Genomic DNA, 113,331 nt, shown 5'->3' on the forward strand with positions numbered 1-113,331 from the left:
GCACCTCGCTCAAAACGGGTGCCATGATTTTATTTTTGAACAGGCATGCCGTGAAGCGTTTTCACACAGCCTCGGCCCAAAGCCGTCGCTGCTGAGCGGCCGCTGTGGAGCAGGCTGCACTCCATCGCCCACGCCTCGCAGCGGCCGCCTGCGGCGGGCCACGGGTCAAGCGCCCGAACCGTGCATCGGTTGTCGTCGCGTCCGTCGGATCCGGCAGGGCTGCGGTCGTTCGGATCCTCGCCGTCGGAGAAGCGCTGCGGGATGGCCAGATCGCGGGCGCCGTTCGGAAGACACGTTGAGTTCGCTGACGCACAGACACCATCAGGAAGTACGCGTTTCGCTATTTGGACCAAGTGCAGTACCTGTTCAATCACCGATTGAATCTGCGCAACGTCCTCAAGCTCTTGGCGAGGGCGTCCTCTCAGACTCTGCCTTGCCCTCTTCGAACAGTTCGAGTGGCTGAACCATCTTGCTGAACAGGATGGACGTTGGGCTAAGACCGCCTTCGTTTTCCCGTCGATAGACGGCCCTTAGAAGCAGCACTACCTCAGATCCGGAGAGTCTTTTCGCCGGTATCACGAAAGACGTTTAGTCGACCTACTTCAATTCGATTTCGCCGATCAAGGCTTTCATTTGCCGATCTCCCGGCGCTGCGCCACGATGATCCCGTTGGTTAGATTGCCAACGCGCGGATCCTCGGTCTGCGCTCTCTCGTCGGCGGGACGGCGGTCGAATGACCCGGAATCATCGTCCGAATCAACGAGACTTCGCCCACCGTGTCCCGGCTTCGGACCAGCCAGATCGGCCCGTCATGAATGACGGCACAGCACTGGCCAGTGCGCCCCTGCTCCGCCCTCAACGCAGGCCGAAGTACCCGGCAATAAACAAGACGATGACGACGAGTCCGACGATATAAATGATTCGATTCATGGTTCAACTCCAAGGGTGGGCCAATGAGCGGATTGCCCGCCGGAAAGGCGGCTGACGCAGACAGCTCTGGAATGACTGCCTCGTCGTTTCCATGATCTCTCTGCACACACTTGCGGTCTGTTCGGTGACGCACATGGCGGACTTGCATTCGCAACTCAATGCACGGCCCGGGTCGTGCGTTACAGGCCCGGCTGCCTTCTAACGGGAGATCGACGATCAGGCGGACGTGTCGGTGCCGACCACGATGCGCGAGTCTCTTGTAAAGCGGCAGGGCGGAATTTCGAGATTCGTCGGTGCTGGCTTATTCTTGAACACCCGACCGGCACCATCGAAGGTGGACCCGTGGCACGCGCAGAAGAAGCCACCCGGCCAGTCGGCCGGCAGGCTGGGGTTGGCCGCGCCTGCCGGAGCCTTGTTGGGCGAACAGACCAGGTGCGTGCAGATGCCTACCGCCACGAAGAGTTCGGGCTTGATGGCGCGTGCCGTGTTGCGTGCGTAGTCGGGTTGCTGGTCTCGTTCTGACTGTGGGTCGTCGAGATCGGCATCGTGACCCAGCAACGCCACCTGCATTTCTGGCGTGCGCCGTATCACCCACACCGGCTTGCCGCGCCACCCCACGGTCTTGCTGCCACCAGGGGGAGTGTCAGACAGGCCAACCTGCACCGGGCCCGCCAGCCGCCTTGGCGCGTTCGCTCGGTGCGAAGGAGTACGCCTGGCAGCACCCCCAGGCGCAGGCCTGGGTGAAGCCGCGCCTATTCAACCATCCAACCAGGCAAGCTCATGACAATCGATACCGACACATTGAGCACTCCCGAGACCGCCGAGGTCGAGGCCGCTACCGCACCATCGTCGACCTGAAGCAGCACCTGCACGCCAACGGCAAGCGCGTCATCAAGGTGTTCCTGCACCTGCTGAAAGAGGAGCAGCGCCAGCGCCTGCTGGCGCGCATCGACGAGACCGACAAGAACTGGAGTTCAGCGCGGCCGACATCGCCGAGCGCAAGTTGTGGGACGCGTACATGCATGGCCACAAACGCACCCTGGGCGCGACCATCACCGCCGACTCGCCCTGGTTCATCATGCCGGCCGACGCCAAGGATCACGCGCGGCTGATCTCGCTCGATGCACTGGAGGGTATGGAGATGAGCTACCCGGTGATCAGCGCGGCCTGCAAACGCGAGCTGCAGGCAATTCGCAGGCAGCTGGCGAAGTGAGTGGACGCAGGTTCGCGCGGGTGAGGCATTTCACGTCATGATGACCGGTACGAATTTTCCATATAGCGCCTGTGCAAGCCCTGATCGACTTCCTCACCCAGCACTCCGCTCTGGCGCCTGGCTTGGTATTCGCCGCGGCTTTGCTGGAGTCGGTCGCCGTAGTCGGCACAGTTGTACCAGGCAGTTCGGTGGTCTTCGCAGCCGGCGTCCTGATCGGTCTTCAGGTCATTGATCCATGGTGGGCTGCTGGGGTAGCCGTGATTGGCGCGACGCTAGGTGACGGCTTCAGCTTCTGGCTCGGTCGCCACTACCACGAAAGGCTTCGCACCTGGTGGCCTCTGAGCACCCATCCCGAATGGCTTGCGCGCGGGCAGGCGCACTTTGCAGCGCACGGCGGCAAGAGCGTGTTCCTGGGCCGGTTCCTTGGGCCTGTGCGTGCCATCGTCCCCGTGGTAGCAGGCATGTCCGACATGCCGGTGCTCAGGTTCACGCTGGTGAATGTGCTGTCTGCCATCGCCTGGTCTGCAGCACACCTGGCACCGGGTGCGCTCTTTGGTGCTTCGCTGCAGTTGGCCGGTGCCGTGAGTTCCCGCCTGCTCATCCTCCTGGCAGGGATGGTCGGGGTCATCTGGCTGTGCAGCGTGTTGTTGCGCATTACCCATCGACACGCATGGCCGTTCGTCAGCCGTCAGCGCGATCAGCTGGTGGCCTGGGCGCGTGCCAGAACCGGCGTACTGCCGCGGGTCGTCCAGTCGCTGCTCGACCCCGAGTGGCCGGAGTCGATCGGGCTACTTACAGCAGCTGTGATGTTGCTCGGCGGAGCCTGGATGTTCCTTGGCATCCTCGAAGACGTGGTGTCGGGTGATCCACTGGTGCGGTTCGACCAACTCGTGTTCAAGACCCTGCAGGCGTTGCGCACGGTCCCGGTCGACGACCTGATGATTGTCGCCACCGAACTGGGAAGTGCCCTGGTTGCAATCGCCGTCATCGCCGCAGTATCGGTGGTGCTGGCGTCTAAGCGCTGCTGGCGCACACTGGCCTACTGGTTGACAGCCGTCGGTTTCGCACAGGCGCTGGTCTGGATGCTGAAGATGGCGTTGGAACGTGCGCGGCCAATCGCCATGTACGACGGCGCCGACCAGTTCTCATTCCCGAGCGGGCACGCCGCGTCAAGCATCGTGCTCTACGGTTTCCTGGCTTTTCTGCTGGCGCAAGGGAGGAGGCCCAAGCTCAGACTCGCTATCACGCTGCTGGCGGCAGGGCTGGTCGGGCTTATCGCATTCTCGCGTCTGTATCTCGGTGCGCACTGGTTGTCGGACGTGCTCGCCAGTCTGAGTCTGGGCACGGCCTGGGTAGCACTGCTCAGCATCGCTTACCTGCAGCATGTGCGCACAGAACGCCTGCCGGCACGCGCCTTGTCGTTCAGCGCCTTGGGGGCGCTGATCGTGGCGGGGGCCGCAGTGGTTCTGACACATCATGCGGCCGACACCGCCCAGTACGCGCCCCGCCAACCCTCTCCCCCAGATCTTCTGGCCGATTGGCAAGTTGAGGGATGGCAGCGTCTGCCTGCTCGTCGAACCGAGGTGGACGGTGACCATGAGGAGCCGCTGTCAGTGCAGTGGGCAGGTACAGCGAATGGGATCACGCAAGAACTCGAAGCAGGCGGGTGGCGCATACCACCGCCTTGGACGCTGCGCACGACGCTGTCTTGGCTGTTGCCGTCCGCCACCTTCGGGCAACTCCCGGTGCTGGTGAAGCTTCACCAGGGCGAGAGGCCGACCATCAGTTTCGAGCGGGAACTGGACCCGTCGCATCGCCTGGTGATTCGCCTTTGGCCAACGTCCTACCAGGTCGGTTCGGCAAACGATCTACCGGAGGCGCTGTGGATCGGGATGGTGACCCTTGAACGCTTGGAGCGTCTGGCCGGAATGGCAACGATGGCGATGACCACTCAGGATTTCGGCATGCCGACGACACAGCTTGTGCAATCACTGCAGGCCCAAGGCCTGCACCTCGACATCAAGCGCCGGGACAAGGTGGCTGTGTTGCTGCTGCGCTGAGAGGCGACCGGTGGCGCCCGAGATGCTCGCGTTTGGGGTCGGCGCCGCTGCAGGCAGCCGACGGGGACCCTTGGTGATGGCTATGTTCAGGTGCCCACTTCCAGCTGTCAAAAAGGACAAGTGCCGTCCGTAGCAGGTGCGGGTCGCAGACCCGAGCGCCTGAACCGGGCAGCCACGAGAGCCCGCTGTTGGCTGGTATCCGCCCCTTACGGCGGTCTTGTGAAGCCCTCTGCTGGAGTTCTTTGCCTCCCCGCCGACGGCCCACACCAACGCGAAGCAAGCTTTCGAAGGTCAGTTGCGCGAGCTCGAATGATCGTCCCAAGAACTTGGCAATAGTTCCAAAGAATGACCGGGGAGGAGCGCGCAACCAGCGTATGACTGGGGACACCTCAGAACTTGAGGAATCGCCCGTCTCCAGCGACTCGGTATTGGGTACTGTGCGCGCCTGCTCGTCGAGCGTCCGGCAGCCATTGATGGCATCGATCAAGAATCTGCGGGGAGCACTCCGGTGGTGGTACCAGGCACCCAGATCCCGGTTGTCCAGGTGGTGCACAAGGCACAGGGATGAGACTTTGCATTCGGGTCAAGCAGATTGAGCGAGAGCAGCCCATCAACGACAACCCACAGGGGGTCAAACGGCCGCCACGAACAAGGCCGCGCTTGTGTGGTGCACCGCACAGTCTGGCGCGCATGACCCGCCTACATTCATCTCAAACTGACCACCAACTTTTACAGGTGCCGCAATTTTTCCGTGGCTAACTATTTTCACACCCACCCTTCGCCCGCCGCACTTTCAAGCCACACGGCCAAGGCGCATGGGGGGCCCTCCGGCCTGTGGTCAGTCGGACGATCGCGGTGGTTGCTCGGCACGCTCTCGGTGACGCTGGTGATCAGCATGCTGCTGGCTTACTACAACGTGGTACGTCGTGCTGCGGACCAGAGCGCTTTGCGCAAGCAAGCAGTGGCCGCACGGTCTCAGGCCACCTGGCACTGCACGCTACAGCCAAGCGTCCTGGCACGTCAAGACTGCCTGCGGGCCATTCCCAAGCTGCTGGCCGATGGTGACATTCCTACTGTGCTGGTGTCACAGTGATGCTTTTGCGCAAGAGCCCACCTGCCTGGATTCCGCTGGTGACATCACCCTGACCAATGATGCGTGCTTCGCAGGCCACGCGATCATCCCCCTGATGCACAACGCAGCGTCGTAACGCATTGCGTTGGTATTGCGGCGCGTTGGTGTGGAGAGTGCCGCGTTTCGCTTCGGCCAGGGCGCTACCCGCCTCCCGGCGGCAGGTGGCAGCGCTCTGGTTGGACTGGCCGCTGTTGCAAATGGCCATGTCCTGCCGGTAGCGCGCCTGCGCCTGGGTCTGCTCGTTTGGCGATTCAGCCAGCGCGTTAGCGGCAAAAACCAATGTCATCAACGCCGACAGGGTGAGATAACGAAAGATTGAAGATGCGGTTGTCATACGGTGCTTTCCTGAGTGGGAAGAGGCTCAGACGAACGTGCTCTGCGGCGGTTGCCCGCCCTGTCACCCACGTTGGATGTCGACTGGTTCTGTAGCGTTGAGATGTGGCCAAATGGCCACATCCACGTTCATCGGAATCGTGTCAACCTGGACGCGCCAATGTGTGCCCTGCCTGAGCAGCACCCAGATTCACCCGCTAGTGCCAACAGGTGGCAACACCTGTTCAGCACCCCTGCTGCCGCTACTGCGCCGGGACGATGACGACTGCGCCACCGGTTGTGACACCCGTGGCACCTGTATAGCCCGTTGCCCCGGTATCGCCCGTGGCACCTGTCGCGCCCGCGCCACCCGTTGCCCCTGTGTACCCCGTGGCGCCGGTCGCGCCTGTTGCGCCCGCAGGACCAGCAGGCGCCGAAATGCATCCGGCCAATGCCAGTGCTGCAGCACCTGCCAACAGCAGTTTTGAAGTTTTCATGATGGTTCCTTTGGGTTGATTTACACGCCGCCTTTTTCGTCTGACTGCGGTCACCGGCAAGGAGATGACCGTACCTGCAGCTGATGAGAAGTGACGACAGGGCAGATTACGTCGTGCGGCCAAACGTGTCGGTACGCTGCGCCACGCACCCTAAGCTCGCAGGCATCAACCGCCAGCAACTCTCAAACAGCCAGTCCTAGGTGGATATAGTGCCGTGGCGCCTTGGTGTAGAAGCGAACAGGCGGCGCGCGCGCAACGCATCACTATGCGTGGACATCCTCCCCATCGCACCAAGGACACCATGACACAAGCGATCAAGCCAGCGCGGCTGGAGACGTTGAAGGCGCTTTTGAAGGGCATTTGACGACGATTCAGTGACCGCTAACCGGCCATCAGTTTCGCAAGTCGAAAGACCAGGAATGGTCGAGATGTTGAGTTCGCCGACTCGAAGACCGGCCGTTCAGTCAGCGCCTGATCGTATGGCTGCTATCGGCGGGTGGCCGCGAACCGGCGATCCCGGCCAGCAACGGCCTCTCACCAGGGGTGAGCTTCCCGGCAACCGATCCGGGCACATTCGGGCCGCAGGAATTCATGCATCGCATGGCGGGACTGATGGCATCGAAGCGCCAAGCGCGGCGGCCAACCTGAAGCGGCTACGGCAGTGCCCTGAAAGTGATTTCCGCGAAGGAAGCTCGCCTCGGGCTGCCTGAGCGGCTGCAGGCCTCTCGATCTTGGCGCACCAAGTCAGCTGGCGTAGCGAGCCGCAGGCCGCTGTGCGGCAGTTCAAGACTGGCAGAAGCCGTTCGGACTTGGCGCACGGATGTCGGCGGTTGCCGAGACCGTTCAACTCGGGTTCGCTGGGCCGCGGACCGCTAATCGACGATCGCCAGCCGTCGAACGGATCGCGGCCAACGTCAACGTGCGCTCGTGTGCCGACGGTGGTCGGCGGCCTGCAAGGCGCAGGCGCGGCGGCACGCACGGAGACGCTCACTACTCCTTCGGCGCGCTCGGGTCCAGCAGGTCGGGCGCGGTGCGCGACTTCGGTTCGGCATCGATTTGCGGTGACAGGTCGTCGATGACGCGGGTGTCGACCGGGCTCTTGGTCGACGGCGCACGCGGAGGTCGCGGCGGTGCCGGCGGCGCAGCCACCAGCTCGGCGCGGTCGCTCAACTGCACCCGATAGATCGGCTCCGGCATGTCCATGTCGGCCACTTCGAGCGCGAGCTTGACGGTGCGGATGGCCTCGCTGCGGACCATCAGGAAATCGTGCAAGCGCTGGTCGACCCAGCCGAGAAACCGCACCTGCACGTTCGAGTCACCCAACGCGGCGATGTAGGCGCGCGGTGGCGGCGTCTGCATCACACCTGGCAGGCGTAACAGTTCCGCCGTGCCGATGTGCTGTGCCGTCACGAGGTCTTCGCCGACCCCGATGCCCACGTCGAACTCGAAACGCCGGCTCGGATTGCGCGTGTAGTTGAGCGTGACGCTGCGGAACACCAGCGCGTTGGGCAACCGCAGGTGGTTGCCGTCGAGCGTCATCAGGATCGTGGCGCGCGAAGTCATCGAGACCACGACGCCCTCGTTGCCGTCGATCACGACGTGATCGCGCGGCGAGAAGGGTTGGCGCAGGCTCATGAGGATGCCAGCTAGGTAGTTCTCCAGCGTGTCCTTGAACGCGAAGCCGATCGCTACGCCCAGCACGCCGGCAGTGCCGAGCAGCGCGCCGACGAGCGCGGTGGCGTTCAAGATCTCCAGCGCCACGAGCACGCCCAGTAGCGTCACACCCCACCGCACGGTGGTACGCGCCAAGTCGCGCATGAAGGGGTTGCGCTGCGACACGCGGTCCAGCAACGTGCGCCGCGAAAACCAGCCACCGAGCAGCCAGCAGACCCACACCGCCACCAGTGACAGCGCCAGCAGAGGCAACGCCGCGATCAGTCCGTAGGCCTCGCTCAGCAGGCGCTGAACGACGAGGTCGAAGTCGAATGCGGGCATGGCCATGGTGAACTAGTTTAGACGCTGAGTGCCGCGGCCAATGGCCCATGACCTCCATCAACCAGCGTCCGCTGCGGCTGCCAGCGGCTCGATCGGCCGACCCTTCGCCTGCAACTGCGCGAATTCGGTGTCCAGAGCAGCAGTCATTGGATGGGCTGTCTACAGTGCTCGCCGAGCGCCGACCGTACACGCCGCATCGCTGCCGACTAACTCATGGCGAACGTCCGCTGACTGGCGTCGAGGTTCCGCGCTAACAGCAGGCTGTCGTGCTGATCCTGCGAACGGCGGCTTCAGGGCAAACAATCCGGGCTGCCGTCCGACTGGAATGGGTGGCGGATTCAACCGGTCAATGATGCTCAGGCCAGGTTGCGCAATTCGCGCAGCGCCACCGACACCGGCGCAAGGTCGGGCGTCTGGGTGCTGATGGTCTGGCGCAGATGGCGCAGGCGCTCGATCGCTGCCGCGTGGCGCTCGGTCCAGCTGGCCAGGTCGATGCCTTTGGACAGCAGCGAACGCGTGATCTGGCTGGCAATGGCGTACACATCGTCGCGCGCGCTGCTGCGCGCCTGGGTCTGCCACAGGGTGTCTGTGGGCAGGCGGACGATCTCGGTGCGCCAGTGCCTCAGGCCCAGCTCGGCGTCCACTTCGAAGTAAACACGCGCCGCCTGTTCGAGGCTGGAGTTGGTCTCTTGCGCCAGGTCCACCAGGTCCAGCGCCGGGAAAAGATGGTCGAGCGCGGCCAGGCTCTGCGCCAGATCGGGCTCGACGCCGGCGTCCATCAGGGTCTGCACGGCCGCCTGCCAGTGCTCGAGGGTCTTGGGCGATAGCCAGGCCCCGAGTTGGGCGCGCATGTCTCGCGTCCCGGGCTGGTAGCGCGCGATCAGCGTTGGCAGCTCGCTGCCGTCGGCACACACGCGCAGGATCCAGCGCGAGGCCCGCTGGGCGATGGTGGTCAGCTGGCTCAGCAGATCGAGCTGCAACGCGCTGCTGACGCGGTGGTCGAGCGCGTCAATGCGGTCCCACAGCGGCTCCAGGTCGAAGATTTCGCGTGCCAGGGTATAGGCCCGCACCACATGGGACGCGGTGGTGCTGGCCTCGGCCGCCACGTAGTTGACGAAGGTGGCGCCAGTTCGGTTGAGCACCGAGTTGGTGACGGAGGTGGCGATGATTTCGCGCCGCAGCGGGTGGGTCGCCACCGCATCCCCGAACTTCTCATTCAGCACCCGCGGGAAATAGGCCTGAAGCTTGCTGTTGAAGTAGGGATCGTCGGGCAGGCTGCTGGCCATGAGCTCGTCGAATAGCCACATCTTGGCGTAGGCCAGAACCACCGCGCCCTCGGGCGCGGTCAGGCCCTGCTTGTGGGCACGGCGGCGCACGATTTCATCGTCGGTAGGCAAGAACTCGATCGTGCGGTTGAGCCTGCCGGCGGCCTCCAGCGCCTGCATCAGGCGCTGCTGACCGTCCAGCAGGTACAGCGGGCGGTTGCGTGCCACGTCGATGGACTGCGTCTGGTAGTAGTTGTCGCTCAGCACCAGCTGCGCCACCTCGTCGGTCATTGAGGCCAGCAGGTCGTTGCGCTGCTTGAGCGTGAGGTCGCCAGCCTCGACCACGCGGTCGAGCAGGATCTTGATGTTGACCTCGTGGTCGGAGCAGTCGACCCCGGCCGAGTTGTCGATGGCATCGGTGTACACGCGCCCACCTTTGGCCGCGAACTCGATGCGACCGTTTTGCGTCGCGCCGAGGTTGCCGCCCTCGGCCAGCACCTTGCAGCGCAGCTCCGAACCGTTGACCCTGAATGCATCGCTGGCCTTGTCACCGACCTGGGCATGGGTTTCAAACGTGGCTTTCACGTAAGTGCCGATACCGCCGTTGTACAGCAGGTCCACCGGCGCGAGCAGCACCACGCGCAGCAGCTCGGCGGGCGTCAGTTCCTCGGCCTCGGTGCCGAGCGCGGCGCGCGCCTGTTCGGAGAGCTTGATCGACTTGGCGCTGCGCGGGTAGATGCCACCACCGACCGAGATCAGGCTTTTGTCGTAGTCGGCCCAGCTGGATCGCGGCAGCTGAAACAGCCGCTTGCGCTCGGCGTACGAGATTGCCACGTCGGGCGTCGGGTCGATGAAAATGTGGCGGTGGTCGAACGCCGCCACCAGCGCGATGTGTTCAGACAGCAGCATGCCGTTGCCAAACACGTCACCCGACATGTCACCGACACCGGCCACGGTGAAGCGGGTGGTCTGGGAATTGACGTCCATCGACAGGAAGTGGCGCTTGACCGACTCCCAGGCGCCGCGCGCGGTGATACCCATCTTTTTGTGGTCGTAGCCCACCGAGCCGCCCGAGGCAAAAGCGTCGCCAAGCCAGAAGCCGTAGTCGGCCGACAGGCTGTTGGCGATGTCGGAGAACGTGGCCGTGCCCTTGTCGGCGGCGACCACCAGGTAGGGGTCGTCCTCATCATGGCGCACCACCTGCCTGGGCGGCACCACCTGGCCTTTGACCAGGTTGTCGGTCACATCCAGCATGCCCGAGAGAAAGGTGCGATAGCAGGCCACGCCTTCTGCCAGAAAGGCCTCGCGGTCGCTGGCCGGTGGCGGGTTTTTCACCACGAAGCCACCCTTGGAGCCTACCGGCACGATCACCGTGTTCTTCACCTGCTGCGCTTTCACCAGGCCCAGGATCTCGGTGCGGAAGTCCTCGCGCCGGTCTGACCAGCGCAGGCCGCCGCGCGCCACCTTGCCGCCGCGCATGTGAACGCCTTCGACGCGCGGTGAATAGACCCAGATCTCGAAAAGCGGCTTGGGCTCGGGCACACCGGGCAGCTTGCGGGGATCGAACTTGAAACTGATGTAGGGCTTGAAACCGCCATCCGCCTTGGTCTGCCACGCATTGGTGCGCAAGGTGGCGACCAGGCTGGCGTAGAACTGGCGCAGGATGCGGTCGTCGTCCAGGCTCTCCACGTCGCCGAGCAGCTCCTCGATGCGAGCCCGACGCCGCGCTCGCTCCTGGTCACGATCCCCTTCGAAAGAGGGATCGAAGCGGGCTGCGAACAGCGCACAGATTTCCTGGGCGATGGGCGCGTTGTTGTTCAGCGCGGCTTCGATGTAGCTCTGGCTGAACGGAAGACCGAGCTGCTTGAAATAACGCGTGTAGGCGCGCAACACGGTGATCTCGCGCGCGCCCAGGGTGGTGCTCAGCAACAGCTTGTTGAGATCGTCGCTCTCCACCTCGCCCTTCCAGGCCTGGGCAAACAACGCCTCGAAGCGGACGCGGATGGCCGAAAAATCGGTGTCGGGGGCCATCTGCAGACCGATGTCGTGCAACCACAGCTCGGGCGCGTCGGCGCCCCGGCCGATGCGGTAGGGGTGCTCATCCAGCACCCGCGCGCCCATGCGCTCGAGCACCGGCAGCGAGTCCGACAGCGCCACCTTGGCGTTGTTGTAAATCTTGAAACGCAGCATGCCGTCGCCTGCATTGAGCGGCCGGTAGAGCTTCACCGCCAGCGGCTGCTCGGGGGTGAGCTGGGCCAGCACCTGGGCGTCCTCCGCGCCCACGGCAGCCGAAAAGTCCTCCCGATAGGCGGCCGAAAAAGCGGATGCAAACCGGTGCGCCATGGCCAGGCCCTGGCCCTCGCCCAGCGCGTGCAGCAGCTCCTGGGTGCAGTCGTCTTCCCAGCGCTGTGCGAGTCGGGCGACGCGCGCCTCCAGCGCACGCAGGTCCACGTTCTCAGGCGCTAGCTCGTTGGCGCGCACCAGGTAGTGGATGCGGGCCAGCGGGCTGTCGGTCAGCATGGGCGTGAATTCGAGTGCCTGACCGTCGAGCGCGTCCATCAACTCCTGGCCGACCTTCATGCGCAGCTCGGTGTTGTAGCGGTCGCGCGGCACAAACACCTGGGCCGAAGTGAAGCGGCCGAAGGGGTCGCGCCGCAGCAGCACGCGGGTGCGCTGGCGCTCCTGCAGCCGCAGGATGGCCAAGGCGTGTTCGCTCAGGGTGGACTGATCGATCTGGAACAACTCGTCGCGCGGGTAGGCCTCCAGAATCGCCTGCAGCGATTTGGCGGTGTGGCTCTCGGGCATCACGCCCGCGTCATGCAACACCTGTTGCGCGCGGACACGAACCTGCGGGATTTCATGCACCGGCGCCTGATAGGCGGTAGAGGTGTACAGCCCCAGGAACCGGGCTTCGCCCACCACCTGCCCTGCGTCGTCGAAACGCTTGACGGCGATGTAGTCGAGCCAGGCCGGGCGATGCACGGTGGCGCGCGTCATGGCCTTGGTGACCAGCACCAGTTGATCGGAATCGAGCAGGCTGACCGCACCTTCGGGCAGGCGGCTGACCGGCGTCTGCACCTCGCCGCGCAAGATGCCCAGACCCGAGTCGGGTACGGCGGCTAGGGTCACGGTGCTGCCTTCGCGCGCGAGCTCGTAGTTGCGGGCGCCGAGGAAGGTGAAGTGCTTGTCTTCCAGCCATTGCAGGAACTCAATGCCCTCCTGCTGGTTGACCGACGAGAGTGAGGAGCGCGCTGACTCCTGGGCCAGCTCGCGCACACGCTCCAGCATCGGGCGCCAGTCTTTCACCGCGCAGCGCACATCTTTGAGCACGCTCGCCAGGTCGGTGGCGAGTGCGGCCATGTCGGCCTCGCTGACGATGCGGTCGCACTCCACAAAAATCATCGACACCACTTCGGCGCCGGGCTTGCGCCCCGCGGACGCGGGCGCCGCTTCGCTGACGCGGCCCTTGTCATCGCGCTGCACCGCCATCAGCGGGTGAACAATCCAGTGAGCGGTGCGACCGCTGCGGTTGACCGCCATGGTGACCGAATCGACGAGAAACGGCATGTCGGGATGTACGATCTGGATCGTCGTGTGGTCACTGACGAAGCCATCTTCGGCCAGGGTCGGGTTGAACACCCGGACCTTTTCGAACTTGGGCGGGCGCACCGATTCCAGCAGGCGCCAGTGCGCGTTGGCAATCGCAAACAGCGTGGCCGCACCCCGGTCTTCGATCTCGCCCGGGTCGGTGTTGGCGAAATAGGCTGGCACGAACTCGATCAGTCGCGCGGCATCGCTGCCACCTTGGTCCTGCGTGTGCTTGATGAGCTCGTTGAGCGCGTGGGCGGGCATGTCTTGTCTCCTGTAATGGGCGGCTGGTGCAGGCGAGGGATGGTGTATCGCGCCGCCTGGCCACCCGGCTGGGCCTTGCTTTCATCTTAGACCTGTCCGCCTGGGGGCTCCGGGCGGGTGTTCCAGGCCGGGGCTGCCGCTTGCGTTGCAGAACTTCCGAATTATGAGAGTGCAACTTCATTCCCATCCGGAATCACCGATGCCAATCGGGCCATGCCCGATACCGGCGCTGCATATCGACCTGCGCGCGGCCACCTGGCGCAGCGGGACCGGCAAAAAAACCGGCACACTTGGCACATGAGTTCTGCGATCAACACCGAGCGGCCCAAAGGCCAGTCACCCACCTCCCTGAGTGGCCTGCTGCCCTTCATGCGGCCCTACAAGCTCCAGATCGGACTGGCGATCCTGTTCCTGGTGCTGGCTGCGGCGGCCACCTTGCTGTTTCCGGTCGCCTTGCGCCACCTGATCGATGGCGGCTTGATCGCGGGGGACACCAGCGCCCAGGCCATGGGGCTGCGCGGGCATTTCATCGAGCTGTTCGGTGTGGCGGTGGCCTTGGGTGTGTTTTCGGCCGGCCGCTTCTATGTGGTGAGCTGGCTGGGCGAGCGCATCACAGCCGACCTGCGCAACGCCGTCTACAGCCATGTGCTGCGGCAAAGCCCCCAGTTCTTCGAGACCACGCAGACCGGCGAAGTCCTGAGCCGGCTGACGACCGACACCACCCTGGTGCAGACCGTGGTCGGCTCATCCCTGTCTATGGGGCTGCGCAACGCCGTCATGGGCCTGGGTGCACTCATCATGCTGGTCTGGAGCCATCCCTATGTGATGGTGCAGGTGCTGCTTGTGGTGGGGCTGGTGGTGCTGCCGGCGATGTGGTTTGGCCGGCGCGTGCGCAAGCTCTCTCGCGCCAGTCAGGACCGCGTGGCCGATTCCAGCGCGATCGCCGCCGAGGTGCTCAACGCCATTCCCATCGTGCAGAGCTACACCGCGGAAGACCGGGAATCCCAGCGTTTCGATCAGTCCACCGAACACGCCTTCAGCACAGCGGTCAAGCGCAGCCGCGCGCGCGCAGTGCTCGTAGCTTTCATCATCATTGCCAACTCGGCACTGATCCTCTGGGGCCTGTACCAGGGCACCCAGGCGGTGATCGCCGGGCAGATCACCGCCGGCCAGCTCGGGCAGGCGGTGCTGTACGTGATCATTTTTGCTGGTGCGGTCGCGGTGCTGGGCGAGGTCTACGGCGACCTGCTGCGCGCAGCAGGCGCCAGTGAGCGGCTGATGGAGCTGCTGGCCAGCCAGTCGCCCGTGCAGTCGCCCGAGCAACCGGTGCAGGTGCCGCTGCCCGAGGGCGGCAGCGCGGTGGTGTTCCACAAGCTGGGGTTCAACTACCCTTCTAGGCCACAACAGGCGGCGCTCACCGACTTCAGCCTGTTTGTGCAACCGGGTCAGACCGTGGCGCTAGTGGGCGCCAGCGGCGCCGGCAAAAGCACGGTGTTTGGCCTGCTGCTGCGTTACTACGACCCGGCCCTCGGCCACATCGAGGTGGATGGCGTACCCATCCAGCAGATGAGCTTGCACGACCTGCGCGAGCGTATCGGCATCGTGCCGCAAGACCCGGTGATTTTCTCCAGCAGCGCGCTGGAGAACATCCGCTACGGGTGCCCCGAGGCCACCGATGCCGAGGTCAAGGCTGCGGCCGAAGCCGCCTTCGCCGACGAGTTCATTGCCCAGCTGCCCGAGCAATACGACACCTTTCTGGGCGAGCGCGGCGTGCGCCTCTCGGGTGGCCAGCGCCAGCGCATCGCTATCGCGCGCGCCATGCTGAAAAACCCGCCGCTGCTGCTCCTCGACGAAGCCACCAGCGCGCTGGATGCACAAAGCGAGCGCATGGTGCAAGCTGCGCTGGAGTCAGCCATGAAGGACCGGACGACCCTGGTGATCGCGCACCGACTCGCGACTGTGCAGCGCGCCGATCACATCGTGGTGCTGGAGCATGGGCGCCTTGTAGAGCAAGGCACGCATGCCGAACTGGTGGCGCGCGGCGGCGTCTACGCCGGGCTCGCGGCGCTGCAGTTCACCGCGTAGGCATGTGGCCCCGACGCTCCTAAGCTGCGTGGGTCGCTCCGCGACTGCGCTATTGCAGGGTTTCTTTGAGGGCCGGCAACGTTGGCAGCGGCATCACTTCGATGCCCTCCTCGATCAGCTCCAGCGCCACTTCGGCACTGGTGCGTCCGCGAATGGCGCGTTGGTCGATTTCCCCGTGGTGCATGGCGCGCGCCTGATCGGCAAAGCGTTCACCCACGTCTTCTGTGTTGGCCATGACGGCGCGCATCGCCTGCAGCAGGCTGGCTTGCAGAGACGAGCCCGGCGCGGGCATACCGAGTTCGACACTGCCGCTGCCAGCTGCCGAAGCGCGATCCGACGGCGCTTCGGCATCACGACCGCCGCGCAGGTTCAGCCGGGGCGCCGACAACAGCTTGCGGATACTGCCGTCGCCGCACAAGGGGCAGGACACCAGCCCACGCGCAAGTTGACCGGTGTAATCGTCTTCGGACGCAAACCAGCCTTCGAACGTGTGCTCGTGGCTGCATTGCAGGTTCAGTACTTTCATGGAAACAATTATCCGGCAGCGTCGGCTTGCGCTGCGTCGCGCCAGTCGAGATCCCACTCGCCGCGCAACACATTCTGCAGCCACAGCGCGCCGACCAGCGTCTTGCAATCGATAACCTCGCCCGTTCGACACCAGACTTGGAGCTGCTGGGGTGTGGCGGTGATGACGTCGAGAAACTCGCCGGCGTCCAGGCGCCGCTCGCCCAGACTGAGACCCTTCGCAAACCAGATGTCGATTAGCTCGTCGGAGTAAGCGATGGTGGGCGCCAGTCGACCCGCCCAGGCCCATTCACGTGCTTGGTAGCCGGTCTCTTCCAGCAGCTCACGCTGGGCGCAGACCAGGGTGGGCTCGCCACTGTCGAGCTTGCCAGCCGGGAACTCGATCATGACGCGCTGCATGGGATGGCGGTACTGGCGCTCCAGCACCACCTGGCCGTCATCCAGCAGAGCAATCACCATGACCGCACCGGGGTGCAGCACAAACTCGCGCGTGGCCTCGGCCCCGTCGGGCAGGCGCACGGTGTCGCGCACCACATGCAGGAAGTGGCCCTTGAGCAACTCGGTGCGGCCAAGCGGTTCTTCGCGCAGGTGAGGATCGCTGTCCATCGAAAAGCTGGGGTGAGGCAAAGAGATCAAAGGGCTGGCAGCGCCGTGTTCAAATGCCCTGCGGCCAAAGCCACATGCGCTCAGCAGGCCTCAGCCCCGCCGCTTGAAGAGGTAGCGGTAGACGAAGCCAGGGAAAGCCAGTGTCAAGAAAAGCGCACCGGTCACCGCGTAGAACTCCCAGCCCTGGGGCGCGATCTGCCCTGCCGATTGCTCCAGCGTCAAGCCAAACCCAATCAGGATGGCGTAGCAGATCAGCAACTCAAGCACTCGGATCCACAGGGTCTTGGGCAAACGACGCGGCAGCAACGCCAGCCAACGCTCATTGAGAAACGGCAGGTTGGCCAGGATGAAGGCGACCAGCAAGACCAGCCAGACAGAAGTGGTGTGATTCATGGTGTGTTTGCGACTCGGCGGGCCGCCGGAGGTTCAACGGCGCGGTCGGATAGGTGGCCGATCAGGCCATCAGCTTGGCCACGGCCTGCGCGCAGAGCGTCATCAGGCCACCTGGCACGATGCCCAGCACCAACACCAGAGCGCCGTTGACCGACAGCACGGAGCGCGCATCGAAACCGGCCTGGATACTGGCGGTCTGCGTCGGCGGATCGAAGTACATCACCTTGACAAGGCGCAGGTAGTAGAAGGCGCCGATCAGCGACATGATCACTGCAAACACCGCCAGGCCGATGTAGAACGATTCGCTGGACGCCAGCAGCGCCTGCAGCACCGACAGCTTGGCGTAAAAGCCCACCAGCGGCGGCACGCCGGCCAGCGAGAACATGCAGATCGCCATGACCCCGGCGTACAGCGGGCTGCGCTGGTTCAGGCCTGCCAGATCGGCGATGTTTTCGGATTCGAAGCCATCGCGAGAGAGCAGCAGGATCACGCCGAAGGTCCCGAGCGTGGTGAGCACATAAGTCACCACATAGAACATGGACGACCCATACGCGTTGGCCGCGTTGCCGCTGTCGCCCTGCACCACCCCGGCCAGCAGTCCCAGCAGCATGAAACCCATCTGCGAAATGGTGGAAAACGCCAGCATGCGCTTGAGGTTGGACTGGGCAATGGCCGCGAGGTTGCCGATCAACAGCGACATCACCGCCAGCACGGTCAACATCTGTTGCCAGTCAATCGCCAGTGGCATCAGGCCTTCCACCAGCAGGCGGATCACAATCGCAAAAGCGGCCAGCTTGGGTGCGCCACCGATCATCAGCGTGATCGCCGTGGGCGCGCCGTGGTACACGTCGGGCACCCACATGTGGAATGGAACAACGCCCAGCTTGAAGGCCAGACCGGCGACCACAAACACCAGGCCGAGAGTGAGCACCTGAGGCGAGCCCATCAGCGTGGCCTCGCCACCAGCTATGGCCTTCATCACCGAAGCCAGGTCCAGCGAGCCGGTGGCGCCGTAGACCATGGACAGGCCATAGAGCAGGAAGCCGCTGGCCAGCGCGCCCAGCACGAAATACTTCATCGCGGCTTCGGTCGCCAGCAGGTCGTCGCGGCGCAGGGCCACGAGCGCGTAGCTGGAGAGCGTGAGCAGTTCCAGGCCGAGGTAGATCACCAGGAAGTTGTGGCCTGAGATCATGACGAACATGCCCAGCAGCGCAAACAGCGACAACGTGAACATTTCGCCACCGCGCAGCATGTCGCGGTGGCTGGCGTACTCGCGGCCATAGACCAGTGTGACCATCATCGCCAGCGCGGCAAAACACTTGAGCCAGTTGCCCATGGGGTCGCTGACCACCATGCCGCCAAAGCCCATCACCGTTTCGCCACCGCTGGCGTATAGGCCTTGCAGCAGGGCCACTGCGGCCAGCGTGAGCAGGGTCAGCACGTAAGTGGCGCCGCGCATCGGCGACTTCACGAAAAGGTCGATCATGGCAATGGCACAGGCCATCACCAGCAGCAAAAGTTCGGGATAAGCCGTGTACCAGCTGAGCGAGTCAATCATGGGAGCGTTCTCTTCTTGTAGCGGGCGTGCTCAGTTCAGCTTGGAAATGGCAACGTGGCGCAGCAGCTCGGCGACCGACGCATCCATCACGTCGGTGAAGGGCTTGGGGTGGATGCCCATGTATAGCACCATGATGGCGAGCAGCGACATCACCAGGAACTCGCGCGCGTTGAGGTCCAGCAGCGCCTTCACGTTGGCATTGCCCGGCGCGCCGAGGTAGACACGCTTGAACATCCACAGCGAGTAGGCAGCGCCAAAAATCAAGGCCGACGCAGCGGCAGCGCCGATCCAGAAATTGGCCTTCACCGCTGCGAGGATCACCATCCACTCGCCGACGAAGCCGGCGGTGCCTGGCAAGCCGCAATTGGCCATGACGAACAGCAGCGCGAAGGCGGTGAAGTTGGGCATGGTGTTGACCACACCACCGTAGTCGGCGATCTCACGTGAGTGGACCCGGTCGTACAGCACACCGATGGAGAGGAACATGGCTGCCGACACGAAGCCGTGGGCAATCATCTGCACAATGGCACCGGAGACGCCGAGGTCGCTGAAGACAAAGAAGCCCAGGGTCACGAAGCCCATGTGGGCCACCGAGGAGTAGGCCACCAGCTTCTTCATGTCCTGCTGCACCATGGCCACCAGGCCCACGTAGATCACAGCAACCAGCGACAGCGTGATCATCAGCCAGGCCCATTCCTGCGAGGCATCGGGCAGGATGGGAAGCGAGAAGCGCAGGAAGCCATAGGCCCCGAGCTTGAGCATGATGGCCGCGAGCACAGCCGAGCCGCCAGTGGGCGCCTCCACGTGCACATCGGGCAGCCAGGTGTGCACTGGCCACATGGGAACCTTCACGGCGAAAGCGGCAAAGAAGGCAAAGAACAGCAAGGTCTGTGCGGTACCGCCAAGAGGAAGCTTGTGCCAGGTCGCCAGATCGAAGCTGCCACCCGCCTGGGTGTAGAGGTAGATCAGGGCCACCAGCATGAGCAGCGAGCCCAGCAGCGTGTAGAGGAAAAACTTGAACGCCGCGTAGATCTTGTTGGGACCACCCCAGATGCCGATGATCAGGTACATCGGAATCAGCGTGGCCTCGAAAAACACGTAGAACAGCATCGCGTCGAGCGCGCTGAAGACGCCGATCATCAGTCCAGACAGGATCAGGAACGCGCCCATGTACTGGTTCACCCGCGTGGTGATGGACTCCCAGCTGGCGATCACCACGATGACCGTGATGAAGGCGGTGAGCAGCACCAGCCACAAGGAAATGCCATCCACACCCAGGTGGTAGTGGATGTTGAAGCGTGCAATCCAGGCGCTCTTCTCCACGAACTGCATCGCGGCGCTGCCGACCTCAAATCCGGTGTACAGCGGCACCGTAACCGCCAGGCCCACCAGGGCGCCGATGAGCGCGATCCAGCGCACCATCTGCGCCTGATCGTCCCGGCCAAAGGCGAGCAGCACGACGCCAAAGAAGATTGGCGTCCAGATCGCCAGACTCAGCAAACCCATCTTGTTCTTCCTCTTGTTCTTATCGGGCGAGCCAGACGAAGTACGTCATGAACGACAGCACACCCACAATCATCACCAGCGCGTAGTGGTACAGGTAGCCGGTCTGAAACTGGCGCACCACCGATGACACCTTGCTCACCAGCTTCCAGCTGGCATTGACCAGGCCGCCCTCGATCACGCCCCGGTCGCCTCCCTTCCAAAGCCCCATGCCCACCAGGCGGGCGCCACGCGCCAGCACGTTTTCGTTGAACCAGTCCAGGTAGTACTTGTTCTCCAGCACCGTGATCACGGGCTTGAGCGCCCGACCGATGGCCGCGGGCACTGCCGGGTTGATCAGGTACATGTACCAGGCGGACACCGCGCCCGCCAGCGCGAGCCAGAAGGGTGCGGTGGAAAAGGCGTGCAGCGCCATGGCCAGCGGGCCGTGGAACTCTTCAGCAAACCTCGAAAGCGCCGGATGCAGCTCGGCGTTGATGGTGATCGCGTCTTTCAGGAATTCGCCAAACAGCATGGGCTGGATGGTGAGAAAGCCGATCACCACCGAAGGAATCGCCAGCAGCAGCAGCGGCACGGTGACGACCCAGGGTGTCTCGTGCGGCTTGTCATGGCCATGGTCGCCATGACCGTGGTGGGCATCCGGGTTCTGGTGGTAACGCTCCTGGCCGTGGAACACCAGGAAGTACAGGCGGAAGGAGTAGAACGACGTCACAAACACGCCAGCCAGGACCGCGAAGTAGGCGAAGCCCGCGGCCGGCAGATGGCTAAAGTGCACCGACTCGATGATGCTGTCCTTGGAATAGAAGCCAGCAAACAGCGGCGTGCCGATCAAGGCCAGTGTGCCCACCAAAGAAGTGATCCAGGTGATCGGCATGTATTTACGCAGGCCGCCCATCCAGCGGATGTCCTGGTTGTGGTGCAAGCCCATGATCACCGAACCCGCAGCCAGGAAGAGCAGCGCCTTGAAGAAAGCGTGCGTCATCAGGTGGAACACCGCCACCGAGTAGGCCGAAGCGCCGAGCGCCACCGTCATGTAGCCAAGCTGCGAGAGCGTGGAATACGCCACCACGCGCTTGATGTCGTTCTGGATAATGCCCAAAAAGCCCATGAACAGCGCGGTGATGCCGCCGATGACCATGACGAAGTTGAGCGCCGTGTCCGATAGCTCGAACAGCGGCGACATGCGCGACACCATGAAGATGCCGGCCGTCACCATGGTGGCGGCGTGGATCAGCGCGGAAATCGGCGTCGGGCCCTCCATGGAGTCGGGCAGCCACACATGCAAGGGAAACTGCGCGCTCTTGCCCATGGCGCCGATGAACAGGCAAATGCAAATCACGGTGATCAGCATCCATTCGGCGCCGCCAAAGGGGTTGGCGAAGCCGATGGCACCGAGCTCGCCGGCCTTGGCGAATATCTCGCTGTAATTCAACGTGCCGGTGTGGGCAACGATGAGGCCAATGCCCAAGATGAAGCCGAAGTCGCCCACCCGGTTGACCAGGAACGCCTTCATGTTGGCAAAAATCGCGGTGGGTTTGTTGTACCAGAAGCCGATCAGCAGGTAAGACACCAGGCCCACTGCTTCCCAGCCGAAGAACAGCTGCAGCAGGTTGTTGCTCATGACCAGCATGAGCATGGAGAAGGTGAACAGCGAGATATAGGCAAAGAAGCGGTTGTAGCCCTCGTCTTCGTCCATGTAGCCGATGGTGTAGATGTGCACCATCAGCGAGACGAAGGTCACCACGCACATCATCATGGCGGTCAGGCCGTCGATCAGGAAGCCGATCTCCATCTTCAGACCACCGACCACCATCCACTCGTAAATGGTGGCGTTGAAACGCGCCCCATCGATCACATCGACCAGCACACCCGCCGACAGCAGGAACGCCACCAGCACACCCAGGATGGTGAAGGTGTGCGAAGCGCGGCGGCCGATGACATTGCCACCGAACGTGGTGCCAAGGATGCCGGCGAGCAGCGATCCCACCAGGGGGGCGAGCGGAATGGCCAGCAGGGTGCTTGCAGAAAGGGTGGTGCTCATGAGGTCTTGCCGGAGGTCACGCAGGGAAATGTCACGCGAGCCTCAGCCTTTGAGGGTGTTGAGTTCTTCGACGCTGATGGACGCGCGGTTGCGGAACAGCAGCACCAGGATCGCCAGGCCGATTGCCGACTCGGCGGCCGCCACGGTGAGGATGAAGAACACGAAAACCTGGCCGTGCATGTCGCCCAGGAAGTAAGAGAAGGCCACAAAGTTCATGTTCACCGCCAGCAGCATCAGTTCGATGGCCATCAGCAACACGATCAGGTTCTTGCGGTTCAGAAAGATACCGATCACTGACAGCGCAAACAGGATCGCGCTCACCGACAGGAAATGGCCCAGTGTCAACGTGCTCATACCTTGCCCTCCTCTGGCGCAGCGGCCGCCGGCGCAGGTTTTTGCGTGGCGTTCATGGGCACCACTACCAGGCGATCGCTGGCGCGAACACTCACCTGCGCCCCCGGGTTGATGGCCTTGCTGTCCTTGCGCTGACGCAGGGTGAGCGCGATCGCGGCCACCATGGCCACCAGCAGGATCACCGCGGCCACCTCGATCGGGTACAGGTACTCGGTGTACAGCAGCAGGCCCAGCGCCTTGGTGTTGGACACTTCACCGGCCACGCTCGCCGCTGGCGCGGTGATGTTGGGGAAGCCGACCCACAGCACCGCAATGATCTCCAGCGCCACCAGGCCGCCCAGCACCGCCGCCAGCGGGAAATGCTGCCAGAACGACCAGCGGTCGCCTTCGAGCTTGATGTCCAGCATCATCACCACAAACAGGAACAGCACCATGACCGCTCCGAGGTAGACCAGCACCAGGGTCAGGCCCAGGAACTCGGCCCTGAGCAGCAGCCACAGCGCAGATGCCTGCGAAAACGACAGCATCAGGAAGAGCACCGCGTGTACCGGGTTGCGCGCAGTGATGACGCGGTAGGCGGCAAACAGCAGCACAAAAGCGAACAGGTAGAAGAAGCCGGTCTGGTAATCCATGGACGGGTGGGTGATGGGCGTGAGGTGTGGGAAGCTGGGATCACGCTGAGCAGCGAAGGCTCACCGCGTGTCCAGTTTCAACGGTAAGGGGCGTCAGCCGCGCGCGCGGCAGCAATCTCGGTTTCGTAGCGGTCACCCACAGCCAGCAGCATGTCTTTGGTGAAGTAGAGGTCGCCGCGCTTTTCTCCGTGGTACTCGAGGATGTGGGTTTCAACAATCGCATCCACCGGGCAGGCCTCTTCACAGAAGCCGCAGAAGATGCATTTGGTCAGATCGATGTCGTAGCGCGTGGTGCGGCGCGTGCCGTCGTCGCGCACATCGGATTCGATGGTGATGGCCATGGCCGGGCAGACCGCTTCGCAAAGCTTGCAGGCAATGCAGCGCTCCTCACCGTTTTCATAGCGGCGCTGGGCGTGCAGACCTCGAAAGCGCGGTGACAGGGGCGTTTTTTCTTCCGGAAACTGCACCGTGATCTTGCGGCGCAGCGCGTAACGACCGGTCAAGGCCATGCCCTTGATCAACTCGACCAGGAGAAAGCTCTTGAAGAAGTCTCGCAACGAAAACGGCGCAACAACGGCAGGCGCGGAGACGCGAGCAGCGATAGGTGCGGTGGTGGTGGTCATGAGCGTTGTCCTGAGAGGTCTGGCGGCGAGATGGCTGGCTTACTTCCAGATATTCCACGAGGTCTGCATCAGGCCGCCCACAAAAAGTAGCCAGATCAGGGTCACGGGAATGAAGATCTTCCAGCCCAGACGCATGATCTGGTCGTAGCGAAAGCGCGGGAACGTGGCTCGCAGCCAGATGAAGATTGAGACCACCAGGAAGGTCTTGAGGCCGAGCCAGATCCAGCCTGGAATCCAGTTGAACACGGCGCTGTCCACCGGCGGCAGCCAGCCGCCCAGGAACATCAGCACTGCGAGAATGGAGACCAGCCACATGCTGGCGTATTCGGCCAGGAAGAAAATAGCGAAACCCATACCCGAGTACTCGACCATATGGCCAGCAACGATCTCGGCCTCGCCCTCGACCACGTCGAACGGGTGGCGGTTGGTCTCGGCCACGCCGGAGATCAGGAACACCACAAAAATCGGCAGTAGCGGCAGCCAGTTCCAGGAGAGGAAATTCAGGCCCATCTCAGCGCCCATGCCACGCGCCTGCGACGCCACGATCTCGCCCAGGTGCAGGCTGCCGGCGGTCATCACGACGATGAGGAAGCAGAAGCCGATGGCGATTTCGTAGCTCACCATTTGGGCCGACGCGCGCAAGGCACCGAGGAAGGCGTACTTGGAGTTCGACGCCCAGCCGGCAATGATCACGCCGTAGACCTCGATCGAGGTGATGGCCAGGATCAGCAGCAGACCAGCGTTGACATTGGCAAGAATCGCATCGGGGCCGAACGGCACCGCCACCCAGGCGGCCAGGGCCGGCATGATCGCCATCATGGGACCCAGGCGGAACAGGCCACTGCTGGCCGCGCTCGGACTGATGATTTCCTTGGTCAGCAGCTTGATCGCATCGGCGATCGGTTGTAGCAGGCCAAACGGTCCGACCCGGTTCGGGCCCAGACGCACCTGCATGAAGCCTAGCAGCTTGCGCTCCCACAGCGTGAGGTAGGCCACCGCACCCATCAACGGTGCGAGCACCGCCACGATCTTGATCAGGCTCCAGATCACTGGCCAGGCGGCCGTCGTCCACCAAGGTGCCGCGATCAGCCCCAGGCCACCGTTGTACATCGCGTCGATCATGCGCTGCCTCCCTCAACCTCGGCGCGAGCCTTGCGCGCGTCGTGCGTCAGCTGCAGCGACGGCGCGCGACGCACCAGGCCATCCAGCTGGTAGATGCTGGCCACGCAAGGAGCCTGCGCAGCGGGCGATTGATCAGCAGCTGCGGGACCCAGACCCAGCGCGCCGTTGGACAGACGCGCGACGTCCACCGTCTGGCCGCTGCTCACCCCCGGCAACGCGGCCGCGAGCACCGCCGCCGACGAGTCGGCATCAAAGCTAGGCAAGGCCAGCAGGTTGCCGAGCACGCGCAACACCTTCCACGCGGGCCGTGTTTCGCCCAAGGGACGCACCACGGCGTGAAAACTCTGCAGCCGGCCTTCGGCGTTGACGAACGAGCCCGAGGTTTCACTGAACGGGGCAATGGGCAGCAGCACATCGCTGATGTCCAGGTTGGTCTTGAACGGGCTGAGCGTGACGACCATGCCGGCCTGTGCCAGCGCAGCACCGTCCACAGCTGAATCGGCACCCGGCTCCAGATTGAGCAACAGCGCGGCCTTCACACCGCCCGCCAGCATCTGCGCCGCATGCTGGCCGCCAGGTCCAGGAATGGCTTTCATCAGCTGCGCACCGACGGTGTTGGCCGCCTCGGTGAGGTAGCCGACTTGAGCACCGGTGTGCTCGCCAATCCATTGAGCCAGCGCCAGCAAGCTGCTGGCCTTTTCATGGTGGGCGGCGGCAGTGCCGAGCAGAATGGCCTTGCGCTCACCGCTCAGCAGGGATTTGGCCACCGCGTGCGCCGCGTCGCTGACGGGTGCGGCCAAGGGCGGCTGCACACCAGCCGCCTGGGCCACCGCAACCGCGATACCTGCCAGCGCAGCCACCCAGGCGGAGGCATCGGCCTGCACGGTATTGGCCACCGGCATCGCCCAGTCCGGCGTCTGCTCGGTCACCACATTCAGCTGTGCACCGTGGCGCACCGCCTGGCGAATGCGCTGCGCGAACAACGGATGGTCCTTGCGCAGGTTGGAGCCCACCACCAGCACACGCTGCAACCAGGTCAGCTCGGCGATCGGCAGGCCCAGCCAGCGAGCAACACCCGGCGCGGCTGCGCAGTTGAAGTCGGCATGGCGCAGCCGGCTGTCGATGTTTTCGCTGCCCAGGCCGCGCACCAGCGCACCGGCCAGAGCCAGCTCTTCCACTGTGTTGTGCGGGCTGGCGAGCAGGCCGATGGCCTGGGCGCCGTGCTCAGCCTTGACCTGCTTGAGGCCATTGGCGACGTATTCCAGTGCTGTCTGCCAGTCCACCGTCTGCCACTGACCGCCCTGCTTGATCATGGGCGCGGTGAGGCGATCGGCGCTGTCCAGCGCTTCATAGGAGAAGCGGTCGCGGTCGGCAATCCAGCATTCGTTGACTGCCTCGTTCTCCAGCGGCACCACGCGCATCACCTTGTGGTTTTTGACCTGGACGATGAGGTTGGCGCCGGTGGAATCGTGCGGGCTCACCGACTTGCGGCGCGACAGCTCCCAGGTGCGGGCCTGATAACGAAACGGCTTGCTGGTCAGTGCGCCCACCGGGCAGATGTCGATCATGTTGCCCGACAGCTCGGAGTCGATCGACTGGCCGACAAACGTCTCGATCTCGGCGTGTTCGCCACGGTTCGACATGCCCAGCTCCATCACGCCACCGATCTCCTGACCGAAGCGCACACAGCGGGTGCAGTGGATGCAGCGGCTCATCTCTTCCATCGAGATGAGCGGACCGGCGTCCTTGTGGAACACGACGCGCTTTTCTTCCTCGTAGCGCGAGCCCGAACTACCGTAACCCACAGCCAGGTCTTGCAGCTGGCACTCGCCGCCCTGATCACAGATCGGGCAGTCCAGCGGGTGGTTGATGAGCAGGAATTCCATCACCGACTTCTGCGCCTTGATGGCCTTGTCGGACTTGGTGCGCACGATCATCCCTTGCGTCACCGGCGTGGCGCAGGCGGGCATGGGCTTGGGCGCCTTCTCCACATCCACCAAGCACATGCGGCAGTTGGCCGCAATGGACAGTTTCTTGTGGTAGCAGAAATGCGGGATGTAGGTGCCAGCCTTGTCGGCCGCATGCATCACCATGCTGCCTGGCGGCACTTCCACTTTTTGACCGTCGAGTTCGATTTCAATCATTTGGGATACGTCTTCAAACCGCCGCGGCCGCATCGGCCTTGATCATGGCCTCGAACTCGGGACGGAAGTGCTTGATCATGGCGCGCACCGGCATGGCGGCGGCATCACCCAGCGCGCAGATGGTACGACCCATGATGTTTTCAGCGACGTTGTCGAGCAGGGCCATGTCGGCAGGCCTGGCCTCACCGCGCTGGATCTTGTCCACCAGGCGCCAGAGCCAGCCCGTCCCCTCGCGACACGGTGTGCACTGGCCGCAGGATTCGTGCATGTAGAAGTAGGAGAGGCGCTTGAGCGACTCGACCATGCAGCGGGTGTCGTCCATGACGATGACCGCACCCGAGCCCAGCATCGAGCCGGCCTTGGCGATGGAGTCATAGTCCATCGTGCACTCCATCATGATGTGTGCCGGCAGCACCGGCGCCGACGAGCCGCCAGGAATCACCGCCTTGAGCGTGCGACCGGTGCGCACACCACCGGCGAGTTCCAGCAGCTTGGCAAATGGCGTACCCATGGGCACTTCATAGTTGCCCGGCAGGTTGACGTCGCCACTGACCGAATAGATCTTGGTGCCACCGTTGTTGGGTTTGCCGCAATCCAGGTAAGCCTGGCCGCCATTGCGGATGATCCAGGGCACAGCAGCAAAGGTCTCGGTGTTGTTGATGGTGGTCGGCTTGCCATACAGTCCAAAGCTGGCCGGAAACGGCGGCTTGAAGCGCGGCTGGCCTTTTTTGCCTTCGAGCGATTCGAGCAAGGCTGTTTCTTCGCCGCAGATGTAGGCGCCAAAGCCATGGAAGGCATGCAGCTGGAAACTGAAGTCGCTACCCATGATGGCCTCACCCAGGTAGCCGGCGGTGCGCGCTTCTTCCAGCGCAGCTTCAAAGCGCTCGTATTCCTGAAAGATTTCTCCGTGAATGTAGTTGTAGCCCACGCTGATGCCCATAGCGTAGGCCGCAATCGCCATGCCCTCGATGACGATGTGCGGGTTGTACATCAGGATGTCGCGGTCCTTGCAGGTCCCCGGCTCACCTTCGTCGGAGTTGCAGACGAGGTACTTCTGACCCGGGAACTGGCGCGGCATGAAGCTCCACTTCAAGCCGGTGGGGAAGCCTGCGCCACCGCGACCGCGCAGCGCAGATTCCTTGACGGTGGCGATGACCTGGTCCTTGGTCAGCCCGACCACACCGGTTTCAGGATCGGGCGCCGAACCATCCTGGCCCAGCACCTTGCGCAAGGCCTGGTAACCACCGCGCGCTTCGTAGTCCTTGAGCGACCAGTTGCTGCCGTTCAGGCCAGCGTAGATCTGCGGGTCGATGTGACGGTCGTGGAAGCAGGTCTGCACGCCGGTGGCGCGGAACTGCGCAATGACTTGCTCTGCGTTCATGCATGACCCTTTGCGTTCGGTTCGGCCGCGGCAAGCCCATCAATCAACTGATCAAGCTTGGCGTGGCTCATGAAGCTGCACATGTGCCGGTCGTTGACCAGCATCACCGGCGCGTCGGCGCAGGCACCCAGGCACTCGCTTTGCTGCAGGGTGAAAAGGCCGTCGGTCGTGGTTTCACCCATGGCGATGCCGAGCTTCTGCTCCAGGTGGTGCAGCGCCTTGTGACCGTCGCGCAGCTGGCACGGCAGGTTGGTGCAGACGTTGAGCTTGAACTTGCCCACCGCGCGCTGGTTGTACATGTTGTAGAAGGTCGTGACCTCGTGCACCGCAATCGGCGTCATGCCCAGGTAGGCCGCGACGGCCTTCTCTGCTGCCACGCTCACATGGCCCTGCTCCTGCTGCACGATGGACAGGCAGGCCATCACGGCCGACTGCGCCTGATCGGCCGGGTACTTGGCGACTTCGCGCGCGAAGCGGGCTTGGGTGGAAGCCGACAACACCATCGCGTCAACCGCGCCGTGGTGTCCAGCGGTCGTCACTGTCATCGATCAATTTCTCCGAAAACAATGTCCATGGTGCCGATGATGGCCACCGCATCGGCCAGCATGTGGCCCCTGGCCATTTCGTCCATGGTGGACAAGTGTGCAAAACCGGGCGCACGGATCTTCAGGCGGTAGGGCTTGTTGGCGCCGTCGCTCACCAGGTAGATGCCGAACTCGCCCTTGGGGTGCTCGACAGCGGCATAAGCCTCGCCCTCGGGCACATGGAAGCCTTCTGTAAAAAGCTTGAAATGGTGGATCAACTCCTCCATGTTCGCCTTCATCGATTCCCGCGCGGGCGGGGCCACCTTGTGGTTGTCGGTGATCACTGGCCCCGGATTGGCGCGCAGCCAGTTCACACACTGCTTGATGATGCGGTTGGACTGCTTCATCTCCTCCATGCGAACAAGGTAGCGGTCGTAGGTGTCGCCGGTCTTGCCCACGGGGATGTCGAAATCCATCCGGTCGTAAACGTCGTATGGCTGCTTCTTGCGCAGGTCCCAGGCAATGCCGGAGCCGCGCAGCATGGGGCCCGTCATACCCAGGTTGAGGGCTCGCTCGGGCGTCACGACACCGATACCGACGGTGCGCTGCTTCCAGATGCGGTTGTCCGTGAGCAGGGTGTGGTACTCGGCCAGGTAGGTAGGAAAGCGCTGAGTAAAGTCGTCGATGAAGTCCAGCAGCGAACCTTGGCGGTTGGTATTCATCTCCGCCATCGCCTTCGCGTTGCGGATCTTGCTGTGCTGGTACTGCGGCATGGTGTCCGGCAGGTCGCGATAGACACCGCCCGGACGGAAATAGGCCGCATGCATGCGCGCACCCGACACAGCCTCGTACATGTCGAACAGGTCTTCGCGCTCACGGAACGCGTAGATCAGGATGGTGGAGCTGCCGCAATCGTTGCCGTGCGAACCCAGCCACATCAGATGGTTCATCAGGCGGGTGATCTCGCTGAACATCACGCGGATGTACTGTGCGCGGATCGGAACCTCGATACCCAGCAGCTTCTCGATGGCCAGGCAGTAGGCGTGCTCGTTGCACATCATCGACACGTAATCCAGCCGATCCATGTAGGGCAGCGACTGGATGTAGGTCTTGTGCTCAGCAAGCTTTTCAGTGGCTCGATGCAGAAGGCCGATGTGCGGATCGGCGCGTTGCACCACCTCGCCATCGAGCTCCAGCACCAGTCGCAGCACGCCGTGCGCGGCTGGGTGCTGAGGACCGAAGTTCAGGGTGTAGTTCTTGATCTCAGCCATCAGTGCAAACCACCGTAGTTGTCTTCGCGGATCACGCGCGGCGTGATCTCGCGCGGTTCGATGGTCACCGGCTCGTAAACGACGCGCTGGCGCTCGGCGTCGTAGCGCATCTCCACATGGCCCGAGAGCGGGAAATCCTTGCGGAACGGGTGCCCAATGAAGCCGTAATCGGTGAGGATGCGGCGCAGATCGTTGTGCCCTTCGAATACGATGCCAAACAGGTCGAAGGCTTCGCGCTCGTACCAGTTGGCCGAGGCCCAGAGCAGGGACACGGAGTCGAGCACCGGGAAATCGTCTTCGGCGCAGAACACCCTGACCCGCAAGCGGTGGTTGAGGCTGACCGACAGCAGGTGGGCCACAGCCGCAAAGCGCTGGCCCTCCCAGCGGCCGTCGCCGTAGGCGGAGTAGTCCATGCCGCACAGGTCAACCAATTGTTCGAAACGCGTCTGTGGCGCGTCGCGCAGGGTCTGCATGGCAGACAGGTAGTCTGGCGCCGCCACCACCAGGGTGAGCTCTTCGCGCTCGATGGTGAGGGAGTGGACGCGATCCCCGAGCAAGGCCGTCACGGTGGTGTGCAGCGCTTCGGGGCTGGTGGAAATGTCGACGGGGGTGTCGGTCACGGTGTCGCTCATGGTATCGCTGCTTGCAGTGGGGCCAGTCAGGCGCGTGCGATCGTGTTGGTGCGGCGGATCTTCTGCTGCAGCTGGATGATCCCGTAGATCAGCGCTTCAGCCGTGGGCGGGCAACCTGGCACATAAACATCCACTGGCACGATGCGGTCACAACCGCGCACAACTGAGTAGCTGTAGTGGTAATAACCACCGCCGTTGGCACACGAACCCATGGAGAGCACCCAGCGGGGCTCGGCCATCTGGTCGTAGACCTTGCGCAAGGCGGGCGCCATCTTGTTGCACAGCGTGCCGGCCACGATCATCAGATCAGACTGGCGAGGGCTGGCGCGAAACACCTCGGCGCCGAAACGCCCGATGTCGTAGCGCGCTGCGGCTGCGTGCATCATCTCGACTGCGCAACAAGCCAGGCCAAAGGTCATGGGCCAGAGCGAACCGGTCTTGGCCCAGTTCACCACCGAGTCGTAGCTCGTGGTGACAAAACCTTCCTTGAAAACGCCTTCAATCATGTGTTGCTCCGGGTTGGTTGCGATGGACGGGAGGCTTCACTCCCAGTCGAGCGCACCTTTTTTCCACTCGTAGACGAATCCGACCGTCAGGATGGCGAGAAACATGACGCCGGCCAGAAAGCCAGTCATGCCGATCTCACCCAGCGCCACCGCCCAAGGGATGAGGAACGCAATCTCAAGGTCAAACAGAATGAAAAGGATGGCCACCAGGTAATAGCGGACATCGAACTTCATACGCGCGTCTTCGAAAGCCTCGAAGCCGCATTCGTAAGGGGAATTTTTCTCGGCATCCGGGCGGTTCGGGCCCAGGATGTAGCCCAGCACTTGCGGGATGACCCCGACGGCTAGACCGACCAAGATGAACAAGAGCACGGGGAGGTATTGTTCAAGACTCATCTTGGTGCGTTCCACTGACATGGCCGTGGAGGCCATGTTGTCCAAAGATTGGTGCCGACGGCGAGACTCGAACTCGCACAGCTTTCGCCACTACCCCCTCAAGATAGCGTGTCTACCAATTTCACCACGTCGGCTGGGTCTGTCTGCCGAGTTCACGAGGTCTGTGTGAACCCTGAACGGCAGCCTCAGAGTTTACCCTGAATCACACCCGATTTCGGGGCGAAGCCCGGGATTTCCTCGTGGCGTCGGGATTCACGCGTCTTGAGAATCCCGATGACACCACAGGGGATTTTCACCAGGCTTACTTGCCCGGGATCTGCGCGGCGCCCGTGCCGGTTGGCACTGTTTCGACAGCGGCCGGTGCCGGCACGGCGGCAGGGCCGCTCGAGTCCGGAATCTGCGCTGCGGCGGGCGACTGGCCGGGAATGACCGCGCCTTCGAGCACGCTGCCGGTACTGGGCGCCTGGCGCAGGTTGCCGAAGTAGGCCAGTCCCAACGTGCAGGTGAGGAAAATGGCGGCCAGCACGCCGGTGGAGCGCGACATGAAGTTGGCCCCACCCGAAGCGCCGAAAAGGCTGGCCGAACCGGCACCGCCGCCGCCAAAGGCCGCGCCTGCATCCGCGCCCTTGCCGTGCTGCATCAGGATCAGCGCGATCATGCCGACGGCAGACAGCAGCTGCACGGCGAGAAGAATGGTCAATACAACGTTCATGATTTACTCCGAATGGGGTGGGCGTCGGGGGCTCAGGCCCCGGCGGCAACGATCTGAAGGAAGTCGGCGGCTTTGAGCGAGGCACCGCCAATCAGTCCGCCATCGATGTCAGGCTGGGCCAGCAGGCTGGCTGCGTTGGCTGCGTTCATGCTGCCACCGTAAAGAATATGCACTCGCTCGGGGTGCTCGGTCGCGGCGGCAATCTGGCCGCGCAGCACCGCGTGCACCGACTGAGCCTGCTCGGGTGTGGCAGTCTGGCCCGTGCCGATCGCCCAGACCGGTTCGTAGGCGACAACGATTTCGCTGGTGCAATGCGCCACCGCATGGATCACAGCGGCCAGCTGGCGCTTGACCACAACCTCGGTCTGTCCGGCTTCGCGCTCGGCCAGAGTCTCACCGACGCAGGCGATCGGCGTGATGCCCGCAGCCAGCGCACGCTGAGCCTTTGCAGCCACCACCGAGTCAGTCTCGCCGTGGTACTGGCGTCGCTCTGAATGACCCACGATGGCGTAGCGGCAAGCAAAGTCTTTCAGCATGACCGCGCTCACCTCACCGGTGAAAGCGCCCTGCTCCTGCGACGACACATCTTGCGCGCCCCAGGCGATGGCAGAGCCCGTCAACAGCAATTGCAACTGCGCCAGGTAGGGCGATGGAGCGCACAACGCCATGTGTGAAGCGGGTGCCTGTCCGGCCAGACCGCCCAGCATCGCCTGAACCAGCGACTGGTTGGCGGCCAGCGAGCCGTTCATCTTCCAGTTGCCAACAATGAGCTTTTTCATATGAATCTCCCCAGACATCAAGCCCAGGTCAGCACGATCTTGCCGATGTGCTGATTGGACTCCATCAAGGCGTGAGCCTCCGCTGCCTGGGCGGCCGGAAACACGCGGTGAATCACCGGCTTGACCTTCCCCTGCACCAGCAGCGGCCAGACCTGCTCGCGCAGCCGCTGCGCAATCGCCGTCTTGAAGCCCACAGGCCGCGGGCGCAGTGTGGAGCCGGTGATCACCAGCCGGCGCCGCAGCACCAGCCCGGCGTTGAATTCGGCCTTCACGCCACCCTGCACCGCGATGATGACAAGGCGGCCGTCTTCGGCCAGGCACTCAACCTCACGCGCCACGTAGCTGCCAGCGACCATGTCGAGCACCACGTTGGCGCCACGGCCTTCGGTGAGCTTCATCACCTCGGCGGCAAAGTCTTGCGTCTTGTAGTTGATGGCGCGGTCGGCACCAAGCTGGATGCAGGCGGCGCATTTTTCGTCGCTGCCGGCGGTGGTGATCACGGTGGCACCTAGCGCCTTGGCCAGCTGGATTGCCGTGACCCCAATGCCGCTGGTGCCGCCCTGGATCAGCAGGGTTTCACCGGCCTGCAGGTCCGCGCGGTCAAAGACGTTGCTCCACACGGTAAAGAAGGTCTCTGGCAACGATGCCGCGGCCACATCGTTCAGACCCTCTGGCACCGGCAGGCATTGGCCCACGGGCGCCACGCAGTACTGCGCATAGCCACCACCGGCCACCAGCGCACAGACGCGGTCGCCGAGCTTGAGACCGGCTTGCGCCAGGGCGTGCGCATCACCCGCTTCGATCACACCCGCCACCTCCAGACCAGGCAGGTCGGAGGCACCGAGCGGCGGCGGGTAAGCGCCACTGCGCTGCAGCACATCGGGTCGGTTGATGCCAGACGCAGCCACGCGAATCAGCGCTTCGCCGGCGCCGGCGACCGGCGTTGGCCGCTCACACAGACGCAGCACCTCAGGTGCGCCGAACGCGCTAATCTCGACCGCTTGCATCGTCGTCACCACCGGTTCGCTCAGAGCTGCTGCTGTGGCTGCTCGTTGCGGTCGAGCAAGGCCTTCATGGACAGCTTGACACGGCCTTTTTCGTCGGTCTCCAACACCTTGACCTTGACGATCTGACCTTCGCTCAAGTAGTCGGTCACCTTCTCCACGCGCTCGTGGGCGATCTGGCTGATGTGCAGCAAGCCGTCCTTGCCGGGCAGCAGGTTGACCAGGGCGCCGAAATCCAGGATTTTGGTGACCGGGCCTTCGTAGACCTTGCCGATTTCCACTTCGGCGGTGATCTGCTCGATGCGGCGCTTGGCCTCATCAGCTTTCACGCTGTCGGCGGAGGCAATGGTGATGGTTCCGTCTTCGTCGATGTTGATCTGGCAACCCGTCTCTTCGGTCAGCGCGCGAATCACGGCACCACCCTTGCCGATCACGTCGCGGATCTTCTCGGGGTTGATCTTCATGGTGAAGAGCTTGGGCGCGAAGTTGGACACCTCAGTCTTGGCTTCGCCCATGGCTTCCTGCATCTTGCCCAGGATGTGCATGCGCGCTTCTTTGGCCTGGGCCAATGCGACCTGCATGATTTCCTTGGTGATGCCCTGGATCTTGATGTCCATCTGCAGCGCAGAGATGCCGTTGGTGGTGCCAGCGACCTTGAAGTCCATGTCGCCCAGGTGATCTTCGTCACCCAGGATGTCGGTCAGCACAGCGAAGCGGTTGCCGTCTTTGATCAGGCCCATGGCGATGCCGGCCACGTGGGCTTTCATCGGCACGCCCGCATCCATCAGCGCCAGACAGCCACCGCAGACCGACGCCATCGACGACGAGCCGTTGGACTCGGTGATTTCCGACACCACGCGCATGGTGTAGGGGAAATCTTCCTTGCTCGGCAGTGCGGCGATCAGCGCGCGCTTGGCCAGGCGACCATGGCCGATTTCGCGGCGCTTGGGCGTGCCAAAGCGGCCCGCTTCGCCAGTGGCGAAGGGAGGCATGTTGTAGTGCAGCATGAAGCGGTCCTGGAAATCACCAGCCAGTGCGTCGATGCGCTGCGCGTCGCGGTCGGTGCCCAGCGTGGCCACCACCAGTGCCTGGGTTTCGCCACGCGTGAACAGGGCCGAGCCGTGGGTGCGCGGCAGCACGCTGTTGCGGATTTCGATGGCACGCACGGTGCGGGTGTCGCGACCGTCAATGCGGGGCTCACCAGCCAGAATCTGGCCACGCACGATCTTGGCTTCGATTTCAAACAGCAGGGCTTCAACTGCCACGCTGTCAAAAGCGGCGCCTTCGGCCTTCAGAGCCGCCATCACATCGGCGTAAGCGGCGCGACACGCCTGGGTACGGGCTTGCTTGTTGCGAATCTGGTAGGCGGCTTCGAGCTTGGCCTTGGCCAGACCGTCAATCTTGGCGATCAGTGGCTCGTCCTTGGCGGGCGGCTGCCAGTCCCAGGCCGGCTTGCCGGCGTCACGCACGAGCTCGTTGATCGCGGCTATCGCGATATTGCCCTGCTCGTGGCCGAACACCACGGCGCCGAGCATGATTTCTTCGCTCAGCTGCTGGGCTTCGGATTCGACCATCAATACAGCGGCCTGTGTACCGGCGACCACCAGGTCGAGCTGGCTGTCTTTGAGCTGGGTCTGGCCCGGGTTGAGCACGTACTCGCCGTTCACATATCCAACGCGTGCAGCGCCAATCGGACCGTTGAATGGAATGCCGCTGATGGACAACGCGGCGGAGGTGGCGATCAAGGCGGCGATGTCCGCCTGCACTTCTGGATTCAGGCTCACCACGTGCACGATCACCTGGACTTCGTTGTAGAAGCCTTCAGGGAACAGCGGACGGATCGGACGGTCGATCAGGCGGCAGGTCAGCGTTTCCAGCTCGCTGGGACGGCCTTCGCGCTTGAAGAAGCTGCCGGGGATCTTGCCGGCGGCGTAGGTTTTTTCGGTGTAGTCGACGGTCAGGGGAAAAAAGTCCTGACCGGCCTTGGCTTCGGTCTTGGCGACCACGGTGGCCAGCACCACGGTGTCATCGATGTTGACCAGCACGGCGCCGGAGGCTTGGCGGGCGATTTCACCGGTTTCCATGGTGACCGTGTGCGGACCCCACTGGAAGGTCTTGGAAACTTTGTTGAACATGCTCATGGTTTTGCTCCTCTGCGCCACCCGCATGGGTGGCATGGCGTGCAGGCAATCTGCACAAAACCCGGAATCACAACCCAGAACACGATGCCATTCCAGCGGTGCTGCCCGCGAGCCCTGGGGGCCCGCAGCGCCGTTGGAATGACACAGCTTCGCTCTGTTGTTGTTGCTCCGGAATCTAAAAATGGGGGCTTACAAACAAAAATCGCCCGAGCCAGCGAACCAACTCAGGCGTTTTGCGTGTCAGCCCAGGCTCACAATTACTTGCGCAGACCCAGTTTTTGGATCAGGGCGAGGTAACGCTCGGCGCTCTTGGACTTGAGGTAGTCCAGCAGCTTGCGACGGCGGCTCACCATGCGCAGCAGACCGCGGCGGCCATGGTGGTCCTTGGCGTGGGTCTTGAAGTGGGGGGTGAGCTCGTTGATTCGCGCGGTCAGGATGGCGACCTGCACTTCTGGGCTGCCGGTGTCCTTGGCGGCACGGGCGTTGTCCGCGATGACGGCGGCTTTGGTGTCTTGGGCGATCATGAAATTTCCTTTGGGTACAAGCGACCCGACGCAGCCTGTCAGCACCTCAATGGCCCCCGAAAGCACCAACGATTCTGACCGCCGCAACGGGCGTGAACTGCCATCAAGCTTGACGGCAACCGAGGATTATAGCCCAGTGCTGGCGCCCGGCGCCCGCTCCAGCCAGTCGCGCAGCCGCTCGACCCCCTGCACCAGCCGCTGCGGGTCGCGGCTGGCGAAGCACCAGCGCAGCCAGCCGGCCGACTCGGCGCCAAAAGCGCTGCCCGGGGCCAGGCCGATGCCGGCTTCCCGCACCAGGCGCTTGGCGGTGTCCAGGCAATCGTCGTGCCCAGCCAGCTGGAAGAACGCGTACATGCCGCCGCGCGGCTCAGCCAAAGTGACACCGGGCATGGCGCGCAGCAGCGGCACCAGGGTGTCGCGGCAAGTCTGCAGGTGGGCCACCAGCGCCGGGGTAATCTCGTCGCCACGCTGGATCGCCGCCAACGCGGCGCGCTGGATAAACACCGGGGCGCAGGAGGTGTTGAATTCGATCAGCTTGCCCATGGCGTGGGTCAGTTCTGGCGGCAGCACCAGCCAGCCCAGGCGCCAACCCGTCATGAGAAAGCTCTTGGAAAAGCTGTGCGCCACGATCAGGCGATCGTCGGGATCGGCCACGTCCAGAAAGCTGCTGGCCGCGCCGTTGTCGGTATCGCCGGCGAAATAGAGGCGCTCATAGACCTCGTCGGCCAGGATCCAGGTGCCGGTCTGGCGGCAGTGGTCGAGGATGGCGGCCTGCTGGTCGCGGTCCAGCGTCCAGCCTGTGGGGTTGTTCGGTGCGTTGAGCACCAGCATCCGGGTGGCGGGCGTGATCGCGGCCAGCAGCGCGCTCATGTCCAGCACCCAGGCGCCCGCGCGCGGCCCGGACTGCACCACCTTGAGCGGTACGCGGACCACCCGGGCGCCCATGATCAGCGGTTGCGCCACGAGGTTGGGCCACGCCGGCGTGATCACCACCACCTCATCGCCCGCATTCACCAGCGCCTGCGAGGCCAGCATGAGCCCGTTGACCCCGCCCGACGTGACGGCCAGACGCGGCAGCCAGTGGGTAGCACCCAGACCGGGGTGCAGGGTTTCCGTGTAGACGGCGATCGCCTGACGCAGCTCCACCAGCCCCAGGTTGTGGGCATAAAACGTGTCGCCCGCCTGCAGCGAGGCCATGGCTGCCTCGCGCACGAACTCGGGCGTGGCCTCGTCGCTTTCGCCGAACCAGAACTTGAGCACGTCATCGCGGCCCAGCCCTTCGTTGGCCACCTCGCGGATGCGCGACTCCTCAAGACCCATGACCACCTGACGCATTACTTTGCTCCTTGCCAACGGGATGAAACCGCACGCCCCATCATGGCCTGTCCATGTTGCAGCGGTGCGGCAATTCGGCCTGCTGCGGCGAGAGGTGCCGGATGACGCGAAAGCCGAAGCCCGAGCCCTCCACATCGAACTTCACGCCGGGGGCGCCCTGGCGGTCCATCACCGCCACCGCCAGCGGCTGCTGAAACTGGTGATCGGCCGCACGCATGCGCGCCGTCTGGCCAGCCAGGGTCACCTCCGCCTTTTTCAGCTCCAGCGCCACGCGCGCCACCTCGAGCGATCCCGCGTGCTCGATCGCCTGTGCCAGCGCCTCGATCATGAGCTGCATGCGCATGTGCACGTAGTCGTCCTCCGGCTTGGGAAAGCGCTGACGGAACGACTGGTAGAACGCTTCGGAGGCGGCGGTGGGCACGTTGGGGAACCAGTCGGCCACGGCGATGACCTTGCCGATGCCGGCCTCGCCCATCGCAGCCGGCGCGCCCAGCGCGTTGCCGTAAAAGGTGTAGAAGCTGCCCTCGAAACCCACTTCGCGCGCCGCCTTCACGAGCAAGGTGAGGTCGTTGCCCCAGTTGCCGGTAAGCACGGCCTGCGCCCCGCTGGCCTTGATCTTGGCAGCGTAGGGCAGAAAGTCTTTGATGCGCGCCATCGGGTGCAGCTCGTCGCCCACGATGCTCACGTCGGGCCGCTGCTCGCTGAGCTGGCGGCGCGCCTCGCGCAGCACGCCCTGGCCAAAACTGTAGTCCTGCCCGATCAGGTAGATGCGTTTGAGTGCGCGATCTTCACGCAGCACGCTCATCAACGCGGTCATGCGCATGTCGGCATGGGCATCGAAGCGGAAGTGCCAGGGACTGCAGCGCTCGTTGGTCAGCGTGGGATCGACTGCCGAGTAGTTGAGGAACAGCACCTGGCGCGCGTTGTCGCGCTCGTTGTGCTTGTTGATGGCATCGATAAGCGCGGCTGCGGCGGCCGACGAGTTGCCCTGGGTCACGAAGCTGATGTCGCGGTCGATCGCCGAGCGCAGCGACGACAAGGCCTCTTCGGTCTGGCCTTTGCTGTCCAGACGCTCGATCACCAGCGGCCGGTTGCCACCGGGCAACTTGACACCGCCACGGGCGTTGATACGCTCGGTCGCCCAGATCAGGTTGCGAAAAACCGCCTCGCCGGTGTTGGCGAAGGCGCCGGACAGGCCTTCGATCATGCCAATGCGGATGGGCGCTGCGGCAGGCGCCGCAGGCGTCTGCGCCCAGGTGCTGGATGCCAGAACGGTGACCCAGGCGCCGAGCAGGCCAGCGAACCAGGATCGACGGAGAAACAGGGAAAGCAACATGGGGTGTCAGGGGAAAAGCCGCGCGGGTTGGCGCGTTGAGGAGAAACGCCGGCCCAAGGTCTGGACCGGCTAGGCGGGTGACAAGGTGGCGTCAGGCTGGATTATCGGCGGTGGCACTCAGGCGGGGCTCTGGGCCAGCTCGGCCAGCGGCCACCTGGGCTTCACGTCAAACGCATAAGGAGGCACCTCGTCGCTGCCCAACGGCACCAGCCCGGCCTGAACCCGCATACCCGCGGCCAGCGCGATCATGGCGCCATTGTCGGTGCACAGGTGCAGCTCAGGGTAGTGGACCCGGGCTTGGCGCCGGGCACAAGCGGCATTGAGCTGCTCACGCAGCCGCGCATTGGCGCCCACGCCACCGGCCACCACCAGCCGGCTCAGGCCGGTGGCATCCAGCGCGGCCAGCGATTTTTTCACCAGCACCTCCACGATGGCGGCCTGCACACCGGCCGCCACATCGGCCTTGGCCTGCTCGCTCAAGGCTTCGGCCAGCGCAGGCGTGGCCGGGCCTTCGGGCCGCGCGTGCGCCAGGCGCTTGACCTGGGTGAGCACCGCGGTCTTGAGGCCGGCAAAGGAAAAGTCGAGGTCACCACTGTGCAGCAGCGGGCGCGGAAAGCGGTAGACCGCCGGATCCCCCTGCTCAGCAAGGCGGGCGAGTGCTGGACCGCCGGGGTAACCCAGTCCCAGCAGCTTGGCCGACTTGTCAAACGCTTCGCCCGCCGCGTCGTCGATCGTCTCGCCCAGTAAGCCGTAGCGCCCGACGCCGTCGACCCGCATCAGCTGGCTGTGGCCACCCGACACCAGCAAGGCAACAAAGGGGAATTCGGGCGGGTCGGCGCTCAGAAAAGGCGAGAGCAGGTGGCCCTCCAGGTGGTGAATGCCGATCACCGGCTTACCCAGCGCCACGGCCATCGCGCAGGCCACGCCTGACCCCACCAGCAAAGCGCCGGCCAGGCCAGGACCCCGAGTGTAGGCAACCGTGTCCACCGCTGTCAGCGGCAACGCGGCCTGTGCCAGCACCGCGTCGGTCAGCGGCAGCACGCGACGGATGTGATCGCGGCTGGCCAGCTCAGGTACCACACCGCCATAGGCCTGGTGCATCTCGATCTGGCTGTGCAGCGCGTGGCCGAGCAGGCGCGGCACCCCTGCGCCGCTGGCATCCACCAGCGCCACACCAGTTTCATCGCAGGAAGATTCAAAGCCCAGGATCAGCATGGGAAGAGTGTACGGGTGCCCCTGATGGGGATAATCCGTTTCGCCCCCTACTCTCAGACTTGCTCATGAACATCCGCATGATCTCCTCCATGGCCACCCAGGCCCTGCTGTCAGACCTGAACCAGCAATTCCAGGCGATTCAGCCGGACACCACGGTGTCGCTGGTGTCGGTGGGTGGTGTGAGCGCGGCTGAGCGGGTGCAGGCCGGCGAGACGTTTGATGTGGTCGTGCTCGCGGCCAACGCCATCGATCAGCTCTCGGCCAGCGGCCAGCTGCTGGCCGAGAGCCGGATAGACCTAGCGCGCTCGGACGTGGCCCTGGCGATTCGCGCCGACAGTCCGGTGCCAGACATCCGAACCGAAGCCAACGTCAAGGCCGCGGTCCTGGCCGCGGCCAGCGTGGGCATTTCCACCGGTCCCAGCGGCGTGGCCGTGAATGCACTGTTCGAGCGCTGGGGGATGGCCGATGTCCTTCGCGAGCGCATCGTGACCGCGCCGCCCGGCGTGGCGGTGGGTTCGCTGGTGGCCAGCGGCGAGGTGGCGCTGGGCTTTCAGCAGCTCAGCGAGCTGAAGGATCTGCCCGGTATCACCGTGCTCGGCCCATTGCCATCAGCCATCCAGATCATCACTACCTTCTCGGCGGCGCGCACTATGGCCTGCGAACAGCCCGAGGCGGTACAGGCTTTGCTGGCGTTCCTGGCCTCTGCCGCCACGGCAGACAGCAAACAGGCGCACGGCATGAGCCCGGCCTGACGGGGGGTTGCCGTGGGCGCGCTTGGTGCATGCCAAAGCCCAGCGAGATGAATTTGATAGGTCCAAGCCATGACTTTCATACGGCACCAACTTCGGTTTCTGTCTGCCACAGGTCCAGCGGCTGGTGCGTGGTTCATCGGCATTGACCGCCGCCCGAGCGCAGTCTCCATATAACGAAAAGTCATTAAGCCTGACTCACAATTTCGAAGTATGGGCATCAGCCAGTACATCAAAGAAATCGGCCGCGGCAAAGACGGCGCACGTTCGCTCACGGGCGAACAGGCCGCTGACCTGATGGCCCAGGTGCTTGATGGCGCCGTGACCGATCTGGAGGTCGGCGGCTTCTGCCTAGCCATGCGCATCAAGGGCGAAACCCCTGAAGAAATGGCCGGCTTCCTGGATGCGGTGCATCACCGCCTTCAGCAACTGCCCGACCACGGGTGCACGACGGTGGTGCTGCCCAGCTACAACGGCGCGCGCAAGTTGCCGGTGCTCACCCCATTGCTGGCTTTGTTGTTAGCCCGCGAAGGCCTACCGGTGCTGGTGCACGGCACCGCCACCGAAGACCGGCGCGTGAGCAGCGAAGCGGTGTTGGCCGCCCTGGGCATCTATGCCAGCCAGTCCAGTGAGCCGCTGGCTGCTGGGAAGCTGGCGTTTGTGCCGACCGAACGCCTGAACGCCGGTTTGAAGCGCCTGCTCGACGTGCGCCGCGCAGTCGGTCTGCGCAACCCCGCGCACAGCTTGGTCAAGCTCATGAACCCCTGCGCGGGCCGGGCACTCATTGTGGGTAACTACACCCACCCTGAATACGCGGTGTCGATGGCCCAAACGTTTGCACTGACCGGCGCCCACGCCCTCTTGCTGCGTGGCACCGAGGGCGAACCGGTGGCCGATGCGAGACGCATACCGCAAATGGAAGCTTTCCGCGCTGGCGAGCGCCACCTGTTGCAGCCGGCGCAAGAGGGCCCGCTCACCGCCATGCCCGATTTGCCAAAAAGCACCGACGCTGCCAGCACTGCCGCCTACATCCGCGCCGTGCTCGACGGCGCGCTGCCCGTGCCGCCACCGATTGCCTTGCAGGTGGAACACATCTTGCGCGAAGTCGCTCATTCCACTGCCCTGCACCATGTCCGCCCAGCCCATGCCCTCTGAACCCAGTCCGGCCTTTCTGCCGGGCACCGTCACCCTCGTCGGCGCAGGCCCGGGTGACCCGGAGCTGCTCACGCTGAAGGCGGTGCGCGCCATCGGTGCGGCTACCGTGCTGCTGGTGGACGACCTGGTGAGCGACGCGGTATTGACCCATGCGTCGCCCGGTGTGCGCATCGTGCAGGTGGGCAAACGCGGCGGCTGCAAGAGCACGCCGCAGGCCTTCATCGAAAAGCTCATGGTCATGGCCGCGCAAGAAGGCGAGGTGGTGGTGCGCCTGAAGGGCGGCGACCCCTTCATCTTCGGCCGCGGCGGCGAAGAGGTGGAACACCTGCAAAGCCAGGGTATCGCGGTACAGGTGGTTAACGGCATCACCGCCGGTCTCGGTGGCCTCACCGCGCTAGGCGTGCCGCTAACCCACCGCGAACACGCCCACGGCGTGGTGTTCGTCACCGGCCACGCCAAACCTGGCGACGGGGGAACCGACTGGACCGCGCTGGCCGCCACCGTGCGCGAAGCCAGACTCACCCTAGTGATTTATATGGGTGTCTCCGGCGCCGCCCACATCCAGCAGCAGCTGTTGACCGGCCTGGCGGCCAGCACGCCGCTGGCTATCATCCAGGACGCAACCCTGCCGCAACAGCGCCATGCGGTCAGCACACTCGGCGATCTGGTGCGCACCCTGGCGCGCGAGCAACTCGGCAGCCCGGCAGTGATAGTCGTGGGTGACGTGGTGCGTGGTATCGCGACTGCGCAGTTTCAATCTGCGCGCATGCACGCAGCCTGATCCGGCGGCTGGCCGCCTACACTGCGCGGCATGCAAGTATTTGATGTGGTGGTGATCGGCGCGGGCGCAGCCGGTCTGTTTTGCGCGGGCATTGCCGGCCTGCGCGGCCTCAAGGTGCTGGTGATCGACCACAGCGAGAAGGTGGCGGAGAAGATCCGCATCTCGGGCGGTGGCCGCGCCAACTTCACCAACCGCGACATCGACCCCCATGCGCCCCACAAACATTTCCTGAGCGAGAACCCCAACTTCTGCCGCTCGGCGCTCTCGCGCTACACCCCAGCAGACTTCATCGCCCTGGTGCAGCGCCACGGCATCGCCTTCCACGAAAAGCACAAGGGCCAGCTATTTTGTGACCGCTCAGCCGACGACCTCATCCAGATGCTGCTGGCCGAATGCGACGCTGGCGGAGTGCAGCGCTGGCAGCCCTGTGGCGTGAAGGCGGTGCGGCACAGGGGTGACGGCTCGTACGAACTGGACACCGACCGAGGCCTGGTGGCCAGCCGCAGCGTGGTCGTGGCCACCGGCGGCCTTTCCATCCCCAAGATCGGGGCGACGGACTTCGGCTACCGGCTGGCCAAGCAGTTTGGCCTGCGGCTGGTCGAGCCACGGCCCGGGCTGGTGCCGCTCACCTTCGACGTCGAGGCCTGGACGCCCTATGTGGAACTGGCCGGTCTGTCTCTGCCCGTCCACATCGAAACCGGCACCAAGAAACAGCGCATGGCCTTCCACGAAGACCTGCTGTTCACCCACCGCGGCCTGTCTGGCCCGGCGGTGCTGCAGATTTCGAGCTACTGGCAGCCTGGCAGCCCGATCCGCCTCAATCTCGCCCCCGAGATGAATCTGCCCGAGGCGCTGGCGCTGGCCAAGACCCGCTCGCGCAAGCTGATTGCCAACGAACTGGCGACCCTGGTGCCCAGCCGCCTGGCCGATGCCTGGACCCAGCAGGACCCCGACTGGCAACGCCCCATCGGCGAAGCCAGCGACAAGGCACTAACCCGCCTGGCCGAGCGCCTGGCCCGCTGGGAGCTCACCCCCAGCGGCAGCGAAGGCTACCGTAAGGCCGAGGTGACGCTGGGCGGTGTCGACACGCGCGATCTGTCATCCCAGACGCTGGAGTCCCGGCAGCCGGGCCTGTATTTCATAGGCGAGGTGGTCGACGTGACCGGCTGGCTGGGCGGCTACAACTTCCAGTGGGCTTGGGCCAGCGCCCACGCCTGTGGCCAGGCCCTGCCCCTCACGGCCGCCTGAAGCCCCTCAAAGGGCTGGCGTTCTGGGGTGATCAGGCTATAATCCAAGGCTTTGCTGGCAAATCCCCGTCGGCCAATACTAGTTAATGACGGGACAATTGCAGAAACGACGCCCGGGCCTGATCTTCCCGGCCATCCTCTTTCCGCACCATTTGGAAACCATTCGTTCATGACGACCATCCGTGTAAAAGACAACGAACCCTTTGACGTCGCCCTGCGCCGCTTCAAGCGCACCATCGAAAAGCTGGGCCTGCTGACCGATCTGCGCGCCCGCGAGTTCTATGAAAAGCCGACCGCCGAGCGCAAGCGCAAGAAGGCGGCGGCCGTCAAGCGCCACTTCAAGCGCGTGCGCTCCATGCAGCTGCCCAAGAAGATGTACTGAGCCCTGTTGCCAGCTCCTGCTGGCGACTCGCCAAAAAGCCCGCTGGCGCATGCTCAGACGGGCTTTTTTGTTTTCCAAAACACCCCCCCCCATTCCAAGGATTCCCCATGCCGATCAAAGAACACATTGCCCAGGCCGTGAAGACCGCCATGCTGGCCAAGGACAACCAGACGCGCGACACGCTGCGCTTGCTGCAAGCAGCGGTGAAGCAACGGGAGGTGGACGAGCGCATCGAGCTGGACGATGCCGGTGTGGTCGCGGTGCTCGACAAACTGGTCAAGCAGCGCAAGGATTCCATCGCCGCCTTCGCCCAAGCCGGGCGCCAGGATCTGGTGGAACAGGAGCAGGCTGAGCTGGCGGTGCTGCAAACATACTTGCCTGAGCGACTGTCTTCTGAGGCGGTGGTCGCGGCGGTGCAGGCCATCGTCACCGAGCTGGGCGCACAAGGCCCCGGAGACATGGGCAAGGTCATGGGCGCAGCCAAGGCGCAGCTGGCCGGCAAAGCTGACATGGGACAGGTGTCCGCGGCGGTGAAGGCCGCGCTCAGCCGCTGAGCCCTCAGGACAGGGACGACGAACCTGCCGTTCGTAGAAATTCGGGCACCGCGTGTCGGGCTTCACGCGGAGCTCCGTGCGGACCTGCCCCAAACCGGGCGACACTCATGGAGCGCACGCTGCGGGTTGCCTTGACCCACGTCTGCCCCTATTAGGACCCCCATGATCCGACTGACGTCTGTGTTGGCGCTGGCCTTTGCCGCGCTCCTGCCCTCTACTCAAGCCCTGGCTCAGACCAAGCCAACCGTGCAACCCGTTCGCATCGGCATGATCGGACCATTCACTGGTCCTTCGTCCGACTTCGGCACGCCCATGTTGCGCGGCGTGCAGCTGGCCGTGGAAGAGATCAACGCGGTGGGCGGCTACCTGGGCCGGCCGTTGGAGCTGGTGATCAAGGACGACCAAGGCAAGCCTGACGTGGGTCTGGAGCGCTCCAAAGAGCTGGTGAGCGAAGGCGTGATCGCAACCATTGGCTTCTGCAACACTGGCGTGGCCTTAAAGTCCATCGAGGTGTTTCAGGATGCCAAGTCGCCGCTGATCGTGCCCTGCTCGACCGGCTCGCCCGTCACCGCCAAGTACCCCTCGCCCGAGAGCTACATCTTCCGTACCTCGGCGCGCGACGCGATCCAGGCGCCGTTTGTGGTGGACGATCTGGTCAAACGCGGCTGGACCCGGGTCGCCATCTTTGCCGACGCCACCGGCTACGGTGAGGCAGGTTTGAAAGACGTGGAGAAGGCCCTGGCAGACAGGGGCCTCAAGCCAGCTTATGTGGCGCGTTTTCCACTCGGCGTAAAGGACCTCAGCGAGCAGCTCAAGGCTGCGCGTCAGGCGGGCGCCAATGCCATTTTCAGCTACACCGTGGGCCCGGAAAACGCCACCATTGCGCTGGGTCGACGTGCGCTGCAGTGGGACGTGCCCCAAGTCGGCGGCTGGCCGCTTTCGTTTCCGTTTTTCATCAATGGCGCCAAACAGGCGGCAGACGATGCACTGATGGCGCAGACCTTCATCGCCGAACCCAGCAACGAGCGCCGCGCGGCCTTTCTCAGCGCCTACGCCCGCAAGTACAAAGAGCCCATGGGCGTGCCCATGGCCGCGGCCCAGGCGTACGACACCGCCTACCTGCTGACCTTCGCGCTGTTCTCGATCCGAAACGGCCAGTTCGGTGGCCCGGCTGTGAAGGCGGCCCTGGAGAACATTCCCCGCGTGTACTACGGCGTGGTCGCCACCTACGAAAAGCCGTTCAGCATCGACGACAAGGACGCGGTGACGCAGAACATGCTGGTGATGGGCAAGGTCAAGGCCGGCCGGGTAACATTTGCCTACCCGGAAGATGCGCGGCGCAACTTGTTTGTGCAACGGAAGAAATAGTCTCCCCCGCGCGCCGCCTTCGCCGTGTCTTGCAGACTGCGGCGGCGTCGAAGTCACCCCCTCTTTAGGCCGTCCATGCCTGCGCAGGCGGGCTTGGAGCTGCGGCCCTTAGCCCCCAGGGGGCGATGCGAGTAGCCCGGCAAAGTCGTATCAACCGCATCCTGAATTGAGCTACCCCTCCGGCGTGACATGGTTCGCTCAGGGCGCCGCCGATCTGGCTCCGCCAGTCGTCCAGTGCCCCCCTAAGGGGGAGACGAGCCGCAGGCGAGGCGCGGGGATGGGCTAAGAGCCCGCCACCTTCATGTGGTTGACCAAAATTGAGCCCACGGTCTTGGCACCGTAGCTGTAGGCGTCGGCACCCACCGCTTCAATGCCTTTGAACATGTCCTTCATGTTGCCAGCGATGGTGATTTCCTGGACCGGATAGGCGATTTCGCCGTTTTCCACCCAGTAGCCTGAGGCGCCGCGGGAATAGTCACCGGTGACGTAGTTGACCCCCTGGCCCATGAGTTCGGTGACAAACAGGCCGCGCCCCAGTTTCTTGAGCATCGCGCTCAAATCGTCACCCGGGTGGGTCAGGCGGCTGCTGAGGATGAGGTTGTGCGAGCCGCCGGCGTGGCCGGTAGTGCGCATGCCCAGCTTGCGCGCCGAGTAGGTCGACAGGAAGTACCCCTGCACCTTGCCGCCACTCAGCACCTTGCGACGCGTGGTGCGCACGCCTTCGTCGTCAAATGGCGCGCTGCCCTTGCCGCCAAGGATGTGCGGGTCCTCCACGATGTCCAGGTGCTTGGCCATCACCGCCTTGCCCAGGCTGTCTGCCAGGAAGGTGGTCTTGCGGTACAACGCGCCGCCGCTGGTGGCCTGCACATAGGCACCCAACAAGCCCGCGGCCAGCGGCGATTCAAACAGCACCGGGCACTCGGTGGTGGCGATCTTGCGCGAGCCCAAGCGCGACAGCGCGCGCTCCGCCGCGTAGCGGCCGATGGCCTCCGGGCCGGCCAGGTCTTCTGGCGCACGCTGCGAGCTGTACCAGTAGTCGCGCTGCATGTTGGCGCCCTTGCCCGCGATCGGCGCCACCGACAGGCTGTGGCGCGAACTCGCGTAACCGCCGCGAAAGATACCGGGCTGCCCTCGCTCGCCGCCGCGCATGTGCGCAGAGAAAAAGTGCGATTGTTGGGCCGAGACGCCAGCGCCTTCGCTGTTCGCGATCTTTTTGCTCACACTGAAGGCTGCAGCTTCGCAGGCCAGTGCGAGCTGCAACGCCTCTTCAGAGCTCAGCGCCCACGGGTGGAACAGATCCAGATCGGGGTAGCTGTCGGCCACGTCGGCCGCATCTGGCAGGCCCGCCGCCGGATCTTCGGCGGTGAAGCGCGCGATGTCATAGGCTGCTTGCACCGTCTGGCGCACCGCGGCCGGGGAGAAATCCGAGGTGGAGGCGTTGCCCCGCTTCTTGCCGAGGTAAACCGTTACACCAAGAGATTTGTCGCGGTTGCGCTCCACGTTCTCCAGTTCACCCTTGCGCACCGAGACGCTCAAGCCCGCGCCTTCGGACACTTCAGCGGCCGCATCAGATGCCCCCAGCTTGAGCGCGTGGTCCAGGGCCATATCGACCAGGTCCTCAAAGTGCCCGCGCGCGTACTGGAATCCCGGCAAGGGTTTCCGGTGATCGACGGTGGTGTTGGAGGAAGCGGGAGCGGCGAGCCGCGAGGTGGAAGCGGGTTTTTTCATGTCGAGGGCTATGATACTGGCCGACCACCCCGGGTCTCCTACCCAAGCGCCCAAGCCCCTGTGCATTCCGGGCCGGCGTCCCGACCCGTTTCCCCCCAAGTACCGTTTCATGTCCCGCAAACCCACCAAAGGCTATTACGTCCGGGGTCAGTTTGTTGCCGAAGGCAGCGAACTCGACCTGGAGCTCAAGCGTGAGCTCAGGGGCTCGGTCGACCAGAGCAAGACCGACCTTAAGAAAGAAAGCGACCGCCTGCAAGCCCTGGGCGAGAGCCTGCTCACGCTGGGCGCTGGCACCACCGCGCGCCTGGTCGAAGCCGAGCACCTGCCCGAAAAGCTGCTGGACGCGGTGAACGAAGCCAGGCGCATCAGCAACTTCGAGGGCCGTCGCCGGCAGATGCAGTTCATCGGCAAGCTCATGCGCAAGCTCAGCGATGACAGCGTGGCCTCCATCGAGGCAGCGCTGGATGAACAGCGCCGCCCCTCAGCCCAGGCCACACTGGCGCTGCACCAGGCCGAGCAGTGGCGCGACCAGCTGATTGCCGATGACGACGCGCTCACCCGCTGGCTGGCACTGGACGCGCAGGCCGATGTGCAGCACCTTCGCGCCCTGATCCGTCAGGCGCGCAAAGACGCGCAGGACGTGAAAGAGCGCCCGGGCGAGGCCCTGCGGCACGGCAAGGCCTTCCGGGAGATTTTCCAGATCGTTCGCGAGGCACTGGGCCGCGACGACCCCGACGCAGCCCCCCCATCCACCGACTCCGAGTGATCCGTCCATGACCTCCCCCACCGCCCCCGAGCCGGTGCGCATCGGCATCGTCTCCATCAGCGACCGAGCCAGCACTGGCGTCTATGAAGACAAAGGTTTGCCCGCGCTGCAAGACTGGCTCACGCGCGCACTGCTCAACCCCATCACCTTCGAGCCCCGCCTGATTCCCGACGAGCAGAACGGCATCAGCGCCACCCTGATCGAGCTGGTCGACGCAGGCTGCTCGCTGGTTCTCACCACCGGCGGCACCGGCCCAGCTCTGCGCGATGTGACGCCCGAGGCCACGCTGGCGGTCAGCCACAAGACCATGCCAGGCTTTGGCGAACAGATGCGACAGATCAGCCTCGCCTTCGTGCCCACTGCCATCCTGTCGCGGCAAGTTGCGGTCATCCGCGACCAGAGCCTGATCATCAACCTGCCCGGTCAACCCAAGGCGATTGCCGAGACGCTCGAAGGCCTGAAGCACACCGATGGCTCGTCCCGCATCAACGGCATCTTCGCCGCGGTGCCGTATTGCATTGACCTGATTGGTGGGCCGTATCTGGAAACCCGCGACGAGGTCTGCAAGGCCTTCCGCCCCAAGTCGGCAGTTCGCCCCGCCCGCTGATTCTTCGAAAGTTCCTGATGAAAATCACCAAAGACACCGTCGTCACCCTCACCTTCCGCGCCAGTGATGCGCAGGGCAAGTTGCTCGATGAGGGCAAGGAGCCCCGCTCCTACCTGCACGGCGGCTACGGCAATACCCTGCCGGGCATCGAGAAAGCACTGGAAGGCCAGGAAAAAGGGTTCGCCGGCGCGCTGGTCTTGCCCCCAGAAGACGCCTTCGGTCCGCGCGACGAGATGCTGGTGACGACTATCGCCAAGCGCGACTTTCCACCCGGCGTGAAGGTCGGTGGCCAGATGCAAGGTACCAACGAACAAGGCCAGGAGCAGGTCTTCACCGTGATGAAGATCAAGGGCGACACGGTACACCTCGATGGCAACCACCCGCTGGCCGGCCAGACCTTGCGCTTCGCGGTCAAGGTGCTCGACGTGCAACCCGCATCGGCCGAAGAAATCGCGCACGGGCATGCCCATGGCGCCCACGGGCATCATCACTGACGCACCCCGCGCCGGCTTCGCCGCATCCAGAAGATCGGTACCTTGCGCGTGAGGGGAAACTGACCAGGGGCACCGCGCCTCCGGCTTTGCCGGGGCGCCAGTGCCGCCCCCCTCAGGGGGTGACGGCGAAGCCGGCGCGGGGGGGAACTACTTGCCGACGAGCTGGTTGAGCTTGTCGGCCTCGAAGCACTCTTTGCGCGCAGCATCCACGGGCACGCAGTCGCCAGTCTGAACCGTGGCCAATTTTTCGATCGCGCACCACAGCAAGGCGATCTGATGTTCCTGGCTCGCAGTGGTGTCGATCAGGCCGCGCATGGCCTGTGACAAAGGGTCGTCGTCCTGCGTGATGCCGTAGGCCTCAAACTTCGGTCTGTGCTCCGTCACATCGGCGCTTTCGCCGGTTTTGCTCGGGATGATACGGGCGGGAATACCGACCGCGGTCGCACCGGCCGGCACCGGCTTGATGACCACTGCGTTGCTGCCGATCTTGGCGCCGTCACCCACCTCGAAGCCACCCAGCACCTTGGCGCCGGCGCTCACAACCACGTCGCGACCTAGCGTGGGGTGGCGCTTGGTGCCCTTGTACAGCGAGGTACCGCCCAGCGTCACGCCCTGGTAGATCGTGCAGCCGTCGCCGATTTCGGCAGTCTCGCCCACCACCACACCCATGGCGTGGTCAAAGAACACCCGCTCGCCCACCTTGGCGCCCGGATGGATCTCGATGCCGGTGAACCAGCGGGCCAAATGGGAGATGAACCGGCCGGGCCATTTCAGCCCGTGGTTCCAACACCAGTGCGCCGGGCGGTGCAGCCAGACCGCATGCAGGCCGGGGTAGCAGGTCACCACCTCCCAGACGCTGCGGGCAGCGGGATCGCGTTCGAGCACGCACTGGATATCGGATCGGAGACGGGCAAACATGGCTGGAAGTCTAGCGTTTCGTCTGTTGCGCTGCTTGCAGCATGGCCTTGGCGATACCGCGCAGGATGTGAATCTCTTCGTCGCTGGGCTCGGCGCGGTTGAACAGCTGGTTGAGCCGCGGCATGAGTTTCTTCGGCGCGTCCGGGTCGAGGAATTCGGCGGCCACCAGAGCCTGCTCCAGGTGCGTCAGCATGCCGGCGACCGATTGCGCGTCGGCGGCCGCCCGCGGCGCATCGGCCTGGGCAGGTCCGAAGCCGCCCAAGGCCTGGCGCCAGTCGTACGCGATGAGCTGCACCGCCGCGGCCAGATTGAGCGAGCCAAAGTGCGGATCGGTCGGGATGCTCAGGCAGGCGTGGCAGCGGTACACATCTTCGTTGCGCATACCAAAGCGCTCCGAGCCAAACAGGAAGGCCACGCCAGCAGGCGCTCGGGCGGCATCGGCAGACGGCCCAACCAGGCCATCGAAGTGGGCACGCGGCGCGCGCGTGGGAGGGCCAAAGTCGCGCGGCGTCATGGCAGTCGCGCAGAGGTGGCTCACGCCATCCAGCGCTTCGCCCAGCGTATCCACGATGCGGGCGCGCTCCAGCACATCGAGGGCGCCGCTGGCGCGTTGGATGGTCTCTTCGCGCCGAAGGACGTTGGGCCAGCGCGGGGCCACCAGCACCAGATCGTCAAAACCCATGACCTTCATGGCGCGCGCGGCACCGCCTACATTGCCGGCGTGGCTGGTCTGGATCAGGACAAAACGGGTGAGCATGGTGTGATGAAGTGGGCGGGTGGCAAGCCAGGCCGATCATGACGAACGACTCAGCCGTTAAAATTGCTAATTGTCGCTGCCCCCATCGTCGCTGGCAGCCCGTTCCTGCTCATCCACTGTCGCGCGGCGCTAAGGCGCCGGGTCAAGGTCACAATTCATGTCGTCCACCCTTCACCCCATGCTCAACGTGGCCATCAAGGCCGCCCGCACCGCCGGTACCATCATCAACCGCGCCGCGCTGGACGTGGAGTCGGTCCGGGTGTCAGTCAAACAGACCAACGACTTCGTGACCGAGGTCGATCACGCGTCCGAGGCCGCGATCATCGACACCCTGCTCACCGCCTACCCCGATCACGCGATTTGGGCCGAGGAGTCGGGCAAGACACCTGGGCGCCATGGCGGCGCCGACCATGTCTGGATCATCGACCCGCTGGACGGCACCACCAACTTCATTCACGGTTTCCCGGTCTACTGCGTGAGCATCGCGCTCATGGTAGGCAACCGGCTGGAGCAGGCGGTGATTTACGACCCTTCCCGCAACGACCTCTTCTGCGCTACCCGCGGCCGCGGCGCCTACATGAACGACCGTCGCATTCGCGTCGCCAAACGCATTGGCCTGCGCGAGAGCCTGCTATCCACCGGGTTTCCGTTCCGCCCGGGCGACGCCTTCCAGACCTACCTGCAAATGATGGGCGACGTGATGCCACGCTGCGCTGGCCTGCGCCGTCCCGGTTCGGCAGCGCTCGACCTGGCTTATGTGGCTGCGGGCTTCACCGACGGCTTCTTCGAAGTGGGCCTCTCACCCTGGGACGTGGCCGCCGGCGCCTTGCTGGTGACGGAAGCCGGTGGCCTGGTGGGCAACTTCACCGGCGAGTCTAATTTCCTCGAACAAAAGGAATGTCTGGCCGCCAACCCGAAGATCTACGGTCAGCTGGTCAGCGTGGTGGGCAAGTACAGCAAATTCGCCTCGGCGGGAGACAAGGCCAAGCTGCGCCAGAGCTTGCCAGCACAGCCAGCTGGTGACGGCTCCGATGCGCCGGGCGGTGACGATTTCACCCCCACCGAAATGGCGCCTCCGCCGTTCTGAGATCGTCTCTCCGGCGGCTCAGGCCGTCGGCAGTGTCCACCAGAAGGTGGCGCCCGCATCGGGTGAGGCTTCGGCCCATATGCGGCCCCCGTGGCGCTCGACGATGCGCGCCACGATGGCCAGCCCCACCCCGGTGCCCGGCACATCCGAGCCTGCGTGCAGGCGCTGAAACAAGCCGAACAGCTTTTGTGCGCGCGCCATGTCAAAGCCCATGCCGTTGTCGCGCAGGCAGAACGCCTGCTGCCCTGGGTCAAAGTCAAAGGTGATCACTGGCTCGCTGCGGTGCCGCGAATACTTCAGCGCGTTGTCCATCAGGTTGAGCAGCACTTGGCGCAGCAGGGTGGCGTCGCCCATCACGCGCGGCAGTGCGCCCACCCGGATCTGCGCCCCGGGCAGATCGTGCGCCAGCTGGTCCACGACCACATGCGCCAGGGCACCCATGTCCACCGGCACCGCGTCCAGGTCCACCCGCACCACGCGCAGCAACTCCAGCATGTCGGTGATCATCTGGCCCATGCTGCGCGAGGAACGGTGGATGCGCGCATACATGTCGCGCACCGTCGGGCTCAACTGGTCGCCGCCCTCCTCCTCGATCAGGGCCGAAAAACCGTTGACCGAGCGCAAAGGCGCACGCAGGTCATGGGCAATTGAGTACGAAATCGCCTCCATGTCCTTCATGGAGCGCTCCAGCTCGGCGGTACGCTCGGCCACACGGCGCTCCAGTTCGGTGTTGAGGCTGCGCACCTGCTCTTCCGCCACCACGCGCTCGTGAATATCGAGATGGGTACCCGACATGAACAGAGGTCTGCCGCTCGCATCGCGCCGGTGCACGCGGCCCCGATCGTTGATCCAAAGCCAGTGGCCTTTCTTGTGCCGCATCCGAAGGTCCACGTCGTAGTAGTCGGTCTCGCCGCGCCAATGGCGCTGAAGCATGTCCTCGGCGTACGCAATATCCTGCGGGTGTACCAGCGTTCGCCATCTCTCAATGGAGTTCGGCTGGACCTCATCAAGCGTGTAGCCCAGCATGTCGGCCCAGTACTCGTTGACAGTGCTTTCTCCAGTCTCCACATTGGTCTCCCAGATGCCGCACCGGGTCGCCTCCAGCACCCACTGCAGGCGCTGGCGCTCGGCATCCAGCGCCCGCTGCGCCTCCACATACGGAGTCATGTCGGTGTAGGTGCGCACCCAGCCACCCTTGGGCAGAAAGCGGGTCGTGACCTCGATCGTGGTGCCCTGGTGTGTGGAGCGCAGGTACACCTCGGGCGGATTCAACCCCGGCTGGTAGTTCAGGAACGGCCGCAGAGCGGGATCAACCAGGTGCAACTGTTCGCCAAAATCGCCGCGCGCGCGCTGAAAATCGACCACCTCGTTGTGAGTGGGTTGCCCGGACATCAACGACTCGGGCAGATCTAGCAGCTCCAGAAAGCGCCGGTTGTGGACCCTGATGTGCCCCTCAGCATCCATCAGCATCAGCCCCTGGCTCATGCTGTCAAGCGTGAGCTGGAGGGCGCCGGACTTTTCGGCCAGCAGGGCACCGGTGCGCTGCAGCTGCTCGCGCGAGCGCCGACGGTCCTGCGAAGCTCGCCGCGCCATCACCAGTTGTCGCACCGTGCCCAGCAAAGGCTGGAGAAAGTCCACATCGGCGTCGCTGTACCCGCCACTCTGGTTCGACAAGCCGACGATGGCCACCAGCTTGTCGTCCACCACGATGGGCACCCCGAGAAAACTGGCCATGGGCGGGTGTCCCGGCGGCAGCCCGGCGGCGCGGGGGTCTTGGGCCGGCTGGTTGGCGATCACCAACTGGCTAGTGGCCATCACGTGGCCAAAAAGCGTGTCGAGGCGGTGAAACTCCATGCCGCCCTGAGACTGCGCCGCGTACCTGCGCGCCGAATCATCGTCCCACGACAGGTCGCTGATCGCGTGCATCTTGGCGTAGGGCTGACCCTGGTCGTCTCGCAGCACCTCGCCCACAAAACCATAGGAACTGCCGGTCACGGACAGAAATGCCTCCAGAAGCTCCTCGAACGACTGCCGCGGATCCTGCGCTTCGATGTAAGCCGACTGGGCCTGGCGCACCGCGTCCAGCATGCGGTGCTGGCGCTGCAGTGCCTGTTCGGCCTGCCTCGCTTCGGTAATGTCACTGGCATAGCCATGCCAGAGGGTACCCCCATCGGGCTCCTGCTGGGGCATCGCTTCAACGCGGCACCAGCGCAGGCCCTTTCTCGGCAGCTGAACCCTGAACTCATGTTGCATGGACTGCAATGCGAGACCGGCTGCAAGCCACCGGGTCCTGAACTGCGAGATGTCCTCGGGATGAACCCGCTCGAAAAAGGCTCGCGTGGAGCCCAGAACGGCACTGGGGTCCAGCTCCATCACCTCGTGGGCAGCCTGGCTCACGTAAATGAATGACCCGATGCCCTCGGGCGACAATCGGGCCTGAAACATGATGCCGGGCACGCGCGCGGCCACGTTCTCCAGCAACTGAAGCTGAGCAGTCTGCGCCTGCCTGGCCTCATGCTCGGCTGTCACATCCTGAACAATGCCAAAGTCGGCGTGCGGGTTGTCGGCGACTGCGGTCTGGCCGATGCGGGTCCGGAACCAGCGCTGCGCGCCGTCGGGCCGGGTCCAGCCGAACTCCACTTCGCGACCATCTTTGGCCTCCCGCGCCGCCAGCCAGGCCGGCAGGTCCTCGGGAAAAATACCGCCGCGGCCATGGCTGCGCTGAAGCTCTCTTTCGCGGGGAATCCCGGCAATGTCATAGAGCCCGTCCGACCAGATTACCCTGTCGTCATCGGTGGCGTTGGTCCAGCAGCCCAGTCGACCCAGCCGCTCGGTGGCGCTGTGCAACTCCGCGCGCCGCTGCAACTCCAGATTGGACACCCGCAGCGCCTGCTCGGCCATCACTTCGCGGGTGATCTCCGTCATATAAGTCAGCAGCAAAGGAGGCGCAGTTTGGGACACGACCTTGGTGTGCAGGCGCAAGGTCTTGGCAGACTGACCGGGCAAAGCAATCTCATGCTGCACGGGCGTGCCGTGGGAGGACGAATGATGTAAGACGTCACGCCGCTGCTCCTGCGTGCGCCAGATGCCCAGCGAATACGTGGTTTCCCCTACCGCCCGCTCTCGCGGGATGTCCACGAGTCGAACCCAGGCGTCGTTGACGGCGAGTATTTCGCCATCCTCCAACCGGCTAAGCACAGCCGCGATGGGCGCCTGAAGGAACAGGCCTTCGAAAAGGGCCGAGGACTCCGCGGTCATTGAAGGCGAAGGATGGGTCGGGCCGGCAACGTCAGATTCCATGAAGCAGAGGTGAATAGATCGGCCAGGAGGACCCATGCGGATGTCGGTGACTCCCGGCCAAGCAACTGTGGCGAACTGCTACAGTTATCGGCCATTCCGACCGCTTCCTGAGCATGCTTTGAACGCCCCGCTGGAGAAACATACCCCGATGATGCAACAGTATCTGGCGATCAAAGCCGGATACCCGCATACGCTGGTCTTTTACCGCATGGGCGACTTCTACGAGTTGTTCTTTGCCGACGCCGAAAAGGCCGCCCGCCTGCTGGACATCACGCTGACCCAGCGCGGTCAGTCGGGTGGCGCGCCGGTGGTGATGGCCGGCGTGCCCTTTCATTCGGTCGACACCTACCTGGCGCGCCTGATCAAACTCGGCGAGTCAGTGGCGCTGTGCGAGCAGGTGGGCGATGTGGCGACCGCCAAGGGGCCGGTGGAACGCAAGGTGGTGCGCGTGGTCACGCCAGGCACTTTGACCGACACCGAGCTGATGTCGGACAAGAGCGAAGCGGTCCTGATGGTGGTGCACCCGGGCGAGCGCACCGGTCTTGGGTTGGCCTGGTTGTCGGTGACGCAAGGCATCTTGTTCCTGGCCCAGTGCGCCAGCGGCGAACTGGGCGACTGGGTGGCACGTGTCGCACCGGGTGAGTTGTTGTACAGCGCCGATGCCAGCCCGACATTCGAAAAATCCTTGCTGGCGGTGGCCGAGCAACCCGTCGCCGGCGGCGCCCGCACGGTGGCGGTGGTTCGACCGGCCTGGGCGTTTGACGCGACCCTGGGCGCGCGCAAGCTGCTGGCTCAGTTGCAAGCCGCCAGCCTCTCGGCCTGGGATGCACAGGACCTGGGCGATGCCCACGCCGCCGCCGCGGCCCTGCTGGAATATGCGGAACACACTCAGGGACGGGCGCTCACGCATGTGCGCAGCCTGCGTGTGGAGCGCAGCGATGCGCTCATCAACCTGCCACCCAACACCCGCCGCAACCTGGAGCTCACCCAGACCCTGCGAGGCGAAACCCAGCCCACGCTGCTGTCCCTGATCGACACCTGCACCACCGGCATGGGCAGCCGCCAGCTGCGCAACTGGTTGCTGGAGCCTTCGCGCGACCGCGCTGAAGCGCGCGCCCGCCTGGCGGCGATCAAGGACTTGCGCGAGGGGCTGGGCGAGCGGCTGCGCGGCGCGCTCAAGGGCTCGAGCGACGTGGAGCGCATCACCGCGCGCACCGCCTTGCGCCAGGTACGCCCGCGCGAGTTGGTCGGGCTCGGGCTCACGCTGGCGCGGGCGCGGCAGCTCGCCGACCTGCTGCAGGCAAAATCGCCAGCAGGCGCAGCACCGGGCCTGCTCACGAGCCTGTGCGCCGACCTGGTGCCCCCCGAGGGTTGCGCCGCGCTGCTGCAGGCTGCGCTGCGGCCCGAGCCCGCCGCCCTGGTGCGCGATGGAGGCGTGATCGCCGACGGCTTTGACGCCGATCTCGACGAGCTGCGCGCCATCCAGACCAACTGCGACGACTTTCTGATTGCACTCGAAGGCCGCGAGCGCGAGCGCACCGGCATCGCCAATCTGCGCGTGCAGTTCAACAAGGTGCACGGGTTCTACATCGAGGTCACGCAGGGCCAGGTGGACAAGGTGCCGGACGACTACCGCCGGCGCCAGACGCTCAAGAACGCCGAGCGTTTCATCACGCCCGAACTCAAGGCCTTCGAAGACAAGGCGCTGTCGGCCCAGGAGCGCGCCCTCTCGCGCGAGAAGCTGCTGTATGAATCCCTGCTCGACCAGCTGCAGCCCCACATTCCCGAACTGACCCGCGTGGCCCGCGCCATCGCGGCGCTGGACGCCCTGTGTGCGCTGGCCGAGCGCTCGCTCACGCTGAACTGGTCCGAACCGCTGTTTGCCGCCGAGCCTTGCATCGAGATTCGCGGCGGGCGCCACCCGGTGGTGGAAGCGCGACTGAACCAGACCAGTGGCGGCAGCTTCATCGCCAACGACACGGTGCTGGGCGCGAAGCAGCGCATGCAGGTCATCACCGGGCCCAACATGGGCGGAAAAAGCACCTACATGCGCCAGGTGGCGGTGATCGTGCTGCTGGCCAGCATGGGCAGCTACGTGCCAGCCGAGGCCTGCCGCCTGGGCCCGATCGACGCCATCCACACCCGCATCGGCGCCGCCGACGACCTGGCCAATGCGCAGTCCACCTTCATGGTCGAGATGACCGAAGCGGCCCAGATCCTGCACGCAGCCACGCCGCAAAGCCTGGTGCTGATGGACGAGATCGGCCGCGGCACCTCCACCTTCGACGGCCTGGCGCTGGCGGGTGGCATCGCCGCCCACCTGCACGACAAAGTGCGCTGTTTCACCCTGTTCGCCACCCACTATTTCGAACTCACCGAATTCCCCGCCCAGCACCACGCCGCGCTCAACGTGCACGTGAGCGCGGTCGAGGGTGGCGGCCAACGCGGCGGCGGAGGCGGCATCGTGTTTCTGCACCAGATCGAGCCCGGTCCGGCCAGCCGCAGCTACGGCATCCAGGTAGCGCGGCTGGCTGGCGTGCCCAGTGCAGTGGTGCAACAGGCACGCGCCGCGCTCGCCGCCCTCGAATCGCAAAGCGAGCAACACCGCAGCCAAGTCGACCTGTTCGCCCCACCGCCCGAGCTGCCAGAAGCCGAGACCCCGCCTGTGGTGACTGCGCTGACCGCGATCGACCCCGACAGCCTGAGTCCCAAGGAAGCACTGGATTTGATTTACCAGCTTAAAAAGTTGATGTAAATTCACGCGCGAAGATGCGGCTACTCCCGTGCCGCGAGGAGCTCGACATGCTGAGACGACACGCTGTCGCGGCCTGCGCGCTGGCCCTGCTGCCGGCCATGGCGCGACCACAAGACCAAAGCGCTCGCGCCGAGAGAGCGCTGACCGAGTTGTTGTTCACCGAAGAAGCTGACGAATTCACCGCCTACCGCTTCGTCAACTCGCGTGGCTATGTGGAAGTTATCTTCGCGTCCAACATCCCGCGCGACCTTGCCAAGGACCTGATGGCCAAGATCAAGGCGTTGCCCGAGGTCTCGGGTGCGCGCGAAAGCTTCGTTGGAACCCCGTGTCGACGCTTCTGATCCAATAGCCGTCGATGAGCAACCTACTCAGACACCATGATCCTCGCCAACGGCTTTGTGCATAGCGTCCGCCTCCTGCTTTCGTTCTGGGCGACGCTCACAATGACAGCTCCTGTCGCTGCTCAGGCTCAGACCGACCTCTGGACAACCATCCAGACACAGCCCAACATCGTGCTGGTCGGTCGGCACATGGACACCGGCCGTGGCGTTGGAACCCGCTACGATCCCAGCGGCCAGTGTGAGGGCGAAGTCATGCTCTCGGCCAAGGGGCGGCGCCAGGCCGAAGCCATGGGACGAGTGTTCCAGGCGCAGGGGGTGGGCCCCGAGCGGCTCCATGTGGTGGCTTCCGCCATGTGCCGGATGCGAGACACCGCCATGCTGGCCTTCGGCAAGGCAACGCTGGATCCCGCATTGCGTGAATCTTTCTCGGGCGGCGGCACTCGTCAGAACGAATTCCTGGATGCCGCCGAAGCTTGGGCACGTCAGCACCGGGGTAATACGCCCCTTCTGCTGCTAACCCACCATCCCAACATCGATGCACTGACTGGCGAGCAGCCAGACTTTGGTCAGGTGGTGGTCACCCAGTCCGACGAAAACGGCGGCTTAGTCGTGCTGGGCGTGCTGAGAGTGTTCAATCCTGGCGACTTCTAAGCCACTCTTGCAGGTTACCCTGGCGGGGCATCGCCAACCACGGAAGGCCCCCGCCCTACACTTGGGGACTGACTTTCCCCTCTCCTCCTGATGTGCACCCACAAGGCGCCTTCGACATCCCCACGCTCACCTATGACCTACTGCGTCGCCGCCAAGCTCAAAGCCGGCCTGGTTTTTCTTTCCGACTCGCGCACCAACGCCGGTCTCGACCAGATCAGCATCTATCGCAAGATGCTGATCTACGAGCGTCCGGGCGAGCGCTTCATGTGCCTGCTGTCCGCGGGCAACCTGAGCATCTCGCAGTCGGTGCGAGAGATCCTGCAGGTCGAGAAACTGCCCGATCATGAAGGCGGCGATCCGATCACGATCTGGAACGCGCGCAGCATGTTTGACGCGGTTCGGGTGCTGGGCGCAGCGGTGCGCCACGTCTACGAACGCGATGGCGAATCGCTCAAGCGCGCCGGGGTGGACTTCAACGTGTCGATGATCTTCGGCGGCCAGATCCAGGGAGAAGGCATGCGCCTGTTCCAGGTCTATTCGGCTGGCAACTTCATTGAGGCCACGCTGGACACCCCGTTCTTCCAGATCGGCGAATCCAAGTACGGCAAGCCGGTGCTGGACCGGGTGATCACACCCGACACGCCACTGGACGAGGCGGCCAAGTGTGTGCTGGTGTCGATGGATTCCACGCTCAAGTCCAACCTGTCGGTCGGGCTGCCGCTGGATCTCGCGGTGTACGAGGCCGATCGGCTGAGCAGCGAGAAGATCACCTGCATCGACGAGAACAACCCCTACTTCCGCATGCTGCACGACACCTGGGGCCAGAAGCTGCGCGAGGTGTTCGACAGCATCGAACACCCCACCTGGGACGGCACGCCCACCGCGGTGCCGCTGATGGGCGGCAGCGAGCGCAGCCAGCCACTGCGCAAGATCACCAACGAGCGCGAAAAACTGATCTGAACCTTTTGGACTCGCCGCCACACCCGCCCGGGGTGGCGCTTGGGTAGACCCTTCCTCGATCACACTGCAGCGCGCCTGAGCCGGTGATCGCGCCATCCCTGGCTACCTGGTCTCCATGTCCCTCATCATCTTTTCCCACGCCAACAGCTTTCCCGCCAGCACCTACAGCGTGATGTTCCGCTCGCTGCGCGCGCGCGGCTTCTCGGTGCGTGCACTGGAGAAATTCGGACACGATCCCCGCTACCCGGTCACCAGCAACTGGCCTCACCTGGTGCAGCAGCTGGCCGATTTTGCCGCGCCCGAGATCGAGCAGCATGGCCAGGGCGCCTGGCTGGTGGGCCATTCGCTGGGCGGCTTTCTGAGCCTGATGTGCGCTGCCCGGCACCCGCAGCTCGGCGGGCATGCGGTGCGCGGTGTGCTGCTGCTCGACGCGCCTGTCATCGGTGGCTGGCGCGCGCGTGCGCTCGAGCTGATCAAGCGAACCCAGCTCGTGGGCTCGATCCTGCCGGGCAAGATCAGCCGCTACCGGCGCGACACCTGGGGCGACGCGGCCAGCGCCCTGGGCCACTTCCAGCACAAGGCCGCCTTCGCCCGCTGGGACCCGCAGGTGCTGCAGGACTACATCGACCTGGGCACGTACGACGTGGACACGCCACACGGACCGCGCCGCGTGCTGAGCTTCGATCGCGCCGTGGAAACCGCGATCTACAACACCCTGCCCCACAACCTGGACCGCCTGTTGCGCCGCCACCCGCTGCCCTGCCCGGTGGGCTTCATCGGCGGCACCGCGTCGCTGGAGATGCAGCAGGTCGGCATGCACATGACGCACAAGGTGGTGGGAACCGGTCACCCGCAGCGACTGCAAATGGTCGAGGGCACCCACCTGTTTCCGATGGAGCGGCCGGCGGAAACTGCTGCCGTGATTGCAGACACCTTGCAGGCGCTGAACACTTAAGTGCTGCTTTTCTCGCGGGCGATTCGCTCATGCTGCAACAGCAGGGAAAAGGCCGTCCTGTTGTGCTCGCCAGCCTTGTCACAGGTGGGTATAAACAAAAGGGCGGCCCGCCCGCCACGAACCCATGAACCCTACCAAGTCCAGCGCGAGCCACACCGACGATAGTCTATGGTCTCGGCTGCTCGACTGGCAGCCTGAGCGCCGAAGCCTGTGGCGGCGGCTGGCCGTGGCACTGGTGCTGACGCTGCTTGCGGGGTGGTTGCGCGTGGTACTGGCGCCAGCCGAATCGGGTGGCCGCTTCATCACGGTCTCGCTGGCGGTGGCGCTCTCGGCGATCTACGGCGGCCTGGCCGCAGGGATATTCAGCACCGTCCTCAGCCTGGCGCTAGTCAACTTCCTGCTGATTCCGCCCCTTTTCAGCTTCGCCATTCAGGATCCAGTCGAAGCGTTCTGGCTCAACCTCTGGTTTCTGATAGCGCAAGTGGTGGTGGTGGGAGCCATCGGATGGATGCAACGGCAAAACCTCAGGCTGCGCCAGATCGGCAAGCAGGCCGCGAGCAGCCAGCAGCGCTTCCTGGACACCTTCGAGTTCGCAGCAGCCGGCATGTCACACGTGTCGCTTCAAGGCCAGATGCTGCGCGTGAACAAGACCTTCTGCCAGATGGTCGGCTACAGCGAGGCCGAACTGCTGCGCATGCGATTCCGGGACTTCACCGTTGCAGACGATGTGGCCCCGGACGAGAGCCTGCTGGCCAGGGCCCTCGCTGGCGAGATCGACCGCTACTCGCTGGAAAAGCGCTATATCCACAAGGATGGACACCTGGTCTGGGCCCACCTCACGGTGGCTCTGGTGCGCCGAGCTGGCGGCGTGCCTGACTACTTCATCTCTGTGGTGCAAGACCTGAGCGCGCTCAAGGCGGCAGAAACTGCCCTGCGCACCAGCGAACGGCTCATGCGGCAGGCGCAGAACCTGGCCGGTTTTGCCAGCTTCGAAGCAGACGTACAAAATAACCGCTTTCACACGCTGGGCAACTCGCACCAGCGCCTGGGCCTGCCGCGCGCCGATTTCACGGGCGAGGACATGATCGGCGCTGCACACCCTGCTGATCGGGATCGCATGGCCGCGGACTGGAAGGACGCACTGCAAGGCAAGCGTCCTTACAACACCACCTACCGCACCCGCATCACGGGCCAGGATCGTTGGTTCAGCGTGCGCGCCGAGTTCGAGCGCGACGCCGAGGGCAAGGCTATCCGGGCGTTCGGCGTCAGCCAGGACATCACCGATCGCAAACGATCCGAGCTCGAAATCCGGCGCCTGAACGCTTCGCTGGAGCACCGCATCCAGGAGCGCACGCGCGAGCTCAAGGATGCCTACGACGAACTGGAAAGCTATTCCTACGCCGTGGCTCATGACCTGCGTTCCCCGCTTCGCATCATCAATGGTTTCGCTCAGGCGCTGGAGGAGGACAGCCAGGAACTCACCCCGTCCAGCCGCGCGCATCTGGATCGCATCAAGGGTGCCAGCCTCAAGATGGGCCAGCTGATCGATGGCCTGCTGGCGCTGGCGCAATACGGTCGCGGCGAAATGCAGCGAAAACCGGTGGACCTCGGCGCACTGGCCCAACACATGCTCGAAGAGCTGGCGAGCGCAGAACCCGGGCGCTCGGTGACGTGGGAGATCGAGCCAGGTCTGCTGGTGCAGGCCGATCCCGCCCTGATGGACGCCTTGATGCAAAACCTGCTGCACAATGCCTGGAAATACAGCGCCTTGAAAAAGGATGCGCACATCCGGGTGTTTGCCCGCGCCGTCGATGGCCAGACCCACTACTGCGTCAGCGACAACGGCGCCGGTTTTGACATGGCGCGCGCCGGCAAGCTGTTCCAGCCTTTTCATCGCCTGCACCTGCCCCACGAATTCAGCGGCCTGGGCATTGGCCTCGCCACCGTGCGGCGCATCGTGCTGCGGCATGGTGGCGCGCTGCAGGCCGAGAGCACGCCAGGCGCAGGCGCCACGTTCTGCTTCACCATCCCGGACGAGCCGAACTCGACACCCCCATCAGGGCACTGAGCCCAGGCGCTCAGCGTGGCGCGTCGGGCGCGTGTGCCCCATGCGCTGGCGGCGAGGTGTCATCGGCCAGACTGCGCGGATCCATTTGCAGCACCGCCTGCGAACCACCGCCCATGGCCACGAAGGTCGACTTTTCCTCGGCAGGGACGGGCGTGAAGTAGCGCAGCCGCTTCAGCGCGTACAGGGCCAGGCCAGCCATCACGGCCGCGAAGTACAGCATGAGGCTGGACGAGCCTGCCACGTCCATCACCACACCGGCGGCCACCGGTCCGATGGCAGCGCCAATGCCGTGGATGAGCAGCAGGCCACCACTGAATTCCACCAGACGCGAGGAGTCGATCACGTCGTTCACGTGTGCAACACACAACCCGTAGATGGCAAAAATCAGCCCGCCGAACAGCACCGCCAGCGGGATCAGCGAGTCGGGCGAGACACCGGCCAGCAGGTAGCCCAGACTACAGACACCAGCGCCGAAAATGCACACCCACATCAGCACCAGCCGCCGGTCGTGGGTGTCGGAGTAATGGCCCACCGGCCATTGGAAAAAGGCACCACCCAGAATCGCGGCCGCCACAAAGCTGGCCACCTGAGCATCCGAGAACCCGACACCTTGCGCAAACAGGGCTGCCATGCCGTAGAACGCACCGGTGATCAGCCCAGAAGAGAGGGCCGCGCCCATGCCCACGGGCGAAGCTTCGTAAATGCTGCGCAGGCTCAGCCTGGGCGCCTCGACCGGCTCGGGCTCGTCCACCGGCGTCATGGTGATGGGCAGCAGCGCAAACGAGAACATCACCGAGACCATGGCAAAGGGCACGAAGCCCAGCCGGTCGCCCACCAGAATCAGCCACTGCCCCACCGCAAGGCCGACGAAGTTGATCGCCATGTAAACGGCAAACAGGCGGCCACGCAGGGCGTTGGGCGCCAGCGAGTTGAGCCAGCTCTCCAGCACGATGTAGAGCCCCACCATGCACACCCCGGTGACCAGGCGCAGCGCGCCCCAGAACCAGGGGTCGATCCACAAGGCGTGCAGGATGGGCATGGTCGAGGCCAGGGAGGCCATGGCCGCGAAGGCGCGGATGTGTCCTACCCGCCGGATCATCACCGGACACAGGTAGGTGCCCAGCACGAAGCCCACGAAGTAAGCCGAGGTCACCAGGCCCAGTGTGATGCTGGAGAAATCGGCCAGGCCGGCGCGCAAGCCCAGCACCGAAAACAGCAGGCCCACCCCCACCACCAGCAAGGCCACGCCGCTGAGCAGCGTCGACAGGCGCACCAGCAGCGGGCCCATGGCGGAATCGTTCATGCGCCTGACCCTAGCAAGATCAAGCGACCCAGTCCACCCACCCGGTGTACGCGGTGATCAGAATCAGGCCTCCGAAGGCGATGCGGTACCAGGCAAACGGCACGAAGGTGTGGTTGCCCACAAAGCGCAGCAACCATTTCACGCACACCCAGGCCGACAGGTACGACACCACCAGACCCACGGCAAAGAGCGGGATGTCTGCCGTGCTCAGCAGATCGCGGTTCTTGAAGATGTCGTAGGTCGCCGCGCCGAACAGCATGGGAATGGCCAGGAGGAAGCTGAATTCTGTGGCCGCCTTGCGGTTGAAGCCCAGCAGCATGGCGCCAATGATGGTGGCGCCCGAGCGGCTCACACCGGGCACCAGCGCAGTGCATTGAATCAGGCCCACTTTCAGCGCGTCCTGCCAGCGCACGTGGTCCACGTCGTCCACACGCGGGGGAAGACCGCGGCTTTGCAGGCGCTCGGCCCACAAGATCACCACCCCACCCACGATGAATCCCAGCGCCACCACCACCGGGTTGAACAAGACGCTTTTGATGAAGTCGATGAACAGCACGCCCGCCAGCGCCGCCGGGAAAAACCCCACCAGCACATTGAGCGTGAAGCGCTGCGCCTGGCGCTCTGTGGGCAAGCCCACCAGCGTCTGCCACAACTTGGCGGCATACAGCGAGACGATGGCCATGATGGCGCCGGTCTGGATCACCACCTCGAACAGTTTGGTTTTGTCGCCTGGCATGTCGAGCAGCGCGGCGGTCAGGATGAGGTGGCCGGTGGAAGAGATCGGCAGAAACTCGGTCAAGCCCTCCACCACTCCCATGATGGCGGCCTTGATCAGCAGCGTGATGTCCATGTGTCGACCGCCTGTGCAGCGGCTCAAAAAAAGAACAGGCCAGATACCGGCCTGTGATGGGTGGAGATGTTACCCGGTGATCAGGCGCGCTCAGACTCAGCGCTGCACCGGATCGAGCTGCAGCCGCAAGCCACCGGGCACCACGTCGAGCAGACCCGGCTGGTAGCCCCAGCCCCGGGCCACTTCCAGATCTTCGGGCTTGAGGCGGTGGATCACGAAGTCCTTGAGCAGGTTTTCTGCCAGCAGGGCACCAAGCCGATTCGCCCGGGAAGCGTACGCCGACGGCACACCCGGTACCTCGAAGTCCTCCACGCGCACCTCGCTCAGGCGCACGGTGTTGTCGCTGGGCTCGAAGCGCAGCCCGTAACTCAGGTTGAGCTTGCCCTGGTATTCGCGCGAGCCCAGCAGAAACGAGCCCAGCTCGTAACCCAGTTCGGTGCCGATGCGGTTTTCCACCGGCATCAGGCGCACCCGGGGTGATGCCAGCGACACGTCAAACAGCTCCAGATAGCGGCTGTTGAACGGGAACTGGGTCCTGATGAGCTCCACCAGCTTCACTTCGGAAATCTCGATCGTGCGCGGACCTGGCTGCAGCAGGGCGCAGCCGCCCAGCATCAGCACCGGCCAGGCGACAGCGGCGGTCAGCAGACGGCGGCGCGGCGGGAATGGGTTCATGGTGTTCTCCCTGGGAGCATCCTGGCCAAAGCGGTCAGGTCGATTCGACCCATTGTAGAAAGCTGGCTGGACCGGGGCGCCGCCTCGTGCACCGCCATGGCACCCGAACCGGCTGCATTTCACGCCGCCCAGCCGGCGTTTCGCGCCACCACCAAGCCAAACCGTCGCAATCGGCTGGCTCTCGCCCGTTGCGGCAGGCACAGTCGGGCCCAGACCCCACCCACCGGAGAACCCCATGCAGCTCACCCCCGTCATTGCCATCCACCTGAGCGCCGCGCTGGGCGCCGTCGCACTCGGACCGCTGGCGCTGTGGGCCCGCCGCGGCCACGCCGGGCGTATCGCCCAGACCCAGCGTCCGCGCCTGCACCGCGCCGCTGGGTATGCCTGGGTCACGCTCATGCTCGCCACCGCGGTCTCCGCCATCTTCATCCGCGACCACAGCATGCCCAACTTCGCCGGCTACACGCCCATCCACCTGCTGGTGCCGCTCACGCTCGGCGGCCTCTACATCGCCTTCCGCAACCTGCTGCGCGGCAACATCGCCGGCCACCGCAAAGCCATGGTGCAGCTCTATGTGGGCGCCTGCATCGTTGCTGGCGGCTTCACGCTGCTGCCCTCGCGCTTCCTGGGCCAGCTGGTCTGGGGGCAGTGGCTGGGCCTGGTCTGACCCGTTTCTTTGAGGAGCCCTCACCATGATGCTGTTCCAACTCGTCACCCACCAGCCCCAGGCCGTGGGTCGCATCCTGCAAGGCACACCGGCCTGGGTCTGGGGCCTGCTGGCCGCCCTGATGGCGCTGGGCCTGAGCCAGACCCTGGCGCGCCAGGCCAGCACGGCCCGCGTCCTCGCGCTGCCCGCGGCCATGAGCGTGTTGTCGCTGGTCGGGGTCGTGAGTGCCTTCAGCAGCTCAGGCAGGCTGGGCGCCACGCTGGTGGCCTGGCTGGCGAGTGCGGCGGCCGTGATGTTCGTGCTGCGCCATCTCAAGCCTGCGCGCCATGCCCGCTTCGACCCGCAGGCACGCCGCTTCCACCTGCCCGGCAGCTGGCTGCCGCTGGTGCTCATCGCCGCCATCTTTTCGCTGAAGTACATGGTGGGCATCGAACTCGCCCTGCAACCCCAGACAGCGCAACAACCCACATTCGCCCTCACCGTCTGCGCGGTCTACGGCGCATTGACCGGCATCTTCGCTGCGCGGGCCCTGGCCCTTTGGCGAATGACCACCGCAAGCCACTGACCCACCCTTGTTGGAGAACATCATGAACACGCCCTCTACCGTCCTGCCACCCGAACTCGAACGCATCGCGCGCAAGCGGGTGAAGGCCCGGATGGGCTGGTACACACACGCGCTGATCTACGCCTGCGTGATCGGTGGACTGGCCCTCGTCGGCGCATGGCAAGGCCGCTACTGGCCGATCGCACCCGCGCTGGGCTGGGGCGTCGGCCTGCTCATGCACGGCCTGAGCGTGTTCGTCTGGCGCGCCGGTTCGGGGTTTCAGGACGGCATGCTGCAACGCGAACGCGAGCGACTGGCGCAGCAACAGCGCCCGGGAACCTGAGGCCGCACGCCGTGCCAGAATTGGTGCCCACCCGACCGCGGCACCACGCGCCCATGTCACCCACCACCACCCTTCTGCGGCACTGGCTGCCCGCCGACACCCACAAGGGCTTGATGCGCCGCATGCTCATCGTGTGGGCGGTCGCGCTGCTGATTGCGCTGGCCCAGTGGCTGAGCAAATCGGAGACGCACGCACTGGACCGCTCGCTGGTCTACAGCTGCGCCATCAGCACCAGCATCTGGTTTTTCACCGACCCGGTGCGCATCGGGTTGCGCCACTGGCTGCACACCCAGGCCCCGAGCTACTGGTCGCTCGCGCCACGCAGCATCGCCTGGCTGTTCACCGGCGTCGTGCTGGGCTATGCGCTCGGCACCACCATCGGCGATGCGTACAGCGGCGAATCGACCTGGGGCCTGCTGAGCAGCTCGCCCCAGCGCTTCTGGGGCATCTGGCTGAGCTCGCTGGCCATCAGCCTGGGCTTTCTCTTTTTCTTCTATCTGCGCGAAAAATCGCTCGCGCTCCAGCGCCAGGCCACCGAAGCCCGGCTGCGCCTGCTGGAAACCCAGCTGGAACCGCACATGCTGTTCAACACGCTGGCCAACCTGCGCGCCCTGATCGCCACCGAGCCAGCCAGCGCGATCGCCATGCTCGACCGCCTGAACGACTACCTGCGCGCCACCCTGCGCGCCTCGCGCAGCGGCGAAGCTCAGCAGGCACCGCACACGCTGGCCGACGAGTTCGCGCGCCTGGACGACTACCTGGCGCTGATGGCGGTGCGCATGGGGCCGCGCCTGCAGGTCAGCCTGAACCTGCCCGATGCCCTGGCCAGCCACCCCTTACCGCCCCTGCTGCTGCAGCCGCTGGTGGAAAACAGCATCCGCCACGGGCTGGAGCCCAGCGTGGCGGGCGGCGAACTCAGGGTCGGCGCTCTTCAGCAGGGCGGTCATCTGGTGCTGGAAGTCAGGGACACGGGCGTCGGCTTCGACGGCGCGCCTGCGGAGGGTTTCGGCCTCGCCCAGGTGCGCGAGCGCGTGGCCAGTGCCTATGACGGCCGCGGGCGGGTGCAATTCGCTGCGACCCCCGGCGCCGGCACCACCGTATCCATCCTCCTGCCGCTCGCAACGCGAGAACCCATGCCCGCATGACACAGCGCCACTGGCTGCCCCAGACCCTGCTCGCCCTGTATGCACCGGTGTGGATCGCGTGCGCCATCAACCCGCTCTTTCCGTCAGACTGGCTGATCGAGAACGTCCTGGTGTTCCTGGCACTGCCCACCGTCCTGTATGCGTGGCGCTTCCAGCGCTTCAGCGACGGCGCCTGCGTGGGCATGTTCCTGTTCTTCTGCCTGCACTCGCTCGGCTCCCACTACACCTACGCCGAAGTGCCCTACGACCGCTGGTGGCAGGCGCTCACCGGCCACACCTTCAATTCGCTGTTCGGCTGGGAGCGCAACCATTTCGACCGCCTCGTGCACCTGGCCTACGGTCTGCTGCTCACCCCCATCTTCACCGAGCTGATCGGGCGGGTCGTGCGGGTGCGTCGTGCGGTCTGGATGTGGGTCGTCATGGCCAGCTTCATGGGCCTGCATGCCATGGTCTATGAGCTGGTGGAATGGGCTGCCGCCATGGTGGTCGCCCCCGAACTGGGCGCCGCCTACCTGGGCACGCAGGGCGACGTGTGGGACGCCCACAAAGACATGGCGCTGGCCGTACTGGGCAACCTCATGGCACTCGCCTACATGAGCCTGCGCGGGCGCCTCTCGCTGACCGGCGACGATGTGCCACCGGTGGTCTCCACCCTAGGGAACCCGGCACGCCGCTGACGCCCCGACCCGAAACGCTCAGCACAGTTTCCTGGACTTCCATGCCCGGCACCTCGACGCCCCGCCCCACCGCCCTGATCGCCGAAGACGAACCGTTGCTGGCCGCTGCATTGCAGGCCGAGCTGAAGAAGGCGTGGCCCGAGCTCGATGTGGTGTCGGTGGTGGTCAATGGCCCGGCGGCTGTGCAGCAAGCGCTGACCCTGCAACCCGATGTGCTGTTCCTCGACATCCGCATGCCCGGTCAGACCGGGCTGGACGCCGCGGCCGAGCTGGCCGAGCATTGGCTGGACGATGTGCCGTTCCCGGCGCTGGTGTTCGTGACCGCCTACGACCAGTACGCGGTGCAGGCCTTCGAGGCGCAGGCGGTGGACTACCTGCTCAAGCCCGTGATGCCCGAGCGGCTGGACCGCACGGTGCAGCGCCTGCAGGAACGGCTGGCGCGCTCACTGCCCGCGCCGCAGCAGCTGGACGAAGCCATCGGTCAATTGCGCCAGCTGCTCGGTCCCACATCGGTGGAAGCACCGGCCGAACCTCCGTTGACCGTGATCCAGGCCAGCGTGGGCAACAGCATCCGCATGGTGCCGCTGGGCGAGGTGCTGGTGTTTGAAGCGGCCGACAAGTACCTGCGCGTGCTAACTGCCGATCACGAGTACCTGATCCGCACCGCGCTGCGTGAACTGCTGCCGCGGCTGGACCCGGCCGAGTTCTGGCAGATCCACCGCGGCACCGTGGTGCGCGCCTCGGCCATCGACAGCGTGAACCGCGACGAAGCCGGCAAGCTGTCGCTGCGCCTGCGACAGCGCCCCGACCACTGGCCGGTCAGCCGGCTTTACGCGCAGCGCTTTCGCGCCATGTGAGCCTGGGCTCAGTCGCGGCCGCGGCCGCCGCGGCGATCACCGCCATCCCAGCGGTTGTCATAGCGGCTTTCATACCGTTCCTGCCGCTTGTGCCACTTGTGCTTCTTGTAGCCGCGGCGGTCGTCAAAACGCGGATGACCCCAGCTCTGGTAGATCACCGGAGCCGGTGCCACCACCACGGGGCGCTGATAAACCACCCTGGGCTCGCGATACACCACCCGCGGCTCCCGGTACACCACCACCGGCTCCCGGTACACGACACGGGGCTCCCGATAGACCACGGGCGGCGCATTCGACACGCCCACGCTCACGCCGGGCTGGTTGATGCCAATCGACCAGTACACATCGGTGTCGCCGCGCGCTTGGGCCGCGCCGGCCGACAAGGCCCATGCGCCAGCCGCCAGCGACACCAGGGCCAGACCGCGGGCCCAGACCGAACTGCGTTGCCAGGGGGTATTCAAGGACTTGGATTTCATGTGGGACTCCTGTTGCGGAACCTGCCGATCCCGTGGGTGCATTACAGGGAATTCCGCAGTAACCTGTACCGCATGGCGCGTCAAACACGTTGCCAGACGTAACAACCCCTGGAGCACGCATGTCACACCACCCCGACTCCGTCACCGAGGTGCTCGATTTCTGGTTCGGTGACGGCCTGCGCAACGACTGGCCCAGCACCGAGCACAAAGCGCTCTGGTTCGGCGGTGGCGCCGAGCAAGACAAGCTCATCCACGACCGCTTCAGCGCCGGCGTGGACGCCGCGCTCGACGGCGACCTGACCCATTGGGAAAGCCGCCTGCCCGCGCGGCTGGCGCTGGTGATCCTGCTCGACCAGTTCAGTCGCAACATCTACCGCGGCCAGGCACGTGCGTTCGCTGGCGATACCCGGGCTCAGCAGCTGGTGTTGCGCACGCTGGAAGCTGGCGAAGACGAGTCGCTGGCCCGCGTCGGGCGCGTGTTCCTCTACATGCCGCTGATGCACGCCGAAGACCTCGCCCTGCAAGACCGCTGCGTCGAACGCTTCACCGCATTGCACGAGGGCAGCCCGCCCGAGCTGCGCGAGAAGCTGGCCAGCAACCTGGGCTTTGCCGAGCAGCACCGCGACATCGTGCAACGCTTCGGCCGCTTTCCCCACCGCAACGCCGCGCTGGGTCGCGACACCACGGTGGAAGAAGCCATGTTCCTGAAAGACGGGCCGCGCTTCGGGCAGTGAGCGCCCAGCCAACTGTCACGCCCATCTCATCAACCCGTCACAGCAACGTCATGCGGTCCGCCGATAAACAGGGCTTCCACCTTGTTCCGTCTGGAGACCCGCTCGCATGTTGTTCCCTGTCCACCGCCCTCGCACCCACGTCTTCGCCCTGTCCCTGCTGTTGAGCGCTGCTCTCACCGCCTGCGGCGGAAGCGACGATCCCGCACCAACAACGCCGACAGCACCCGAGGCCACGCCCAGCAGCCTCACACTGGAGAAAATCGGTGGCTACAGCACTGGCCAGTTCGAGGTGAGCGCCGCCGAGATCCCGGCGTTTGACGCTGCCAGCCAGCGCCTGTTCGTGGTCAACGCCCAGCTGGGCGCGGTGGACGTGCTCAACCTGGCTGACCCGGCCAACCCGGTGAAAATCGGCACCCTCGACGCCACCGCCGTGCTCATCGGCGCCGAAATCAACAGCGTGGCGGTGTTCAACGGTACCGTGGCCGTGGCCATTCAGGCCCCTGTGAAAACCGACCCGGGCCGCATGGCGCTCTACCGCGCCAGCGACCTCAGCCTGATCAGCTCGGCGACCATCGGCGCCCAGCCCGACATGATCACCTTCACCCCCGACGGCACCAGCGTGCTGGTGGCCAACGAAGGCGAGCCCAGCGACGACTACCAGACCGACCCCGAAGGCAGCGTGAGCGTGATCGACGTGCGCAACCTCGCGACACCCGTGGTTCGCACCGCCAGCTTCACCGCTTTCAACGCCCAGGCAGCCGCACTGCGCGCCAGCGGCGTTCGCGTGTACGGCCCTGGCGCCACCGTCGCGCAGGACCTCGAGCCCGAGTACATCGCCATCTCGGCCGACGGCAGCACCGCCTGGGTCGCGCTGCAGGAGAACAATGCCCTGGCCAAGGTCGACATCGCCACGGCGGTCGTCACCAACATCCTGCCGCTGGGTTTGAAGGACCACGGCGTGGCGGGCAATGAGCTCGACGTATCCGACCGGGACAACGCCATCAACATCAGAAGCTGGGCAGGCGTGCACGGCATGTACCAGCCCGACAGCATGGCCTCGTACAGCGCAGGCGGCCAGACCTACCTGGTTACGGCCAACGAGGGTGACGCGCGCGCCTGGGGCGAAGACAACCCCGACTACCTGGGCACCCAAAACCCCTCGCTGGGTTTCATTGAAGAGCTGCGGGTATCGGCCCTGGTGCGGGCAGCAGGGTGGCAAGTGGTGCCGCCGCAGTTGCGCAGCGTGGCTGGCGCTACCCCTGTGGCGGGCGCCCTGCTCGACCCGGCGGTGTTTGGCTACTGTGGCGCCGTCGCAGGCAGCCCGGGCACTTGCAGCGCCAACGGCGAGCTGGGACGCCTCAACATCAGCTGGGTCCAGGGCTACAAGACCGACGCCATGGGGGCGCCTCTGCGCTACACCAGCGCGGGCGTAGAAGACGCCAACGGCGACCGCCTGATGTACGACAGGCTCTACAGCTACGGCGCACGCTCGTTCAGCATCTGGGATGCCAACGGCACGCTGGTCTGGGACTCGGGTGCCGCCATCGAACAGTTCCTGAACAGCGCTGACTGCAGGCTCGGCACAAACCGCAGCATTCCCTGCGCGACCTACTTCAACTCCGGCCACAACGAGGGCAACGCGCTCGACAGCCGCAGCGACGCCAAGGGTCCCGAGCCCGAAGGTCTGGCCCTGGGCAAGATCGGCAACAAGACCTTCGCCTTCATCGGCCTGGAGCGCATGGGCGGCGTGCTGGTGTACGACATCACCAACCCCGCCGCACCGACACGCGTGGACTACCTCAACACCCGGGACGAATGGGTGACCGACCCACCGAGCCTGGCCACCGTCGGTGACCTCGGGCCCGAAGGCCTGGTGTTCATTCCCGCGGCCCAGTCGCCCAATGGCAAGCCGCTGCTGGTGGTGGGCAACGAAGTCAGCGGCACCACCGCCATCCTGCAGATCAACCTGGCCTTCTGACCGCCTCCGGGCAACAACGCCAGTCCGCGCGTTGGTCAGGCCAGGCAACAGGCGCTGACCCGCATCGAGCCGGGCCCGGGGGTGATTCCCCGGTGCCCGGCTTTCCCTTGGGCGCGCCTGCCTGGCCCACGCGCCCATCCGGCAGGTGATATCGTGCGCTGACCCTGCCGCTCCACCGGTCAATCGCCCGCGCACCATGCCCCGCACCCTCGTCCTCCACGCCCATCCCCGGCCCAGCCAGTCGCTGGTGATCAAGGCCATGCAACCGGTGTTCGAGGCCGATGCTGGCACCGAGATCCGCACCCTCTACGACCTTTATCCGGACTTCGACATCCATGTCTCGGCCGAGCAGCAGGCGCTGGCGCGCGCCGATCTGGTCGTTTGGCTGGCGCCGGTGTACTGGTACACCGTGCCCGCCTTGCTCAAACACTGGTTTGACCAGGTGCTGACGCACGGCTGGGCGTTTGGCCCGGGTGGCGACGCGCTGCGCGGCAAGGCCGCCTGGTGGGTCGCCAGCGCCGGCGGCTCGGTAAGCGACTACGCGCCTGGCGGCGCGCACCAGCGCCCGTTTGCCGACTTCGTGGCGCCCATCGAGCAGACCGCGCGCTTTTGCGGCATGCGCTGGCTGCCGCCCCACATCGAGTACGGCGGTCACAGCCACACCGGCGAGCAGCTCAGCCGATGCACCGACAGCCTGGCCCAGCAGTTCGCGCGCCACCGCGCGGCCCAGCCCAGCGCGCAGGCGGCCGCATGACCCAGGCCATCTTGTTTCTGGTGGCGGCGCTGATCATCGTGCCGATTGCGCTGCGCCTGGGTCTGGGCTCGGTGCTGGGCTACCTGCTGGCCGGAGTGGTGATCGGCCCGGTAGGTCTGGCGCTGGTGAACGACCCGGCGGCCATCCTGCGGGTGTCCGAGCTCGGCGTGGTGCTTATGCTGTTTGTGATTGGCCTGGAGCTGGAGCCGCGGCGCCTGTGGGCCATGCGCGGCGCGGTGTTTGGCGGCGGCGCGCTGGAAATGCTGGTCTGCACCGCGCTGCTGCTGCCGCTTGGCCTGCTGCTGGGCTGGAGCTGGCAGGCTTCGCTGGTGGCGAGTCTGGCCATGGCGCTGTCCAGCACCGCCATCGTGGTCGGCCTGCTGCAAGAGCGCAACCTCATGGGCACGCCCATGGGCCAGAAGGCGTTTGCCATGCTGCTGTTCGAAGACATCGCGGCCATTCCGCTGCTGGCGCTGGCCGCGGTGCTGGGCACGGCAGCGGTCGCCGCAGCGCCTGGTGCGCACGCGGCCGACGATCCGTTCACCAGCCCCTGGGCACAGATCGGTGCGGTGCTGGCGGTGATCGTGGTCGGGCGCTACGTGGCCTACCCGGTCATGCGCATCATCGCGCGCCAGCCAGCGCGAGAGCTGTTCACCGCGGTGGCCCTGCTGCTGGTGCTGGGCGTGGCGGCGCTGATGCACCGCGTCGGCCTGTCCATGGGCCTGGGCGCGTTTCTGGCCGGCGTGCTGCTGGCCAGCTCGGAATACCGCCATGCGCTAGAGAGCGACATCCTGCCGTTCAAGGGCCTGCTGCTGGGCCTGTTCTTCATCGCGGTGGGCATGAGCATGCAGCTCGGCCTGCTGGTGAGCGATCCGCTGCATGTGCTGCTCGGCCTGCTGCTGGTGGTCGGGCTCAAGCTGGGCGGCATGTGGCTGGTCGGCCGCTGGGTCGGCCTGCGCGGCTCGCCTCGCTCGCTGTTTGCGGTGTTGCTGTCGCAAGTGGGCGAGTTCGCCTTTGTGGTGCTGGCTGCCGGCAAGCTCTCGGGCGTGTTGCCCGCCGGCGATGCCGACCTGCTCACCCTGATCTCAGCCCTTTCCATGGCCACCACGCCGCTGCTGCTCATGGCGTTTGACCGGTTCGCGCGCAGCGAGGGCAGCCACCGCGCGGCCGACACGGTGGAAGAGCCCGAGGCGCCGGTGATGCTGGCCGGCTTTGGTCGCTACGGCCAGATCGTTGCGCGCACGCTGCTAAGTGCCGGCATCAAACCGACCGTGATCGACCACAACGCCGACACCGTCGACATGGCTCGCCGCTTTGGCTACAAGGTCTATTTTGGCGACGCCACCCAGCCCGACCTGCTGCACGCCGCGGGCGTGGGCAAGGCGCGCGCCATCGTGATCGCCATCGACGACCCGGCGCAGTGCAACCGCCTGGTGCAGGCGCTGAAACACAGCCACCCGAACCTCTCCATCGTGGCGCGCGCCCGCGACGCGGTGCACGCCATGGAACTGCAAGAGGCGCAGGTGCACCACGTGCAGCGCGAGCTGCTGGAGAGCTCGCTGAAGAGCGCGCGCGCCACGCTGGAGCTGCTGGGTTTTGACCGCTCACACGCCCGCCAGCTGGCCGACGATTTCCGCCGCCACTCCGAGCACTTCCTCACCACCCAGGGCAGCCAGCGTAACAACGAAGACGATTTTGTGCAGCGCGCCCGCGAGGCGCGCGAGCAGTTCGAGCAGCAGATGCTGCAAGACTTGCAGCGCCAGACCCGGCGCAGCACCGACGCTGGCTGGACACCAGGCGGCTGAGCCCTCAGGTGGCTCAGCCGCCGACCAGCATCCAGGTCAGCAGCGAGCCCACCACGGCGCCGGCCAGGGGGCCGCCGATGCGCATGGCCAGCGAGGGCGCTGGCGCCCTCGACTCCTCAGGCATGGGCAGGTCGGCAATCGTCGAATGAAACTCGGTGACCACCGGGCCGCTGGGCACGCTCTGGCGCGTCGGGCTACCGGGCGCCGCCCAGGCGGCCCACAGCGCGTGCGCTTGCGCCGGCACCACCGCGCCCTGCTCCACCGCAGCTTCCACGTCGCGCCAGGCCAGCGACACCCGCACCGCGGGCAGGAACACATCGTCCACATGGGTCGACTCCCATTGCGCGGGTTCATCGTCCACCTGAATCGTAGGGGGGCCGTCTTTGTGGTCCATGGCGCTGGTCCTTCTTCTTTTTTATCGATGTGGTGGCGGGCCTCAGCGCTTCGGGTAGCTGCGGGCCCACTGCGCCGACCTTAGCGGCAAGCGCCCGCCGCCGAGCCGTGATCTGGCGCCCCTCGTCGGCATGCCTACCCCTCCTGAGGCATGCGTCACGCTCGGCGCGCCGGAAATCGCCTCGGGGCTGTGTGGCAGGCGCCACAAACAGCCCCTGCAACCCGGCGCCAAAGCGCCGGCGACACCCGCGCCGCGCCGGGGCGGCTCGCGCGCGCCACCCCGCCCTAGAATCGGCCAATGAGCACCAACGCCCCCAACAATCCATCCACCAGCCAGCCCGCCGGCGGCGCGCCCGACACCACCGGCGAGGCCGGGGAACACAAGGTCAGCAACTTCCTGCGCCAGATCATCGAGAAAGACCTGGCGCAAGGCACCTACGCCAGCCGCCGCTGGGGCGGCAGCCCGGGCAACGCCACCCACCACGCCAACGGCCAGCCCGACCCGGCGAAGATCCGCACCCGCTTCCCGCCCGAGCCCAACGGCTACCTGCATGTGGGCCACGCCAAGAGCATCTGCATAAACTTCGGCCTGGCCGAGGAATACGGCGGCGTGTGCCACCTGCGCTTTGACGACACCAACCCCGAGAAGGAAGACACGGAATACGTCAACAGCATCATCGACGCGGTGAAGTGGCTGGGCTTCAGCTGGAACGGCGAGCCCGGCCAGCCGAACACCGATGCCCTGCCCTACCAGGCCAGCGACTATTTCGACTTCATGTACGAGGCCGCGCTGTACCTGATTGGCGCCGGCCTGGCCTATGTGGACGAGCAGACGCCCGAGCAGATCCGCGTGAACCGTGGCGACTTCAACACCCCCGGCACCGACAGCCCCTTCCGCGCCCGCACCCCCGCCGAAAACCTCACGCGTTTCCAGGAGATGCGCGACGGCCAACACGAAGACGGCTCCATGGTCTTGCGCGCCAAGATCGACATGGCCAGCCCCAACATCAACCTGCGCGACCCAGCCATCTACCGCATCCGCCGCGCCACCCACCACAACACCGGCGACAAATGGTGCATCTACCCGATGTACACCTACGCCCACCCGATTGAAGACGCGCTGGAGCAGATCACCCACAGCCTGTGCACGCTGGAGTTTGAAGACCAGCGCCCGTTTTACGACTGGCTGCTGGAGCGTTTGTGCGAAGGCGGCCTGCTGCAAAGCCCACCGCCACGCCAGTACGAATTTGCCCGGCTCAACCTCACCTATGTGATCACCAGCAAGCGCAAGCTCGCCCAGCTGGTGTACGACCACAAAGTGAGCGGCTGGGACGACCCGCGCATGCCCACCATCGTCGGCCTGCGCCGCCGCGGCTACACGCCCGAAAGCCTGAAGCTCTTCGCCGAACGCATTGGCGTCACCAAGAGCGATTCCTGGATCGACTATTCCACGCTGGAAGGCTGCCTGCGCGAAGACCTGGACCCGAAAGCCCCGCGCGGCATGGCCGTGCTCGACCCGGTGAAACTGGTCATCACCAACTGGGACAGCATCCACGGCGCTGGCACGCTCGACGAATGCCACGCCCCGGTGCACCCGCACCACCCCGTGCTGGGCAAGCGCACCCTGCAGTTCGGCAAAGAACTCTGGATCGAGCGCACCGACTATGAAGAAACTCCGCCCAAGGGCTTCTTCCGACTCTTCCCCGGCAACAAGGTGCGCATGAAATACGGCCACATCATCGAATGCACCGGCGCCGTGAAAGACCCCGAGGGGAACGTGACCGAAGTGCACGCCATCCTGATCCCCGACACCAAGAGCGGCACCCCCGGCGCCGACAGCGTGAAGGTGAAAGGCGTGATCACCTGGGTGGGCGTGAGTGAAGGCGTGAGCGCTGAAGTGCGCCTGTACGACCGCCTGTTCTCGGAAGAAATGCCCGACGCTGGCGGCAAGGACTTTATTGAAGCTTTGAACCCCAACAGCCTGCAGATCGTGAACGCCTACGTGGAGCCATCACTGGCCCGGGCCCGCGCAGACGAAAAATTCCAGTTCGAGCGCCACGGCTACTTCGTGGCCGACCGGGTGGACCACAGGACGGGCGGGCGGCTGGTGTTCAACCGGGTGACGGGGTTGAAGGATAGTTGGGGAAAGTGAGGCCATGCAAGCGCTGGCCCACTGCCGTTCTTTCGGTTATTTTGGCGAAGCTAGATTTCGCGCTCGCCAAATTGATTCAATTGTTTTGGTTGCCACATCCAGCGTCGGCATGAGGATATGATCCATCACTCCCTGTCTATCTAGCATTAGCCTTAAACGAGGCACCTCTGCTGCAGGCAGAACGAATTTATACAGGAAAAATTGATCATCGTCTATCTTCTCAACCTCGTCAATCGAATAATATCGATCTTGCTTTAAATATAGCCTTTCAATATCTGTGATTTCTTCTAGCGTGAAGCAACCGCTCTGTTGAAAAGCGTATCTGTTAGTGACAAGATCGGCCTCAACAACGTTCACCCGCCTACTGAACACCCCATCTGATCCTGAAATAGATTGCGTGAAGCTGCGATCATTAGGAAAAGCATAAACTGCAATCGCAGTTCGATCATCGCTGAGCATCCAATCTCGTGTCGCAAAATGCAAAGCAAAAATCGGGTTTGATGTCCAATCAATGAGTGCCGTTGGAATCCCATGGTGCTGAGCAAGCGCCAGAAAATCAATGGCATTTGGCCGTTCCTCAGGGCAAACCATGTACGGACAGAGAAACTCTTGAAAATGTTGAAGCACTGCCTGATCGCTATGATTTTGCGGATACCATTCACAGCACCTTAATCGCCCTCTAAAACCTGTCTCCACTGACATTTTTGCAAACTGATAGTGCAGTTGCGCTATAGCCCAAAGCCTAACTCTACCCGGACTTGGATCTAATCCATTCGCGCGACGAAGTGCTGAGGCGTACTCGATCACTTCAGCTAGGATTCTCGGAGCGGGATCACGAAAGGCGCTTGAAATAAGATGCCAGGAAGAATCGCGTTGGCCACGGAAAATGAACTTCATTCTGTCACCATCCCACCAACGGTCTTGTTGCAGTGAGAGATGGTTGAGAAACGAGGATGCCGTAAACTCAGCTCCAAATTCATCGGCAGTTACATTTACGATTGGCATCAGCTTTCTCTTGTTTGATATCGAGCAATAAGGGGGGATATTAGGAGGATCCTCGGGGTCAGAATCCAACTAACCCCCGACACACCACTGCTGCTCGCAAGGCACGCCGTCTCCATCGCCATCCATCTCCATGCCGGGGCAGTTCTTCAGGAACAGCTTGGCTTCGCTGCAGGACGTCATTTGCGAGCAGTGCTGGCGCCCATCGCAATGGAAGGCGGGCTGCTGCTGAATATGCTGCGTTGTTGCAGCAGGCTTCGCGCTCATCAGGCCCTGGGGTACCGCCGCACGCGATGCTTCAGCCCGATTGGTGTACTGACCATAGGCGTACCAGCCCACGCCGGTAGCCAGCAGCAACACCACCAAGCCGAAGACTACAGAACTTGAAGAGGTGCGCTGAGCGGGTCGCCGGGCTGGGTGCCGCGCCTGCTCCGGGCGGCTCGCCTTGACAAGCAGTGGCACGCCAGGCCGGCGGACCCTCACCGCCCGCTTGCGCCCCTCCTTGTCCAGTTCGATCTCGAACGACAGCGGCTCGCCGATGACGGGTATCCACCCATCACGAGGCATGGCGGACACATGCAAAAACAGCTCTTGCCCGCCCTGCTCGGCCGCCACAAAACCAAAGCCTCGCTCAGCGTTCCATTTCTTGAGCGTGCCGTTGAATCGGGTGGGTGTGGCTTCCATGGCCGAGGTCGTGGTCAGGTTCCGGGCAACTCACTTCAAGCAGCCAATCGCGTCGCAAACTGCCCGCTGCCACTCAGCCCGATGATGAGCCGCTGCGTGGCCCGCGTCGCCCCCACATAGAACAGCCGCGCTTCGTCGATCTCGCTCTCGTTCTGCGCGGGCATGTGGCCCACGCCCACCAGCGCCACCACGGGAAACTCTAGCCCTTTGCTGGCGTGCATGGTCAGCACCTTGATGGTGTCGGCGGCGGGGTTGAAGGTGCCCGCGCCTTTGCGCACCTGGTGCGGCAGGCCGCGCCGCTTCAGCACGCCGGCGCATTCGTCCATCTCGCTCCAGTGGCGGCAGATGATGGCCATGTCGCCCCAGGCGTGGCCTTCGCTGTGCGCGGCGTTGAGCTGGTCGGCCATCTGCGCCACTTCTTCGCGCAGGCTGGGCAGGCGGATGATGATGGGCGCTTCGCCATCGCGCCCGCAGCTCACGGGCTTGAGCAGCGGAATGCCATCGTCGTCTTTGTCCTCAGCGGTCAGCAGCTCGGCGGCAATGAGGTTGGCCGTCTGCAAGATCTGCCGCGTGTTGCGGTAGTTGATCTTGAGGATGGTGGTGCGCCCCTGCGCCTGGATGCCCAGGCTCTTGAAGCTGAATTGCTTGCTGCGGCTGCGATCGTAAATGCTTTGCGCATCGTCGTAGAGCACGAGCAGGCTGTTGGTCGCGGGGTCGACCATCTGCGCCACGAGCTTGAGCCATTCGGACGCGAAGTCGTGGCCTTCGTCAATGAGCACCGCCTGGTATTGGCCGCTGGGGATCTGCTTGCGGTCCACACCTTCGATCACGCGCTGCACCATCTCGTCCATCTTCACGCTCACCGGCAGGTGGTTCGCCGGCAGCGTCTGCCCGAAGGCCACGAGTTGCTCGCGGCACCACTTGTGGAAATGCCGGGCGTGCACCTGGGCTGACAGGCCTTTGGCTTCCATGATGCTGGCCAGTTTCACGGCCAGCGGCTCGTTGTAGCAAAGGATGAGGATGGGCTTGCTCGCCACGGTGTGCGCCTTGGCCAGGTATTCGGCACGGTAGCCCAGCACCATGGTTTTGCCCGAACCCGCCACGCCGTGGATCACGCGGTGGCCTTCACCCAGGCTGCGCGCCAGCTGCTCCTGCTGCAGGTCCATCACGCGCATGATGCTGGGCATTTCGGCGGCTTCGTCGCTGTCGTCGAACAGGCTCTCTTGCGTGGGCACACGCACTTCGGGGAACATGATCCAGCGCACGCGGTCGAGATGGGGCAGCGACATGACGCTGCCGAACGCGTGGGGAAACATGTTCCACAGGCGTTGCTGAAACTGCTCGGGGTCGGCAATTTCGGTCATCTCGTCGGAGCAGATCACGTAGTGCGGCTCGATCGCCTCGCCCAGTCCAGCCGATTCAAACTGCCGGCGCGTGATGCGGGTGAACACCACCCCATGGCCCCAGGGAAAGGCCAGCTTGCCCCGGTGGGCGCCGGTGGGTTGCACCAGTTGCGGGTCGAGCTCCAGCGCGTTCACCACCTGAATCGCGCAATGGCGGGCCTGCGCCAACGGGTTGATGACCACTTTCGGGTGGCCGTCAGGAATGATTTCCCAAGCCTGCCGGGTGGCACTCTTGATGGTCTCCAGCTTCCAATCTTTGGTTTCCAGAATCAGCAAGCCGCGGCGCGGATGGATGACGACAAAGTCCGGGTGCGACTGCTTGGGGCCAACCGGCACGTCGTACCAGAGCAAATAGTCGGCATCCAGTTTCTGTTCGAGACGCTCCGCCAAACGCTTCTCGCCACTCGTCATGCGCGAAACGCAGCTCCCTATCGCCGGAATCAGTGTTGCCATGCCTTGTTGATCTCTTTGCCTACCCTGGCTGCATGATGCCCGCATTTCTTAAGCCCTTGACCAGCGCCCCTGTGAGGAATGCCACGGAACAACACGGACCAGCCGCCCGGCGCCTGTGAGGGGATGGACGGGCTTGGGTAGCACGAGCGCAACCACCGCATGCAGTTGTGCGCACTGCAAATGCCACCGAATGGCTAAACTCGTCCTCATGCGTCCATCCCTCGCTCTTGCCCGACACCGCTCGCAGATACGCGAGATCGCGCTGCGTCACCACGTGGCGGGCGTGAGCGTGTTTGGCTCGGCAATTCATGGGGACGATGTGGAGGGCAGCGACCTGGACTTGCTGGTGGAACCAACACCGGCGACCACGCTGCTAGACATCGGCGCCATTCGCTACGAGCTCAAGGCGCTGCTGGGCATGGAGGTGGATGTGTTGACGCCCAACGGCCTGCCCGCGAGCTTTCGCGAACAGGTGCTGCGTGAGGCAGTGCGCCTGTGACGCGCAGCAAGCCGCTGCGCACGGCGGACTACCTGCGCCACATCGCCGAGGCGATCGACAACATCCAGAGCTACACGGCCGGCCAGGATGCCGCCAGTTTCAAGGCGGATCGCAAGACGCAGGACGCGGTGATCCGCAATCTGGAGATCATTGGCGAGGCCTGCAAGAACGTGGGCAAGCACGACCCAGCTTTCGCGCAGCGGCACCCACAAGTGCCCTGGGGCGTTGCCTATGAAATGCGCAACGCGCTGGCGCACGGGTATTTCACCGTGGACCTGGACATCGTGTGGGCCACGGTGACCCATGACCTACCCGGCTTGAAATCTCAGTTGGCTGCGCTGACGCGTTGAGGCTCGCGGCAAAGCTATCTGGGGTCAGCCTCCCGTGTTTGACGGTGGCAAGTTCGCGCTGAATCCCTAGCCCCACAATGGGCCTGCCCAGCGCACCCACCCGAGCCCTCGAACCCCATGATTGAAACCCCTCTGACCCTGCCTTGCGGCCACACTTTGGCCAACCGAATCAGCAAGGCGGCCATGACCGAGGGGCTGGCCGACCCCCGGGACCGGCCCACTGCGGCGCACCAGCGGCTCTACCGCACCTGGGCCGAAGGGGCGGCAGCCATGCTGCTGACCGGCAACATCATGGTGGACCGGCGCTACCTGGAGCGCGCTGGCAACGTGGTGGCGGAGGACGCGGCCATCGTGGCGCCCATGCGCGAATGGGCCGATGCCACCCACGCGGGCGGCAGCACGTTGTGGGCGCAGATCAGCCACCCAGGGCGGCAATGCCCCCGGCTGGCCAACTTGACGCCCATCGCGCCTTCGGCGGTGCAGCTGGACATCATCGGCAACTTTGGCCGCCCGCGCGCGGCGGCCGAAGCCGATATCCAAGACGTGATCCGCCGCTTTGCCGCCACCGCAGGCTGGATGAAAGAGGCGGGACTCGACGGCGTGGAGGTTCACGCTGCGCACGGCTACCTGCTGTCGCAGTTCCTCTCGCCGCGCACCAATTTGCGGACCGACGGCTGGGGCGGATCGCTGGAAAACCGCGCCCGCCTGCTGCTGGAGGTGGTGGCCGCTGTGCGCGCCTCCGTGGGGCCGTCTTACCCCATTGCGGTCAAGCTCAATTCATCCGATTTCGTCAAAGGCGGCTTCACGCTGGATGAATGTCTGCAGGTGGTGAAGTGGCTGGGCGAAGCTGGTATTGACTTGCTGGAAGTCTCTGGCGGTACCTACGAACAGCTGGAATTCTTCAAACCCCAAACCGAGGTGCGCGACAGCACGCGCGAGCGCGAAGCCATGTTCCTGAAGTACGCAGCGGCGATCAAGGCCGTGGCCACCATGCCCATCATGGTCACGGGTGGTTTTCGCACCCTGGCGGGCATGGAAGCGGCGCTGGCCAGCGGCGATACCGATCTGATTGGCCTTGCGCGCCCGTTTTGTGTGGAGCCCGATTTTCCTCGACGCCTGCTCGCTGGCTCCGAAAAGCCGCTGGCGGTGGATGAAGACCGTCTGGTGCTGGGCAGGGGGTTCTGGGGACCCAACAGCAGTTCATCCAGCCTGCGCGCGCTGAACAACCAGGCCCAGGCGGGCTGGTATTACCACCAGATCACGCGGCTGGGCGCGGGCCAGCCTCCGGAACTTGATCGCTCGCCTTTGCGGGCGATGGTGGCTCATTTTTCCAATGACTTCGTCAAGGCCATGCGGCGGAAATTCGCCTGATCGGAGCTGCCGAGATTTGGGTTCAGACTCCGGTTTCCCTGAGCCAAGGATCGAAGCGAGGTGCTGGTTGAACCGGCGCCAGAGACTGCTTTTCGATCTGAGGCGATCGCGAAGCAACAAGCCACGCCACGTTCGGTATAAACCTGGGCGAGAAGCGCCCAAGCGGCCAAGCCCTCTGGTTTGGCCATAGGATCGGACACCACGCCACTCAAGTTCAACCCCATGCCCAACCACCCGAACCAACACGCATCTCCCTCCGCCCTTTCTTTTCGCGCCGCGCTGATCTGCGCCGCGGCCTTGGTGATGACACCCGCCACCTGGGCGCAGCAGCGCCCCGCCGAGAACGCTGCGTCCAGCTGGTCGCTCGGGGTTTTGGCCAGCACCGAGACCTCGCCCTACCAGGGAGCAGATGACAACCGCCGCCTGCTGCCTCTGGTGGCCTTTGAAAACCAGTACGTGCGCTGGGCGGGGCCTGTGCTCGACCTCAAGCTGCCGTCCTCCGGTGCGCTGTCTTTCACTCTGCGCGCGCGCTACGAAGACGCGGGCTACGAGGCCTCGGACTCGGCCACGCTCGCCGGCATGGCCGAGCGCAAGAGCAGCATCTGGCTGGGCGCACGAGCCAGCTGGCAGCACACGCTGGGGCAGCTCTCCGCCGAGTGGCTGGCTGATGCCGCCAGCCACAGCGGCGGGCAGCAGGTGAGGCTGGTGGCGGAAAAGCCGCTGAGCTATGGCCGTCTGGTGCTGGCGCCACGGGTGGCGCTGGTCTGGCAAGACAGCGACTATGTGGACTATTACTTTGGCGTGAGGAGCGGCGAGGCCACGGCGGGGCGCGCGGCCTATGCCGGCAAAGCGACCACGAACACCGAGCTGGGCCTGCGCGCCATTTATGGCCTGGATGCGCAGCAGTCGGTTTTCATGGACCTGCACGTCACCGCGCTGGGCTCGGCGATCAAGAACAGCCCGCTGGTCGACCGCAGCTCGGTGGCAGGGGTTCGGGTGGGCTACGCCTACCGCTTCTGAGCCTTGCTGATGCCTTCGCTGCGGATTTGAGCGCGATCAAGGCCAACGCGAGCCCTGAGCCCGGTTTTTGGAATGCCCTTCCTGACGCCTGCCCGCGCATGCGGTAGGCTGCCTCTATGGACTATCCACTCTGGTTTCCGCCCGCGCTTGTTGTCTGGCTGCCCGTGCTCGGCAGCATGGTGGGTGGCGTGCTCGCTGCCATGGTCATCTTCCATCTGGGCGAGCGCGTGGTGCGGCGAGCCACGCGCGACGCGCCGGTTGCCGCCAGTGTGGCGGCCTGCATCCGCGCGCCAGCGAAGTGGTCGCTGCCGGCGCTGTTTGTCACCCTGGTGCTGCAGGGTGCGCCCGAAGACGCCGTGGGGTTATCGGGCGTTCATCGGTTGATGGCCTTGCTGCTGATCGCCTGCCTCACCTGGCTGGTGTCCAGCGCCATTCGGGGCACGGCGCAAGGGGTGATCAAGACCAACCCGACCGGTGCGGCAGACAACCTGGAGGCCCGCCGGGTGCAGACGCAGACGCGCGTGCTGGCGCGGACGCTTCAGGGCATGGTGGTGCTGATCGGGCTGGCACTGATGCTGATGACATTTCCGGCGGCGCGCCAGATTGGTGCCAGCCTGCTGGCGTCGGCCGGGGTGATGGGCATCGTGGCGGGCTTCGCTGCGCGCCCCGTGCTGGGCAATCTGATTGCGGGCCTGCAGATCGGGCTGAGCCAGCCCATCCGCCTGGACGATGTGGTCGTGATCGAGAACGAGTGGGGTGTCATTGAAGAGATCACGGGCACCTATGTGGTGGTTCGCATCTGGGACCAGCGGCGCCTGATCGTGCCTTTGCACTGCTGGATCGAGAAGCCGTTCCAGAACTGGACCCGGAACAGTTCGGACCTGATCGGTACGGTATTTCTGTGGGTGGACTACCGCATGCCACTGGCGCCACTGCGCGCCGAACTGCAACGCATCTGCGAAGCATCCGAGCACTGGGACAAGCGCCTGGCGATGATTCAGGTGACGGAGGCCGGCCCGCATGCGATGCAGCTGCGTTGCCTGGTGACATCAGCGACGGCACCAGCGGGCTGGGATCTGCGCTGCGAAGTGCGCGAGGGCCTGCTCGATTTCATGCAGCGTGAGTACACGGATTACCTGCCTCGCCAGCGGGCAGCGGTCACGCTGGAAGCCAACGAAAGCCACGAAGAAAATGAAGCAAGCCCCGTCTAGGCAACGTGTTCGAGGTCAGGCTTCCGTTCGCCCTGCCGATGCCGCACTCAGTGCAGCGTGTCCGACATGATCTGGTGCACTTCCTGCTCCAGCGCTTTCGACGGAATGACCACCATCTGCTTGCCGCCGAATTCGGCCGAGTAGCGCGGGGCTTCACTGGCATGCTGGTAGGCCTCGCCGAGCCGGACGATCAGCTTGCCGACTTCGATTTGCGACAGGTAATGTTCTTCGGCGAATTCCTTGAGGCCGGTGACCTTGCCATCATGGATCCAGGCAATGCCGAATTTCGTGGGCGGCTTGCCGAGGAAGACAAAGGCTTCATGCTCAGCCGGCACCACTTCCAGGTGGTCAGACACCTTGTGCGCCAGCTCCTCCAGCGGCGCCTTGACTTCATCGAGTTTGACCAGCGCCTCGTTGCCGGGCGGCAGCGGTGGATAGTCGACCTTGCTGCCGAAAAACTTGTCCAGTAGTCCCATGTCGTTCTCCTTTCAGAAGCGTCAAAAAGAGCCTGACAACCCCCGGCTCGACAGCGCGGAGCGAGGACGAGCAGATGGGTCGCCTGACGCTTCCACCTTAGACCAACAGAGCCGATTTTTCAAATCGGATCGATGAGATGGGCAGTCGGGGGGGTTCAGATCGCTTCCATCTCAGGCAGCAGGCGGTCGTATTCGCTTTTCACCACGCGGTAGCACTCGCAGGCGCGGCGCTCCAGGCCCGGGCGGTCCAGCACCGAGATCCGGCCACGCGAATAGCGGATGAGGCCGAGCTCCTGCAACTTGCGTGAGGCTGCGGTGACGCTTTCGCGGCGCACGCCCAGCATAATGGCGATCAGCTCCTGCGTCATCACCAGTTCGTTCTCCGGCATGCGATCGAGGCTGAGCAGCAGCCAATGGCAGAGATGCTGGTCCAGCGCATGGTGACGGTTGCACACCGCTGTCTGGCTCATTTGCGTGAGCAAGGCTTGCGTGTAGCGCAGCATCAGGTGCATGACCGGGCTGGAACGCTCGAACTCGGCCTTCACAAAGGCGGCGCTCACCCGGTATCCGATGCCTGCGTTCTGCACCACCGCACGGCTCGGCGTGGAGCCCCCGCCCATGAAGATGGAGACGCCGACCACCCCCTCAGAACCCACCATCGCGATCTCCGAGGATGAGCCGTCTTCCAGCACATAGACCAGCGAGACGATGGCGTTGGTGGGGAAGTACACGAATGACAATGGAGCGCCGGACTCGTACAGCACCTTGCCCAATGGGAGGTCGACCAGTTCCAGCTGGGGCAGCCAACGCTGCCACTCGGCGTCGGGCAGCGACTCCAGCAAGTGGTTCTGGTGTGGGTCAGGCTGGTTCAAATGGCGCTCCTCCCGGTTGGCTGCTGTCGCGGGATCACCCACGTCAAGCCGCTTCTCTTTTATATCTATTCAGACCTTGTGGATACAGCCGGCTGTCTGTTCGATACCGCACACAGATGAGGCGGTGCCGTGCGCGCCTGGCAGAAAAATCAAGGCCACCACGGTGCCGGGGCGGCAGCCGGTTCGGTCACAGCCCCTTGGCCTTCGGGTGGGTGTTCTGGGAGCCAGATTCCAGACCACCCCGCTTGATAGATACTCCACCGTGTATTTTCATGCGGGTTGACCGCTGTGACACGATTTCGCCACCGCAAGGAGTTGTATGGATATCTCAGGTTTCGCTCAGCAGTACTGGCCACTCATGGCTTTGGCGCTGTGGTTTGGGTACAAGTGGTGGAACGCCCGCAGGGTCAAGGCCCTGCTGCCAGAGCTTGTGAAAAACGGCGCCACGCTGGTGGATGTGCGGTCCGCGGCAGAGTTCGCGGGCGGCAGCGCGCCGGGCTCGGTCAATATTCCGCTGCAGGAGCTGGGCTCCCGGCTCAATGAGATCCCCACCACGGCGCCGGTGGTGCTGTGCTGCGCCAGCGGCACACGCAGCGGCATGGCCAAGATGGTGCTGAAGAAAAACGGCTACCAGCAGGTGTTCAACATCGGCAAATGGAGCAACCTGCTGGGCTGATCGTGGCCGTCGATCGGCGATGGCCTCCGTACCATGGGGGGCAGACTCCCACGAATTCCGCATGCCCCGCCGCCCACGCCTCCACCACCACGTTTATGTGATCGAGCTGCACAAAGACGTGCTGCTCGAAGCCCGCTTTCGCAAGAACAACCCGGGCTACATCGAAGGCAAGCCCTGCGTGTACGTGGGCATGACAGGGCTGGACCCGGACGTGCGCTTCGACAAACACAAGGCCGGTATCCAGGCCAACGCTTATGCGCAGAAATATGGTTTGCGCCTGCTGCCCGACTTGTACGAGGGCTTCAACCCCATGGCCTACGAAGCCGCGGTGGACAAGGAGATCGAGGTCGGCATCGACCTGCGTTCGGCGGGGTTTGGGGTGTGGCAGGCCTGAGGTTGACCCAGGGCAGAAAGCCGGTGGCTCGTCAGGCGACTCGGGTGGCGACTAGGCCAGCCAGCACGGGTGTGAGACAGGGTTGGCGAGCCGCGCTCACTGCCTGAGCACGCCACGGATGGTAGCGGCCAGCTCGGAGGCCACGAATTTGGCCACGTAGGCGTCGGCTCCGACGGATCTCACATGGGCTTCGTTGGCAGTACCGGTGAGCGAGGAATGGATCACCACCGGGATCGACTTGAAGCGCGGGTCCTGCTTGATGTTGCGCGTGAGCGTAAAACCGTCCATCACCGGCATTTCCAGATCGCTCAGCACCAGCGCCACCTTGTCCTGCACGGTCTTGCCCTCGGCATGGGCCGCGGCTTCCAGGGTGTGCAGGTGCTCCCAGGCCTCCAGGCCGGTCTTAGTCATGATGTAGGGCGTGCCCATGGCGGTCAGCCCCTGTTCGATCATCATGCGCGCCACCGGCGAGTCGTCCGCCGCAAGGATGATGGAGCCCTCCGGCAGGTTCACCGCGGCGCCAACCGACTGCGGCGAGATGGTCTCCTCTGATGCCGGCATGACATTGCGCAGGATCTGCTCGACATCGAGCACCTGGACCAGACGTGACTGGTCGGTATCGCTGTCCAGCTTGGCGATGCTGGTGACCAGATTCCCGCCATGGCCTTCAGCGGCCAGCACATTGCTCCACTCCAGCTGCACGATTTCGTCCACCTCTTCCACGGCAAAGGCCTGGGTGGTGCGGGCGTATTCGGTGACCATGAGGATGGTGAGCCCGCGCTTGGGAACACAGCCGACGACAGCGGGCAGGTCGATCACCGGGATGATCTGGCCGCGGATGTTGGCCACACCGAGCACGTGGGCTGGGGCGCTGGCCATCGCCGTGATCTTGGGCATGACCAGGATTTCGCGCACCTTGAAGACATTGATGCCGAACAGCTCCCGCCGGTCTGTCCCCTGCGCCTCTCCGAGGCGGAACAGCATCAATTCGAACTTGTTGTTGCCCGTGAGCTGGGTGCGCGGGTCGGCTTCGTGTTGCAGGGTGGTCATGTGGCATGCCAGAGTTGGAGGAATCCGCTCAGGATAGGCTCCTAGATCCTGGCGCCAACGGTGCAACAGCGCCCTGAACCCGGCGCTGTTTGCGGGTTCAACCAGCGCGGGATCGGACTCTCAGGTTTCGGGCGGTGCTCGCCGAACCCCTCACTCAGTGGCGCTCGGGCACCTGCTCCGCTTCGTCGCCCCACACGCGGTTGATGCTTCGCCCGCGAGCGACCGCTGGACGGGCTGCGATGGCGGCGGCCCAGCGCTGCACGTGGGTGTACTCGTGCACCGAAAGGAATTCACCTGCGCTGTACAGCTTGCCTTCGACCAGCGCGCCATACCAGGGGTAGATGGCGATGTCGGCGATGGTGTATTCGTCGCCGGCCATGTAGGTGCGCCCGTCCAGGTTGCGGTTGAGCACATCGAGCTGGCGCTTGACTTCCATGGCGAAGCGGTTGATGGGGTATTCGAACTTTTCAGGCGCGTAGGCATAAAAGTGACCGAAACCGCCGCCCAAATACGGTGCGGAACCCATCTGCCAGAACAGCCAGTTCATCACTTCGGTGCGCTGCGCACCTTGCTGGGGCAGGAAGGCGCCGAACTTCTCGGCCAGGTAAACCAGGATCGAGCCGGATTCAAAAACGCGCGTGGGCGGCTCTGTGCTGCGGTCGAGCAGAGCCGGGATTTTGGAGTTGGGGTTGACCTCGACGAAGCCGCTGGAGAACTGGTCACCTTCGTTGATCTTGATGAGCCAGCCGTCGTACTCGGCACCGGTGTGGCCCAGGGCGAGCAGCTCTTCCAGCATGATCGTGACCTTCACGCCGTTGGGCGTGGCCAGCGAATAGAGCTGCAAAGGGTGTTTACCCACAGGCAGCGCCCTGTCGCTCGTGGGGCCCGCGATGGGGCGGTTGATGTTGGCAAACTTGCCGCCGCTGGCCTGATCCCAGGTCCAGACGGTAGGCGGGGTGTAGGGGGTCTTGTCGGTCATGGGTAGGTGAGCTTATTGGATGTCACAGGTGAGGAACGCGCAGCGCAAAGCGCGCGCAGCCGGCCCTGCATCGTATGCGTTGCGAGCCCGGGCTGCAGGCGAGCACTGGCAGCGCCCTGCCGCGGTTTAGCAGGCGCTGCTTGACTAGCACCGACTGGCGCGCTGTGATAAGGGTGGCTAGTGCGAGGCACCCGCGCCCAGCGAAGCGTCCAGCTCCGTCACAAGCGCGCAGCGCAGGGCGAGCGAGAGCCCGCGCACCATCTCATCCAGCGCCATGCTGGGCGCGCCCTGCTCGGGCAGCCAGGGCACGTGTACGAAGCCGCCGCGCGTGTGGCGCAGCGCTCGGCGCGTGGCGAGCTGGTGCATGAGTCCATAGAAGATGTGGTTACAGACAAAGGTGCCCGCGGTCTGTGACACTTCGGCGGCAATGCCTTCGCGCTGCAGCGTGGCCAGCATGGCCTTGATGGGCAGGCTGCTGAAATACGCCAATGGACCGCCCTGCACCACCGGCGTGTCGATGGGCTGCGCGCCAGCGTTATCGGCCAGCGGCGCGTCGTTCACGTTGATCGCCACGCGCTCCAGCGAAATCGCACTGCGACCACCAGCCTGCCCGACGCAGACCACCAGTGCCGGTCGGTGCTGCTTTATCAAGTCTTCCAAGCGGCTGAGCGCTTCACCGAACATGGTCGGCAACTGCGCCGCCACCACCCGGTGCCCGACGATCTGACGGCCGCGCAGCGCTTGCACGGCCAGCCAGCTCGGGTTGAGTGATGCTCCGCCGAAGGCGTCGAAGCCGGTGAGCAGGATCTTCTTCTGGGGCATGGTCGTGGTCGGCCGGCATCAGCCCCACATGGTGCAAGGTTCGAGCTGGCCGGCCACGCAAACACCGGGCACGTCGATGGAGTCCTTGAGCCCGCGCCAGCGGCCCTCGGCGGTGAACTGGCTCAGCACGACGTAGGGCTCGTTGAAGCAGATCAGACGCGGTGCGGGCGAAAGCGAGGAGGCGGGAATCGAGGGCGCCAGAGCCATGCCAGGCAGCTTAGCACCGGACCTGTGCCCGGCCGGTTGCCATCAACGCCGGGCCACGCGCTGGCGAATGTCTTTCAGCTTGGCCTGCAAACGGCGCTGGTTGTCGGCGCCGACGCGCAGCAGCATCTTGCGCCCCGCCGACATGGATTCGTAGGCCGGGTCCGCGTATTCGTAGCGCACCCAGGGCCGCAGCGAGGGCACCGTGCCCTTCACTTCCACCAGGGTGACGGCCAGGGGCCCTGCGGGTACCGGCGTGGAAATTAGGTGATCCAGCACCTTCACCAGGCGGTCGTTGAAATAACTACCTGGGAAGCCCAGCCCTTCGTAGGCCTGCTGAAACAGCGGATAGAGCGTGCGGTACACGGCCACGGCGCGAGCAGTGTCCACCGATTCGATCATCTGCACCAGCGGCCGATAGCGCCGGCTGTTGTCGGGGTGGATGGTTTCTACGCCGTCGGCACGGCGCAGCGTGGTGAAGCGCTCGGGTGTGGGGTTGACGGGCCAGACAATGGCGGGCGCGTGCGAGCGCTCCAGGTTGTCCACCGTGGCCACCACGCGCCGCACGAAACCATCGAGTTGCAGGAAGGTGAGCATGTCCTTGCGGCTGAGCAAGCCCGACAACTTCTCGCGAACCAGCGGGTCGGCGTCGGCCAACGCGGGCAGCGGGGGGGCCTCGGGTGCCGGCTCGGCGGCGGCTGGCTCGATCGGGTGCTCGATCGCGGGGGGCTCGGGCACCACCGGCGCGAGCGGCGCAGTGGGCGGCACGTCCAGCGGCGCAGGCGCCACTGCGACGGTTGGCGTTACTGGCGCAGGCGCCAGCGAACGTTGCAGGTAGGGCCAGCCAAAGTAAGCGATGGCAGCGAGCACTGCCAATGCCGCGAGCACGGCGGGCAACCGGGATGTTTCAGATTTCATGACCTCATCACCTGGGTCGTGTTGAGAAGCTTTCCATCCTACACCGCCATGATTTTCGACCCCGCGTAGCGGCGCGCCAGTGCAGCGCATCGCTCGCTGGGACACGGCACCCGTTGGGCCGCGTGGCTGGGTACCATTTGCCCGGTGAGGCAGATGCCCTGCATCGCACGACCGAAAGGAGCCATCCCATGACCACCGGCACCGTCAACCTGCACCGCATGTTCAGCGCAGCGCCCGAGCGCGTCTACCGCACCTTCCTGGACCCCGACGCCATGGCCAAATGGCTGCCGCCGCATGGCTTCACCGGCCGGGTGCTGGCGATGGACGCGCGCGTGGGTGGTCGCTACCGCATGCAGTTCACCAACCTGGCCAACGGACAGGTCCACGCCTTTGGCGGTGAATACCTGGAGCTGGTGCCCAATAAACGCATCGTGCACACCGATGTGTTCGACGACACCAACCTACCGGGCGAAATGCGCACCACGGTCACCTTGAAGGCCATGTCCGTGGGGACCGAGCTCACGGTGGTGCAGCAAGGCATGCCCGCCATGATCCCGACCGAGGCCTGCTACCTGGGCTGGCAGCAGTCGCTGCAGTTGCTGGCGCTGCTGGTCGAGGCGGAGGTTTCGGGGTAGCCTCGAAGCGATCTGGCGCCCTTCGCCCGCCTGCGGGTATGAACGGACGCCCCACACCGATACAAGAACGCACGATGCCCAAGAAATCAAGCCAGACCAACGCCAACGAACCGAACGGCCCAACGCTTTTCGAGCAGGCCTTGCTGCCCTTCGTGGGCAAGATCCCGGCGTCGAAAGAGCGCAAGCACAAAGCACCGCTGGACGCGGCGCGCAAAAAGGCGAATGCTGCGGCGTCCAAGGCTGCACTGGCCGCCGGCACCCTCGCCCTGCCGGTGGGGCCCGCGGGCTGGCTGACCATCCTGCCGGAGATGATGGGCGTGTGGAAGATCCAGAAGCAGATGGTGGCCGACATCGCGGCGCTGTACGGCCAGCACGCCAAACTCACGCCCGAGCAGGTGGTGTACTGCCTGTTCCAGCACACCGCGGCCGACGGCGTTCGCGATCTGGTGGTGCGCGTGGGCCAGCGCACCTTCGTGCGCCGCGCGTCGCCGCTGCTGATCCGGACACTCACCCGGCGCATTGGCGCCCGGATGGCCCAGCGCGCGCTGGGGAAAGGCGTGGCCCGCTGGCTGCCCATCGTGGGCGCGGTCGGCGTGGGCGCCTACGCTTACTACGACACCGCCCAGGTTGCCGCGACCGCCATCGACCTTTTTGACGGCGTGATCGAGGTGCAAGCCCGGGCGATCGAAGAAGACTGAGGGTTGGCGGGGACCTCGCCCTCGCAGGGCAAACTCCAGCCGTTGGGTGCAGCTGGCTGGCGCGCCGTGGTTCAACCAGGCAAATTGTTCAAGGCCAGCAGCCGCTGGTGCGCCTCGCTGTCGCGGTCCAGGGGCAGACTGCGCTTGGCGCTGAGATAGTGGGTGGTGAAGACGTCAAGGTACGCGGCCAGGGTGTCGGCGGCGTGTGTTTCGCCGGCCATGGCCAGGCAGAGCGCGGCCACTTCGGACGTGCAGAAATGGTCGTCCCGCGTGGAGCGGCGCAGGCGGTAGTTGGAGCTTTGTCCGGGCTGCAGGCTGAGCACCGGCAGCGCGTCGAGGTACGGGCTTTTGCGGAACATCTTGCGCGCTTCGGACCAGGTGCCGTCGAGCAGCACGAAGAGCGGGCGGCGGACGCTGGTCGCTACACCGGAGCGCGGCGCTTCGGCCACTGGCAGCGCGTTCACCACACGCGCCGGATCGGCGAACTCGCCAGGAAAGACCAGCCAGGGCTGCCATTGCGGATCGGCGAGCAGCGCGATCAGGCCCGGATCAACTGCAGTGCGCGACCAGCCGAAGGCCCAGGTGTGCGCCACCAGATCGGCCACCAGCCAGCCGGTGTTGCTGGGTTTGAGTGACTCGATGTCGCCCATGATCAGGCACACGCCGGCGCGGATCGTGACCGACGGACGCAGGTCGCACAGGCAATGACTGGCCACCAGCCGGCAACCGGCGCAGCGCCCGCCACCCGCGCCGCGCGCCACGTACGGTTTGGAGCTCGCCGCCAGACGCTCGGCGCGCTGTCGCGCAACGGCGTGGTTCATCACAATGGAAGGCATAGCAGCGGGCAGTGGACGGTTGAGAACATGCAAGGACTGTATGCGGTGGGCTAGGTGGCGAAGAACCGACCACCGGCACACCCTCGGCAGCGCCAGGCTGGCACCATGGCACCCATGTACCAGACCACAGCCCCAGACCCCGTCATCCACGGCTACCACGCCCATGTGTATTTCAACGCCGATACGGTGGCGCAGGCCCGCGTGCTCTGCGAAGCCGCAGCCGCGAAGTTTCAGCTGAAGCTGGGCCGGGTGCACGAAAAGCCGGTCGGACCTCACCAGGACTGGAGCTGCCAGCTGGCCTTCAAGGCGGCGCTGTTCGCCGATGTGCTGCCTTGGCTGGCGCTGCACCGCGCGGGCCTGGTGGTGTTCATCCACCCGCTCACCGGGCAGGACCTGATCGACCACCGCGACCGCGCGATCTGGATGGGCGCGGTGCGCCCGCTGGATTTGAGTGTGCTGCCCGAGCGGACCACGAGCTTCGACCTGTGAACGTGAAAGCAGCAGGACCTGCGCGGCGATCTGACACACTGGCACTATGACAACCTTGAGCCATGAGCCGTCCGCGGCATCCGCCAATTGGTCACTTGTCCCGGTCAATGATGGCGTGGTGCGTGTGCAGGGGGCCGACGGCCTGCTGGTCGGCAACCTCAAGCGGGTGGGTACGGTGTGGAAGTTCAAGGCGGTGGGTTTTGACGCCGATGGCGCGCTCGTGCCCGGTGGCGGACCGCTCACCGACCGGCACAACACGGTCTTCACCCACCTTGACACAGGCGCGGTCAACGCCGCGCTGGCACCTGCCCGAGGGTGAAGCCAGGCCCTTCGCCTCGTAAGATCAGATCAAACTGACGCCCGTCTGCGCGCGCCGCGTCTCGCCGACCCATCACCCCTCACCCATCCTCAAGGTACCCCGACATGCTGGCCAACCTCACTCCGTTCCTGCTCCACTGGGGCATCACCGCCCTGTCACTCTGGGTGGCCAGCCATATGTTCAAAGGCATCCGTTTCAGCAGCACGGGGGCGCTGGTGGTCGCAGCCCTGTTGCTCGGGCTGGCCAACGCGGTGGTGCGTCCCCTGCTGGTTCTGCTGACGCTGCCGCTGACGGTGTTGACGTTCGGCCTGTTCCTGCTGGTGATCAACGCGCTGATGTTGTTGCTGGTGGCCAAGCTGGTGGAGGGTTTCAAGGTCGAGGGTTTCTGGACCGCGTTCTGGGCCAGCCTGTTCATCACCCTGCTGAGCGTGGTGCTGGGTGCGTTTGTGCTGGGTGGCACGCCGGAGTTCACCATCCAGACCAATCCGGTATCGGGTGCCGCCTGGCTGTGAGCGACACCAACGCTAGCCCCCGGGCTCGAACGTCCAGGTCTGGCGTTTGGTCTTGTCGGTGCTGAGGTAGTTGTCTTTGTCGGTGCAGAGGTACTGGTCGGCGTAGGCCTCGTTGCGGATCCACACCGCGTCCCCGTAGTGAATGGTTTCGCCAGGTCGGCCCTTGGGTTTTTCAACGATCCAGTTGGTCTTGGAGCCGTAGTCGTCCCAGTAGTACAGCTGGTGTGCGTTGCCAAACGCGCCGAGAAAGGTGCGCGCCTTCCACTTGCCTTTCCAGACTTCCGTGGTCTTGATGCTGAGCGAACTGCCGTGCGTCAATGGGCGGTTTTCGCCATCGAGCAAAAGCGTGATCGCCTTGTTGCCCATCTTGGCGTAGTAATAGCGCGTAGCCGATTCCGAAGCGGCGATGCAGCGGTCGTCGGCGTTGCGCAGTTTGACGCGCGCATTCTTCCTGACGACCACCGGTGAGGGCGGCGGCGCCGGGTCCTCGAGCAGCAGCGGATTGGTCTGCGCCAGCATGTAGGGTCCCCAGGCTAGCTCCAGCTCGGCGCGGCGCTCAGGTGTGGCGGCCAGCTCATAAATGGGCACCAGGCCGCCGCGTCCAAAGTCGGCGATGGACACGAAGTCTGGCACGCTCTCGGCCCATTGCCGGTAGTGCTCGGCGGCATTGCCCTTGGCGTCCATGATGGCGTTGGCCTTGGCCGGGTCACCTCCCATCACGCGAATGTGGCGGTTGCCCGAGACCTGGTTGAGGTCGTCCTTGCTCACCGCGCCATTGGACGCTTCCCCTTTGATCAGCTCCAGGTAAGACGCCTTCACCGCCGCGCTCATCTGGAAATTCTGGGTGACCTGGGTGGTGTTGACGTAGCTGGAGAAGAACACGCGGGCACCGATGAGCACCGAGCGCAGGTAGTGGGTGCCGTAGGTCTTGAACAGGTGCTCGGACTCGGCGCTGGCGATCGCCTCGGCGGTTTCGGGCAGCAGGGCGGCGGTGTCCTTGAGGCTGAGCCGGTGGTAGGCCTGTACCGCCTTGTTGGTCGCGTAGACGTTGCTGCTGTTGTTGAGCACGTCGTTGCTGAATGCGCCCGAGACCTCTCCCGAAAAACCTTCGTAGGCGCCGGACAGCGAGATCTTGGCTGATAGCTGGTTGAAGTAGCTGCTGCGCGTTTCACCGTAGATCAGCGTTTCGTCAAAGCTGGGAGCCTCCTGCACCTCGACCACGCTGAGGTCAGAGAGATCAAACAGGGGTTTGAGCACGCTGCGTGGATCGGCGTAGTGGGCCCAGCCTTCATAGCCTTTGCCCAGGAACTCCAGAGCGCCCTTGATGGCGTGCTGGTCCATGAGCGGCGCCTGGTCTGGGGATTCTTGCGGGGAGGTGGGCGCACCAGCGCCGGGTTGGTCGGACATGTCGTGTCTCCTGCAGAGGTGGAACGTCGGGACGGAGAGGCACCGTACCACCCTGGTCCACTGGCGAAAACCCCTGACCTTGGACACTGCGTCCACCGATGCGCACATGAGCGGGCGAAGACCGACCCCAGCTGCACGCGGGTGTTGGGCCCCTGAACACTCGAGAAGCTGTGCTGCTTCGTATGCTGAGACGCTAGACAACATGCACCAGAGGTTCGGCGTGATGGCAACGCTTTCCCTGACGGCCACTGCAGCGGACACTGGCGCCGGGTGACCAGAGCCCCAATCCCTACGATCCGATTGTGATGAGCAGACGCATCACAATCACGGTACGCTCATGCGAGCGCGCACACATTCACCTCGCCATCCAGGAGACACCGCCATGAAGTCCGTTGCCGAACTGCTATCTGCCAGAAACTCACCGCTGTGCACCGTGTCGCCCGATGCGTCGGTGTTCGAAGCCCTGCAAATTCTGGCCAAACACGGCGTGGGTGCGCTGCCGGTGGTGGAAGGCGACAAGTTGGTCGGAGTCGTGTCAGAGCGTGACTACACCCGCAAGATCGCGCTGGAAGGCAAGAACTCGCGAGAAGCTCGGGTGGCCGACATCATGACCCGTGAGGTGCTGGTGGTGAAGCCTAACTCGCGCGCCAGGGAATGCATGGCGCTGATGAGCTCAAAGAAGATTCGGCACCTGCCGGTGGTGGACGGCGAGCGCCTGGTCGGCATGCTGTCGATCCGCGACATCCTCGACGCCATCATTGCCGACCAGCAGTCCACCATCGAGCAGCTGGAGAGCTACATCCATTCCTGAGCGCCGCGCCAGTCGCTCCTTGGCGGCATCTAAACCAGCGTGGCGTTGGGGTGGATGTCCTGGAAGCCAGCAGGAAGCTGCTCACCCTGGCACATGTCGACCGACACCACCTCGCCAGGCTGGCCTGGGTTCCTCCGACCTGAGCGCAGCCTCGATCGGGCTGCGCGGCAATCAAACTCCATCCGCGCATCCGAGCGCAACGGCGGAGTTCCCGGGTCAATCTAGAGCCTGATCACACCCGCCGGGCCGCTGCCCAGTGCCCTGGCCGCGCAAACCGCCAGTTTGCATCAATTGGTTGGCACTAGGAAGTCTTTGCTGATGCTCATGCCCAGCTCGTTGACGCGGTCGAGAAACTGGGTGAGGTAGGCATGCAGACCTGTGGCGAGGATTTCATCGATGCGCGCGTACTGCAGTTCGGCCTTGAGCTTGCCTGCGCGGCGCTGGGTCTCCCCGGACATGTCGTTGGCGACGATGCCAAGGCGGTCGACCACCTCGTTGATGCAAGTGGCCATGCTGCGCGGCATGGCCGGGTTCAACACCAGCAGTTCGGCCACTTTCAGCGGCGTGATCACATCGCGGTAGACCTTGCGGTAGACCTCGAATGCGCTCACGCTACGCAGGATGGCACTCCACTGATAGAAGTCGAAATCTTCTTCCATCGCAGCCGCATCACTGGTGTGGTCCTGGTACGCCGCGTGGTATTTCACGTCGAGCAGGCGCGCGGTGTTGTCGGCGCGCTCCAGAAAGGTGCCCATGCGGTAGAAGTGGAAAGCCTCGTCGCGCAACATGGTGCCGATAGCCACCCCGCGCGACAGGTGCGAGCGGAACTTGACCCATTCGAAGAACTGGCTCGGATCGCGCTCGAAGGCATTGCCTTTGAGCATGCGAGAAAGCTCTAGCCAGGTCTGGTTTTGCGTCTCCCAGAATTCGGTGGTGAGCGTGCCGCGCACGGCGCGTGCGTTTTCGCGTGCGCCGCGCAGGCACGAGGCAATGCTGGAGGGGTTACGCTCGTCGCGCACCATGAAATCGAGCACGTTAGCCGCAACGATTTCAGCGCCGTATTTTTCCTTGTAAGCGGGCATGAGCTCGCTGATGCGCAGCAGGCCTTCCCAGCCAGCCTGGGCTTCGTGGCTGGACTGCGGCATGAGCGAGGTGTCGTAGTTCACATCCAGCAAGCGCGCGGTGTTTTCGGCGCGTTCGGTGTAGCGGGACATCCAGAAAAGATGATCGGCGGTTCTTGACAACATCATGGTGTTTCCTAAAGGGGTGGAAGGCGGTGAGCGGCGTGGGTGACGCGCTCAGCGGCCTTCCATGATCCAGGTGTCCTTGGTTCCGCCGCCCTGCGACGAATTGACAACCAGCGAGCCTTCCTTGAGGGCGACCCGGGTCAGGCCGCCAGGCACCATCTGCACCTCGGTGCCCGAGAGGACGAAGGGGCGCAGGTCGATGTGGCGTGGCGCGATGCCTTCCTTGACATAGGTGGGGCAGGTGGACAGTGACAACGTGGGCTGGCCAATGTAGCCATCAGGCTTGGCGAGGATGGCCTTGCGGAAGTCCTCGATCTCGGCCTTGGTTGACGCGGGTCCCACCAGCATGCCGTAGCCGCCAGCGCCGTGCACCTCCTTGACGACCAGGTCCTTCAGGTTGTCCAGGATGTACTTCAGCTCGTCCGGTTTGCGGCCCATGAACGTCGGAACGTTGTTGAGGATGGGCTTCTCGCCCAGGTAGAACTCGATCATCTTTGGCACATAGGGGTAGATTGACTTGTCGTCGGCCACGCCCGTGCCCACCGCGTTGCAGATATTCACGTTGCCGGCACGGTAGGCCTCCATGAGACCCGCACAGCCCAGCGTGGAGCCGGGGCGGAACACCTTGGGGTCGAGGAAGTCGTCGTCAACCCGGCGGTAGATCACATCGACGCGCTGCGGGCCCATGGTGGTGCGCATGAAGACAAAGTTGTCCTTGACGAACAGGTCTTGCCCCTCCACCAGTTCCACACCCATTTGCTGGGCTAGGAACGCGTGTTCGAAGTAAGCACTGTTGTACATGCCCGGAGTGAGCACGACCACAGTCGGTGAGCCAGCCGCAGCGGGTGGCGCCACGGCGCGCAGGGTTTCGAGCAGCAGGTCGGGGTAATGCGCCACCGGCGCCACGCGGTTCTGGCTGAACAGCTCGGGGAACAGCCGTACCATCATCTTGCGGTCTTCCAGCATGTAGCTCACGCCGCTGGGAACCCGTAGGTTGTCTTCCAGCACGTAGTACTCGCCCACGCCGTCGGCGTTGGGCGCCCGCACCATATCCACCCCGGAGATGTGTGAATAAACGCCGTTGAAGAGATCGACTCCCTTCATCTCAGGCCGGTACTGCGCGTTGTTCAGGATCTGTTCGGCCGGGATATGACCCGCCTGGATGATCTCCTGATCGTGGTAGATGTCGTGTAGGAAGCGGTTGAGCGCGGTCACGCGCTGCACCAGTCCTGCCTTCATGTTCCGCCACTCGTCATTCGGGATGATGCGCGGGATCACGTCAAAGGGAATCAGCCGTTCCATGCCCGAGGCGTCTTCATCCTTGTCGCCGTAGACAGCGAAGGTGATGCCCACCCGCCGGAAGATGACTTCAGCCTCTTCGCGCCGGTCGGCCATCACTTCGGCCGGCTGCTGAGCAAGCCAGCGCGCATAAGCCTCGTAATGGGCACGAACCTCACCAGGCGAGGCATACATTTCGTCGAACATCGGTCGTTTCATGGGATTTTTCTCCTGTTTGGAGCATAGCAAGGTCTGCGCCAGCGCTCGGAAAGGTCGAGACCTTTGGCGGCGCAGCGAGGTTTTTTGCGTGCGTTCAATCGGAATCCAGCGCAGTCTAGCCACGGGCCTCGGCACCATCCGGCTCTTGCGATCGGTGGTGCCGGTAACGCTGCAGCCGCATGCGCTCACACAGCACCACTTCAGGCTGGTGGCTGCGCCAGGTGGCGGTGCTGCAATCGGGCGAAGTGACTCGACCCAGGTCGCGTTACCGGTAGCGGGCCAGCACCTCGGGCGCCGGGTGCCCGAATCGGTTGCGGTAGCCCGACTGCACCAGCACCCAGCGCAGTTTCAAGGTGTTGAGCAGCACCGGGCTGCTGGAGCTGCGACTGCCATGGTGAGGTGCCAGCATCAAGGTTGCGTGCAGGTCGGGTTGCGCCAGCGCTAGACGGGTTTCGCGCTCGGCGTCAAGGTCGCCGCTGAGACTGGCGGCTTAGTCGCCGGCGCGGATCAGCAGCGTGCACGACATGGCGTTGCTGCTGAGCAGGCCGCTGCCGTCAGTTCGGTAGTGCGCTGGCCGGGGTGCAGCATGTCGAACGCCACCCCGTCCCACACGCAGCGCAGTCCAGCACGGCAGGGGTCTTGACAATAGGAGGGCAGCCAGAGAGCCTGCGGTCAGGCGGAGCGTACCGCTTCGGCACCGCCAGCATGGTCGCTGTCGCGGTGGCTGATCACCACCGCATCGGGCCGTTCACCCAACGCGCGCAGCAGCGGCAGGATCACGCACTGACCAGCGTCGCCTTCCGGCGAGTAGCGGGGACCGGCGTCAAACAGCAGGCTGTGCCCGGCGGCTAGCACCAGCACGGCGCTGCCCTGCCCCACATCGATGGCAGCACCTCAAACGCGCCGGGCGGGGGTCGTGGCGGGCTCCTAGATAGCGCAGGCAACAGCACCAGTCCCGCGCCGCGCACCACGACCGGCCAGCGCAGCAGCACACCGCCCAGCACCGCCGCCAGCGCGTACACAGACCATGGCCAGAGGTCGCCTGCTGGAGCTGCAATGCCGCCCCCAGCACCCAGGCCAGCGGCAGCACCAGCCAAGCTCCACCTAGGGTCCCCACACCCATCTGAGAAACAGCTAACTGGCCACCGGTAATCGCAGCTAAACGACCGTGCCAACACCCCCTGGCGTGGGAGTTGCTAGTATGGGCGGGCTATCCCGGCGGCTTTTTGGTCCCCGCGGATTCATGTTTTTTTGCCCCCCTTTGATTCTTCCTGATCCTCTGAAAGCCCCTGTATGGCCATTCACGCTGCCCTGAGCCACATTACTCATTATCAGTACGACCGCCTGGTCGATCTAGGCCCGCAGATCGTGCGGCTGCGCCCCGCGCCGCACTGCCGTTCAAAGATCGTTTCATACTCGCTCAAGGTCGAGCCAGCAGGGCATTTCGTCAACTGGCAGCAGGACCCGTTTGCCAACTACCAGGCTCGCCTGGTATTTCCCGACAAGGTCAGTGAGTTCAAGGTCACTGTGGACGCGGTCTTTGAAATGGCTGTCTACAACCCGTTCGACTTTTTCCTGGAACCTAATGCCGAAGAGTTTCCGTTCACCTATGAGCCAGAGCTCAAGGAAGAGCTGGCGCCGTACCTGACGCCCGAGCCGGCCACACCGCTGATCCAGGCCTACCTGGACAAGATCGACCGCACCAAGCGGCGCACGGTCATTTTTCTGGTCGAGCTCAACCAGATGCTCAGCCAGGACATCAAATACCTGATCCGCATGGAGCCGGGTGTGCAGACGCCCGAGGAGACCCTGAAACTGGCTAGCGGCTCGTGCCGCGACTCGGGCTGGCTGCTGGTGCAGCTGCTGCGCCACTGCGGCTTGGCCGCACGCTTCGTCTCGGGCTACCTGATCCAGCTGAAGTCGGATGTGAAGGCGCTGGACGGCCCCAGCGGCACCGAGGTCGACTTCACCGATCTGCACGCCTGGTGTGAGGTCTACCTGCCTGGCGCCGGCTGGATCGGTCTGGATGCCACCTCCGGCCTGATGGCCGGAGAGGGCCACATTCCGCTCGCCTGCACACCCCTGCCCTCGGGCGCAGCGCCGATCGAAGGGGGTGTAAGCAAGAGCGAGGTGACCTTTGCGCACCACATGGGCGTGACCCGCATCTACGAATCACCGCGTGTCACCAAGCCCTACACGGAAGAACAGTGGGCTGCGGTGATGGCCCTGGGCGACACGGTAGACGCAGAGCTGCTTGCGAACGACGTGCGCCTGACCATGGGCGGAGAGCCCACCTTCGTGGCGGACAGCGACCGCGATGCGGCCGAATGGAACACCGATGCCATGGGGCCGACCAAGCGTGGCTTTGCCACCGAGCTGGTGCACAAGCTGCGCGACGAATACGGCCAGGGAGGCTTCCTGCACTTCGGTCAGGGCAAGTGGTACCCGGGCGAGCAACTGCCGCGCTGGGCACTCAACATCTACTGGCGCGCCGACGGGGAGCCGGTCTGGTCCAACCCGGCGCTCTTTGTGGACGAACGCCATCCCACGCACTACACGAGTGAAGACGCCCAGCGCTTCACGCAAACCCTGGCGCGCAGGCTCGGCATCACCGACGAGTTCATGCAAGGCGCCTACGAAGACGTCTGGTACTACCTGTGGCGCGAGCGCCGCCTGCCGGTCAACGTCGACCCCTTCAACTCGCGCCTGGACGACGAGATGGAGCGCGTGCGGCTGCGCCGCGTGTTCACCCAGAAGCTGGACTCGGTAGTGGGTTACCTGCTGCCGCTAAAGCCATCGGCATCCAAGCGTCCGGGCGACGCGCGCTGGACCACCGGATCCTGGTTTCTGCGCGACGAGCGCCTGTACCTGATGCCGGGTGACTCCCCCATGGGCTTGCGCCTGCCGCTGGACTCCCTGCCTTGGGTCAATGAGGCCGACTACCCTTACCTGGTGGAGCAGGACCCATCGGTTCCGCGCAAGCCACTGCCGCTTCACAGCGCCATCGCCGCGCGCTACGTGGCGGGTACCGATCGGGCGGGTGAAGCCCCGCGCAAGCTACAGACCCCCAATGGCATGGCTTCCCGCATCCCGACTTTGACCGCGCGGGCCGACGGACAGGTCGAGCCGGCCAACTTCGACCGCGCGCCCGCCCTCAACGAATCTGCTGAATGGATCACCCGCACGGCGCTGTGCGTGGAGGTGCGCGACCCACGCCGAGCGAGTGGCCCCAAGGCCGAAATGGTGGGCAAGGCGTCTGCGGTGCTGTACGTCTTCATGCCACCGCTGGAAAAGCTGGAGCACTATCTGGAGCTGCTGGCCGCCATCGAGGCCACGGCCGAAGAGCTCAAGATGCAGCTGGTCCTCGAAGGCTATCCGCCACCACGCGACCCGCGCATGAAGCTGCTGCAGGTCACCCCCGACCCGGGCGTGATCGAGGTCAATATCCATCCGGTGACCCATTGGCGAGAGCTGGTGAAGAACACCGAGTTCCTTTACAAAGCGGCATTTGAGTCGCGCCTGTCGGCCGAGAAGTTCATGACCGATGGTCGCCACACTGGCACCGGTGGCGGTAACCACTTCGTGATGGGCGGCGCAACGCCTGCCGACAGCCCGTTCCTGCGCAAGCCCGAGCTGCTGGCCAGCTTGCTGCTGTACTGGCACAACCACCCATCGCTCAGCTACCTGTTCAGCGGCATGTTCGTCGGCCCCACCAGCCAGGCACCACGCGTGGACGAGGCCCGCAATGACCAGCTCTACGAACTGGAAATCGCCATCGAGCAGATCTACAAGAACCGGGAGGTCTACGGCCAGACCATGCCGCCGTGGATCGTCGACCGCACGCTGCGCAACATCCTGATCGATGTCACCGGCAACACGCACCGCAGTGAGTTCTCGATCGACAAGCTGTATTCGCCCGACTCGGCCACCGGCCGCCTGGGTCTGCTGGAGCTGCGCGCATTTGAAATGCCACCGCACCCACACATGAGCAGCGCGCAACAGCTGCTGCTTCGGGCGCTGGTCTCGCGCTTCTGGAAAACGCCATTCCGGGCGCCGGCTACTCGCTGGGGCACCGAGCTGCACGACCGCTTCATGCTGCCGGCCTTCATCCAGCAGGACTTTGCCGACGTGATCGCCGACATGAACCGCGCCGGCTATGCGTTTGACGCCAGCTGGTTTGCCCCGCACTACGAGTTCCGCTTCCCCATGATCGGTTCGATTCAATCAGCCGGCATGGAGCTCACGCTGCGCAATGCGCTGGAGCCCTGGCATGTGATGGGCGAAGAAAGCGCGGCCGGCGGCAATGCTCGCTATGTGGATTCGTCGCTGGAGCGCATCGAAGTGCGCATGACCGGCATGAACCAGAGCCGCTATGTGGTGACCTGCAACGGCAAGGCCTTGCCGTTGCAGAACACCGGTACCGTGGGTGAGTACGTGGCCAGCGTTCGCTACAAGGCGTGGAACCCGCCGAGCAGCCTGCACCCCACCATCGCTGTGCACGCACCGTTGACATTCGACATCGTCGACACCTGGTCCAAGCATTCCATCGGCGGCTGCGAGTACCACGTGGCCCACCCCGGTGGTCTGAGCTACGAGAACCTGCCGGTGAATTCGTTTGAAGCGGAGAGCCGCCGGCTTTCTCGCTTCAAAGCCATGGGCCACACACCTGGGCCAATGGTGATTCCTCCAGCCACCATCCACGTCCCCGGCAGCCGCGAGTTTCCGTTTACCCTCGACCTGCGCCACCCCAACTGAGCAATCCCAACTCCAACCTAACCATGGCAACTCTCAATTTCATCGGCGGCGAAAAAGGCGGTGTCGGCAAATCCGTGGCCGCTCGCGTGCTGGCGCAGTACTTCATCGACAAGGGTCAGCCCTTCACCGGCTTCGACACCGACCGGTCCCATACCTCGTTCGCCCGCTTTTACGCCGACTACGCCTCACCAGTTGTGGTGGACACCTACGAGGGCCTGGACCAGGTCGCGAGTGTCTTCGAGGAAGTGCCGGCCAGTGGCGTTCGCTCCAGCGTGATCGTTGACCTGGCCGCGCAAACCGCGGCCCCGCTGTCGCGCTGGATCCGCGATTCCGATCTGCTGCCGCTGCTGGCGAGCATGGGGGTCACGGTCAATTTCTGGCACATGGCCGATGCTGGCCGGGACTCGGTCGACCTGCTGGATCGCCTGGTCAACACCTTTGGCCCGGGTCCCAACTACTTCGTGGTGAAGAACGAAGGCCGGGGCAGCGACTTTTCGCAGCTGGAGCACTCTCCGGCACTGAAAAAGGCCATTGCCCTGGGCGGGCGGGTCGTGACCCTGGGCCAGCTGCACGAAGCCAGCATGCGCAAGATCGATCGTCGCAACGCCAGCTTCTGGTCGGCCATCCACACCACCACTGGTCCCGATGCCCTGGGCATGCTGGAGCGACAGCGGGTAAAAACCTGGCTGCGCAACACCTACGCCACCTTCGACACCCTGCCACTGAACTGATCCGATGGTTCAACCGGGCCTGGCGACCAGATTCGGGGCAGCTTGTGTGCACCATGCAACAACGCGCCCGCGCTGAGCGGTTGCGGGCCGGGCGTACCGGGCATACTCAGCCGCAGTGACACCCGAACCCACCGACTCCCTGTTTGGCGACCTGGGTCCCGGTACGCCTGCCGATTGGGCGCTTTCGCTCTCCATGCCGGCCGACCGAGGCCACCACGACGAGCTGCGCGGGGCGGCCATCAAAGGTCAGGGGGCGCCCGCCGCGCTTGCGCCCACCTGGTCCAGCTTTTTTCAACACATCGGTGCCGACGGCTTCAAAGACCTGAACCGCCGACACGACAACCTGCAGCGCCAGATTCGCGACAACGGCGTGACCTACAACGTCTACGCCGATGCCGACCGCGGCCTGCGCCGGCCATGGGCGCTCGACCTGTTCCCGATGATCGTGGGGGCCGACGACTGGGCCCAGATCGAAGCTGGCGTGCTGCAGCGCACCCGCCTGCTCAACGCCATCATGGCCGACATGTATGGGCAGCGCGAGCTGCTGCAAAGGGCAATGCTGCCCGCCGCGCTCGTGCAAGGCCACCCGGGGTACCTGCGCGCCATGCAGGGCGTGACACCGCCCGGGGGCACCTGGCTGCACATCGTGGGTTTCGATCTCGCGCACGGTCCCGACGGCCGCTGGTGGGTGGTGGGCCAGCGCACCCAAGCCCCGTCCGGGCTGGGTTATCTGCTGGAAAACCGCATCGCGATCGCGCGCCAGTTTCCCAAGGCCTTCGCCGGCATGAAAGTGCAGCGGCTGGCCGCCAGCTACCGAGCGCTCGTCGAAGGCATCAAACAGCTCACGCCCGAGGGCGAAAACGCCCGCATCGCCCTGCTCACGCCGGGGCCCTACAACGAAACCTATTTCGAGCACGCCTACCTTGCGCGCTACCTTGGCCTCACGCTGGTCGAGGGCAACGACCTCACGGTGCGCGACCAGCGCCTCTTCCTCAAGACCCTCAAAGGCCTGGAGCCGGTGCACGCCCTGATCAAGCGGCTGGACGACGAGTGGCTAGATCCGCTAGAGCTGCGCGCCGACTCGACGCTGGGCGTACCAGGCCTGCTGCAGGTACTGCGGGCGGGTAACCTGGTGCTGGCGAACGCGCCGGGCTCGGCGCCGCTGGAGTCCAGCGCCCTGCTCGGCTTTCTGCCCGCCATCAGCCGCCACTTGCTCGGCGAAGAGCTGCAGCTGCCCTCGCTGGCCACTTGGTGGTGTGGCGAAGACGCGGCGCTGCGCGAGGTGTTGCCGCTGATCAAGACCAGCGTGATCAAGCCCACCTACCCACGCTCCGGGCAGGACACGGCCATGGGCCAGAGCCTGAGCCCACGCGAGCTGGACGAGTGGTCGGGCCGCATGGCGCGCCACCCGGAAGACCACACGGTCCAGGCATGGCTGCCGCTGTCGCAGACCCCGACCTGGGCCAACGACCGCCTGATGCCGCGCTCGGCCATGCTGCGGGTTTTTGCGCTGGCCGATGGCCCCAACTCCTGGCGGGTGCTACCCGGCGGTTTGGTTCGCCTGGCGCCGCGCGGTCAGCTCATCGCCGCCATGCAGCGCGGTGGTAGCAGCGCCGACTGCTGGGTGCAGACCGAGGGCGCGGTCGACCACACCAGCTTGCTGCATTCGGCGCCCAGCACGCTGGCGCTGGCCAGCCAGACCCGCACCGTGACCAGCCGCGCTGCCGAAAACCTGTTCTGGCTAGGGCGCTACACCGAGCGCGCGGAAAACTCGATCCGTATCGCCCAGATCGCGCTCGATGAACTGGGTGGCGAAGAAGCCAACTCGCCCAGTGTGCTGGCGTGGCTCAGCGCCATGGCCCAGGAAAACTCGCTGGTGCTGGAGGACACGCCGTCGGCCGAACAATCGGTTCGCGTGTTCACCCGCTCGCTGGTGGCCAACCTCGCGCCGACCGACCCCAAGCTGGCCGCGCAGTCCTTCAGCGTGGGCCACAACCTGCGCGCGCTGAAGGGAGCCGCTTCTCAGGTACGCGAGCGTTTGTCCCAGGAACAGTGGAAGCTGGTCGAGCGGACTGAAGCCACCTTTGCGCGCGACTGCGCCGCCTTGTCGGTCGATGCCGACTACGTGGGCGCCGAGGCGCGCGCAGCCCTGCAAAGCGCGAGCGAACTGCTGGCGGCCATCACCGGCTCGCAGACCGATCGCATGGTGCGCGACGACGGCTGGCGCCTGCTGTCCATGGGCCGCCATATCGAACGCATGATCACCCTCTCGCGGGCCCTGGTGCTGGCGATGGAACACGGCTGTGTGCACGATGCGGCCGGCTTCGAGGCAGTGGTGGCCCTGTTCGACAGCACCATCACCTTTCACGCCCAGTACCAGCAACGGCGCGATATGGTGGCCCTGGTCGACCTGCTGGTGATGGACCGCGACAACCCCCGCTCGCTGGCGTGGGTGGTGCAGACGCTGCGCGCTCGCCTGGGCAAGCTCGCCATCAGCGCCGCCCCGCAAGATGCCGCTCTGGCCCTTGCCCTGCCCGACCCCGACACATGGGTGCTGGCCGACCTGAGCAACTGGCAGCGTGCGCCCGACGGCCAACGCAGCTGGACCGCATTGACCGACCTGCTGGAGTCCTGCCAGGTGGCCGCTGGCGCGCTCTCGGAAGAGATCACGCACCTGCATTTCAGCCATGCAGACCGGCGCAACCAGACGCTGGGGGCATGACCATGTCACGGCAAGCGGCCTCTCGCCTTCAGACCTGGCCCCCAGCGACCTTGCGCGGGGGGCTGTCGTGAGGCTTCGCATCCAGCACGAGACGCTGTACGACTACCAGGGCACGGTGGCGCTGGCCCAGCACATGGTGCACCTCACGCCCCGCGAGGGCGCGGGTCAGCACGTGCTGCACCACCAGATCCAGATCACGCCCGAGCCTGCGGCCCGCAGCGAGACCATCGACGTGTTCGGCAACCTGCGCACCTTCTTCTCTCTGCAGGCCCCCCACGAAACCCTTCGGGTTGATGCCCAAAGCGAGGTGGAGACCTGTGAGCCCTGGCAGCTGCCCGACAGTCCGGCCTGGACCGTGCAGAGCTGGGAGTGGCTGCGCGAACATTTCCGCTACCGCGTCCAGGCGCCCTACGACCCGGCCAGCGAATTCCTTTTCGCCTCGCCCTACGTGCCGCGCGACGATGCCTTTGCCGCCTTTGCCCGGCCGGTGTTCACCACGGGTTTGCCGGTGCTGGAGGCAGCGCGCGCGCTGATGGAGCGCATCCACACAGACCTCACTTACGAGACAGCCAGCACCGAGGTCAACACCCCGGCGCTGCAAGCGCTGGAACAGGGTAAAGGCGTGTGCCAGGACTTTGCGCACATCATGCTCGGCTGCCTGCGCAGCCTGGGTCTGCCCGCGCGCTATGTCAGCGGCTACCTGCTGACGCAGCCACCACCCGGCAAGCCGAGACTGGTCGGCGCCGATGCGTCTCACGCCTGGGTGGCGCTGTATGTGCCGCTACCGGTCGGGTTCATCGCGCCCGATGGCGCACCAACCCACGGCCCAGGCGCCTGGTTCGACTTCGACCCCACCAACAACCGCTGCGGCTGGGGCAGCCCTGGGGAAGACTACGTGACCCTGGCCGTGGGCCGCGACTTCTCCGACGTTTCGCCCATGCGCGGCGTGATCCAGGGCGGCGCAGGCCATGAGCTGGAAGTGGCGGTCACCGTGGCGCCACCCGAAGAATGGGACCAGCTCGCCAAGCGCCCCCCTGCGGCAGAAGCGACGCAAACGCAGTCTCAGTCGCAGTCGCAATCCAAAACGCCTGGCTGAAACGGCGCGCCAGTCGAGTCCCCTGCCAGGTTCGCGGCTTCACCCGGCTCAAGCCCGCCCATAGAATGAAGTGAGCCGACTATCCCTTACCGCACCCAGGAGACATTCCCATGAGCATCTACGACAAACTGGCCGAGCTCAAGATCGAGCTACCCCCGGTGTCCGTCCCGGCCGCCGCCTACGTGCCCTTCGTGCAGACCGGCAACCTCATCTTCCTGAGCGGGCACATCGCCAAAAAAGACGGCAAGCCCTGGGTCGGACAGGTCGGCCTGACCATGACGACCGACGAAGCCAAAGGGGCAGCGCACGCGGTCGCCATCGACCTCATGGGCACGCTGGCCGCCGCTTGCCTAGCGGGTGGAAAAACGCTGGACGATGTGAAGCGCATCGTCAAGGTGCTGAGCCTGGTCAACAGCACCGCCACCTACACCGAGCAGCACTTGGTCACCAACGGCTGCAGCGAACTGCTCGGCCAGGTGTTCGGCCCGCAAGTCGGCGCACATGCACGCAGCGCCTTTGGCGTGGCGCAGCTGCCGATGGGGGCTTGTGTGGAGATCGAGCTGATTGCTGAACTGGGCTGATGAATCACGAGGCTCGGCGAAATTCGTCCGACATCGAGGCGCTCACGAATTGGCTCTATCAATACCGCCCTGCGCCAGAAAATCCTCAAACTCACCCAGCGCTTCGTCTAGCGCGGATTTGAAAGCTGCGCCTTTGGGTCGCGCACCCACAAAACCCAGTTCATGTTGCAAGCGCTGGCCTTCCACGCGCAGGTTGGCCCAGCCCAGCATCTGCTCGCCCCACAACACGGGCAAGGCATAGTGGCCCATGGTGCGTTTGGGTGCGGGCACATAAGCTTCGAATCTGTAGGCCCAGCCCCAGAGCGACTCAAACCGGCGCCGGTCCCAGACCACGGGGTCAAACGGGGCCAGGAGGCGCAGCCGATCGTCGGGAGCGAAGCGCCGCGAGCGCGGGTTTTCATCTGCGGGCCAGAACCAGCTTTGGCCTTCCACCTTGGCGTGGCCATAGCGGCTCTCAGCGAGCTTGAGCGCCTCGCGTACCTGGGTTTTCAGATGGGGAGCACCGTAGGCCAGCAGGCGCGACAGATAGGCCAGGCTTGCCGCAGGCAATGGCGCATAGAGCGCCACCACGCGATCCAGCAGACCCTGCGCCCGCTCGCGCTTCGGCGCCGAGCTGTCGTCCTGCGCCGGGTGCTCCACCGCCTCGAACACCCGCGTGCCGGCCTCGCGCCGCTGCACGCGCAGCAAGCCCCGGTAGTGCATGTCGTCCAGCAGGTGCGTGGTGGCTTGCAGGCTGCTGCCCCAGGCGCTCACGGCCCTGCCGTGGTCGGCAAACTCGGCCTGAACCTGCTTGGGATGGCAAGCGCCGTGTTCGCGCACAAAGGCCAGCAACTCGGCAGCGCGGATCCGGGTGCTGGCGTCCCAAGATTGGCGCGGCTCGCGCGGATGTAACAGGGCCAGCGTCTGGCGCGGTAGAAAACCGTAATTGACGAAGTAGTCTTCGTCCACATCGAGCTGCGGGTAGCGCCGCTCCAGATCGCCCGCGCGGTAGCCCTTCACCCGCAGGCGCAAGATCAGGTCTTGCGCACGCGCTGGCG

The 113,331-nt window shown here is 64.7% G+C and carries 102 protein-coding genes, 1 tRNA gene and 3 pseudogenes (1 of these 106 only partly in view); 50 read left to right on the forward strand and 56 right to left on the reverse strand.

Annotated elements, in window-relative coordinates; translation table 11 throughout:
- Positions 1–1,146 precede the first annotated feature (1,146 nt).
- Positions 1,147–1,593, reverse strand: a pseudogene (gene petA / locus GPT34_RS06500) (ubiquinol-cytochrome c reductase iron-sulfur subunit); the annotation flags it as partial.
- Between the two features lie 77 nt (positions 1,594–1,670).
- Here petA and GPT34_RS06505 point away from each other — a divergent pair.
- The 3 genes and pseudogenes from GPT34_RS06505 to GPT34_RS06515 all read left to right on the forward strand — a co-directional run bounded on the left by GPT34_RS06505 (position 1,671) and on the right by GPT34_RS06515 (position 5,296).
- Positions 1,671–2,143 (forward strand): annotated as a pseudogene (locus GPT34_RS06505) (hypothetical protein).
- 71 nt (positions 2,144–2,214) lie between these two features.
- Complete coding sequence (locus tag GPT34_RS06510; protein WP_291010449.1) at positions 2,215–4,203, forward strand: bifunctional DedA family/phosphatase PAP2 family protein; 1,989 nt, start codon at positions 2,215–2,217, stop codon at positions 4,201–4,203.
- Positions 4,204–5,062: 859 nt separating this feature from the next.
- Positions 5,063–5,296: a hypothetical protein gene (locus GPT34_RS06515; RefSeq protein ID WP_291010450.1), complete on the forward strand. Its 234-nt coding sequence runs from the start codon at positions 5,063–5,065 to the stop codon at positions 5,294–5,296.
- Here GPT34_RS06515 and GPT34_RS06520 read toward each other — a convergent pair.
- From GPT34_RS06520 to GPT34_RS06530, 3 genes are all read right to left on the reverse strand, one after another.
- Entirely contained in the window at positions 5,274–5,669 is a 396-nt protein-coding gene (locus tag GPT34_RS06520; protein ID WP_291010451.1) for a hypothetical protein, read from the reverse strand. The two genes, GPT34_RS06515 and GPT34_RS06520, sit on opposite strands and share 23 nt — an antisense overlap.
- Positions 5,670–7,134: 1,465 nt before the next feature.
- On the reverse strand, positions 7,135–8,145 hold the full coding sequence (locus GPT34_RS06525) for a mechanosensitive ion channel family protein (protein WP_291010452.1): 1,011 nt from the start codon (positions 8,143–8,145) through the stop codon (positions 7,135–7,137).
- Positions 8,146–8,495: 350 nt separating this feature from the next.
- A complete protein-coding gene (locus GPT34_RS06530) occupies positions 8,496–13,256 on the reverse strand; it encodes an NAD-glutamate dehydrogenase (RefSeq protein ID WP_291010453.1) in 4,761 nt (1,586 codons plus the stop codon).
- Between the two features lie 297 nt (positions 13,257–13,553).
- Here GPT34_RS06530 and GPT34_RS06535 point away from each other — a divergent pair, with 297 nt between their 5' ends.
- Positions 13,554–15,341, forward strand: coding sequence for an ABC transporter transmembrane domain-containing protein (locus GPT34_RS06535; RefSeq protein WP_291010454.1), 1,788 nt, complete (start codon positions 13,554–13,556; stop codon positions 15,339–15,341).
- Between the two features lie 49 nt (positions 15,342–15,390).
- Here GPT34_RS06535 and GPT34_RS06540 read toward each other — a convergent pair whose 3' ends face one another.
- From GPT34_RS06540 to tsaD, 26 genes are all read right to left on the reverse strand, one after another.
- Complete coding sequence (locus GPT34_RS06540; protein WP_291010455.1) at positions 15,391–15,867, reverse strand: DUF1178 family protein; 477 nt, start codon at positions 15,865–15,867, stop codon at positions 15,391–15,393.
- An 8-nt stretch (positions 15,868–15,875) separates the two neighbouring features.
- The gene (locus tag GPT34_RS06545; RefSeq protein ID WP_291010456.1) at positions 15,876–16,472 is read right to left on the reverse strand and encodes an NUDIX hydrolase; all 597 of its coding nucleotides are present in this window, start codon (positions 16,470–16,472) and stop codon (positions 15,876–15,878) included.
- A 90-nt stretch (positions 16,473–16,562) separates the two neighbouring features.
- On the reverse strand, positions 16,563–16,865 hold the full coding sequence (locus GPT34_RS06550) for a DUF2818 family protein (RefSeq protein ID WP_291010457.1): 303 nt from the start codon (positions 16,863–16,865) through the stop codon (positions 16,563–16,565).
- A gap of 61 nt (positions 16,866–16,926) precedes the next feature.
- On the reverse strand, positions 16,927–18,423 hold the full coding sequence (nuoN, locus tag GPT34_RS06555; RefSeq protein ID WP_291010458.1) for an NADH-quinone oxidoreductase subunit NuoN: 1,497 nt from the start codon (positions 18,421–18,423) through the stop codon (positions 16,927–16,929).
- A 30-nt stretch (positions 18,424–18,453) separates the two neighbouring features.
- Positions 18,454–19,929 carry an NADH-quinone oxidoreductase subunit M gene (locus tag GPT34_RS06560; protein ID WP_291010459.1) on the reverse strand — a complete coding sequence of 492 codons (1,476 nt, stop codon included), beginning with the start codon at positions 19,927–19,929 and terminating at the stop codon, positions 18,454–18,456.
- 19 nt (positions 19,930–19,948) lie between these two features.
- Positions 19,949–21,967, reverse strand: a complete 2,019-nt coding sequence (gene nuoL, locus GPT34_RS06565) for an NADH-quinone oxidoreductase subunit L (RefSeq protein WP_291010460.1) — start codon at positions 21,965–21,967, stop codon at positions 19,949–19,951.
- A gap of 42 nt (positions 21,968–22,009) precedes the next feature.
- Positions 22,010–22,321, reverse strand: a complete 312-nt coding sequence (gene nuoK / locus GPT34_RS06570; RefSeq protein WP_291010461.1) for an NADH-quinone oxidoreductase subunit NuoK — start codon at positions 22,319–22,321, stop codon at positions 22,010–22,012.
- Positions 22,318–22,953, reverse strand: a complete 636-nt coding sequence (locus tag GPT34_RS06575) for an NADH-quinone oxidoreductase subunit J (RefSeq protein ID WP_291010462.1) — start codon at positions 22,951–22,953, stop codon at positions 22,318–22,320. The genes nuoK and GPT34_RS06575 overlap by 4 nt, the downstream gene beginning before the upstream one ends.
- Before the next feature lie 77 nt (positions 22,954–23,030).
- Positions 23,031–23,576 (reverse strand): NADH-quinone oxidoreductase subunit NuoI, encoded by a 546-nt coding sequence (gene nuoI, locus GPT34_RS06580; RefSeq protein ID WP_291010463.1) that lies wholly within the window; start codon positions 23,574–23,576, stop codon positions 23,031–23,033.
- Positions 23,577–23,615: 39 nt separating this feature from the next.
- On the reverse strand, positions 23,616–24,698 hold the full coding sequence (nuoH, locus tag GPT34_RS06585; protein ID WP_291010464.1) for an NADH-quinone oxidoreductase subunit NuoH: 1,083 nt from the start codon (positions 24,696–24,698) through the stop codon (positions 23,616–23,618).
- Complete coding sequence (gene nuoG / locus GPT34_RS06590; RefSeq protein ID WP_291010465.1) at positions 24,695–26,842, reverse strand: NADH-quinone oxidoreductase subunit NuoG; 2,148 nt, start codon at positions 26,840–26,842, stop codon at positions 24,695–24,697. Before nuoG ends, nuoH begins: the two co-directional genes overlap by 4 nt.
- Positions 26,843–26,855: 13 nt before the next feature.
- Positions 26,856–28,223 (reverse strand): NADH-quinone oxidoreductase subunit NuoF, encoded by a 1,368-nt coding sequence (gene nuoF, locus GPT34_RS06595; protein WP_291010466.1) that lies wholly within the window; start codon positions 28,221–28,223, stop codon positions 26,856–26,858.
- Entirely contained in the window at positions 28,220–28,723 is a 504-nt protein-coding gene (nuoE, locus tag GPT34_RS06600) for an NADH-quinone oxidoreductase subunit NuoE (RefSeq protein ID WP_291010550.1), read from the reverse strand. Before nuoE ends, nuoF begins: the two co-directional genes overlap by 4 nt.
- 41 nt (positions 28,724–28,764) lie before the next feature.
- A complete protein-coding gene (locus tag GPT34_RS06605) occupies positions 28,765–30,018 on the reverse strand; it encodes an NADH-quinone oxidoreductase subunit D (RefSeq protein ID WP_291010467.1) in 1,254 nt (417 codons plus the stop codon).
- On the reverse strand, positions 30,018–30,650 hold the full coding sequence (locus tag GPT34_RS06610; protein WP_291010468.1) for an NADH-quinone oxidoreductase subunit C: 633 nt from the start codon (positions 30,648–30,650) through the stop codon (positions 30,018–30,020). The genes GPT34_RS06605 and GPT34_RS06610 overlap by 1 nt, the downstream gene beginning before the upstream one ends.
- A 26-nt stretch (positions 30,651–30,676) precedes the next feature.
- The gene (locus GPT34_RS06615) at positions 30,677–31,156 is read right to left on the reverse strand and encodes an NADH-quinone oxidoreductase subunit B family protein (RefSeq protein ID WP_291010469.1); all 480 of its coding nucleotides are present in this window, start codon (positions 31,154–31,156) and stop codon (positions 30,677–30,679) included.
- A 36-nt stretch (positions 31,157–31,192) separates the two neighbouring features.
- Positions 31,193–31,552, reverse strand: a complete 360-nt coding sequence (locus tag GPT34_RS06620) for an NADH-quinone oxidoreductase subunit A (RefSeq protein ID WP_291010470.1) — start codon at positions 31,550–31,552, stop codon at positions 31,193–31,195.
- A gap of 49 nt (positions 31,553–31,601) precedes the next feature.
- Positions 31,602–31,686, reverse strand: a tRNA-Leu gene (locus GPT34_RS06625).
- Between the two features lie 167 nt (positions 31,687–31,853).
- Positions 31,854–32,264, reverse strand: coding sequence for a preprotein translocase subunit SecG (gene secG / locus GPT34_RS06630; protein WP_291010471.1), 411 nt, complete (start codon positions 32,262–32,264; stop codon positions 31,854–31,856).
- A 32-nt stretch (positions 32,265–32,296) separates the two neighbouring features.
- Positions 32,297–33,043 (reverse strand): triose-phosphate isomerase, encoded by a 747-nt coding sequence (gene tpiA, locus GPT34_RS06635; RefSeq protein WP_291010472.1) that lies wholly within the window; start codon positions 33,041–33,043, stop codon positions 32,297–32,299.
- 17 nt (positions 33,044–33,060) lie between these two features.
- Positions 33,061–34,050: an NAD(P)H-quinone oxidoreductase gene (locus GPT34_RS06640; RefSeq protein WP_291010551.1), complete on the reverse strand. Its 990-nt coding sequence runs from the start codon at positions 34,048–34,050 to the stop codon at positions 33,061–33,063.
- A 20-nt stretch (positions 34,051–34,070) separates the two neighbouring features.
- Positions 34,071–36,188 carry a polyribonucleotide nucleotidyltransferase gene (gene pnp, locus GPT34_RS06645; protein ID WP_291010473.1) on the reverse strand — a complete coding sequence of 706 codons (2,118 nt, stop codon included), beginning with the start codon at positions 36,186–36,188 and terminating at the stop codon, positions 34,071–34,073.
- A gap of 257 nt (positions 36,189–36,445) precedes the next feature.
- Complete coding sequence (gene rpsO / locus GPT34_RS06650) at positions 36,446–36,712, reverse strand: 30S ribosomal protein S15 (protein WP_291010474.1); 267 nt, start codon at positions 36,710–36,712, stop codon at positions 36,446–36,448.
- 126 nt (positions 36,713–36,838) lie between these two features.
- On the reverse strand, positions 36,839–38,047 hold the full coding sequence (locus GPT34_RS06655) for a pyridoxal phosphate-dependent aminotransferase (RefSeq protein ID WP_291010475.1): 1,209 nt from the start codon (positions 38,045–38,047) through the stop codon (positions 36,839–36,841).
- A gap of 40 nt (positions 38,048–38,087) precedes the next feature.
- The gene (locus GPT34_RS06660; RefSeq protein ID WP_291010476.1) at positions 38,088–39,383 is read right to left on the reverse strand and encodes a branched-chain amino acid ABC transporter substrate-binding protein; all 1,296 of its coding nucleotides are present in this window, start codon (positions 39,381–39,383) and stop codon (positions 38,088–38,090) included.
- Positions 39,384–39,500: 117 nt separating this feature from the next.
- Positions 39,501–40,598, reverse strand: a complete 1,098-nt coding sequence (tsaD, locus tag GPT34_RS06665) for a tRNA (adenosine(37)-N6)-threonylcarbamoyltransferase complex transferase subunit TsaD (protein ID WP_291010477.1) — start codon at positions 40,596–40,598, stop codon at positions 39,501–39,503.
- A 65-nt stretch (positions 40,599–40,663) separates the two neighbouring features.
- Between tsaD and GPT34_RS06670 the strand changes: the two genes are divergently transcribed.
- The 7 genes from GPT34_RS06670 (at position 40,664) to GPT34_RS06700 (ending at position 46,834) form a co-directional block, all read left to right on the forward strand.
- Positions 40,664–41,350, forward strand: a complete 687-nt coding sequence (locus tag GPT34_RS06670) for a substrate-binding domain-containing protein (protein ID WP_291010478.1) — start codon at positions 40,664–40,666, stop codon at positions 41,348–41,350.
- Positions 41,351–41,560: 210 nt separating this feature from the next.
- Positions 41,561–42,502 carry a DNA-binding protein YbiB gene (gene ybiB / locus GPT34_RS06675; RefSeq protein ID WP_291010479.1) on the forward strand — a complete coding sequence of 314 codons (942 nt, stop codon included), beginning with the start codon at positions 41,561–41,563 and terminating at the stop codon, positions 42,500–42,502.
- Positions 42,477–43,283 (forward strand): uroporphyrinogen-III C-methyltransferase, encoded by an 807-nt coding sequence (gene cobA, locus GPT34_RS06680; protein ID WP_291010480.1) that lies wholly within the window; start codon positions 42,477–42,479, stop codon positions 43,281–43,283. The genes ybiB and cobA overlap by 26 nt, the downstream gene beginning before the upstream one ends.
- Positions 43,284–43,313: 30 nt before the next feature.
- Positions 43,314–44,531: an NAD(P)/FAD-dependent oxidoreductase gene (locus tag GPT34_RS06685; RefSeq protein ID WP_291010481.1), complete on the forward strand. Its 1,218-nt coding sequence runs from the start codon at positions 43,314–43,316 to the stop codon at positions 44,529–44,531.
- A gap of 168 nt (positions 44,532–44,699) precedes the next feature.
- Positions 44,700–44,912 carry a 30S ribosomal protein S21 gene (rpsU, locus tag GPT34_RS06690; RefSeq protein ID WP_291010482.1) on the forward strand — a complete coding sequence of 71 codons (213 nt, stop codon included), beginning with the start codon at positions 44,700–44,702 and terminating at the stop codon, positions 44,910–44,912.
- Positions 44,913–45,019: 107 nt separating this feature from the next.
- Positions 45,020–45,466, forward strand: a complete 447-nt coding sequence (locus tag GPT34_RS06695) for a GatB/YqeY domain-containing protein (protein WP_291010483.1) — start codon at positions 45,020–45,022, stop codon at positions 45,464–45,466.
- Positions 45,467–45,628: 162 nt separating this feature from the next.
- Entirely contained in the window at positions 45,629–46,834 is a 1,206-nt protein-coding gene (locus GPT34_RS06700; RefSeq protein WP_291010484.1) for an ABC transporter substrate-binding protein, read from the forward strand.
- Positions 46,835–47,116: 282 nt separating this feature from the next.
- On the opposite strand, the gene pmbA is transcribed toward GPT34_RS06700, so the two are convergent.
- Positions 47,117–48,562, reverse strand: coding sequence for a metalloprotease PmbA (gene pmbA / locus GPT34_RS06705; protein ID WP_291010485.1), 1,446 nt, complete (start codon positions 48,560–48,562; stop codon positions 47,117–47,119).
- A 109-nt stretch (positions 48,563–48,671) separates the two neighbouring features.
- Between pmbA and yjgA the strand changes: the two genes are divergently transcribed.
- The 3 genes from yjgA to GPT34_RS06720 are packed head-to-tail and all read left to right on the forward strand — an operon-like array spanning position 48,672 to position 50,429.
- Complete coding sequence (yjgA, locus tag GPT34_RS06710; protein ID WP_291010486.1) at positions 48,672–49,328, forward strand: ribosome biogenesis factor YjgA; 657 nt, start codon at positions 48,672–48,674, stop codon at positions 49,326–49,328.
- A gap of 7 nt (positions 49,329–49,335) precedes the next feature.
- Entirely contained in the window at positions 49,336–49,935 is a 600-nt protein-coding gene (mog, locus tag GPT34_RS06715) for a molybdopterin adenylyltransferase (protein WP_291010487.1), read from the forward strand.
- Between the two features lie 17 nt (positions 49,936–49,952).
- On the forward strand, positions 49,953–50,429 hold the full coding sequence (locus GPT34_RS06720; protein ID WP_291010488.1) for a peptidylprolyl isomerase: 477 nt from the start codon (positions 49,953–49,955) through the stop codon (positions 50,427–50,429).
- Between the two features lie 147 nt (positions 50,430–50,576).
- On the opposite strand, the gene cysE is transcribed toward GPT34_RS06720, so the two are convergent.
- Together cysE and GPT34_RS06730 are read right to left on the reverse strand one after the other, a co-directional pair.
- On the reverse strand, positions 50,577–51,347 hold the full coding sequence (gene cysE, locus GPT34_RS06725; RefSeq protein ID WP_291010489.1) for a serine O-acetyltransferase: 771 nt from the start codon (positions 51,345–51,347) through the stop codon (positions 50,577–50,579).
- Between the two features lie 10 nt (positions 51,348–51,357).
- Entirely contained in the window at positions 51,358–52,104 is a 747-nt protein-coding gene (locus GPT34_RS06730) for an RNA methyltransferase (RefSeq protein ID WP_291010490.1), read from the reverse strand.
- Positions 52,105–52,261: 157 nt separating this feature from the next.
- Here GPT34_RS06730 and GPT34_RS06735 point away from each other — a divergent pair, with 157 nt between their 5' ends.
- Complete coding sequence (locus GPT34_RS06735) at positions 52,262–53,191, forward strand: inositol monophosphatase family protein (RefSeq protein WP_291010491.1); 930 nt, start codon at positions 52,262–52,264, stop codon at positions 53,189–53,191.
- Positions 53,192–53,209: 18 nt separating this feature from the next.
- Here the strand turns inward: GPT34_RS06735 and GPT34_RS06740 are convergent, their stop codons facing one another.
- Positions 53,210–56,491: a PAS domain-containing protein gene (locus GPT34_RS06740; RefSeq protein ID WP_291010492.1), complete on the reverse strand. Its 3,282-nt coding sequence runs from the start codon at positions 56,489–56,491 to the stop codon at positions 53,210–53,212.
- A gap of 148 nt (positions 56,492–56,639) precedes the next feature.
- Between GPT34_RS06740 and mutS the strand changes: the two genes are divergently transcribed.
- From mutS to GPT34_RS06770, 6 genes are all read left to right on the forward strand, one after another.
- Complete coding sequence (gene mutS, locus GPT34_RS06745; RefSeq protein WP_291010493.1) at positions 56,640–59,246, forward strand: DNA mismatch repair protein MutS; 2,607 nt, start codon at positions 56,640–56,642, stop codon at positions 59,244–59,246.
- A 47-nt stretch (positions 59,247–59,293) separates the two neighbouring features.
- Entirely contained in the window at positions 59,294–59,587 is a 294-nt protein-coding gene (locus GPT34_RS06750; RefSeq protein ID WP_291010494.1) for a hypothetical protein, read from the forward strand.
- A gap of 36 nt (positions 59,588–59,623) precedes the next feature.
- Positions 59,624–60,238 carry a histidine phosphatase family protein gene (locus GPT34_RS06755; RefSeq protein WP_291010495.1) on the forward strand — a complete coding sequence of 205 codons (615 nt, stop codon included), beginning with the start codon at positions 59,624–59,626 and terminating at the stop codon, positions 60,236–60,238.
- A 132-nt stretch (positions 60,239–60,370) separates the two neighbouring features.
- Positions 60,371–61,198 carry a proteasome-type protease gene (locus GPT34_RS06760; protein ID WP_291010496.1) on the forward strand — a complete coding sequence of 276 codons (828 nt, stop codon included), beginning with the start codon at positions 60,371–60,373 and terminating at the stop codon, positions 61,196–61,198.
- A 115-nt stretch (positions 61,199–61,313) separates the two neighbouring features.
- Positions 61,314–62,153: an alpha/beta hydrolase gene (locus GPT34_RS06765; protein WP_291010497.1), complete on the forward strand. Its 840-nt coding sequence runs from the start codon at positions 61,314–61,316 to the stop codon at positions 62,151–62,153.
- Positions 62,154–62,277: 124 nt separating this feature from the next.
- Positions 62,278–64,221 (forward strand): PAS domain S-box protein, encoded by a 1,944-nt coding sequence (locus GPT34_RS06770; protein ID WP_291010498.1) that lies wholly within the window; start codon positions 62,278–62,280, stop codon positions 64,219–64,221.
- Positions 64,222–64,231: 10 nt separating this feature from the next.
- Here the strand turns inward: GPT34_RS06770 and GPT34_RS06775 are convergent, their stop codons facing one another.
- The 3 genes from GPT34_RS06775 to GPT34_RS06785 all read right to left on the reverse strand — a co-directional run bounded on the left by GPT34_RS06775 (position 64,232) and on the right by GPT34_RS06785 (position 67,049).
- On the reverse strand, positions 64,232–65,524 hold the full coding sequence (locus GPT34_RS06775) for an MFS transporter (RefSeq protein WP_291010499.1): 1,293 nt from the start codon (positions 65,522–65,524) through the stop codon (positions 64,232–64,234).
- A gap of 19 nt (positions 65,525–65,543) precedes the next feature.
- Entirely contained in the window at positions 65,544–66,374 is an 831-nt protein-coding gene (locus tag GPT34_RS06780) for an undecaprenyl-diphosphate phosphatase (protein WP_291010500.1), read from the reverse strand.
- Positions 66,375–66,470: 96 nt separating this feature from the next.
- Positions 66,471–67,049 (reverse strand): hypothetical protein, encoded by a 579-nt coding sequence (locus GPT34_RS06785; RefSeq protein ID WP_291010501.1) that lies wholly within the window; start codon positions 67,047–67,049, stop codon positions 66,471–66,473.
- Between the two features lie 235 nt (positions 67,050–67,284).
- Here GPT34_RS06785 and GPT34_RS06790 point away from each other — a divergent pair, with 235 nt between their 5' ends.
- From GPT34_RS06790 to GPT34_RS06815, 6 genes are read left to right on the forward strand one after another with little or no spacing between them, the layout of a single operon-like run.
- A complete protein-coding gene (locus tag GPT34_RS06790) occupies positions 67,285–67,716 on the forward strand; it encodes a DUF2306 domain-containing protein (protein ID WP_291010502.1) in 432 nt (143 codons plus the stop codon).
- 25 nt (positions 67,717–67,741) lie between these two features.
- Positions 67,742–68,281 carry a DUF6622 family protein gene (locus GPT34_RS06795; RefSeq protein ID WP_291010503.1) on the forward strand — a complete coding sequence of 180 codons (540 nt, stop codon included), beginning with the start codon at positions 67,742–67,744 and terminating at the stop codon, positions 68,279–68,281.
- A gap of 22 nt (positions 68,282–68,303) precedes the next feature.
- Positions 68,304–68,603 carry a 2TM domain-containing protein gene (locus tag GPT34_RS06800; RefSeq protein ID WP_291010504.1) on the forward strand — a complete coding sequence of 100 codons (300 nt, stop codon included), beginning with the start codon at positions 68,304–68,306 and terminating at the stop codon, positions 68,601–68,603.
- Positions 68,604–68,656: 53 nt separating this feature from the next.
- A complete protein-coding gene (locus GPT34_RS06805; RefSeq protein WP_291010505.1) occupies positions 68,657–69,748 on the forward strand; it encodes a histidine kinase in 1,092 nt (363 codons plus the stop codon).
- Entirely contained in the window at positions 69,745–70,425 is a 681-nt protein-coding gene (locus GPT34_RS06810) for a DUF2238 domain-containing protein (RefSeq protein ID WP_291010506.1), read from the forward strand. Before GPT34_RS06805 ends, GPT34_RS06810 begins: the two co-directional genes overlap by 4 nt.
- 41 nt (positions 70,426–70,466) lie before the next feature.
- Positions 70,467–71,282 carry a LytTR family DNA-binding domain-containing protein gene (locus tag GPT34_RS06815; protein WP_291010507.1) on the forward strand — a complete coding sequence of 272 codons (816 nt, stop codon included), beginning with the start codon at positions 70,467–70,469 and terminating at the stop codon, positions 71,280–71,282.
- Positions 71,283–71,290: 8 nt separating this feature from the next.
- Here the strand turns inward: GPT34_RS06815 and GPT34_RS06820 are convergent, their stop codons facing one another.
- Positions 71,291–71,758: a hypothetical protein gene (locus GPT34_RS06820; RefSeq protein ID WP_291010508.1), complete on the reverse strand. Its 468-nt coding sequence runs from the start codon at positions 71,756–71,758 to the stop codon at positions 71,291–71,293.
- A 119-nt stretch (positions 71,759–71,877) separates the two neighbouring features.
- On the opposite strand from GPT34_RS06820, the gene GPT34_RS06825 reads away from it, so the two are divergent.
- From GPT34_RS06825 to GPT34_RS06840, 4 genes are all read left to right on the forward strand, one after another.
- Positions 71,878–72,492, forward strand: a complete 615-nt coding sequence (locus GPT34_RS06825; protein ID WP_291010509.1) for a DUF924 family protein — start codon at positions 71,878–71,880, stop codon at positions 72,490–72,492.
- Between the two features lie 106 nt (positions 72,493–72,598).
- Positions 72,599–74,470: a choice-of-anchor I family protein gene (locus GPT34_RS06830; protein WP_291010510.1), complete on the forward strand. Its 1,872-nt coding sequence runs from the start codon at positions 72,599–72,601 to the stop codon at positions 74,468–74,470.
- A gap of 196 nt (positions 74,471–74,666) precedes the next feature.
- Entirely contained in the window at positions 74,667–75,224 is a 558-nt protein-coding gene (locus GPT34_RS06835) for an NAD(P)H-dependent oxidoreductase (RefSeq protein WP_291010511.1), read from the forward strand.
- The gene (locus GPT34_RS06840) at positions 75,221–77,029 is read left to right on the forward strand and encodes a monovalent cation:proton antiporter-2 (CPA2) family protein (protein WP_291010512.1); all 1,809 of its coding nucleotides are present in this window, start codon (positions 75,221–75,223) and stop codon (positions 77,027–77,029) included. The genes GPT34_RS06835 and GPT34_RS06840 overlap by 4 nt, the downstream gene beginning before the upstream one ends.
- 13 nt (positions 77,030–77,042) lie before the next feature.
- Here GPT34_RS06840 and GPT34_RS06845 read toward each other — a convergent pair whose 3' ends face one another.
- Complete coding sequence (locus GPT34_RS06845; RefSeq protein ID WP_291010513.1) at positions 77,043–77,423, reverse strand: hypothetical protein; 381 nt, start codon at positions 77,421–77,423, stop codon at positions 77,043–77,045.
- Between the two features lie 297 nt (positions 77,424–77,720).
- Here GPT34_RS06845 and GPT34_RS06850 point away from each other — a divergent pair, with 297 nt between their 5' ends.
- A complete protein-coding gene (locus tag GPT34_RS06850) occupies positions 77,721–79,574 on the forward strand; it encodes a glutamine--tRNA ligase/YqeY domain fusion protein (protein WP_291010514.1) in 1,854 nt (617 codons plus the stop codon).
- A 36-nt stretch (positions 79,575–79,610) separates the two neighbouring features.
- On the opposite strand, the gene GPT34_RS06855 is transcribed toward GPT34_RS06850, so the two are convergent.
- The 3 genes from GPT34_RS06855 to GPT34_RS06865 form a co-directional block, all read right to left on the reverse strand.
- The gene (locus tag GPT34_RS06855; RefSeq protein ID WP_291010515.1) at positions 79,611–80,579 is read right to left on the reverse strand and encodes an FRG domain-containing protein; all 969 of its coding nucleotides are present in this window, start codon (positions 80,577–80,579) and stop codon (positions 79,611–79,613) included.
- Positions 80,580–80,648: 69 nt separating this feature from the next.
- A complete protein-coding gene (locus GPT34_RS06860) occupies positions 80,649–81,260 on the reverse strand; it encodes a cold shock domain-containing protein (RefSeq protein WP_291010516.1) in 612 nt (203 codons plus the stop codon).
- Between the two features lie 35 nt (positions 81,261–81,295).
- Entirely contained in the window at positions 81,296–83,116 is a 1,821-nt protein-coding gene (locus tag GPT34_RS06865) for an NERD domain-containing protein/DEAD/DEAH box helicase (RefSeq protein WP_291010517.1), read from the reverse strand.
- A 208-nt stretch (positions 83,117–83,324) separates the two neighbouring features.
- Here GPT34_RS06865 and GPT34_RS06870 point away from each other — a divergent pair, with 208 nt between their 5' ends.
- From GPT34_RS06870 to GPT34_RS06890, 5 genes are all read left to right on the forward strand, one after another.
- On the forward strand, positions 83,325–83,615 hold the full coding sequence (locus tag GPT34_RS06870) for a nucleotidyltransferase family protein (RefSeq protein WP_291010518.1): 291 nt from the start codon (positions 83,325–83,327) through the stop codon (positions 83,613–83,615).
- A complete protein-coding gene (locus tag GPT34_RS06875) occupies positions 83,612–83,965 on the forward strand; it encodes a DUF86 domain-containing protein (RefSeq protein ID WP_291010519.1) in 354 nt (117 codons plus the stop codon). The genes GPT34_RS06870 and GPT34_RS06875 overlap by 4 nt, the downstream gene beginning before the upstream one ends.
- A gap of 117 nt (positions 83,966–84,082) precedes the next feature.
- Positions 84,083–85,336, forward strand: a complete 1,254-nt coding sequence (locus tag GPT34_RS06880) for an NADH:flavin oxidoreductase/NADH oxidase family protein (protein ID WP_291010520.1) — start codon at positions 84,083–84,085, stop codon at positions 85,334–85,336.
- Between the two features lie 222 nt (positions 85,337–85,558).
- Positions 85,559–86,356, forward strand: a complete 798-nt coding sequence (locus GPT34_RS06885) for a MipA/OmpV family protein (protein ID WP_291010521.1) — start codon at positions 85,559–85,561, stop codon at positions 86,354–86,356.
- A 116-nt stretch (positions 86,357–86,472) separates the two neighbouring features.
- Complete coding sequence (locus GPT34_RS06890) at positions 86,473–87,567, forward strand: mechanosensitive ion channel family protein (protein WP_291010522.1); 1,095 nt, start codon at positions 86,473–86,475, stop codon at positions 87,565–87,567.
- 47 nt (positions 87,568–87,614) lie between these two features.
- On the opposite strand, the gene GPT34_RS06895 is transcribed toward GPT34_RS06890, so the two are convergent.
- Together GPT34_RS06895 and GPT34_RS06900 are read right to left on the reverse strand one after the other, a co-directional pair.
- Complete coding sequence (locus tag GPT34_RS06895; RefSeq protein WP_291010523.1) at positions 87,615–88,043, reverse strand: hypothetical protein; 429 nt, start codon at positions 88,041–88,043, stop codon at positions 87,615–87,617.
- Positions 88,044–88,198: 155 nt separating this feature from the next.
- On the reverse strand, positions 88,199–88,915 hold the full coding sequence (locus GPT34_RS06900; protein ID WP_291010524.1) for a Crp/Fnr family transcriptional regulator: 717 nt from the start codon (positions 88,913–88,915) through the stop codon (positions 88,199–88,201).
- A gap of 319 nt (positions 88,916–89,234) precedes the next feature.
- Here GPT34_RS06900 and GPT34_RS06905 point away from each other — a divergent pair, with 319 nt between their 5' ends.
- A complete protein-coding gene (locus GPT34_RS06905; RefSeq protein WP_291010525.1) occupies positions 89,235–89,591 on the forward strand; it encodes a rhodanese-like domain-containing protein in 357 nt (118 codons plus the stop codon).
- Between the two features lie 61 nt (positions 89,592–89,652).
- The gene (locus GPT34_RS06910) at positions 89,653–89,985 is read left to right on the forward strand and encodes a hypothetical protein (protein ID WP_291010526.1); all 333 of its coding nucleotides are present in this window, start codon (positions 89,653–89,655) and stop codon (positions 89,983–89,985) included.
- Positions 89,986–90,081: 96 nt separating this feature from the next.
- Here GPT34_RS06910 and GPT34_RS06915 read toward each other — a convergent pair whose 3' ends face one another.
- The 5 genes and pseudogenes from GPT34_RS06915 to GPT34_RS06935 form a co-directional block, all read right to left on the reverse strand.
- A complete protein-coding gene (locus GPT34_RS06915) occupies positions 90,082–91,035 on the reverse strand; it encodes a chemotaxis protein (RefSeq protein WP_291010527.1) in 954 nt (317 codons plus the stop codon).
- 154 nt (positions 91,036–91,189) lie between these two features.
- Positions 91,190–92,014 (reverse strand): glutathione-dependent disulfide-bond oxidoreductase, encoded by an 825-nt coding sequence (gene yghU / locus GPT34_RS06920; RefSeq protein ID WP_291010528.1) that lies wholly within the window; start codon positions 92,012–92,014, stop codon positions 91,190–91,192.
- Between the two features lie 177 nt (positions 92,015–92,191).
- On the reverse strand, positions 92,192–92,836 hold the full coding sequence (gene pcp, locus GPT34_RS06925; protein WP_291010529.1) for a pyroglutamyl-peptidase I: 645 nt from the start codon (positions 92,834–92,836) through the stop codon (positions 92,192–92,194).
- Between the two features lie 39 nt (positions 92,837–92,875).
- Positions 92,876–93,043, reverse strand: a pseudogene (locus GPT34_RS06930) (pseudouridine synthase); the annotation flags it as partial.
- 42 nt (positions 93,044–93,085) lie between these two features.
- Complete coding sequence (locus GPT34_RS06935) at positions 93,086–93,958, reverse strand: DUF3014 domain-containing protein (RefSeq protein ID WP_291010530.1); 873 nt, start codon at positions 93,956–93,958, stop codon at positions 93,086–93,088.
- A 188-nt stretch (positions 93,959–94,146) separates the two neighbouring features.
- Between GPT34_RS06935 and GPT34_RS06940 the strand changes: the two genes are divergently transcribed.
- Together GPT34_RS06940 and GPT34_RS06945 are read left to right on the forward strand one after the other, a co-directional pair.
- Positions 94,147–94,593, forward strand: a complete 447-nt coding sequence (locus GPT34_RS06940; RefSeq protein ID WP_291010531.1) for an SRPBCC family protein — start codon at positions 94,147–94,149, stop codon at positions 94,591–94,593.
- A 74-nt stretch (positions 94,594–94,667) separates the two neighbouring features.
- Entirely contained in the window at positions 94,668–95,291 is a 624-nt protein-coding gene (locus GPT34_RS06945) for a hypothetical protein (protein WP_291010532.1), read from the forward strand.
- A gap of 71 nt (positions 95,292–95,362) precedes the next feature.
- Here GPT34_RS06945 and GPT34_RS06950 read toward each other — a convergent pair whose 3' ends face one another.
- Entirely contained in the window at positions 95,363–96,112 is a 750-nt protein-coding gene (locus tag GPT34_RS06950; protein WP_291010552.1) for a tRNA-uridine aminocarboxypropyltransferase, read from the reverse strand.
- A gap of 129 nt (positions 96,113–96,241) precedes the next feature.
- Here GPT34_RS06950 and GPT34_RS06955 point away from each other — a divergent pair, with 129 nt between their 5' ends.
- From GPT34_RS06955 to GPT34_RS06965, 3 genes are all read left to right on the forward strand, one after another.
- Positions 96,242–96,616: a DOPA 4,5-dioxygenase family protein gene (locus GPT34_RS06955; protein WP_291010533.1), complete on the forward strand. Its 375-nt coding sequence runs from the start codon at positions 96,242–96,244 to the stop codon at positions 96,614–96,616.
- A gap of 46 nt (positions 96,617–96,662) precedes the next feature.
- The gene (locus tag GPT34_RS06960) at positions 96,663–96,935 is read left to right on the forward strand and encodes a hypothetical protein (protein WP_291010534.1); all 273 of its coding nucleotides are present in this window, start codon (positions 96,663–96,665) and stop codon (positions 96,933–96,935) included.
- A 104-nt stretch (positions 96,936–97,039) separates the two neighbouring features.
- Positions 97,040–97,447, forward strand: a complete 408-nt coding sequence (locus tag GPT34_RS06965) for a phage holin family protein (protein WP_291010535.1) — start codon at positions 97,040–97,042, stop codon at positions 97,445–97,447.
- A gap of 12 nt (positions 97,448–97,459) precedes the next feature.
- Here the strand turns inward: GPT34_RS06965 and GPT34_RS06970 are convergent, their stop codons facing one another.
- Positions 97,460–98,854, reverse strand: a complete 1,395-nt coding sequence (locus GPT34_RS06970) for an MAC/perforin domain-containing protein (RefSeq protein ID WP_291010536.1) — start codon at positions 98,852–98,854, stop codon at positions 97,460–97,462.
- 382 nt (positions 98,855–99,236) lie between these two features.
- Between GPT34_RS06970 and GPT34_RS06975 the strand changes: the two genes are divergently transcribed.
- Positions 99,237–99,665, forward strand: coding sequence for a CBS domain-containing protein (locus tag GPT34_RS06975; protein ID WP_291010537.1), 429 nt, complete (start codon positions 99,237–99,239; stop codon positions 99,663–99,665).
- A 287-nt stretch (positions 99,666–99,952) separates the two neighbouring features.
- Here GPT34_RS06975 and GPT34_RS06980 read toward each other — a convergent pair whose 3' ends face one another.
- From GPT34_RS06980 to GPT34_RS06995, 4 genes are all read right to left on the reverse strand, one after another.
- The gene (locus tag GPT34_RS06980) at positions 99,953–100,912 is read right to left on the reverse strand and encodes an alpha-E domain-containing protein (RefSeq protein ID WP_291010553.1); all 960 of its coding nucleotides are present in this window, start codon (positions 100,910–100,912) and stop codon (positions 99,953–99,955) included.
- Positions 100,913–100,963: 51 nt separating this feature from the next.
- The gene (locus GPT34_RS06985; RefSeq protein WP_291010538.1) at positions 100,964–102,409 is read right to left on the reverse strand and encodes a circularly permuted type 2 ATP-grasp protein; all 1,446 of its coding nucleotides are present in this window, start codon (positions 102,407–102,409) and stop codon (positions 100,964–100,966) included.
- A gap of 265 nt (positions 102,410–102,674) precedes the next feature.
- Positions 102,675–102,818, reverse strand: a complete 144-nt coding sequence (locus GPT34_RS06990; RefSeq protein WP_291010539.1) for a hypothetical protein — start codon at positions 102,816–102,818, stop codon at positions 102,675–102,677.
- A gap of 263 nt (positions 102,819–103,081) precedes the next feature.
- A complete protein-coding gene (locus tag GPT34_RS06995; protein WP_291010540.1) occupies positions 103,082–103,288 on the reverse strand; it encodes an MBL fold metallo-hydrolase in 207 nt (68 codons plus the stop codon).
- Positions 103,289–103,702: 414 nt separating this feature from the next.
- Between GPT34_RS06995 and GPT34_RS07000 the strand changes: the two genes are divergently transcribed.
- From GPT34_RS07000 to GPT34_RS07020, 5 genes are all read left to right on the forward strand, one after another.
- The gene (locus GPT34_RS07000; protein WP_291010541.1) at positions 103,703–107,164 is read left to right on the forward strand and encodes a transglutaminase family protein; all 3,462 of its coding nucleotides are present in this window, start codon (positions 103,703–103,705) and stop codon (positions 107,162–107,164) included.
- A 23-nt stretch (positions 107,165–107,187) separates the two neighbouring features.
- Complete coding sequence (locus tag GPT34_RS07005; RefSeq protein ID WP_291010542.1) at positions 107,188–107,895, forward strand: mobilization protein; 708 nt, start codon at positions 107,188–107,190, stop codon at positions 107,893–107,895.
- Positions 107,896–108,010: 115 nt separating this feature from the next.
- Positions 108,011–110,617, forward strand: coding sequence for a circularly permuted type 2 ATP-grasp protein (locus GPT34_RS07010; protein WP_291010543.1), 2,607 nt, complete (start codon positions 108,011–108,013; stop codon positions 110,615–110,617).
- Between the two features lie 67 nt (positions 110,618–110,684).
- Positions 110,685–111,713: a transglutaminase family protein gene (locus GPT34_RS07015; protein ID WP_291010544.1), complete on the forward strand. Its 1,029-nt coding sequence runs from the start codon at positions 110,685–110,687 to the stop codon at positions 111,711–111,713.
- Positions 111,714–111,823: 110 nt separating this feature from the next.
- Positions 111,824–112,294 (forward strand): RidA family protein, encoded by a 471-nt coding sequence (locus GPT34_RS07020; RefSeq protein ID WP_291010545.1) that lies wholly within the window; start codon positions 111,824–111,826, stop codon positions 112,292–112,294.
- Between the two features lie 42 nt (positions 112,295–112,336).
- Here GPT34_RS07020 and GPT34_RS07025 read toward each other — a convergent pair whose 3' ends face one another.
- On the reverse strand, positions 112,337–113,331 hold the 3' portion of the coding sequence (locus GPT34_RS07025) for a crosslink repair DNA glycosylase YcaQ family protein (RefSeq protein WP_291010546.1). 124 nt of this gene lie beyond the right edge of the window; only the last 995 of its 1,119 coding nucleotides appear in the window; its start codon lies off the right edge, out of view; it ends in the stop codon at positions 112,337–112,339.

Source organism: Hydrogenophaga sp. (genome assembly GCF_011390835.1).
Classification (GTDB): Bacteria; Pseudomonadota; Gammaproteobacteria; order Burkholderiales; family Burkholderiaceae_C; genus Hydrogenophaga.

Bases quoted from the DNA above. Each gene is read 5' to 3' on its own strand.
- GPT34_RS06520 (WP_291010451.1), bottom strand. From the start codon at position 5,669: ATGACAACCGCATCTTCAATCTTTCGTTATCTCACCCTGTCGGCGTTG.
- GPT34_RS06525 (WP_291010452.1), bottom strand. From the start codon at position 8,145: ATGGCCATGCCCGCATTCGACTTCGACCTCGTCGTTCAGCGCCTGCTG.
- GPT34_RS06530 (WP_291010453.1), bottom strand. From the start codon at position 13,256: ATGCCCGCCCACGCGCTCAACGAGCTCATCAAGCACACGCAGGACCAA.
- GPT34_RS06535 (WP_291010454.1), top strand. From the start codon at position 13,554: ATGAGTTCTGCGATCAACACCGAGCGGCCCAAAGGCCAGTCACCCACC.
- GPT34_RS06540 (WP_291010455.1), bottom strand. From the start codon at position 15,867: ATGAAAGTACTGAACCTGCAATGCAGCCACGAGCACACGTTCGAAGGC.
- GPT34_RS06545 (WP_291010456.1), bottom strand. From the start codon at position 16,472: ATGGACAGCGATCCTCACCTGCGCGAAGAACCGCTTGGCCGCACCGAG.
- GPT34_RS06550 (WP_291010457.1), bottom strand. From the start codon at position 16,865: ATGAATCACACCACTTCTGTCTGGCTGGTCTTGCTGGTCGCCTTCATC.
- nuoN (WP_291010458.1), bottom strand. From the start codon at position 18,423: ATGATTGACTCGCTCAGCTGGTACACGGCTTATCCCGAACTTTTGCTG.
- GPT34_RS06560 (WP_291010459.1), bottom strand. From the start codon at position 19,929: ATGGGTTTGCTGAGTCTGGCGATCTGGACGCCAATCTTCTTTGGCGTC.
- nuoL (WP_291010460.1), bottom strand. From the start codon at position 21,967: ATGAGCACCACCCTTTCTGCAAGCACCCTGCTGGCCATTCCGCTCGCC.
- nuoK (WP_291010461.1), bottom strand. From the start codon at position 22,321: ATGAGCACGTTGACACTGGGCCATTTCCTGTCGGTGAGCGCGATCCTG.
- GPT34_RS06575 (WP_291010462.1), bottom strand. From the start codon at position 22,953: ATGGATTACCAGACCGGCTTCTTCTACCTGTTCGCTTTTGTGCTGCTG.
- nuoI (WP_291010463.1), bottom strand. From the start codon at position 23,576: ATGACCACCACCACCGCACCTATCGCTGCTCGCGTCTCCGCGCCTGCC.
- nuoH (WP_291010464.1), bottom strand. From the start codon at position 24,698: ATGATCGACGCGATGTACAACGGTGGCCTGGGGCTGATCGCGGCACCT.
- nuoG (WP_291010465.1), bottom strand. From the start codon at position 26,842: ATGATTGAAATCGAACTCGACGGTCAAAAAGTGGAAGTGCCGCCAGGC.
- nuoF (WP_291010466.1), bottom strand. From the start codon at position 28,223: ATGAACGCAGAGCAAGTCATTGCGCAGTTCCGCGCCACCGGCGTGCAG.
- GPT34_RS06605 (WP_291010467.1), bottom strand. From the start codon at position 30,018: ATGGCTGAGATCAAGAACTACACCCTGAACTTCGGTCCTCAGCACCCA.
- GPT34_RS06610 (WP_291010468.1), bottom strand. From the start codon at position 30,650: ATGAGCGACACCGTGACCGACACCCCCGTCGACATTTCCACCAGCCCC.
- GPT34_RS06615 (WP_291010469.1), bottom strand. From the start codon at position 31,156: ATGATTGAAGGCGTTTTCAAGGAAGGTTTTGTCACCACGAGCTACGAC.
- GPT34_RS06620 (WP_291010470.1), bottom strand. From the start codon at position 31,552: ATGAGTCTTGAACAATACCTCCCCGTGCTCTTGTTCATCTTGGTCGGT.
- secG (WP_291010471.1), bottom strand. From the start codon at position 32,264: ATGAACGTTGTATTGACCATTCTTCTCGCCGTGCAGCTGCTGTCTGCC.
- tpiA (WP_291010472.1), bottom strand. From the start codon at position 33,043: ATGAAAAAGCTCATTGTTGGCAACTGGAAGATGAACGGCTCGCTGGCC.
- GPT34_RS06640 (WP_291010551.1), bottom strand. From the start codon at position 34,050: ATGCAAGCGGTCGAGATTAGCGCGTTCGGCGCACCTGAGGTGCTGCGT.
- pnp (WP_291010473.1), bottom strand. From the start codon at position 36,188: ATGAGCATGTTCAACAAAGTTTCCAAGACCTTCCAGTGGGGTCCGCAC.
- rpsO (WP_291010474.1), bottom strand. From the start codon at position 36,712: ATGATCGCCCAAGACACCAAAGCCGCCGTCATCGCGGACAACGCCCGT.
- GPT34_RS06655 (WP_291010475.1), bottom strand. From the start codon at position 38,047: ATGCGTCAGGTGGTCATGGGTCTTGAGGAGTCGCGCATCCGCGAGGTG.
- GPT34_RS06660 (WP_291010476.1), bottom strand. From the start codon at position 39,383: ATGTTGCTTTCCCTGTTTCTCCGTCGATCCTGGTTCGCTGGCCTGCTC.
- tsaD (WP_291010477.1), bottom strand. From the start codon at position 40,598: ATGCTGATCCTGGGCTTTGAATCTTCCTGCGATGAAACTGGTGTGGCG.
- GPT34_RS06670 (WP_291010478.1), top strand. From the start codon at position 40,664: ATGAACATCCGCATGATCTCCTCCATGGCCACCCAGGCCCTGCTGTCA.
- ybiB (WP_291010479.1), top strand. From the start codon at position 41,561: ATGGGCATCAGCCAGTACATCAAAGAAATCGGCCGCGGCAAAGACGGC.
- cobA (WP_291010480.1), top strand. From the start codon at position 42,477: ATGTCCGCCCAGCCCATGCCCTCTGAACCCAGTCCGGCCTTTCTGCCG.
- GPT34_RS06685 (WP_291010481.1), top strand. From the start codon at position 43,314: ATGCAAGTATTTGATGTGGTGGTGATCGGCGCGGGCGCAGCCGGTCTG.
- rpsU (WP_291010482.1), top strand. From the start codon at position 44,700: ATGACGACCATCCGTGTAAAAGACAACGAACCCTTTGACGTCGCCCTG.
- GPT34_RS06695 (WP_291010483.1), top strand. From the start codon at position 45,020: ATGCCGATCAAAGAACACATTGCCCAGGCCGTGAAGACCGCCATGCTG.
- GPT34_RS06700 (WP_291010484.1), top strand. From the start codon at position 45,629: ATGATCCGACTGACGTCTGTGTTGGCGCTGGCCTTTGCCGCGCTCCTG.
- pmbA (WP_291010485.1), bottom strand. From the start codon at position 48,562: ATGAAAAAACCCGCTTCCACCTCGCGGCTCGCCGCTCCCGCTTCCTCC.
- yjgA (WP_291010486.1), top strand. From the start codon at position 48,672: ATGTCCCGCAAACCCACCAAAGGCTATTACGTCCGGGGTCAGTTTGTT.
- mog (WP_291010487.1), top strand. From the start codon at position 49,336: ATGACCTCCCCCACCGCCCCCGAGCCGGTGCGCATCGGCATCGTCTCC.
- GPT34_RS06720 (WP_291010488.1), top strand. From the start codon at position 49,953: ATGAAAATCACCAAAGACACCGTCGTCACCCTCACCTTCCGCGCCAGT.
- cysE (WP_291010489.1), bottom strand. From the start codon at position 51,347: ATGTTTGCCCGTCTCCGATCCGATATCCAGTGCGTGCTCGAACGCGAT.
- GPT34_RS06730 (WP_291010490.1), bottom strand. From the start codon at position 52,104: ATGCTCACCCGTTTTGTCCTGATCCAGACCAGCCACGCCGGCAATGTA.
- GPT34_RS06735 (WP_291010491.1), top strand. From the start codon at position 52,262: ATGTCGTCCACCCTTCACCCCATGCTCAACGTGGCCATCAAGGCCGCC.
- GPT34_RS06740 (WP_291010492.1), bottom strand. From the start codon at position 56,491: ATGGAATCTGACGTTGCCGGCCCGACCCATCCTTCGCCTTCAATGACC.
- mutS (WP_291010493.1), top strand. From the start codon at position 56,640: ATGATGCAACAGTATCTGGCGATCAAAGCCGGATACCCGCATACGCTG.
- GPT34_RS06750 (WP_291010494.1), top strand. From the start codon at position 59,294: ATGCTGAGACGACACGCTGTCGCGGCCTGCGCGCTGGCCCTGCTGCCG.
- GPT34_RS06755 (WP_291010495.1), top strand. From the start codon at position 59,624: ATGATCCTCGCCAACGGCTTTGTGCATAGCGTCCGCCTCCTGCTTTCG.
- GPT34_RS06760 (WP_291010496.1), top strand. From the start codon at position 60,371: ATGACCTACTGCGTCGCCGCCAAGCTCAAAGCCGGCCTGGTTTTTCTT.
- GPT34_RS06765 (WP_291010497.1), top strand. From the start codon at position 61,314: ATGTCCCTCATCATCTTTTCCCACGCCAACAGCTTTCCCGCCAGCACC.
- GPT34_RS06770 (WP_291010498.1), top strand. From the start codon at position 62,278: ATGAACCCTACCAAGTCCAGCGCGAGCCACACCGACGATAGTCTATGG.
- GPT34_RS06775 (WP_291010499.1), bottom strand. From the start codon at position 65,524: ATGAACGATTCCGCCATGGGCCCGCTGCTGGTGCGCCTGTCGACGCTG.
- GPT34_RS06780 (WP_291010500.1), bottom strand. From the start codon at position 66,374: ATGGACATCACGCTGCTGATCAAGGCCGCCATCATGGGAGTGGTGGAG.
- GPT34_RS06785 (WP_291010501.1), bottom strand. From the start codon at position 67,049: ATGAACCCATTCCCGCCGCGCCGCCGTCTGCTGACCGCCGCTGTCGCC.
- GPT34_RS06790 (WP_291010502.1), top strand. From the start codon at position 67,285: ATGCAGCTCACCCCCGTCATTGCCATCCACCTGAGCGCCGCGCTGGGC.
- GPT34_RS06795 (WP_291010503.1), top strand. From the start codon at position 67,742: ATGATGCTGTTCCAACTCGTCACCCACCAGCCCCAGGCCGTGGGTCGC.
- GPT34_RS06800 (WP_291010504.1), top strand. From the start codon at position 68,304: ATGAACACGCCCTCTACCGTCCTGCCACCCGAACTCGAACGCATCGCG.
- GPT34_RS06805 (WP_291010505.1), top strand. From the start codon at position 68,657: ATGTCACCCACCACCACCCTTCTGCGGCACTGGCTGCCCGCCGACACC.
- GPT34_RS06810 (WP_291010506.1), top strand. From the start codon at position 69,745: ATGACACAGCGCCACTGGCTGCCCCAGACCCTGCTCGCCCTGTATGCA.
- GPT34_RS06815 (WP_291010507.1), top strand. From the start codon at position 70,467: ATGCCCGGCACCTCGACGCCCCGCCCCACCGCCCTGATCGCCGAAGAC.
- GPT34_RS06820 (WP_291010508.1), bottom strand. From the start codon at position 71,758: ATGAAATCCAAGTCCTTGAATACCCCCTGGCAACGCAGTTCGGTCTGG.
- GPT34_RS06825 (WP_291010509.1), top strand. From the start codon at position 71,878: ATGTCACACCACCCCGACTCCGTCACCGAGGTGCTCGATTTCTGGTTC.
- GPT34_RS06830 (WP_291010510.1), top strand. From the start codon at position 72,599: ATGTTGTTCCCTGTCCACCGCCCTCGCACCCACGTCTTCGCCCTGTCC.
- GPT34_RS06835 (WP_291010511.1), top strand. From the start codon at position 74,667: ATGCCCCGCACCCTCGTCCTCCACGCCCATCCCCGGCCCAGCCAGTCG.
- GPT34_RS06840 (WP_291010512.1), top strand. From the start codon at position 75,221: ATGACCCAGGCCATCTTGTTTCTGGTGGCGGCGCTGATCATCGTGCCG.
- GPT34_RS06845 (WP_291010513.1), bottom strand. From the start codon at position 77,423: ATGGACCACAAAGACGGCCCCCCTACGATTCAGGTGGACGATGAACCC.
- GPT34_RS06850 (WP_291010514.1), top strand. From the start codon at position 77,721: ATGAGCACCAACGCCCCCAACAATCCATCCACCAGCCAGCCCGCCGGC.
- GPT34_RS06855 (WP_291010515.1), bottom strand. From the start codon at position 80,579: ATGCCAATCGTAAATGTAACTGCCGATGAATTTGGAGCTGAGTTTACG.
- GPT34_RS06860 (WP_291010516.1), bottom strand. From the start codon at position 81,260: ATGGAAGCCACACCCACCCGATTCAACGGCACGCTCAAGAAATGGAAC.
- GPT34_RS06865 (WP_291010517.1), bottom strand. From the start codon at position 83,116: ATGGCAACACTGATTCCGGCGATAGGGAGCTGCGTTTCGCGCATGACG.
- GPT34_RS06870 (WP_291010518.1), top strand. From the start codon at position 83,325: ATGCGTCCATCCCTCGCTCTTGCCCGACACCGCTCGCAGATACGCGAG.
- GPT34_RS06880 (WP_291010520.1), top strand. From the start codon at position 84,083: ATGATTGAAACCCCTCTGACCCTGCCTTGCGGCCACACTTTGGCCAAC.
- GPT34_RS06885 (WP_291010521.1), top strand. From the start codon at position 85,559: ATGCCCAACCACCCGAACCAACACGCATCTCCCTCCGCCCTTTCTTTT.
- GPT34_RS06890 (WP_291010522.1), top strand. From the start codon at position 86,473: ATGGACTATCCACTCTGGTTTCCGCCCGCGCTTGTTGTCTGGCTGCCC.
- GPT34_RS06895 (WP_291010523.1), bottom strand. From the start codon at position 88,043: ATGGGACTACTGGACAAGTTTTTCGGCAGCAAGGTCGACTATCCACCG.
- GPT34_RS06905 (WP_291010525.1), top strand. From the start codon at position 89,235: ATGGATATCTCAGGTTTCGCTCAGCAGTACTGGCCACTCATGGCTTTG.
- GPT34_RS06910 (WP_291010526.1), top strand. From the start codon at position 89,653: ATGCCCCGCCGCCCACGCCTCCACCACCACGTTTATGTGATCGAGCTG.
- GPT34_RS06915 (WP_291010527.1), bottom strand. From the start codon at position 91,035: ATGACCACCCTGCAACACGAAGCCGACCCGCGCACCCAGCTCACGGGC.
- yghU (WP_291010528.1), bottom strand. From the start codon at position 92,014: ATGACCGACAAGACCCCCTACACCCCGCCTACCGTCTGGACCTGGGAT.
- pcp (WP_291010529.1), bottom strand. From the start codon at position 92,836: ATGCCCCAGAAGAAGATCCTGCTCACCGGCTTCGACGCCTTCGGCGGA.
- GPT34_RS06935 (WP_291010530.1), bottom strand. From the start codon at position 93,958: ATGAAATCTGAAACATCCCGGTTGCCCGCCGTGCTCGCGGCATTGGCA.
- GPT34_RS06940 (WP_291010531.1), top strand. From the start codon at position 94,147: ATGACCACCGGCACCGTCAACCTGCACCGCATGTTCAGCGCAGCGCCC.
- GPT34_RS06945 (WP_291010532.1), top strand. From the start codon at position 94,668: ATGCCCAAGAAATCAAGCCAGACCAACGCCAACGAACCGAACGGCCCA.
- GPT34_RS06950 (WP_291010552.1), bottom strand. From the start codon at position 96,112: ATGAACCACGCCGTTGCGCGACAGCGCGCCGAGCGTCTGGCGGCGAGC.
- GPT34_RS06955 (WP_291010533.1), top strand. From the start codon at position 96,242: ATGTACCAGACCACAGCCCCAGACCCCGTCATCCACGGCTACCACGCC.
- GPT34_RS06960 (WP_291010534.1), top strand. From the start codon at position 96,663: ATGACAACCTTGAGCCATGAGCCGTCCGCGGCATCCGCCAATTGGTCA.
- GPT34_RS06965 (WP_291010535.1), top strand. From the start codon at position 97,040: ATGCTGGCCAACCTCACTCCGTTCCTGCTCCACTGGGGCATCACCGCC.
- GPT34_RS06970 (WP_291010536.1), bottom strand. From the start codon at position 98,854: ATGTCCGACCAACCCGGCGCTGGTGCGCCCACCTCCCCGCAAGAATCC.
- GPT34_RS06975 (WP_291010537.1), top strand. From the start codon at position 99,237: ATGAAGTCCGTTGCCGAACTGCTATCTGCCAGAAACTCACCGCTGTGC.
- GPT34_RS06980 (WP_291010553.1), bottom strand. From the start codon at position 100,912: ATGTTGTCAAGAACCGCCGATCATCTTTTCTGGATGTCCCGCTACACC.
- GPT34_RS06985 (WP_291010538.1), bottom strand. From the start codon at position 102,409: ATGAAACGACCGATGTTCGACGAAATGTATGCCTCGCCTGGTGAGGTT.
- GPT34_RS06990 (WP_291010539.1), bottom strand. From the start codon at position 102,818: ATGCTGGCACCTCACCATGGCAGTCGCAGCTCCAGCAGCCCGGTGCTG.
- GPT34_RS07000 (WP_291010541.1), top strand. From the start codon at position 103,703: ATGGCCATTCACGCTGCCCTGAGCCACATTACTCATTATCAGTACGAC.
- GPT34_RS07005 (WP_291010542.1), top strand. From the start codon at position 107,188: ATGGCAACTCTCAATTTCATCGGCGGCGAAAAAGGCGGTGTCGGCAAA.
- GPT34_RS07020 (WP_291010545.1), top strand. From the start codon at position 111,824: ATGAGCATCTACGACAAACTGGCCGAGCTCAAGATCGAGCTACCCCCG.